The following is a 115,343-nucleotide window of genomic DNA, read 5'->3' as shown; positions in this document are numbered from 1 at the left end:
GCGATCTCGCGGCGGCCGAAGACCAGCAGGTCGGGCGAGACCGCCAGCGAGTTGTGGTCGGCGCCGATGACGACCAGCCGGCCGTTCGGCGCGAGCCCCTGGACCAGGTCGGCCTGGGCGGGGCTGTTGACGGCCGTGGAGATCACGGCGGCCGCGCCGCCGAGCCGGGCGAGGGCCTCGCCCGCGCTCCCCTCGGTGCTGTCGAGGTACTCGTCGGCCCCCAGTCGCCGGGCCACCGCCTCGCTCTCCGGCCCGAGGCCGATCGCGACGGTGCGAAAGCCCATCTTGTCGGCGAACTGCACGGCCAGGTGGCCGATCCCGCCGATCCCCTGGACGGCGACGGTGTCGCCCGGCCGAGCACCGCAGTGCCGCAGGGCGTTGAACGAGGTGACGCCCGCGCACATCATCGGGCCGGCCTCCTCGAAGGAGAACGCGTCGGGGATCCGGGCCAGGGTGTCCTGCGGCGCCACCAGGTACTCGGCGTAGCCGCCGTCGTAGTGCAGTCCGACGATCCGGCGTTCGGCGCAGTTGACGAAGTCGCCGGTGCGACAGGTGTCGCAGACGAAGCAACTGCCGCCGTGCCAGCCGACGCCGACCCGCTCACCGACCGCCCAGGCGCCGACCCCGGCACCGACGGCGTCCACGGTACCGGCGATCTCGTGCCCCGGCACCCGTGGCAACCGCACGCCCAACAGGCCCAGCCGGGTGAGGTTCTCGCCGCCGCAGATCCCGCAGGCGCGAACCCGCACCCGCACTTGCCCGGGGCCGGGTTCGGGCACCGGCAACCGGGTGACGGCGAACGGCGCCTTGGCCTCGACGACCTGGACAGCGCGCATGTCCGAAGCGTTCATCGGTCTTCCCTCCGGGCTGGGGGCTGGCTCAACTCGGGTTACCACACGGTCAGTTGCTGGAGCTGCCGGTCATCAGGACGTCTTCGCCGGCGAGGAACTCGGCCACGTCGGCGACATCCTCGGTGGTGGCCATCCGGCCGATCGGGACGGTCCCGACCGGGCTCTTCCCGTCCGGGCCGTCCTCGACTCCGGCCGCCTCGACCACGGCGACCGCCTCGTCGGTGGCCTCGTCCCGGGAGTGGTTGATGACGACGTCGGCGCCCCGCGCGGCCAGCCGCAGCACGATCGCCCTACCCAGCCCCTTGGAAGCTCCGGTCACCAGGGCGACCTTGCCTTCGAACGACATGGACCGAGCCCCTTTCGCTCAGGGAACCACCGGCGCACCGGGCCGCGCGATGGTGGGGAGGTCCCGACGGGACGTGCGCCGTCCTGGCACGTGCCGGCAGCCCGGGCCCTCGGCTACAGCATCCGGGCCACCCCGCGATCCGGCAACCCGACCCGGGCCATACGACTACAGCCGGTGCGCGCATCGACGGTGGATGCCAACCGCCCGGCGGGGCACGGGTCATGGGGCACGCTACACCCTCGAAGGCGTGAATTTCAGTTTTCTTCAATTCATCATCGAGACCGCCGCCCGGTTGCTTAGCGTAGGGGCCATGGCACACACGGACATTGCACTCAAGGAAGCGATGATGATCGAGGGCGCGATCGGCGTGGCCCTCGTGGACGTCGGCAGCGGCATGGCACTCGGCACGCTCGGCGGCAACAAGGAGTTCGACCTCGCGGTCGCCGCCGCCGGGAACACCGACCTGGTCCGAGCGAAACTGCGCACCATGGAGATGCTGGGCCTCACCGGCGGCATCGAGGACATCCTGGTGACGCTCACCGGCCAGTACCACCTGATCCGGCCACTGACCTCGCGCAGCGGCACCGGCCTCTTCCTCTACCTGGCCCTGGACCGCAAGCGGGCCAACCTGGCCATGGCCCGCCGCCAACTCCAGCTGGTCGAGGGCGAGCTGGAGGTCTGATGCCACCTCCGCTCTACCAGGTCAAGGCGGAGTTCTTCCGGATGCTGGGCCACCCGGTCCGGATCCGGGTACTGGAACTCCTGCAGAACGGCCCACTGCCGGTGCGCGACCTGCTCGCCGACATCGGGTGCGAGCCGTCGAACCTGTCGCAGCAACTCGCCGTCCTCAGACGGTCCGGCATCGTCACCTCCAGACGCGAGGGACCCACTGTGCTCTACGCGCTGGCCGGCGGGGACGTCGCCGACCTGCTGCGCTCGGCCCGCCGGATCCTGACCGTCCTGCTCACCGACCGGGAGGGGATCCTCGAGGAGCTGCGCCAGACGGACGACCCGACACTGGGCCTGGATCCGTTTCCGCACGGCTGACACCCGACAGGGGCCGGGCCACCCTGACACGGGTGGGCTCGGCCCCGGACCGCAACCGGCGCGTGCTCAACTCGTTGGGTGATCCGCACCGCGGATCGCCGACCCCAGGGCGGCGACCCGCAACGGACCACCCCAGGAACAGATCTGATGGAGAGTCAGCACCTGTGGCGGCCCGGGCGGGCGCAGCGGTCCGGCGCGGCCGAACCGGCCGACGGCTCGACCGCCGTGACGTCCACTGCCACCGGCGGTCTCGCCGAGGCCGAGGCGACCCTGATCGCGCACTACCGCCGCCTCACCCTGCTCGCCTACCTGGTGCTGCCGGCCGGGGTCGACCGCCACCACCGGGTGCTGGCGGCGCACACCGTGGTCCAGCACGCGCTCCCGGGGCGCGCGGCCCGCTGGCAAGCCGCCCGGCGCACCGAGCCGGCGCAAGCCACCGAGATGGCACGCCGGGGCACGGACGCCGCCGTCGGGCCCGCCGCCGATCCGGTGTACCGCCTGCTGCGCACCCGGGTCCTGCGCGGGGCGCTGACGGCCGCCCGGCGACGGGTGCCCCCGGGTCGCGCCACGGGTCTGGGGGCTGCGGCTCTTCCCGCCCACCGGCACCAGCGACGCGCTCGCACTGGACCACGCCCTCGCGCTGCTCTCCCCCGCCGGCCGCGCGGCGTACGCGCTGTGCGGGCCGGAGCGGCTGGAGCCCGACTCGGCGAGCGCGGTACTGACCGCCGCCGGGGTGGTCCCGGACGAGGTGCGGGCCGCGCTGGCCGAGGCCGAGTCGCTGCTGGCGACGTATCCGAGGGCCACCCATCCGGTCGAGGAGTACCCGTCCTTCGACCCCTGCACGGTCCGGCCTCAGCCGACGGTGACCGTCAAGACGCTGAACGCGTGGGCCTTCGCCGTGCAGTCACTTCCCGAGCAGGCCGGTGGCGCGACCTGGGTCTGCCTGCGGGCCGACCGCTGGAACGGCTCCGGCGCCGCCGCCACCGAACTCCTGCTGCCCGCGGCCCGTCCGGACGAGCCGGCCGTACGGACGGCCGGCGGCGAGGGCCCGGCGTGCGGCCGGACCGACCCGAACGCGGTGGCCTGGACCTGGTGGCCCTCCCCCGGCGGCCATGACTACCTGCTGGCCGCCGCCAGCCGCCCGATCGCCCGCCTGGACGTCCAGCCCCCGGCCGGGCCCTCCCCGTCGCCGAGCGGCCCGGCGGGCGCGACGGTGCTGGCCGTCCAGCGTCCCCGCGCGGCCGGCGTGCGGGTGAGCGGTGTCCTCCCGGACGGCAGCCGCGTCGGCCCGCTCTCCTGACCCCGTCAGGCGCGACGCCGTCAGACCCGACCCCGTCGGGCCGCGGTTCCGTCAGGCGGGCAGCCCGGCGAGCAGGTTCGGCAGGTCGGCGACCGAGTCGATGACGTGATCCGGTGTCCCGTCGGCGTCCCGGACCGCCTGCTCCCGGTACTTGCCGGTCCTGACCAGCACCCCGGTGATCCCGACGCGCTGGGCCGCGAGCACGTCGGACTCGACGTCGTCCCCCACCATCACGGTCCGGTCCGGCTCGGCACCCAGGTGGGCCAGGGCCGTGGCGAAGAACGCCCCGGCCGGCTTCCCGAGCACCTCGGCCCGCGTCCCCGTCGCCCGTTCCAGTCCGAGCAGGAACGCCCCGCTGTCGAGCTGCAGGCCCTGGTCGGTGCGCCAGTACAGGTTACGGTGCATGGCGACCAGCCGCGCGCCTCGTTGGAGGTGGCCGAAGGCGCGGTTGAGGGCCGGGTAGTCGAAGTCGGCACAGGCGCCGGCCCCGCCGACCAGGACCACCTCCACCTCCTCCCGGGTGTCCGCCTCGACCAGCCGCACACCGGCCAGATCGGCACTGATGTCACCGCAGTTGAGCAGCAGGCAGCGGGCGCCCGGGTGCTGCTCGGCCAGCCGGGCCGCGGTGACGGCGGGTGCGGTGAGGATGTCCTCGCTCCCGACCGGGAAGCCCGCCTCGGCGAGGGTGTTCGCGATCGACGCCCTGGTGCGCGCGGTGGTGTTGGTGAGCAGCGCGAACGGCAGGCCCGCCGCGCGCAGGCGCGTCAACGCGTCCACCGCCCCGGGGAGCGGCTGCCAGGACACCGTGAGCACACCGTCGATGTCGATCAGTGCCGCGCCGATCCGTGCCATCTCGCCCTCCGGCTTCACTGGCCGAGCCAGGTCGGCCGGATCTCGAAGCCCTGCAACCCCTCGAACTCCTCCTCGAAGACCCTGAGCCGGTCGACGATCGCCAGCTCGGGACCACGGCGCGCCCAGACCACCATCGTCCCGACGGCCTGCGCGGGTCCCTCGAACACGGCCTCGACCGTCCCGTCCGGCAGGTTCCGCACCCAGCCGGCCACTCCGAGCTCGACGGCCGTCCGGCGGCAGGTGTCCCGGAAGAACACGCCTTGCACCTCGCCGGAGACGATCACTCGGTTACGGATCATTGCTGCCTCACCGTCGGACGCGTACGACTCACCGTAACGGCCCTCCCCTACCGGAGCCATCCGGCGGCACCCGGTCGGGGCACGGTTCCGGTGGGGGTCACTGCCGGGGCGGGTAGAGCGCGAAGACGTCCTCCTGCTGGTCGGTGTCGCCGGGCACGAGGGCGCTGTCGGCCGCGCCGAACAGCAGGGTGCTCCCCGTCGCGTCGACGGCCCCCGCCTGCTCGTCGACCGGGACCGGCGAGCCGTCGGCGGTCAGCGCGAGGCGTTCGGTCCGGCCGGTGCGCAGGTCGCGACGGAAGATGCCGACGGTCTGCCGGCCCCCGCCGGGCAGCAGGTTGTCCGCCTGGGAGCTGAAGTAGACCCAGCGGTCGTCCGCGGTCATCCCGATCAGCCGCGAGGACTGGTCACCGGGGGTGCCGTCGGGGGCCGTGCTGACCACCGTGGTGGCACCGCGGTCCAGGTCGCGCACCATCACCTGGCTCGGCGCCGCGAAGTCGTCGCCGAGGGACGTGAACACCGCGTAGCGGCCGTCGGGGCTGAGCGCTCCGGCCTCGACGGCCGCGGTGCCGCCGTCGGGTTGGACGCTCGCGAGGCTGGTCCGGCCGGTGCGCAGGTCGTGCAGGTAGAGCGGGTAGAAGCGGGGCTTGTGCGGGATGGCGTCCAGGTTCGCCGCGGCGGGCTCGAGCCCGGGCGGGGCGGGCTCGGCGACCGGGTCGAAGCCGCCGTCGCGGGAGATGCCGCCGTCGCGGGAGACGAACAGCACCCGCGAGCCGTCCGCGCTGAGCGCCGGTTGGAAGGAGCCGGCCGCGGTCTGGGCGCCGTCGCTGGCGACGTCGACCCGCGTGGTGGTGCCGGTGCGGCGGTCGAAGACGAAGACGTCCGCGGCCTGGTTGGTGTCCCCCGGTACCAGGTCGGCGCGGTTCGAGCCGAACGCGACATAGCGACCGTCCGCGCTGATGACCGGTTCGAAACTGTCACCGACCTGCGGCCGACCGCGGTCCCCGACACTGATCAGCTCGGTGTGACGGGTCCACAGGTCGCGCACGAAGACGTTGTCGACGCCCTTGGTGGTCCCCGGCACCAGGTTGTCGGCGGCCGAGGAGAAGGTGACGTAGCGACCGTCCGCGCTGATCCCGCCGGCGTCCGAGTAACTGTCGGCCTGGGCACCCGTGTTGCTCACGTTCACCCGCTCGACCCAGCTGCTCCGCAGGTCGCGGACGAAGACGTCAGCGAGGCCGTTGGTGTCCCCCGGCACCAGGTTGTCGGCTTCCGAGGTGAAGAGCGCGTAGCGGCCGTCGGCGCTGAGCGCGACCGGGTGCGATCCCCCGTCGGGCTGGGCGCCGTCGGGCGCCAGGCTGACCCGCACGACGACGGGCGGCGGCACGGCGGCGACGGCGGGCACTGCGGCGGCCACCGTGAGCACGGCGGTCACGGCGCAGGTGCCGGCGGCGGTCAGGATCCTGGTACGGCGTGGTCCGAGCATGGTCTCCCCTCCCGGGACGGACGCCACGAGCCAACAGCCACCCGTACGGGCCGTCAACCGATGCACCGACATTGGCGGGTTACCTCCCACCGGCAGCCGCACCAGCGCTCCGGTCGGTCCGGCGGTCAGGTCGCGGACCGAGGTGGCACCCGCTCCCTACGGCCGGGCGGCGACAGCGCGGAGGTGGGCGAGCAGGGCGGGAAGCGCGGCTTCGAGGGCCGCGCGGGTTCGCCGGTAGTCGGCCGGCGTGCCGTCGAAGGGGTCGGGAACCTCGGTCCCGGGGGCGGCGGTCGGGTCGAAGGCGGTCAGCAGGGCCGACCGTGGTCCGGCGCCGGTGGGCAGGAGGGCGGCCAGTCGGTCGCGGTGCTCGCGGGTCATGGCGAACACGAGGTCGCTGGCGGCGAGCGTTTCGGGTTCGACCGGAGTGGCCCGGTGCGTCGCCGTCGCGGGGTCGAGGCCGAGTGCGGCCACCGCGCGCGGGTCCATCGGGGTGCCGGCTTCGGCGGCCAGGCCCGCGCTGCCGATGAGCGTGCCGTGCGCGAGTCCGGCCGCCGACACGGCCCGGTGGAGCAGGTGTTCGGCCATCGCGGAACGGCAGGTGTTGCCGGTGCAGACGAACAGCACGTGGTAGGGGGCGGGCACGGACGGCTCCATCGTCCTCGGACGGCTCGGGGAGACGAGCCTATCCGGGCCGGGACGACGGATCAGCCGTCCAGCAGGGTGCGCAGGTCGACCAACTGGTAGCCCCGGGCCCGGACGGCGTCGATGATCAGCGGCAGCGCCTCGGCGTCGAGGTCGGTGGGCCCGGCCTCACCGCTCTCGTCGACGCCGACGTGCATCTCGACGATCTCCCCCGGTGCCAGCGCGGCCATCACCCGGTCGACCGCCTTCCGCACGGTCATCCCGCCGGGCGTGCCGAGGTAGCCGTCGGTGTCGGCGGAGAACTCGATGTCCGCGAAGCCCAGCGCGTTGACCGCGGCGATGCCCTGCGGGGTGGTGGCGCTGTAGGGGAAGCGGAAGAACGGCAACGGCGCCACGCCGGTGGCCGCCCGGATCGCCCGGTCGGCCCGCAGGACCTCCTGCTGGGCCTGGTCGGCGGTGAGACGGTCGAACAGCGGGTGGCTGTACGAGTGGTTGCCGATGCCGTGCTCGGCCGCCATGGCCCGGGCGGCGGCGGGGTGGCGCTCGGCGAACCGCCCGGTGAGGAAGAAGTCGGCGGGCGCGTCGCGCTGCCGCAGCGTCGCCAGCACCTCGGGCACCCCGGTCTCGTCCCAGGCGGCGTTGAAGGTCAGCGCGACCTCCCGGCGGTCGGTGGGCATCCGCCGGTTCTCGCTCCCGAACAGCCGCCCGAGCGGCGCTCGCGGCGGCGACCCGCTGGCCGCGGCGGCGGGCACGCCGAGCACGGCGACAGCGAGGAGGGCGACGGCGGCGGCGAAGCGGTTCACGCCCGATCAACGCCCGCCACCCACGGGAGGTCACTCGCCTCATTTGCCGTTCCGGCAAGGAACTTTGCCAATTGGCCGCCGGCTGTCGCACGCTCGCCGAAAGGCGCCAGCCAACCAACCCGACCGAGGAGACGACCGATGACCGACACCTCGCCACAGAGCACCGCCTACGAGTACTGGGAGGAGTTCTACCGCGACCGCGAGAGCCCGTGGGGCCGGGTCCGCAAGCCCAACGAGCCGCTGGTCCGGGAGGTCGGCGAGCTGACCCCCGGCACCGCGCTGGACCTCGGGTGCTCCGAGGGCACCGACGCGATCTGGCTGGCCGACCGGGGCTGGCGGGTCACCGCCGTCGACGTCTCGGCGACCGCGCTCCGCCGGGCCGCCGCCAACGCGGCCCACGCCGGGGTCGCCGAGCGGATCGACTGGCAGCGGCACGACCTGTCGCAGTCGTTCCCCGCCGGCCGCTTCGACCTGGTGTCCGCCCAGTTCCTGCACTCCCCGGTCGAGCTGGAGGGCGAACGGACGGCCATCCTGCGCCGGGCGGCCGAGGCCGTGGCACCGGGCGGGGTACTGCTGATCGTCGGTCACGCGGGCTGGCCCTCGTGGCAGCACACCCCGCACTTCGACTACCACTTCCCCACCACCGCGGAGGTCCTCGACTCGCTCGACCTCGCGCCGGGACGGTGGCGGGTCGAGCGCGACGAGCTGTTCATCCGCGAGCTGAGCGACCCGGACGGCCTGCCCGGCACCCGTGAGGACAACGTCCTGCGGTTGCGCCACACCGCGTAGCGGCGACCAATCAGGCGACGGCCGGGAACCCGGTGCCGGTGAGCCCGGCCGCGACGTCCCCCAGCGCCCGGGCGGCCGCCGGGTCCGGCGCGGCCCGGGACGGACGGTCCGCGCCGCGCAGCAGCTGGGAGGGGAGCCCGAGCAGGCGGGTCGGTGAGGGGCGGACGGGCCGAGGTGGTCGGCCGGCGCCCGCGGCCGGCCGGCATCACCTCCCAACGTCAAGCGTCGGCAAAATGGTCAACCCGGTCGCCCGGCGGCAGCTAGGCTTGCCGAGGTTTGCAGAAGGCACCTCGTTCGGTGAGGCGTCTGCACGGACACAGGCCACTGACCCCACGACGTCGAGAGACGCCCAGGTTCAGGACAGATCTTCCCGGCTTAAGGGTTGATCCCAAGTGGCTTCCAGTCCTTCGGGCTTGGATCACGCCGTGCAGTGCCAAAGCTCTGACGGGTTGGGGTGATCCGGCGGCTCGGGCGCGCCGGTGAGCTCCTTGCCGAGTCGATGACGCACCGAAGACGGTTCGTCCGGCCGGGAGGAGGCGAGAGACATGGATTGCAGTAGTCCGGGCCACCGTGGCCCCCACCCCCGCCTGTCGTCGCCCCTCCCCGCCCTGCGATAACGACCCCACCAACACGGAATTCTGACTCAGCATCAGTTTATCGGCCCGCGCCGACGTGGATCACCCGTCGGGCGGCGCGCCGCCGTGTGCACCCGACTCCCCACCGTCACCCGGGAGTTCGGGCGGCCCACCATGACCACCACCACCGAGAGGAGGCCGTCTGTGATCACGGCCCTCGACCACGTCCAGCTCAGCGCACCGCCCGGCAGCGAAGCACTGCTCCGGGCCTTCTACTGCGACATCCTGCAACTGGCCGAGATCCCGAAGCCGGCGCCGCTGACCGACCGGGGTGGCTGCTGGTTCGCGGCCGACGGCGGCCGGGTCCGGCTCTACCTGGGGATCGAGGAGCGTTTCCGGCCCACCACCAAGGTTCACCCCGGACTGGTGGTCAGCGCGATCGACGACTTCGCGACGCGCCTGGCGGATCTCGGTGCGTTGGTGGTCTGGGACGAGAGCCTGCCGCCGCACCGCCGCTTCTACACCCAGGACCCGGTCGGCAACCTGCTGGAGTTCGTTGAATCCGTTCCCGAGTGCCGGCCGGCACCGGACCAGGTCCTGCTCGCCGGACGGCACGGCTGAGCCTCCCGGGTGGTGACCGGCGGGTGTCCCGGTGGCGGCGCCGGCTCGGCGGCCGATCCGCTGGTAGCTTCGCCAGCCGTTGCCAGGCAGCCGAGCGGCCCGCGGCCGAAGGACCGAGGCCGGTCGCCCAAGGACGGAGGCAGATGTGATCGATGAGAGCCGACGGGTTCCCCCTTTGAGCCGCAGGGACTTCCTCGCCTCGGCCGGCCTGGCCGCGGCCGGGCCGGCCGTGGTCGCGCCGCCCGCGGCGGCCGCACCCACCGCGCCACCCGGCGCGACCGCCGTCGGAGCGGTCGCGCGGCTGCTGGCGGTGCCCGGCAACCGGCGTGACGTCCAGTGGATCAGGGCGGCGCTCCAGGTCGCGGTGGAGCTGGAGTTCGCCACCATCCCGCCGTACCTCTGCGCCTGGTGGTCCGTCAGGGATCGTGGCCACCAGGCGGCCCGGCTGATCCGCCGCATCGTGAACGACGAGATGTACCACATGGGCCTGGCCTGCAACCTGCTGGTGGCGGTGGGCGGCCGGCCCCGGATCGCCGACGCCGTGCCCTCGTACCCCGGCCCGCTCCCGGGCGGGGTCCGGCCCGGACTGGTCGTCCACCTCTCCGGGCTCACCAAGGAGTACGTGCACGAGGTGCTGATGGGCATCGAGACCCCGGAGACCCCGCTCGCCCGGATGGCGGCCGGACCGCCGACCATCGGCGCCTTCTACACCGCGCTGCTGGAGGCGTTCCGCGACGTCCGGCCCGAACTCTCGGCCGAGGGCCAGCTGGCCGACCGGATCGGCCCGGACCGGCTGCTCCCGGTGGAGAGCTTGGACGACGTCGAGCAGGCGATCGAGATCATCAAGGAGCAGGGCGAGGGCACCTCCGAGTCGCCCGACAGCCGGTTCGGCTCCGAGACCCCGGCCCACTACTACGCGTTCGGCGAGATCTACCACGAGCACCGGCTGCGGCGGGTCGACGGCGTCTGGGGGTTCACCGGCGAGCGGGTGCCCTTCCCCGAGGTCAACCCGATGGGCTCGGTCCCGGCGGGCGGCTGGACCGCCCCGCCGCCCGAGGCCGAGCGGCTGCTCCGCCGGTTCGACGCCATCTTCACCGAAATGCTGCGCCGGTTGGAGGCCGCCTGGACGGCCGGCGACCCGGGCACGCTGCGCGCCGCCGTGCACGCCATGCGGGCGATGGAGGGCCCGGCGCTCAGCCTGATGGAGATTCCGCTGCCCGACGGGGAAGGCGTCTACGGCCCGCAGTTCCGCCCGGTCACGACGTAGCGGGTGCCGCTCAGGCCGGTGTGGCGGCCAGGTCGGCGGCGATGGCGGCCAGCACCCGCGGTCCCGCCTCCCCGGTCAGGAAGAAGTGCCCGCCGGGGAACATCCGCACCGAGCACTCCGCCCGGCTGACGGCGGACCAGGCCGCCAGGCCGTCCCGGTCCATCCGGTCCTCCTCCCCGCCGAAGACCGAGAGCGGACACTCCAGCCGCCCGCCCGCGGGCGGCTGGAAGGAGTCGACGATCCGGTAGTCGGACCGCAGCACCGGCAGGACCAGCTCCAGCAGCTCCGGCATCGCCAGCACCTCCTCCGGGGTGCCGCCGTTGCGCCGCAGCTCCTCCACCAGCCGCTGGTCGCTCCAGGTCAGGCGCTCCGGCACGGTCCGCCAGGCCCCGGGTCCCTCGCAGCCGCTGAGCAGCAGCCGGGACGGCCCGCACAGGCCGGCCCGTTGGGCCGCCAGGGCCACCCCGTAGCCGAGCAGCGCGCCCATGCTGTGCCCGAAGACCGCGTACGGGCGGGAGAACAGCGGGGCCAGCCCCTCGAAGGCGGCCGCCACCGCGGTCGGGTAGTCCGTCAACCGCTCCTCCCCCAGCCGGGTCTCCCGCCCGGGCAGCTGCACCGCGACCAGCTCGACCTCCTCCGGTAGGCCGCTCGCCCAGGAGCGGTACATCGACGGGCCGGCCCCGGCGGCGTGGAAGCAGATCAGCCGCAGCCGGGCGGCCGGCCGCGGTTCGGGGATGCGGGCCCACCCCGCGGCGACGGTGGAGGGGGCGGGGAAGCGGGTGGACATGAGGGCCTCTCAGCTCGCAGGGGTCGGACCGTCGGACCGCGCGCGCCGTGGAGCCCGGGGCCGCGCGATCGGGCTCCACGGTATCCGGCGGCCGATCGGCCGCTGCCACCCGCACCGGGCCGGCACCCGTCAGGCCGGCTCCTCCGGCAGGGTGAGCAGGTCCACCACGTCCCGCAGTTCACCGCGCCACCGGAAGGCCGCGCGCTGCCGCGTGGCGCCGTCCCCCGTGGCGCGCAGCCGCTCCCACAGCTCGGCCACCCGCTGCTCGTCCCCCGCCGCGGCCAGCCCCGGCGCGGCCCGGTCCATCAGCCGCTCGACCGCCTCGTCGGCCGGCAGCAGCGTGCCGGTCACCGGGTCCAGCGCGCTCCCGCGCAGCCCGTCCTTGGCGGCGAGCCAGTGCGCCGCCCGGAGCACCGGCTCGACCAGGACGGGTGCGGCCACCCCGCGGCGGATCTCGGCCAGCAGCACCACGGCCAGCCCGCGCAGCAGGCCGGCCAGCAGCAGCACGGTGTCCGGGTCGGAATTGACGTCGGCGACCCGGATCTCCAGGGTCGGCACGTGCTCGGAGGGCCGGGCGTACCAGTAGACCATCCGACGGTCGATCAGCATCCTGGACCGGACCAGGGTGTCCACCAGCGCGTCGTAGGCCGCCGCGTCGGGCACCAGCGGGGTCGGTCCGGCCTCCGGCCAGTTCCCCCAGCGCATCACCCGCCAGCTCGCGTAGCCGCTGTCCCGGCCCCGGAAGTAGGGCGAGTTGGCGGTGAGCGCCTGCAGGGTCGGCAGCCAGGGCCGCAGGTGTCCGGCCAACCGGACGGCCTCGTCCCGGTCGGCGACCCCGAGGTGAATGTGGCAGCCGCAGACGGCGGCGCCCTGGTCGCCGATGACGAGCGGCGAGAACTGCGCCGCCAGCCGCAGGTAGCGGTCCTGCTCGCTGACCTCGGGCAGCACCGGCGGGGGCAGCAGGATCGTCCCGGAGGCCACCACCCGGCAGCCCGCCTCGCGGGCCGCGGCGACCACACCGGCGCGCACCCGGCGCAGTTCGGCGGCCAGCTCCGTCAGGGTGAGCACCGGCCTGGTCCGGATCTCCACCATGGTCGGGAAGAGCTCGACGGTGACCCCGTCGCCCAGCAGGTCTCTGGCTCGCTTGACGACGACCGGCGCGCATGCCGTCAATGCCCGGCTCGTGTGGTCGGCGAGGAAGAACTCCTCCTCCACGCCGAGGCTGAGCACCTCGTCCGTCCTCAGAGCAGCCCGACCGGTCAGGACCCCTCCCCTCAGCGGGGCGGCCGGCCGCCGCCCACGTCCCCCGTTTCTACCCAGCCGGCCCGCGGGCCGCCCGCCGCCGCGCCCGACGGCCCGCCCGAACGGACCATCGCACCCCACCCGGTCGGCGATCCACCACCAGGCTCACGCGGGGTCAGGCCGGCCATCGAGCGAGTGGATGATATGTCTAAGATAGTCATCAAATCCCACAGTTAGGTTGCCTCTGATGACTTTTGATCAGGTATCAGAACTGATACGGCACGTCCGCACCCACTCGCCCTTCTACCGCGAGCTCTACGCCGACCTGCCCGAGGACGTCGCCGACCTCACCGCGCTCCCACTGACCGAGCACACCGCCTACTGGGCCGCCCACGACGCCGAGCCGAGCCGGGTAGTCACCGGCCCGCACCAGGACGGCCTGCTCTTCAAGACCGGTGGCACCACCGGCACCCCGCGACTGTCGCTGTACACCCGCGACGAGTGGCGCCGGATGAGCCGCTGCTTCGGCGCCGGCCTGCCCGCCGCCGGGCTGCGCCCGGGTGACCGGGTGGCCAACCTCTTCTACGCGGGCGAGCTCTACTCCAGCTTCGTCTTCACCCTGAACGCCCTGCAGGACGCCGAGGTCCCCACCGTCCAGCTGCCGATCGGCGGCGCCGCGCCGCTCGACTTCACCGTGCCGGCGCTGCGCGATCTCGGTGCCACGGTGATCGCCGCACCGCCCACCTCGCTCTGCCGGCTGGCGGGCCAGGTGCTCGACACGGTCGGCACGCTGCCGCTGGTGCGGATCGCGCTGTTCGCCGGCGAGGCCTGCTACGGCGACCAACTGGCCATGCTGGCACGGGCGTTCCCGAACGCCGAGGTGCGCTCGATCGGCTACGCCAGCGTGGACGCGGGCATCCTGGCCGGCCCGGTGGCCGGCGAGACCGACAACCGGGTGCACGAGGTGTTCACCACCGACAAGGTGGTCGAGCTGCTCGACCCGGAGACCGGACAGCCGATCGAGGAGGAGGGCCGCCCGGGCCGGGTGGTCGCCACCGACCTGACCCGCCGCCTGATGCCGGTGATCCGTTACCCGGTGGGCGACCTGGCCGAGTGGGTGGACTTCCCGCGCCGGCGATTCCGGCTGCTGGGCCGCTCGGACGAGGCCGCCCGGGTCGGCGTGGTCACCGTCTACCTGGAGGACCTGCGGACCCTGGTCGCGGAGACCGACCGGAACGGGCTGGTGGGCAACCTCCAGGTGGTGCTGCGACACCACGACGGCCTGGACCAGCTGGTGTTGCGGCTGGCCGGCCCGGTCGGCGGTGACCCGGACGAACGGGCCAAGCTGGCGGACGAGTTGGCCGGCCGACTGGCCGAGCTGCGGCCGATGTTCGGCAGCCACGTGACCAAGCGCCTGATCCACCCGCTGGCCGTGGAGTGGACCGGCCCGGACGGCCTGCTGGTCAACCCGCGGACCGGCAAGCTGGTCCGACTGCTCGACCAGCGGATGGACTGACCGGCCGACGCGCCCTGGGCGGCGGCCCCCGGAAACCCCGGGAGCCGCCGCCCTCAGCATTTCTGACGCTACGTCAGAGATTGCGGGCCCGCCGCTCCACCACCGCGAGCAGCTTGCCGCTGGCCTCGGTGTGCGCCAACTCCTCGACCGGGCAGCGCTCCACGATCACCCTCACCAACTCGTCCCGCACCGCGGCGGCGGCCAGCTCCGGATAGCCATCGAGGAACTCCCCCACCGCCGCGTCGTCCTGGCCGAGCGGCTCACCGGCCAGCTTGACGGTCAGCGTCTCCCCGTCCGACTCGCTCTCGGCCAGCACCAGTTGGACGGCGTCGTGGTGCCCCAGCCGCTCCTCGGCGACCTGGACGAACCGGCGATAGTTGAGGAAGTGGCTGCCGCTGCGGAAGATGTCGCCGAACCGGCCGAGCAGTTCGAACCGCGGGGTGCGCCGGCCGCAGGCACAGTCGCCCTCCACCCAGCGCCCGAGGTCGCCGATCTCGTAGCGGTCCAGCCGCTGACCGCGACGGGTGTGCGCGGTGAAGACCAGCCGGCCGGCCTCGCCCGGCGCCACCGGACGGTCCGCTTCCGGGTCCAGGATCTCCAGCGTCTGCAGACCGCTGAACAGGTGGTGCACCCGCTCCGGGGCATCGGGGCACTGGTAGCCGAGCGGCCCGGCGTCCACACTGCCGTAGGCCGCCGAACGGATCAGCTCGACCCCGAACTCCTCGCGGAGCCAGGCCTGTTGCCCCTCGGGGAAGTGCTCGCCACCGTAGAAGACCTTGCGCACCCCGCGGTACTCGCGCAGTGCCTCGGCGCCCTCGGTGAACACCCGCAGCAGGTAACTGGGCATCCCGAACAGGGTGTCCACCCGGTGCTCGACGATCGAGCGGGCGACCAGCGCGTGGTCGCTCTGCATGGCCATCGGGAACTGCACCGCGCGCAGGTTCTCCAGCACCGAGTAGAAGCTGAGGAACCCGCCGTAGAGCAGCCCGCCGGCGAACAGGTTCATCGTCCGGTCGGTGCGCGGGTCGAAGCCGGCCGCCAGCACGCCTTCGGCGCCGTGCCGCATGTGCTCGTGGTAGTCGTCCCAGCTGAACGCGGAGAGCTTGGGCGCGCCCGAGCTGCCGCCGCTGCGGAAGAACACCTCGGCCCGGCTCAGGTCGCCCTGCAGCTGCTCGAACTCGGTCTTGGCGGTCACCGGCACGGCGGGGACCGGGAGTTCGCGCGCACCGATCAGGTCGTCGAGGCAGGCGTCGGCGGCGAAGCGCTCGTCCAGCTGTACGTCCACCCGGCGGCTGTAGCGCTGCAACGCGTAGACGCCGTCGTGCGGCTCGCCGTCGTAGCTCTCCAGCATCCGGCCGGGCACGGTGACCCGCTGGACGCCGGCCGCCAGCACCGCGCCGGCCAGCTCGGCGGTGTCGGCCCGGGCGGCCCCGATGCCGGCGGTCTGCAGGTAGCGGCGCATCGGGCGGAGCACCTCGCCGATCCGCTTGCGCGGCAGCGGCTTGACCCAGACCGTGCGGTGCAGCGGCGAGGCGCGCAGCGCACCGCGGGTGTCGGCCAGCACGTGCCAACGGCCGTCCGCGGCGGCGTGCACCCGGGTCAGCCCGAGGTGCTCCTCCAGCCGGGCCACCAGCACGGTGTTGGTGATCTCGGCGCTCTCCTGCAGCTCCGGCACGGGCCGCCCGCCGACCGGCACCGCCTCCTCCAGCACCGCGGCGAACCGCTCGGCGAAGGCGAAGAGTTCGTCCTGGTCGTCGGTGTCCAGGTAGACCACCTGCGGGCTGGCACAGGCCTGCTGGTCGAGCCGGATCACGTCGGCCGCGATGCCGTCCAGCACCGTGCGCTCGGACCAGGCCTCGGCGGTCAGGTAGGCGAAGGAGAGCTTGGGCCCCCAGTCGACCAGCCGGACACCGGCCGGCAGCAGCGCGGCGATCCCGCTGATCGCCTCCTCGCCGCCCCAGGCGGCCACCGCGTCGGCGGCCGCGCAGAGCCGGGCCGTCCAGTCGGTCCGGGCGGAGGAGAAGCCCAGCACCACCACGTGCCGGGCGATCAGCCCGGTCGGGTCGAGGTCGGCCAGCGCGGCCAGCAGGCCGTGGGTGAACCGGCTGTCGCCGCTGGTCTTGACGATGTTGAGGTTGCCCGCCAACAGGCCCTCGACCACGCTCAGCGCGCCGACCGCCGGGGCGTTGCCCGCGGCGATGTGCACCAGCAGGCCGACCGGCAGCCAGCCCTCGAAGATCTCCCGGCGGAAGTCGAAGCGGGCCAGCCGGCCCGGGTCGACGCCGCCGAGCTCGCGCATCACCTTGACCTCCAGCGCCTCCCGGGAGAGCGCCTCGGCCAGGTCGGGCAGGGTCCGCCCGGCCTCCTCGGCCGGGATCCCGGCGGCGTCCAGCAGGGCGCGCAGTTCGGTCGACTGCGGGCTGGCCGGGTCGGTCAGCGCGGTCGCCAACCGGTCGCAGGCGGCGAGCACCACCAGCGGGTTGAGGCGCTCGGCGAGCGCGTCGGCGGCGCAGCGGTCGAGCGCGTCGAGCCGGCGGTCGGCCTCGGCGTCCTCCACCCACTCGCCCTGCCAGTAGTGCCGGTCGGTGGTCACGGCGGTCACAACGTCCCCTCGGTCTTGAGCAGTTCGGCGGCGGCGATGGCACAGCTCTTGTTCCGGCTGAGGCCGGCCCGGCCGTGCACGGCGAACCAGGGCGTGGGCAGGCCGCAGCCGCACTCCTCGGGCGCGTGCTGGGTCACCAGGTCGCCCATCAGCACCGACTGGGCCGGCACCGAGGTGATGTACGGGGAGATGAACTGCGGGTAGCCGGGCTCGCCGTAGCCCAGCGGCGTCAGGTCACGCACCGAGCGGATCAGCAGCCTGGCCCAGGTCGGCACGTGCAGGCGGTGGTTGGGGCACTCCATGTGCAACACCGAGTGCTCGACGGCGCCGTAGCCGTCGCGGATCCGCTCGTCCGGGATGCCCAGCTGGTCGTGGATCCGCCGGTACAGCTCGGGCTTGCCGACCTGCTTGTCGGCGTGGCCCTTCCAGCCGCCGCCGAAGACCACCAGCGAGCGCGGGTCCAACTCCAGTGGCCCGATCCCGAGGTCGCGCATCCGGTCCAGGGTGAAGGAGAGGAACGCGGGGAACCCGAGGATCCGCACCGGCGCTCCCTCCTCGGCGAACCGGATGAGCGCCCGCACACAGCCGAACGGGTCGAACTCGTGGCTGCTGCCGGTGTGCTTGAGCGCGTACTCGGCCGAGCGGACCGGCGCGAAGTGGCACAGGTACTCGTCGGTGAACGAGGTGCCGAGGTTCAGGCCGGGCCGCGGCTGGTAGTTGGAGAGCCAGTAGTTGACCGGCTCGTCGGAACCGATCCAGCCGTAGTGGTCGAAGATCCGGGCGACCATCCGCTGGCCGTTGCGCAGCGTGAAGTCGTCGAAGAACATCTGCGACTTCTGGCCGGTGGTACCGGAGGAGGTGAGGTTGATCCGCACGTCCTCACGCGGGATCGAGACGATCTCGTGCGCCTTGAAGAAGTTGGCGTGCACGAAGGGAAGCCGGTCGAGCTCCTCGATGCCGGCCAGCGGCCTGCCGGCGGACGGGCCGGCCTTCAGCAGGCTCGCGTAGAACGGCGACCGGGCGGCGTGCCAGGCGTTCGACTCGTTCATCGCCTCGGTGAAGAGCTGGTCCAGGTCGGCGCCGACGCGGTAGGGCTCGGCGATGTCGCAGAGCCGCTGGACGTGGGCGAGGGCCTCCGGATCGGGCACCGCGACCGGTTGCAGGTACTGGTTCACTGGAATATCCCGTAGGTGTTGAGGTGCTGGTTGGTCCACAGCTCGATGTACTGCTCGGTGAAGGGCTGGAACGCGGCGTCGATGGCCAGGCCGCGGAAGTCCAGCGGCTGCAGGGTGCGGGCCATCACCACGTAGTCGCGGTAGCCCGCCTCCTCCCGGCGCATCGCGGGGTAGGCGGCCACCGGCAGGAATCCGGCCGCGAGCAGCCGGCTCAGCTCCTGGTAGGCGTCGAGCGGCAGCAGGGTCTCGATGTAGCCGGCGCCGCCGGCCGCCAGCCGTTCGGTGATGGCCTCCAGGTCGGCCTCGGCCAGGCCCGGCGAGGCGCCGATCAGGGTGCAGTAGCCGTCCGAGGGGCTCAGCTGCGCGTACACCTCGGCGCTCCCGTCCACCCGGCTGAGCAGCACGTTCGGGGTGTGGAAGGGATAGAAGCCGTCCTCCGGGTCGGCCAGTTGACGCGCGTAGCGGCGGGCCACGAAACTCGGCGCGTCGATCATTTCCAGCTCGCTCCGGGCGCCGCGCCGAGCGGGACCGCTCGGCGGCAGCGGCTCGTCGCTGATCTCGGGCTGCTGGTGCGGGCCGAGGGTCCGTCGAAGGGCCTCGATCAGTCCGCCGAGTGCTTGGGGAACCCGTTCGACCGGGATCCGCTTGTCGAGCACACCGGGGCGGTGCCGGGCCAGCAGCACCATGGTCTCGTGCTTGGCCGCCTTGCGGAGGTTGGGGAAGATGCCGAGCGCGTGGAACCCGGCCCGCAGGCAGGTGCGCTGGGGCGCGGTCGCGTTGGTCCGCGCGGTCGCGTAGACCGAGTCGGTCTCCTGGCTGTCGGCCAGCATCGCGTCGCTGAGTTGACGGACGGCCAGGTTGGCCAGCCCGCCGCCGCGGGCCTCCGGGTGGATCACCAGGCCCTGGAGCTTGCCGACCCGGGCGACCTGGTCCACCGTGCCGAGGATCGAGCCGACCAGGCGGCCGCGGTCGTCCCGGGCCACCAGCCAGGTGGAGCTCGGCGAGGCGATCTCCCGACCCATCACCTCCGGGTCGGTGCCCAGCGGTAACGCGTAGTCCCGCCCGTAGACCTGGCGATAGAGCAGCAGGAGTTCGTCGATGTCCTCGGCGGCAGCCTGCAGAAATTCGTTAGCCAAGTTCCCTCCCGCACACGTGGCACGCCCGCGGGTCGCGCGGGCGGATCAGGAATACGAATTCGTGGCCGAGGCCGGGTGCCTGGTGGGCGCCCGTTCGACGCGGCGGCACGGGTTCGTCACGGGCCGCGCCACCGACCTCGCCGCACGGTTCTCGGCAGGGTGGTCGGACACGAAGTAAGGAGTAGTCGGTCCCCCACCGGCCCTCTGCTCCACAGTAGCGCCTGCGTGGGGATGTGACCGACCATCACCGGTCGCTACGACGGGAAACAGCGGGCCGTGCGACGAGAATCACAGCACGGCCGGTCATATCCGGGGCAGTTCGCGAACCGCCCAAAGGAAACGGGAGGTGAACGGCTGGAAATCCGTACGAAATTCAACGAGATGACGTCGTATCGGTTTTCGGCCAGCGTCCGGCAGGACCGTCGGACAGTGCTTCGGGCACATGCCACCTAGGACGGAGAACACCTTCGCCGACGGGCCGTGGTGCGACGGCGACGTCCGATTCTCGCCATCCGGGCGACGGTCCCGGCGAGGCCGCCGGCCCGCCCGGCCGGGCCCTGACCCGCCGGCGCCGGTCGGCCGCCCTCCCGTTCCGGCGGCGAACCACCTGGCCCTCCGGTCAGCACCCGGCCCTCCGGTCTGCCCGGACGGGCAGTTCCGGAGTCCGTCCGGGCAGACCGGAGGGCTTCCCTCCACTTCCGGCCGGCCGGGAGCCAGGCGTACTGTTGCCAGACAACGCTGTTGCCACCCGGCGGCGCGCCGTCGCGGGGTGCGGGGCCCACTCCCCGCCCGCCCCGCGCGCCGTCCGCCCACCGGTCGGCCGCCCCGCCCCGGCCACCCGCCGCACGGCCGCCCTCCGCCCCCACACGTCCCACTGGTGAGGGAGGCCGTCGATGGCCGAGCCACCGGGCTTTCTCAGCACCCCCCGGCTGGCCCGCGAACGCCGTGCGGTCGACGAGCGGCTGCACGACTGGCGCGAGGTCTACGCCGAGCACGAGCACGCGCTGTTGCCGATCATTGGCGGCCAGGCCGGCCGCTGCATGGATTGCGGCATTCCCTTCTGTCACAGCGCCTGTCCACTGGGCAACCTCATCCCCGAGTGGAACCGGCTGGTCCGCGACGAGGACTGGCGGGCCGCCGCGGCACGGCTGCTGGCCACCAACAACTTCCCCGAGTTCACCGGGCGGCTCTGCCCGGCCCCCTGCGAGAGCGCCTGCGTGCTGGCCATCGACGACGACCCGGTGACCATCAAGAACATCGAGCTGGCCATCGCGGACCGGGCGTGGGAGGCGGGCTACGAGACGCCCCGGCCGCCGGAGCGCCGCACCGGACGGACCGTCGCCGTGATCGGCTCCGGCCCGGCCGGGCTGGCCGCCGCCCAGCAGCTCACCCGGGCCGGGCACACCGTCACCGTCTACGAGCGGACCGACCGCCCAGGTGGCCTGCTGCGCTACGGCATCCCGGGGTTCCGGCTGGAGAAGCACCGACTGGACCGGCGGCTCGACCAGATGTGCGCCGAGGGCACCCGGTTTCGCACCGGCGTGGCGGTGGGCACCGGCCTGCCGGCCGACCGGCTGCGGGCCGAGCACGACGCGGTCGTCATCGCGGTCGGCGCCACCGCCTGGCGCGAGCTGCCGGTGCCCGGCCGGGAGCTGACCGGGATCCACCAGGCCATGGAGTACCTGCCGCAGGCCAACCGGGTGGCGGAGGGCGAGCTGGCGACCCCGCCGATCTGCGCGGCCGGCCGGCGAGTGGTGATCATCGGCGGCGGCGACACCGCGGCCGACTGCCTGGGCACCGCGCTGCGCCAGCGGGCCGCCGAGGTGACCCAGCTGGACATCAACCCGTGCCCGGACCCCGACCGCCCGGCCGGCCAGCCCTGGCCGGTGCACCCCAAGGTCTACCGGGAGACCACCTCGCACGAGGAGGCCCGGGCGGCGCCACCGGCCGCCGGCGGGTCGGAGCCGCCCACGGTGGGCGACGCGCGCCAGTTCTCGGCGGTCACGCTGCGCTTCGTGGGCGACGGCGAGGGCCGGGTCCGGGCGGTCCGGCTGGCCGAGGCCGAACCGGAGCGGCGGCGACCGCGCCCGGACACCGAGCGCGAACTGCCCGCCGACCTGGTGCTGCTCGCCCTCGGCTTCACCGGCCCGGAGCACGACCCCGCGCTGACCGACCGGCTCGGCCTGACCTTCGCCCCGTCCGGTGCCTTCGCCCGGGACGACGGCTTCGGCACCACGGCGGACGGCGTCTTCGTGGCCGGGGACGCCGGCCGGGGACAGTCGCTGATCGTCTGGGCGATCGCCGAGGGGAGGGCGGCGGCCGCGGCCGTGGACCGCTACCTGACCGGCTCCACCGGCCTGCCCGCCCCGGTCACCCCGGCCGACCGTCCGCTGGTGCTGTGAGTCAGAGCCGGTCGTAGATCTCCGCCAACCGGCGCAGCACCTCCGCCGCCGTCCCCAGCGCCGCGGCGTCCTGCGCCACCAGGGCCTCGGCCAGGGCCCTGGCCAGCTCACCGCTGCGCTCCTCGTGCCGCTGCCGACCCCGCGCGGTGAGCGCGACCAGCACCGACCGCTTGTCCTGAGCCGGCCGCTCCCGGGTCACGTAGCCCGCTGCCACCAGCCCGTTGACCAGTTGGGTGGTGGCGGCCCCGGTGGTCTCGGTGCGCTCCGCGAGGCGGCCCACCGACAGCGGACCGTCCTCGGCGAGCACGCGCAGCGCCCGGGCGTGGGTGAGGGAGAGCGCGCCCGCCGTCCTGGTGGCCCGGCCGCGCAGCCGGGCGTCGGCGGCGCTCAGGCGGTAGGCGGCGCGGGTCAGCGCGTCCAGTGCCTGCGCACGGGTGGGGGTGGCGATGTCCTCGGGCCCCTCGGCCATGGCCGGCCTCCTCGGGTGTCAGCGGATCACGGTGGCGACCGGACCAACCGGAGTGGTTACTTGTTAAGTACTTAACATACTCTGCCCGTCGCCTCCGGGGAGCATGCCCGTGCCCGGGTCACCGCGCCATGGCGTCCGCCCCGGGTCGCAGCCCCTCGGCCAGCTCCTCGGCGATCAGCCGCTTGGCGATGGCGTCCACCGCGGCCCGCAGCTCGGCGCTGCGCGGCCGGCCGTGGTCCCGCTCCAACCGCTGGTTCAGCCAGCCGCCCCACGCCCTGCTGATCGCCTCGGCCTCCCGCTGCCCGTTCCCGGTGTGCGTGAGGTAGCCGTCGTAGCTCGAGAGGTAGCCCTCGCCGACCATCCGCTCGAAGACCGGCGAGGTGATGCAGGTCGAGCTGTTCACCCGGCTGGTCGGGCACGCGCGGCTCGGGTTGATCGCGGCGCGCCACCGGCTGCCGCCGGAGGTGCTGGCAGCGCCCTGGGATTCTCCGCGGCGTGCGCCAGCACCGCCGGGTCGGCGCCGGTGAGCCCGGCGGCGGTGCTCACGGCGCCGGTCAGCCGGGGCGCCAGCGTGCTGGTGTAGATGGTGCCGAACACCGCCGTGCCGAAGGAGCCGCCCAGGGTGCGGAAGAAGGTCACGCCCGAGGTGGCGGTGCCCAGGTCGGCGTAGTCGACGGTGTTCTGCACCGCGATCACCAGCACCCGCATGCCCAGGCCGATCCCGACACCGAGCACCAGCATGTGGAGCGAGGAGAGCCGGGCACCGGTGCCCGCCCGCATCAGCGACAGCAGGTACAGCCCGACGCCCGTCACCAGCGAGCCGACGATCGGGAAGATCCGGTACCGCCCGGTACGGCTGACCACGTTGCCGCTGAACACCGACGCCCCGAGCCGCACCGGGCGGACCACGCCGAGCTGCCCGCCGTCGCCGATCCCGGCGCTCGGTGGCGCGGTCACGGGCGGTCCGTCCCGGGGTGGGCGCGCCGAACGCGGCATCGGCCTGTCCGGCCCGGGGGGCGGACAGGCCGACGTCTGGGGGTGGCGTCAGGAGGTCCGGAGCGCGGTGTCGTCCAGGACGAAGCTGGTCAGCTGCGGAGAGTTGTTCTCGGTGCCGACGAACTTCACGGTGACGGTCTGGCCGGTCCAGGCCGAGAGGTCGACCGAGTACTGCTGGTAGCCCTTGCGGGCGTTGAGGTTGGAGTAGGTGGCCACGGTGGTGGTGCCGGTGCTGCTGACCACCTCGACCTTGAGGGTGTCCATGGCCTGTCGCGTGCGTTTGGCGGTCTCCACGTGCAGCCAGTACGACAGGTTGGCCTTGGCGCAGCCGGTGGGGATCGTGACGGTCTGCCAGAGGTTGTCCGTGGCGGCTCGGCCGTAGCCGTCCAGCCAGGCGTCCCAGCTGCCGGAGTGGCTCGGTTCCAGGGCCATCTGGTTGTTGAGCACGCCGGCGGTGCTCTTCCAGGGGGTCATGTCGGAGCCGTTCTCGAAGCCCGCGTTGCCCAGCAGTTGACTCGCGGTGCAGCCGCTGGCGGCGCTGTTGACGGTCCAGGTGAAGCTGGTGGTGGCGCTGGCCCCCGTGCCGTCGGTCGCGGTGACGGTGACGTGGGAGGTGCCCGCGGTGGTCGGGGTGCCGGAGATCAGGCCGCTGTCGGAGATCGACAGTCCGGCCGGCAGACCGGTGGCTCGGTAGCTGACGGTCTGGCCGGAGGTGGCGTCCACCGCGGTGATCTGGAGCGAGGCCGCGGTGCCGGTGGTGCCGACCTGGTTGCCGGGGTTGGTCACCGTCACGTCGTGGCCCGGTGAGCCGCTGCCCCCGCCGCCCGTTCCGCCACCGCTGCCGCCGGTGGGCGCGGCGGAGGTGAAGGCGGCGGTGCCGTTGGGCGTGCCGAGTCCGGTCGGGCCGTCGTAGCCGGGGCCCGCGGCACACAGGTAGCCCGGTGTGCAGGACGCGGTGGCACCGGTGGTGACGTCGTTGAGGGCGGATGCGTCGGCGTAGGGGTAGGAGGCCGGGGTCGTGCCGGCGGCCGGGGTGCCGGCCAGGGCGTAGACCGCGGCGATGATCGGGGAGGCGGCGGAGGTGCCGCCCTCGACGTTCCAGCCGCCGTTGCCGTTGGAGGTGTCGTAGCTGGCTACGCCGGTCGCCGGGTCGGCGACGGCGGCGACGTCCGCGACGGTGCGCTTGGCGCAGCCGTTGTCGGTCTGCCAGGCCGGTTTGGGGTCGTAGCCGGAGCAGCCGGAGCCCGCGCCCTCGGTGGGCGAGGTGGCCCAGACCGACTCGCTCCACCCGCGGGCGTTGTTCGCCTGGGTGAGCGCGGTGCCGCCGACGGCGGTCACGTACTGGGAGGCGGCCGGGTACTCGACGCCGTAGCCGGAGTCGCCGGAGGATGCGGTGATCGCCACGCCGGGATGGTCGTAGTACTGGGTGTCCTCGCTGGTCTGGCCCGGTGACTCGGGGCCGCCGTAGCTGTTGGAGACGTACTTGGCACCGAGCTTGACGGCCGCGTTGACGGCGCTGCCCAGGTCGCTGTCGCTCTCGGAGTCGGCCTCGACCAGCAGGATGTGGCAGTTCGGGCAGACGGCCGAGACCATGTCGACGTCGAGCGACTCCTCGCCGGTCCAGTCGTCGTTCGCGGGGGCGGGAGCGGGCAGTTGGTCGCCCTGGCCGTTCTGGTTGACCTTGCTGAAGCAACCGTTGGCGCTGGTGCAGGCGGGCAGGCCGAACTGGCTGCGGTAGACGGCGAGATCGCTCTCCGCGGTGGGGTCGTCGTAGGCGTCGACGATGGCGACCGTCTGCCCGCTGCCACCGGAGGAGGCTGCGGAGGTCAGGTTGTAGGCGGACTGCAGCTGGCTCGGACCGTAGCCGTCGACGGTCGCGGCGCGGGTGGCACCGGCTCGGGCCAGTTGCGGCTTGAGGTCGGTGCGGACCAGGGCGTTGCAGGAGTAGTGGCCCGGGGAGGCGGGTGGGCAGGCCTCGCGGTAGTGCTGGGCGGCGGCGCTGTCGAGGTGCGTGGACAGGCTGACGGTCTCCGCCGCCATGGCCGAGTTGAGCGCGATGGCGCCACCGGCGAGCAGCGCGGCCGCCGAGGAGGCCGCCACCGCTATGCGGACCCTGCTCTTGAGGGGGGAGCGCCGGTGGGACCGCTTGTCCGGTCGCTGAGGGGAGTGCAACAAACGAGTCTCCTGTCGGAGGTGCGGAACGGCCTTGACCACCACGTCGTTCGACGACACGGTGCGCTGTTCCGGCAGCAGGGGAGAGGGGCGGACGACCCCGGTTCGGTGGATCACCGGGTCGGCTCGCCCGATCCTAGGGATGCCGGAGCGGACAAAAGCCGCACAACGGGCACCCACAGAGAGCCCTAAGGAAGAGCTCACCTGCGCCTTCGGTTCCCCGGGCGGTCGCACGGACGGCCGACGGCACCGTGCCCCGTGCCCCGCCGGGCAGTTGCCGGCGGGGCACGGGGCACGGTGCACGGGCGGACGCGTCGCGGCGGACGCGGCGGAGGGTCCCGGCGACCTGCCGCGACCTCCGGTCGACGTCCCGGAGCGCGAGCGAGCTGACGGACGTCCTCTCAGGACAGCGTCTGGGTGTGCCACTTCTGGCCGCCGACGCCGTTGCAGTCCCACAGCTGCAGCCTGGTCCCGTTGGCGGTTCCGGTGTCCGTCGCGTCCACGCACTTGCCGGCCAGGATGCTCACCAGATCGCCCGTCAGCGTGTTCAGCGTCCACACCTGGGCCTGGTCGCCGCTGCAGTTCGCCAGCTGGACGGTGGTTCCGTCGGTCGTCGCGGCCCCTGCCACATCCATGCACAGGCCCAGCGAATGAATCGTCCCCCGGTAGTCCGGTGTCCCGTCCAGCACGAAGGTCCACTGCTGCCAGGGGGCCTTGCTGCAGTCCTCCAGCTCCAGCGGCTCGCCGTCCTTGCCGCCCGGCGCCACGCCGTTGGTCACCGTGATGCACCGCCCCGAAGCCTGACCCACGATTTCGACGCCCGAGTTGCCTTGGGACTGGGGCTGGGGCTGGGCCGGCGCCCCGCCCCCGCTGGACGGCTGGGGCTGGGGCGGCGCGACGACGGGCGCGGCCTGGGTCGGGGCGGGGGCCGGCGCCCCGCCCCCGCTGGACGGCTGGGGCTGGGGCGGCGCGACGACGGGCGCGGCCTGGGTCGGGGCGGGGGCGGTGGGGGGCGAGACGGGCTGCGGTGCGGGCGCCGAGGGCGCGATCGGGGAGGGGGAAGGCTGCGCGACGAGCGCGCTGGCCTGGCTGGCGACCGTGGGCTGGTGTCCGAACCACAGCGTCAGGAAGGCCGTCAGGAGTGCCAGCCCGATGCCGAGCACGGTGGCGAGCCAGCGTGGCAGCACCCCGCGCTGGACGTACATGCCGTCCACCGCGAGCGGGGTGTGGCCGGAGCGCCGCACCGCCAGGTTGTACGGCCGGTTCTGCTTGCGGCCGAACCAGATGATCTGGCGGGGCCTCAGCCTCGCGTTGACGAAGGCCGCGCGGCCGGGTTCGATCTGGACGTTGGCGGGGTGGATCTCGAACTCGAGCTCGTCACCGCTGTCGCTGCCGGCGAGGAAGGTGGTGAGTTGGGTGTTGCCGAGATTGTCGATGGCCAGCTTGGGCTTGCCCCGGAAGCGGCCCTTGACGGTGTGCGGGACGAGCTCGGCCCGCACCTCGGTGAACGGCATGACCGTGACGTTGCCCTCCGGGACGGTGGTCGCCTCGGGGTTTTCGGTGGAGATCACCTGGACCGCGTAGGGTTTCGGTCCGGCGGCGGCGTCCGGGGTGCGCGGCGGCGCGAAGGTGAGTTGGACTTCCCCGCTGGTCCCCGGGTAGAGCCGGATGGTCGGCGGCTCCACGGTGATGTACGGCGCGAGCTCGCCGACCGGTACGAAGCGGTACCCGTCGACGACATCACTAGTGTTGCGTACTCGCAGCCGCACGGTCGCGGTGCTGCCGGGATCCACCGTGGTGGAAGCAGGTTCCAGGGAAGTCCAAATCACGTGGACACGTTACGGCGCCGGGCGGGCACCGGGACAGGGACAAGAGGGACGCCGCTGGTGCCCGAACGTCCCGACGGTGCCCTCGGCACCCGCCACGAAACGTGTCCGGCGGCACGGCCACTGACGTCCCGTCAGGCCGCGGACGTGGGCGACCGCACCGGGACCGGCGTCCCGGTCAGCCGGCTGGCACCCCGTTCACCCCGGAGGAGCCGGCACCGCACGTGTGCCGTGCGGAGCCGCACGAGCGATCATCCTGCCGCGGCGGGCAAGCCCTCGGGTAGCACGGACGGCGTTCCCGGGCAACGGATGCCGCGGAGCACGGCCGAGGTCCACGGAACCGTGCCGTTCTCCCGGGCGCGCCGGGGGACGGCGCCAGCCGGTGCGGAAGGTTCGGCGGCATTGGCGGCCGGACGTCGCTCTGCGTCGTCCCGCTGTGGCGGGCGGTCGTGGCGGGCTCGGGTCCTGATGCGGTGCGGGGGCGGTCGTGGGAGTTTGGTCTCTCGGGGGCGGGCGACCGCGCGGAGCGGCCGTCCGGGGCTCGGCGGCGTAGCAGCCGCCGTGTCGTCGAACCGGTTCGGAGGTGCCCGATGACCGTGTCGATGGGAGTCGAGGAGGAGTTCCACATCGTCGATGTGGAGAGCCGGATGCTGGTGGCACGGGCTCACGAGGTGCTGGACCGCCTGCCGGACCGCAGCTTCACCGCCGAGTTCCTGCAGTCGGCCGTCGAGTCCAACAGCGGTGTGCACGCCTCGCTGGACGCTCTCCACGCCGACCTGATCCAGTCCCGGCGGACCCTGTCCGACGCCACCTCCCCCCTGGGTCTGGCGGTCGTCGCGGCCGGCACCGCGCCAATGGCCCGGATGGGGTCGGTGGACGCCACGCCGGACCCCCGGTACCTGCACATGGCCGACGAGTACCGCGCGGTGGCCGACGAGCAGCTGATCTGCAGTGCGCAGTTCCACGTGGACGTGCCCGACCGCGACACGGCCGTGCACGCGATGTGCGTGGTCTCGCCCTGGCTGCCCACCCTGCTGGCGCTCTCCGCCAGCTCGCCCTTCTGGCTCGGCACGGACACGGGCTACGCGAGTTGGCGCACCCTGCTGTGGCAGCGCTGGCCCACCACCGGCCCGGTCGGCTGCTTCGACTCGGCGGCCGACTACGACGCGGCCGTGACGGGGCTGGTGCGCTCCGGAGTGATCAGTGACGCCGGGATGGTCTACTACGACATCCGGCCCTCCGCCCACCAGCAGACCCTGGAGCTGCGGGTCTGCGACGCCTGCCCCCGGGTGGAGACGGTGGTGATGATCGCCGGGCTGTTCCGCGCGCTGGTGGTCGACGCCTGCGAGGCCGTGCGGGGAACCGGCGGCTGTCAGCACGCCCGGCAGCAGTGGCTGCGCGCCATGACCTGGCGGGCCGCCCGGTCGGGGCTGGAGGGCGGCCTCGTCGACCCGGACACCGGGCTGGCCCGGCCGGCCCGGGCCGTGGTCTCGTCGCTGCTGGCGCGGCTGCGGCCGGCCCTGGAGGAGTTCGGCGACTGGGAGATCGTCTCGGAGCTGGCGGAGGAGACGCTGGGCCAGGGCGACGCCGCCCACCAGCTGCGGCGGATCATCGCCGACGGTGGCCTGACGGCGGCTGTCGACTTCCTGATCGCCGGTACCCGCGCGCCGCGCGCGGGTACCGATCCCCGCGCGCGGTCCGGCCGGAAAGCCCTCTCCGCCCGCTACCGGCAGCACCAGGCCGCCCGGCTCGCGGCCCACGGATCGGGCGCTCCGCCGCACGGTACGGGCAGGACGACGGCCGCGGACGGATCGGGGTTCGCGGGCGGCTGCGACCCGGCGGCGGCCACCGTCCTCCCGCCGGCCCCGCGCCACCGCTCGAACGGGGGTGAGGCGGCATGTGCGGGCTGAGCGGGGAGATCCGCTTCGACGGCGGGCGCCCGGACCTGGCGGCCGTGGAGCGCATGACCGACCGGCTGGCGGCCCGCGGGCCGGACGGCCGGGGGCTGTGGTCGCAGGGCGCCGTGGCGCTCGGCCACCGGCGCTTGAAGATCATCGATCTGTCGCAACGCGGCGCCCAGCCGATGACCGACTCCGAGAGCCGGCTCACCGGCGTCTTCAACGGCTGCGTCTACAACTACCGGGAGCTGCGGAACGAGCTGGAGGACCTCGGCCACCGCTTCTTCTCCACCTCCGACACCGAGGTGCTGCTCAAGGCGTACCGGCAGTGGGGCACGGCGTGCGTCGACCGCCTGTTCGGCATGTTCGCCTTCGCCGTGGCCGAGCTGGACACCGGCCGGCTGGTGCTCGCCCGTGACCGGCTCGGGATCAAGCCCCTCTACCTGGCGCAGCGGGCGGGCCGGCTGCGCTTCGCCTCCTCGCTGCCCGCCCTGCTCGCGGGCGGCGGGGTGGACACCTCCCTCGACCCGGCCGCACTGCACCAGTACCTGACCCTGCACGGCACGGTGGCGGCACCGCGCACCGTGCTCGCCGGGGTGCGCAAGCTCCCGCCGGCCACCGTGCGGGTCGTGGAGCCGAGCGGCGGCCAGCACGACCGGTGCTACTGGCAGCCCTCCTACAGCCGTCACCCCGAGCACGCGGGCATGGACGCCGCCGCCTGGCGGGAGGCCGTGCTCGACGCGCTGCGCACCGCCGTCCGGCGCCGTACGGTGGCGGACGTGCCGCTGGGCGTGCTGCTCTCCGGTGGTCTGGACTCCAGCCTGATCGTGGCGCTGCTCGCCGAAGCGGGCCAGCACGACCAGACCACCTTCAGTGTCGGGTTCGAGGCGGAGCGCGGGGAGCAGGGCGACGAGTTCAGGTACTCGGACCTGGTGGCCAGGGAGTTCGCCACCGATCACCACCAGATCATGGTCCCCTCCGACCGGCTGCAGACCGCCGTGGACCGGGCGGTGGCGGCCATGAGCGAGCCGATGGTCAGCCACGACGTGGTCGCCTTCCACCTGCTGGCGGAACAGGTCTCCAAACACGTCAGCGTCGTGCAGAGCGGGCAGGGTGCCGACGAGATCTTCGCCGGGTACCGCTGGCATCCCGCGCTGGCGGCCGTGCCGCGCGAGCGGGAGCCCGAGACCTTCGCCCGGGTGTTCTTCGACCGGTCGCACGCCGATCTTGGCCGGATCCTCCAGCCGGATCTGCTGGCGGACCACGACGCCTCCAGCGACCTGGTCCGCGCGCACATGGCGCCCGCGGGAGCCGAGACCGCCCTTGACGCGGCCATGCGGCTGGACACCCACGTCCTGATGATCGACGATCCGGTCAAGCGGGTCGACAACATGACCATGGACTGGGGTCTGGAGGCACGCGTGCCGTTCCTGGACCACGAGCTGGTCGAGCTGGCCGCCGCCTGCCCGCCCGAGCTCAAGCTCGCCCACGGGGGCAAGGGGGTCCTCAGGGACGCCGCCCGCAAGCTGCTGCCACGCGAGGTGATCGACCGTCCCAAGGGCTACTTCCCCGTACCGGCGATCCGCCGGATGGCTCCGCCGGTGCTCGACCGGGTCCAGCAGGCCCTGTCGGCCCCCGAGGCCCGGTCCCGGGGGATCTTCCGGGAGGCCTACCTGGCCGAGCTGCTGGCCGCACCGGACACCCACCGGACGGCGCGCGGGGCGAACGCGCTATGGCAGGTGGCCCTGCTGGAGATGTGGCTGCAGTCCCACGGGATCGGCTGAGCGGGGGACGGACCATGGTGGACCAGCGGGCGGATCCCGTGGCCTCGGCGCAGGCGGCCCCCCTGGCCGAGCCCCTCCCGGAGGCCCACGCCACCCCGGACGCGCACAGCCAGGTGAGCGCCCACGGCTGCTGGTACCCCTCGGCGGACCCCACCGGCGGGCGGGTGGCCTTCATCTGCAACCGCGGCGGCGTACCGCAGCTGTGGACGGGATCGGCCGACGGCGACGACGTGCACCTCCTGGACACCGGGCTCGACCCGGTCATCGAGGTCTCCTGGTCCCCGGACGGCCGCTGGATCGCCTACACCACCGCCCCCGGCGGCGGCGAACACACGCGAGTGCTCTGCGTCCGGCCGGACGGCAGCGACCGCCGGGTGCTGGCCGGCGCCGTGGCGGGCAGCACCGCCTACCTCGGCCGCTGGACCCGCGACGGTTCGGCCCTGGCCATCACCGCCACCGATCCGCCGGCCGGCTTCCCCTTCACGGAGCACGGCGGCGCCGGCCCTCCCACGCCGCACCAGGAGGCGCCCCCGAGCGAGTGGACCAGCCGCGACGGGCGCTCGGTGCCGCTCGGTGGCGCCCACCACGGTGAGGTCGGGACGCTGTTCTCGGACGCCGGAGCGCCGGGCCCGGCGGAGGCGTCGGCAGCGCTGCGCCCGCCGAGGCCGGCCCCCTACGAACCCGCTCCCGAGCCCCATCTCACGGGCGGGGGCCTGGCCGCGTACCTGGCCGATCCGGCCGGTGTGCGGCCTCCCGAACTCATCGCCACCGAACCGGCGGGCGCCACGCTGCGGGTGTGCGACACCACCCCGGACGGCCGGTTGGTCCTGCTGCTGCGAGGACCGCGCGGCGGGCGTGAGGCCGTGGTACTGCGGACCACCAGCCGTGAGACGGCGTGCACGGTGCCGGTGGCCGACGGCGATCCCTGGATCGGCCGGTTCTCGCCCGACGGCCGGACGCTTTACCTGCGCAGCGACGCCGACCGCGAGTTCGCGGCTCTGGTCACCGCCGAGCTCGGACCGGACGGCGCCTGCCTGCGCCGTCTGGTGACCGCACAACGCGACGACGCCGACCTGGAGTTGCTCTCGGTCCAGGACGACGGCCGGAGCGCCGTCCTGGCGTGGAACGTGCACGGCCGCAGCGAGTTGGAGACCATCACCCTGCCCGCCCCGCCCTGGGCCGGCGACGGCGGACGGCCGTCGCCCGAACTCCCCCCGCGTCCACTGCCCCTGGCGCACGAGGTGGTGACCCGGATCAGCCCGGCCGGCCCTCGGGGACTGGCGCTGGCCGTGTCCGGTTCCGTCCGCCGACCCGGCGTCTGGCACGCGGCCGACGGCGCGTCACCGCTGCGCACCCCGTGGTCCTCGCGCGACGAGGACGCCGTCGCACCCGGCCGCCCGCCGGTGCGCCCCGAGCACCTGCGCCTGCGGGCCCGCGACGGGCTGGCGCTGGCCGGCTGGTACTACCGCGCCTCCGACCGTGACCCCGACCACCGGGCTCCCTGCGTCGTCCATCTGCACGGCGGGCCCGAGCAGCAGGAACGACCGGTGTTCGATCCGCTCTACCACGAACTGCTCGGCCGCGGCCTGGACGTCTTCGCACCCGACGTACGCGGTTCGCTGGGCGCGGGCCGCTCCTTCGTGAACGCCGATCTCGGACCCGGACGGTTCGCGGCGATCGACGACGTCGCGGACTGCGCGACGCACCTGATCACCCGCGGACTCGCCGACTCCCGGCGGCTGGCCGTGATGGGGCACTCCTACGGCGGCTACCTCACGCTGGCCTCGCTGGTCTGGCATCCGGAGCTGTTCCGCACCGGTGTCTCGGTGTGCGGCATGTCGGACTTCCTGACGTTCTTCGCCGGCACCGAGCCGTGGATCGCGCGCTCGGCCGCGGCCAAGTACGGCCATCCCGAGCGCGACCGGGATCTGTTGCACGCGCTGTCCCCGATGAGCCGGATCGACGCGCTCCGGGTACCGCTGCTGGCCGTCCACGGCGAGCACGACACCAACGTCCCGCCGGGCGAGTCCGAGCAGATGGTCCGGGCGGCCCGCCAACGGGGGATCCCCGCCGAACTGCTGATCCTGCCCAACGAGGGCCACGAGTTCAGGCGCACCCGTAGCCGGGTCCTGTTCCGCCGCACCGCGGCCTCCTGGATCGAACGCCACCTCGCCGGCTGAACTCCGCCGGGCCGACTGGGCCTCGGGTCCTCACCAGACGCCGGGGATCAGGCGGTGGGTGCGGGCGGCGTAGCCGGTGTAGGCCGCACCGAGGGCCTGGGCGAGGACTCGCTCCTCGACCCGGATCCGGTAGCCGACGGCGAGGCCCAGTGCGCCCATCACCACGGCGAAGGAGGCGGCGTTGCCGAAGGAGAGCGTGGTGGCCGTGGCGGCGAGCAGGGCGCCGCTGTAGGCCGGGTGCCGCAGCCGGCGGTACGGGCCCCGGTCGACCACCTGGTGGCCCTCCTGGACGTGGACCGTGCCCCGGAAGAACCTGCCGAGGGTGTGGATCGACCACAGGCGCAGCGCGATCCCGGCCCAGGTGAGCACCAGCAGCGCCGACAGTGCCCAGCCCACCGGGAAGGAGAGCCCGGGCAGCGCGCGGGCCGCCGGGCCGGCCAGTGTCAGGCTGCCACCGGACAGCACGGCGATGGCGAGCAGGGTCCGCCACTCGGTCCGCGAGGTCCGGCCACTGCGCCGGAACTGCCTCACCTGTAGCCATACTTCGGCCGCCACCCAGAGTGCCATAGTGACGGTGTAGGCCCACCGTACCGATTCCACCACGACGTTCCCCTCTCCCGCTGCCCGTGTGGGTGCCACGAACGTCTCACCCTGGGCGGGTGAAGCGGCTCAACTCCACGGTGGAGAGGGATGGTTCAACTCCCGGGTGGAGACTGGGTGGAGAGCCGGGTGGAGGGCGCGGACCCGACCGGGCCGTCCACCCGGGCGCGCACACCTGAGCCCCTCAGGCCGTCGGTCCGCCGCGGCCTACGGGCGGGCCTGGGTGAAGGCGCCGCCGAGGTAGCGGTGCTCCGGGTCGTCCTCGGCCAACTCGCCGTGCTCGGCGAGCAGGGCGGGGGCGAAGACCTCGGCGTCGTCCTGCGGCCGGTAGCCGAGCGCGCGGGCCGGGGCGAGGTCCCACCAGCCACGGGTGTTGTCCGAGACGCCGTACACCACGGTGTGCCGGTGGCCGTCGAGCCGGGCGGTCAGCGCGGCGTGCACCAGTCGGCCGCAGTCGTCCGGGCTGAGCCAGGTGGCGAGCTGGCGGACGGTGGACGGCTCGGGGTAGCAGGAGCCGATCCGCAGCGAGACGGTCTCGACGCCGTGCCGGTCCGCGTAGAGCGAGGCCAGGTCCTCGCCGAAGCACTTGGACAGGCCGTAGTAGGTGTCCGGGCGGTGCGGGGTGTCGACGCCCACCGGACCGCCTCCGGGCGGGCGTTCGGTGAAGCCCACCGCGTGGTTGCTGCTGGCCAGGACGACCCGGCGCACCCCGGCCGCGCGAGCCGCTTCGTAGAGGTGGTAGCTGCCGGTGATGTTGGCCGCCAGGATCTCCGGAAACGGCGCCTCCACCGGGATCCCGGCGAGGTGCACGATCCCGTCCACCCCGCGGGCCGCCGCGGTCAGCGCCTCCAGGTCGGCGAGGTCGGCGGTGACCGCCGCCGGCTCGTCGGGCACCGGGACACGGTCGAGGAGGCGCAGACGGTAACCGTGCCGCGGCAGTTCGGCGCGCAGGATGGCGCCGACCCCGCCGGCGGCACCGGTCATCAGCAGCTCCGGCACGGCGACCGACTCCACTCACGCTCGCGAACAGGACCGACTCGAACCGGGCCGACGCTACTCCGCGAACCCCCTTGCCACCAGCGTTCTTGACGGTCGATTCGGCAACCGCATTGCGACCAACGGGTTCATCCGTGAATCCGTCACCAGACAGCGGTGGCAGCCGGGTTCGGCACGTTCCCAGCCGCTGGCCCGGTCCGACCCTTGATCCGGACACCACCTGGGGCCCGAAGAGCACCCGGCACGCCTGCTTCGCCGACTTCTCGATCCCCACCGGCCTCCAGCATTGAGCGGCCCGTCACGCGTGCGGTTCCAGGGTGACGTGCGGGGACAGCGCGCGGAGGAAGTCGGGCGCGTCGAAGACCTCCCCCGCGGAGGCGACGCCGGCCGTCCTGGTCCGTCCCGTGAGGATGCGGTCGACCGCTTCCACCGCGAGTGGCGCGGTGACGGCGTAGATGTCCTGACCACTCGCCACGGCGCGCCGTTCGGTGTCTCCCGAGCGCACGACGACGTCGACGAGGAAGGTCTGCGCGGACCGCCCGTGCGCGTCGACCGCGGCCGGTGCCGGGGTGTCGGGGGACGACACCTCCCTGGCCGCTTCGACCGTCATGTAGGTGCGCACTTCGGGGATGGACAGGTGGCTGGGAATGGTGACGACGTCGGCCATCGTGAACTCCCCGATGACGGTCCGGGGGCCCATCGGGCCGGGAAAGTGCCACCGAAGGGTCGGCGGGTCGTCGTGGCGGTGCTCCAGCCGCCCGTTGGTGTACACGACGCGTCCACCGCCCCGCCGCCGCCGGGAGACCGCGCCGGCCGCTCGCGTTCCGGCGGTGGGGTGCCAACTGCTCAGCCCGTACGCGACGTGGGCTTCGTCGGCCGCCGTCCAGTCGCCCATCGCCGCGGTGGCCAACAGGTCACCGAGGCCGCCGTAGAAGGCCATCGCCGGGAGGACCACCACTCCTGCGGCGCCAGCGCGGTCGGCGAAGTGCGTGAAGGTGTCGGCGTTGGCCTCGATCTCGGCCGCCACGTCCACGTACGGGATCCCGGCGCGCAGGGCCGCCTCGATGACGGGGGCGGCCGTCGTGGCGAACGGCCCGGCACAGTTGATCACGGCCGACGCGCCGGCCAGTGCGCGGTCGAGCGAGGCCGGTTCGTCGACCGACGCCGGGCGGGCGTCGAATCCGGACCCGGACGCCAGTGCGCGCAATTTGTCGGCGTCGCGGCCGGTGAGGACCGGGACGAACCCGCGCTCCCGCAACCGCGTCACCACGAAGCGTCCGGTGTGCCCGTAAGCGCCGAACACCGCCACCGTGAGTCCCGACCCCATGGGTTCTCCCCCGTACTCGAATTGATCCGCCGCGATCCGTCACGGACATCCTGGCGAGGGCGGCGTCCTGCCGCGAGTGTCCGGAACGCCATGCCCCGTACAATTCCGGACATGGCCACTGTCGCCCTGACCGTCACCGACGGGATGCTGCACTTCGAACTGTCCCTGGCGTGCGAGGTCTTCGGCTCCGCCCCGGCGGGCGTGACGGGCCTCTGGTACGACCTCGCCCTCTGCGGGCCGGGCGCCGTGCGGGTCGGCCGATTCCAACTGGAGCCCGACCACGGCCTCGACCGGCTCCCGCACGCCGACACCGTGATCGTCCCCGGCTGGGCCGACGTCGACCAGGACCCACCCGCCGACCTGGTCGACGCGGTCCGCGCGGCCCACGAGGCAGGCGCACGCGTGGTCTCCCTCTGCACCGGCGCGTTCGTGCTGGCCGCCGCCGGCCTGCTGGACGGAGGACGCGCGACCACGCACTGGGCGCACACCCGGGCCCTGGCCGACCGCTACCCCCGGGTGACGGTCGACCCGGACGTCCTCTACGTGGACAACGGCAGCGTGCTCACCTCCGCCGGCAAAGCCGCCGCCATGGACCTGTGCCTGCACCTCGTCCGCCTCGACCACGGCTCGGCGATCGCCAACACGCTCGCCCGCCGCCTGGTCGTGCCGCCGCACCGGGACGGCGGCCAGGCCCAGTTCGTGACCACCCCGGTCCCCGCACCGGACAACCACCCGCTCGCCGAACTCCTCCCCTGGGTGATCGCACGGCTGGACCGGCCACTGACCGTGGAGGACCTGGCCCGCCGGGCCCGGATGAGCTCGCGCAACCTGGGCCGCCACTTCAGGTCCGTGACCGGCACCACCCCGCTGCAATGGCTGCTCACCCAACGGATCCGCCGCGCCCAGGAGTTGCTGGAGACCACCGGCGACAGCATCGACACCATCGCGGCGGCCACCGGCATGGGCACCGCCACCACGCTGCGCCGGCACTTCAACCGCACGGTCGGCGTGCCTCCGGACACCTACCGCCGCACCTTCCGCTCGCGGACCCGTCCCGACCCGAGCACCGGCGGACAACACCACCGGCGCCCTGGGTCTTGAGGACCGGGAAGGCCGGAGCGCCCAGCCGCACACCTACGCCTTCCCCGGTTGGCCCCACAACCTGCGCACGGTCTCGAAGACCTTCTGGTTGTGCGAGATCTCGACCACGTTCCCGTCCGGGTCCCGCAGGGCGCAGACATAGCCGACCCACTCGGAGACGTCCTGCGGCTCCCAGTGCAGGCAGCCCAGTTCCCTCGCCCGCTCGGCGATCCGGTCGACCTCGGCGCGGCTGGGCACCTCGATGCCCAGGTGCGCGAAGGGGGCCAGCAGGCCGAGCCGCTTGCCGCTGTCCCGGTCGAAGGCCACCAGCACCAGTACGAACGGTGTCTCGTACTGGCCGGGGTTCGACAACCACGCGCTGCTGCCGTCGGCGTCCGCGAAACGGGAGACCACCACGAGCGGCGTGAGCGCGGTGTAGAAGTCGATCGCACGGTCCAGATCACCGACCGGCAGCGCGATGTGCGTCCAGCGGGCCTGCGGCAGCGAGCCGTCCGTTCGCAGCGAGTTGTCCATTCGCTATACATCGCACGGCGGGACCGTCGGCGCCAAGGGAGCGTCCCGGCGCGCCGTGCGCCCCTTGTGCCTCCCGAGCGCCTATTGAAAACCCGATGATCCGACTATCGTTAGCTGACGAGACCTATCGAAGCACTCCGGACGGCGGCGACCCAGCCGAGCACTCTCCAGGAGGCAGCGTGACCACCAGAGCCGCAACCGGCGGCAGCACCGGACGCGCGGGGACCTCGCGGTGGACCACCGACCCCGAGCACCCCCACTACAAGTGGGTGGCGCTCTCCAACACCACCCTCGGTACGCTGATCGCGACCATCAACGCCTCGATCGTGCTGATCTCGCTGCCCGCCATCTTCAACGGCGTCGGCCTGGACCCGCTGCAGCCCGGCAACGTCAGCTACCTGCTGTGGATGCTGATGGGATACATGCTGGTCACGGCCGTCCTGGTGGTCACCCTCGGGCGGCTGGGCGACATCCACGGCCGGGTGCGGATCTACAACGCCGGCTTCCTGGTCTTCACCGTCACCTCGGTGGCCCTCTCGCTCGACCCGCTGCACGGCGGGCCCGGCGCGCTGTGGCTGATCGGCTGGCGGGTGGTCCAGGCGGTCGGCGGCTCGATGCTGATGGCCAACTCGGCGGCGATCATCACCGACGCGTTCCCGGCCGACCGGCGCGGCATGGCGCTGGGCGTGAACATCGTGGCCGGCATCGCCGGCTCGTTCGTCGGCCTGGTGCTGGGCGGGCTGCTCGCCGAGTGGGACTGGCGGTCGATCTTCTGGGTCAACGTGCCGATCGGCATCCTCGGCACGGTCTGGGCGTACCGGTCGCTGCACGACACCGGGGTCCGCCGGCCGGCCCGGATCGACTGGTGGGGCAACGTCACGTTCGCGTTCGGCCTGACCGCGCTGCTGGCCGCGATCACCTACGGCATCCAGCCGTACGGCGGCCACACCATGGGCTGGACCAACCCCTGGGTGCTGACCGGGCTGATCGGCGGCGTGGCGCTGCTGGTGGCGTTCTGCCTGGTCGAATCCCGGGTCGCCGAGCCGATGTTCCCGCTGGCCCTGTTCCGCGACCCGGTCTTCGCCGGCGGGAACGCGGCCACCCTGTTGGGCTCGGTCGCCCGCGGTGGTCTGCAGTTCATGCTGATCATCTGGCTGCAGGGCATCTGGCTGCCGCTGCACGGCTACGACTACGCCGACACCCCGCTCTGGGCCGGCATCTACCTGGTCCCGCTGACCTTCGGCTTCCTCGCCGCCGGACCGATCTCCGGCTACCTGTCGGACCGGGCCGGGGCCCGGCTGTTCGCCGCCGGCGGGTTGGTGGTGATGGCCGTCTCCTTCGCGGGGCTGCTGGTGCTGCCGACCGACTTCGGCTACCCGTGGTTCGCGTTCCTGGTGTTCCTCAACGGTCTCGGCGGTGGCCTGTTCGCCGCGCCCAACACCTCGCTGATCATGTCGAGCGTGCCGGCCGGGGCCCGCGGCGCCGCCTCCGGCATGCGGGCCACCTTCCAGAACGCCGGCATGGTGCTGTCGATCGGCGTCTTCTTCTCGCTGATGGTGGCCGGGCTGGCCGGGTCGCTGCCGCACACGCTCAGCTCCGGGCTCACCGCGCAGGGCGTGCCGGCCGGTGACGCGCACACCATCGCGTCGCTACCGCCGGTGGGCACGCTCTTCGCCGCGTTCCTCGGCTACAACCCGATCCAGCAGTTGCTGGGCCCGCACGTGCTCGGGCAGCTGCCGGCGGCCAACGCACGGACGCTGACCGGCCGGCAGTTCTTCCCGCAGCTGATCTCCGGGCCGTTCCACGACGGCCTGGTGGTGGTGTTCTGGCTGGCGATCGCGATGTCGCTGGTCGCCGCGGCCGCCTCGCTGGTGCGCGACCGGCCCACCACGGGTCGTCCGCGGGCCGGCCGCTCGGGGACCGGGCGCCCGCGGCCGAGCCGGGAGGGGCGTGGCGGATCATGAGCGCGGTCGAGGGCGGCGGCACCGGGGCCGAGGCCCGCGGCGGCCTCTCCTCGGACGCCGTCGTCCGGCTCCGCCTGGTGATCGCCCGGCTCAACCGGCAGATGGCCCAGGCCTCCAGCGGGAAGGACCTGACCTTCGCCCAGCTCTCCGCGCTGGCCCGGATCGAGCAGCACGGGCCACTGCGACTGGGCGAACTCGCCGCCCGGGAACGGGTGGCCGTGCCGTCCATGATCCGCACGATCGGTCCGCTGACCGCCGACGGGCTGATCGCCAAGACCCCCGACCCGCTGGACGGCCGCTCCCAGCTGCTGGAACTCAGCCCGGCGGGCCTGGAGGCCATCACCCGGATCCGCCGCGAGCGCTCCGAGCTGCTGGCCCACCGCAGCGGGCGGCTCACGCCGGAGCAGTGCCGGGAGCTGGAGGCGGCCATTCCGCTGCTGGAGCTCCTGCTGGACGAGCCCGAACCCGGCTGCCCCGCCCCCGGAGGCCCGGGCACCACGGCTGGCTGACGCCTCGCCGTCAGCCCTCGGCACCAGGCTCCTCCGGATCCGACTCCTCGGGGGACAGGTTCGGGATGTCGGCCCGGTACAGGCTGACCAACAAGCCGTAGGCCTCGCCCCGGGAGCTGTCGGTCGGGTACGGCTCGGCGGCCTGCTCCCGCAGCCGCGCGGCCAGCGTCTCGGCCTCGTCCGGAGTGAGCCAGAGGTGGCGCAGCACGGTGTGCCCGGTCCGGCTGGGCAGCATCTCGGCCAGGGCCGCGTTGATCAGGAACTCGCCGCCGACCTCGGCGTCGTCGGCCAGCTTGAAGCCGCGGCTGACCAGCGCGAAGTACTGCTCGGTGCCACCGCGCACCTGCCGGGTCCCGGCCAGCCGGACCAGGCCGGCCTCGCGCAGGACGCGCACGTGGTAGCCGATCGTCCCCTTGGTCATCCCGAGCACGGCGGTCAGCTGGCGCAGCGTCGCGGGCCGCTGGCGCAGGACGTTCACCATGCGGTGGCGCACGGGGTGCCCGAGCGCCTTGAACTGCTCCGGCGAGCGCAACACCAGCGGCGGCTCGGCGTCGTCCTCGGTTCGTCCGTCTTCCATACCCGGAAGTGTCTACGGATGTCGATCCTTTGACAAGCAAAGCGCCCGGGGGCAGAATCCGGTCCAAAAGCGTTGAGAAACTTCGCCGCTTGGCGAGTCGCCTCTCGTGGATCCGCAGATGAAGGAGTTCGCGTTGCCCGTCTCCACCGCTCAGGTCGCCATCGATCGCCCCGCCCGCTACCTGAAGCAGCTCGTCTCACACCTCGGCCACAGGGCCGACACCGCACTCGCCGGTGACGGCCGGGGGACGATCACGCTCGGCGGCGGGACCTGCGTGCTCACCTCCGCCCACGGCCGGCTGGACCTGCTCGCCACGGCCACCGACCTCGACGCCCTGACCCGGGTCCAGGACGTGGTGACCCGCCACCTGGTCCGCTTCGCCGCCGACCAGGCGCTCGAGGTCGACTGGACCCCCGCGGTCGCCGGCGAATCCCTGCGGATCACCGACCCGGTCGTCAGCGACTACCTGCTCACCCACTGCACGCCCGCCGACGAGCTGCTGCACGACCTGGTCGTCCGGACCCGGGAGGCCACCGACGCGTCGGGGATGCAGGTCGCGCCCGACGAGGGCGCCTTCCTGACCATGCTGGTCCAGCTGGTCGGCGCCCGCCGGGCCGTCGAGGTCGGCGTGTTCACCGGCTACTCCTCGATCTGCATCGCCCGCGGCCTGCCCGCGGACGGCCGGCTGCTCGCCTGCGACGTCAGCGAGGAGTGGACCTCGATCGCCCGGGAGTACTGGGAGCGGGCGGGCGTGGCCGACCGGATCGAGCTGAAGATCGGCCCGGCCGTCGAGACCCTGCGCGCGCTCCCCGCCGAGCCGGAGATCGACATCGCCTTCATCGACGCGGACAAGGTCGGCTACCCGCTCTACTACGAGGAGATCGTCCCGCGCCTACGCCCCGGCGGCCTGGTCGTGCTGGACAACGTCTTCCTCGGCGGCCGCGTCCTCGATCCCGCCTACCGGGAGGAGCACCACCTGGCGATGCGCCGCCTCAACGACTTCATCGCCGCCGACGACCGGGTCGACGCGGTGATGCTCCCCGTCCGCGACGGCGTCACGCTGGCCCGGAAGCGCTGACCCGGGGCGGGGTACGGATCAGGGTGACGGCGGCGATCACCAGGAGACCGCCGAGCGCGGTGTTCCAATCGACCGGCTCGGCGAGCAACAGGGCACCCAGGGCCGTGGACCAGAGCGGAATGACGTACGTGACGGCGGAGGCGACGGTGGTGCCCGCCGTGCGAACCAGCCGCAGGTTGAGGACGTACGCGACGCCGGTTCCCAGGCCGCCCAGCACCAGCAGCGCCACCGCCGCCCGGACACCGGGCCAGTGCGGCGCGCCGCCCTCCAGCGCTGCCGGCCCGGCCAGTTCGACCGTCGCGCAGCAGATCTGCAGGGCGGCCAGGGCGGTGCTGCTGTCTGCCAGCCCGGAGAGGTGGCGCCGAGTGCGGACGAACCCGGCGCCGTAGCAGGCGGTCGCGCCCAGGCAGGCCAGGCTGCCGGCCAGCCGCCCGGCGCCGAGACCGTGCCAGACGCCGAGCACGGTCAGCACCCCGGCGAAGCCGAGCGCGAGCCCGGCCAGCCGGCGCGGCCCCGGGCGCTCGTCCCGGGCCGCGACCAGCGAGAAGAGCAGGGTGAAGAGCGGGGTGGTGGCGTTCCAGACCCCGGCCAGCACCGAGCTGACCCGGGTCTCCCCGGCGGAGAAGAGCACGAACGGCACCGCGTTGAGCAGCGCGGCCACCAGCGCCGAGTGCGCCCAGGTGCGCGGGGAGCGCGGCAGCCGTTCGCCCCGCAGCAGGAGAATCGTCAGCAGCACCGCCGCGCCCAGCGCGCAGCGCCACAGGGCCACCCAGACCGGCGGCACCCCGGCGTCCAGCGCCACCTTGATCAGCGCGAAACTGCCACCCCAGATCACCGAAAGGGCCACGAAACCCGGCCACCAGCGCACCCCGAACACCTGTCCCTCCTCGTCCTCAGCCGTCCTGGACACACGATGCCGAGCCGGTCGATCATGAGTCCAACAAGTGGTGTGTTCCGGATGATGAGGGTTGCTCATGGCCACAGGCGTCAACCTGGCCCAGCTGCGGGCGCTGACCGCCGTCGCCGACACCGGCGGATTCGGCTCCGCCGCACAGGAGTTGGGCATCAGTCAGTCGGCCGTCTCGCATGCCGTCGCCGCACTGGAACGGGCCGTCGGTGGGCCCGTGCTGCACCGCACCGGCCCGGTTCGGCCCACCTCGCTGGGCGCCGAGCTGCTCCCGCACGCCCGATCCGCGACGGCCGCCGCGGACTCCGTCGAGACCATCGTGGCGCGGCACCGCGGCGGCCCGGCCGGCACGGTCCGGCTGGCCGCGCCGACCACCGTCTGCCAGGGGCTGCTGCCCGAGCTGCTGCGGGAGTGGGAGGGCGCCCATCCCCGGCTCCGGGTGCGGATCTTCGAGGGCGACGACGAGGAGCTCGCCACCTGGCTGGGGGCCGGCGTGGTGGACGTCGCCGTGCTGATCGACCCCGATTCGGCACCCGCCGGCTCGCTCCTGCTCGCCCGGGACGCCCTGCACGCGCTGCTGCGCGCCGACCACCCGCTGGCCGGTCAGCCCTCGCTCGACGTCCGGGAGCTCGACGACGACCCGTTCCTGCTCTCCGAGGGCGGTTGCGAGCGACTGGTCCGCGAGGCGTACCGCCGGGTCGGCGCACGCTTCACCCCGCGGCACCGGATCCGCGAACTCGGCACGCTGCTCAGCATGGTGCACGCGGGCCTCGGGGTCTCGATGATGCCGGCGCTCGCCCACGGGATGCTTCCGGCGGGCTGCGTGCTGGTGCCGGTCCGGCCGGAGGTGCGGCGCCGGCTGGTGCTCACCGGCCCCGCGGACCGGCCCTGGCACCCGGCGGTCGCCGCGTTGGTGGAGACGGCGCGGGCGGTGCTGCCCGCGCCCTGACGCACCTCCGCCCCTCTTCCGGCCGACCTCGACGACCGGCCCGACTTCGGAAGTCAGTAGGATCACCCGAATGTCACAGGCGCGAACGAGAACGGTGGAAGCCCCGACGGCCACGGGTCTCCTCGACGCCGGCGTCAACGTGTTCGCCCTGGCCGTCGCGGTGGCGAACGTGATCATGCAACTCGCACGCCTGCCGATCGCCTACGGAGTGATCGAGAGCAAGGTCGAGCACGGCCGGATAGACCGCCATCCGTTCAAGCGGATGCGCACCACGCTGAGCTACCTCATGATCGCGCTGTTCGGCACCGACGCGGAGCGCGCCGTGATGCGTCGCGAGGTCAACCGGTCCCACCGCCGGGTGCGTTCGGACGCCGACAGCCCCGTCGACTACACCGCCTTCGACCGCGAACTCCAACTCTGGGTCGCCGCCTGCCTCTTCTGGGGTCTGGAGGACTTCCACCAGCGGATGCACGGCCCCCAGCCGGCCGAAGCCCGGGAGGCCCTGTACCGGGCCGGCGCGCGGCTCGGCACCACCCTGCAGGTCACCGAGAGCATGTGGCCCACCGACCGGGCCGCGTTCGAGGAGTACTGGAACGCCTCACTGGAAGGGCTGACGATGGACGACACCAGCCGCGCGTTCCTGCACCGGCTGGCGGGCCTGGCCTTCCTCCCCGCTCCCCTGCGCCTGCCACTGGGGTCCTTCCACCGCTTCCTCACCACCGGCTTCCTGCCGCCGCGCTTCCGCGAGGAACTGCGCCTCCCGTGGAGCGACCGCCACCAGCGGGCCTTCGACGCCTACGTCACCACCACCGCCCGCGTCTCCCGGGCCCTCCCCCGTCCGGTCCGCCAGTTCCCGTGGAACCTCATCCTCCGGGACGCCCGTCGCCGCATCCGGCAGGGACGCCCCATCGTCTGACCGCGCCCGGCGCCGGCCGACTCCGGCCGGCACGGCGACCAACTCCGCCCAGGCGGAGCCTCGACCCGCCGGTGACGGGCCGGGCCGGACTCCCCGCACCGCCCCGGCCCGCGGACCCACCCGGCCACCGGGCTTCGAAGCGCCTCGCTACCGGCCGGCGACCGGGCGCCGGCAGCGGGGCAGCGCGACCTCGTCCCAGATCCCGTCCAGCGCCCGGACGAAGCCCCGTACCTCGTCGGCGCTGTGCACCGCCCCGGGGGCGATCCGCAGGATCTCCTCCCCGACCCGCACGCTCGGCGCGTTGATCGCCTGGACGTAGCAGCCGTGGCGCTCCAGCAGGAGGCCGGAGATCTCCTTGCACACGCTCTCGTCCCCGACGAGCACGGAGACGATGTGGGAGCGGTCGGACAGGAAGGGGATGCCCCGCTCCGTCAGCAACGTGTGCGTCAGCCGCGCGTTCGCCCACAGTCGCTGCCGCTCCCGGTCCGACGTCCGCAGGTGCCGGACCGCCGCGAGCGCGCCGGCCACCACCGCCGGCGGCAGCGCCGTGGTGAAGATGAAGGGGCGGGACAGGCTCCGCACCGCGTCCACCACCGCGGCCGGACCGGCGATGTAGCCCCCGACGGTACCGAACCCCTTGGCCAGCGTGCCCATGACGACGGTGAACTCGTCCGCCAGTCCGAGGCTGGCCGCGATGCCGGCCCCCTGCGGTCCGTACATGCCGACCGCGTGCACCTCGTCGAGGAAGGTCATCGCCCCGTGGCGCTTGGCTATGTCGGCGATCTGCGCCAGGGGGGCGATGTCGCCCGCCATCGAGTAGACGGACTCCATCACGATCAGTTTCGGACGGTCGGGGTCGGCGGCGGAGATCAGTTCCTCGAGATGGGCCGGGTCGTTGTGGCGGAAGATGCGCTTCTCCGCGCCACTGTGCCGCAGTCCGTCGATGATGGACGCGTGGTTCGACTCGTCCGACAGGACGAGGCAGCCGTCCATACGGGCGGGCAGGACGGACAGCGCGCCGTCGTTCGCGGTGTACCCGGAGGTGAAGAGCAGCGCGTCCTCCTTGCCGTGCAGATCGGCCAACTCCTGTTCCAGCAGGACGTGGTAGCCGTTGGTGCCGGCGATGTTCCGGGAACCGCCCGCCCCGGCCCCGAGCTCGTCGAGGGCCTGTCGCACCGCCGCCATCACCAGGGGGTGCTGGCCCATGCCCAGATAGTCGTTGCTGCACCAGACCCTGATGTCGCGAACCGCGCCGTCCCGCTCGTGCCGCGCCATCGGAAAATTCCCGGCCTGCCGGGCGATCTCGAGGAATTCTCGTTTCCCGACCGCCTGCTCCGGTTTCTGCGCGTCGTGCGGGAAGAAATCCCGGTAATGGGTCATGACGTCTACTCGCTCTCTCGGAACCGTCACGGAACGGGGCTCGCCCCCAAGGTCGGCGACACGCACCGGAGCTCGGTCGCGCGACACGTCGCATCGCCTGCGCCTGCCCGATCCGCAGCGGCGGGCAGGCGGACACCGCCCGGTCGGCGCGGCACGGCCCGCCCGGCCCGCGACGGGAGCCGGATTCCTTCGGCTTCCCGACATCATCCCCGGGCGGCATATCATTTCGATGGCGTAGCCCGCGACATTGCCCCGGAACCAGGAGTTCCGCCGGGCCGTGGGAAATGCTCCGGCGGATGTTCCGCAAAGCCGGTCGAAATGCCCGGCCCCGGTGCTATGCTCGCCGAAATCGCACCCACCTGACGGGAATTTCGCATGTCCGCGAGTGACACCTACGTCAACCAGGTTCTCCAGGTGCTTTCCACCGAGCCCAAGAAGATCGTGCTGTCCTGGCGGGGCACCGCGGTCACCGCGGCGGAGCTCACCGCCGGCGTCCGATCGGCCGCCGACGTCCTGCGCCGGCGGCACGGCGAGGACGGCCTCGACGGCGGCGCGGGCGCGGTCGTCGCCGTGCTCACCGTGACCAACTCCCCCGCGACGCTGATCCTGCGGTACGCGGCGAACCTGACCGGGGCCACGGTGGTCCACCTGCACACCACCAACGCGGTGGACCCGGGCGACCGGCTGACCAGGAACGCCGAGCTGCGCATCCTGACGGACACCCATGCGACCGTGCTGGCCGTGGACGCGGAGCACCTGGCGGCGGCCCGGGAGCTGCGCGACCTGCTGCCGAACCCCCCGGTGCTGGCCGCGCTCGGCGACCTCGGCCCCGACGTCCTCGACCTGAGCGCCGGCGACGAGGCCGCGTTCGACCCGACCGCCGTGGACGTCCCACCGGACCGGGCCGCCGTGGTGACCTACACCAGTGGCACCACGGGTCAGCCCAAGGGCATCGCGGTCGACTTCCGCACGCGCAACGGCTTCATCGCCGCCGGTCTGCAGATGAAGTGGCGCTCGGTCTACCTGGCCACCCTTCCGATGAGCCATTCCAGCGGCGCGACGGCCGACGACTCGCTGGCCTCCGGCGGCAGCGTGGTGCTCCACGACGGCTTCGAGGCCGGCGAGGTCCTGCGAGCCCTACGGGAGCAACGCGTCTCCCGGCTGCTGGTCTCCCCGCCACAGCTCTACCAGCTCCTGGACCACCCGGACCTGGCCGCCACCGACCTGTCGGCCCTCACGATGCTGTGCTACACCGGCTGCCCGGCCTCGCCGGAGCGGCTGGGCGAGGCGGTCAAGGTCTTCGGCCCCGCTCTCGTCCAGGTCTACGGCAGCAGCGAGGCCGGCGCGATCAGCATGCTGACGCCCGCCGAGCACCTGGAGGCCGACCTCCGGACCACCGTCGGGCGGCCGCTGGCCGGCGAGGTGCGCATCCGTGATCCGCGCGACCACCACGACCTGCCCGTGGGCGAGGTGGGTGAGGTCTGCGTCCGCTCGCCGTTCGCGATGCGCGAGTACCTGAACGACCCCGAACTCACCGCTCGGACCGTCCGGGACGGCTGGGTCCACACCGGCGACCTCGGCCGCCTCGACGAGCACGGCTACCTCCGACTGCACGGCCGGATGTCCGACGTGATCAAGACCAACGGGATCAAGGTCTATCCGACCGCGGTCGAGAACGTCCTGCTGTCCCACCCGGACGTGGTCCAGGCGGCCGTGTTCGGCGTCCCGGACGCGGACCGCGTCGAACACCTGCACGCCGCCGTCGTCCTGCGTGCCGGGGGCGACGCCTCGTCGGCGGACCTGCGCGAGCACGTCGCCGCCGAGCTCTCCCCCAAGCAGGCCCCGGCCGTCATCGACCTCCGCACGCGGTTGCCGCTCACCGGCACCGGCAAGCCGGACCGGGCCCGGCTGGTCTCGGACACCACTCGTGGTCGGCCATGACCGTGTCCCTGGCCACCGTCCTGGCCGAGTCCGCACACCGCCGGCCGGACCACGCGGCCCTGGTCCTCGACGGCCGGCGGATCACCTACCACGAACTGTGGCGCGACGCGCGGCGCTACGCGGCGGTGCTGCGCGGGCACGGGCTCGGTCCCGGCGCCAGGATCGCCCTGCTGCTGCCCAACACCGCGCACTTCCCGCTGGCCTACTTCGGGGTGCTGGCGCTGGGCGCCGTGGCCGTGCCGGTCAACCCCCTCCTGCGCGCGGAGGAGATCGCCCACGTCCTGCGCGACAGCGCGGCGGCGGCGCTGATCTGCGCCGCCACGGAGCTCGGCGAGGGCGCCGAGGCGGCCGACGCCACCGGGACGCCCCTGTTCACGGTGGCGGTGGAGCGGGAGGGCGGTGCGCCGCGCCTGGACGTGCTGGCCGGGCGGGCCGAGCCGATCCCCGCGGAGGTCCAGCGCGAACCCGGTGACCTCGCGGTGGTGCTCTACACCTCCGGCACCACCGGAAGGCCCAAGGGCGCCATGCTCACCCACCGCAACCTGGTGACGAACGTCGCGACCACGATGCTCTCGCCGTTCGCCTTCCAGGCCGGCGACGTCCTGCTCGGCTGCCTGCCGCTGTCCCACACCTTCGGCCAGATCTGCGGGATGAGCACCTGCTTCCGGGCCGGCGCCACCCTGGTGCTGATGCCGAGGTTCGACGGCCCGCGGGCGCTGGACCTGATGGTGCGGGAGCGGTGCACGCTGATGATGGGGGTGCCGACCATGTACCTCGCGCTGCTCGCCGCCGCCCGGAGCGACCCGCGGCGGCCACCGCTCAACCGGGTGTTCTCCGGCGGGGCCGCGCTGCCGGTGGCGGTCCTGGAGGAGATCCGGGCGACCTTCGGCTGCCCGGTCTACGAGGGCTACGGCCTGACCGAGACCTCACCGGTGGTGGCCTACAACCAGCCGGCCTGGCCGACCAGACCGGGAACCGTGGGCCGGCCGATCCGGGGCGTCGACGTCGCGATCGCCAGGGCCGAGGTCGAGGGCCGCATCGAACTGCTGCCGGCCGGCGAGGTCGGCGAGGTCGTCATCCGCGGCCACAACGTGATGGCCGGGTACCTGAACCGGCCGGAGGCGACCGCCGAGGTGATCGTCGACGGCTGGTTCCGTTCCGGCGACCTCGGACGCCTGGACACCGACGGGTACCTGTCCATCGTCGACCGCAAGAAGGATCTGATACTGCGCAGCGGCTACAACGTCTACCCGCGCGAAGTGGAGGAGGTGCTGACGCGCCACCCGGCGATCGCCCAGGTCGCGGTGGTCGGTCTGCCGCACGAGCGGCACGGCCAGGAGGTGTGCGCCTTCGTGCTGGTCCGCCCCGGCATCCGCGCGGACGCCGCCCTGGCCGAGGAGATCGTCACCTGGGCCAGGACGCGTCTGGCGGCCTACAAGTACCCGCGCCGCGTGGAGTTCCCCCTCGCCTTCCCGCTCGGCCCCGGTGGAAAGGTCCTCAAACGGGAACTGCTCTCCCGATCCGGCCACTGACCCCCGCCGGCCCCGTTCACCGGCGCCGGGGAGCGCGCGTGCGAGGTCCCGGCGCGCGGTTCACAGGTCCAGGACGAGGTCGGCCGGTGGCTGTGAGCAGCAGATGAGGGCGTTCCCCTCGGCCGGTGCCTCGATCGGTTCCGGTGAGTAGTCGACGCGGCCCTGGAGCACGGCGGTCTCGCAGGTGTGGCAGACACCGGTGCGGCAGGACCACCGGGTGGGGACGTCGCAGGCCTCGGCGAGTTCGAGCAGTGTCCGGTACCCGGGGTACCACGGCACGGTCAGGCCGCTGCGGGCGAACGAGACGGTCGGCCCCGGCTGTCCCCCCGGTGGGTGGGCGGGAAGGTGCGGGGCGCGTGCGGTCGCGGGCAGCACGCCGGGGGTGATGGCGGACAGTGCGCCGAAGGTCTCGGTGTGGATCCGGCTGGGATCGATCCCACCGGCGACCAGGGCGGCGGACACGTCCCGCATGAACGCGGTGGGCCCGCAGATGTAGGCGTCCGCGTCCCGGGGAAGGCCGAGGTCGCGCAGCTGCTGGTCGGAGATCCGCCCGCCCGCCGTGTAGTCGGTGCCCGGGCGGTCACCGGCGCGCGGCCTGCTGTACGAGACGTGGGCGTGGCCGGCGGGCAGTTCGGCCAGGAGGGTCCGCGTCTCCTCGGCGAAGGGATGGCTGTCGCCGTCCCGTGCTCCGTGCACCCACCACACCTGACGCCGGGACCGCGCGTCGGCGAGGGCGTGCAGCATGGCCAGGACCGGGGTGGCACCGACACCGGCGGACAGCAGCAGGACCGGGGAGTCACCGGCCGCGAGGATGAACGTGCCCCGTGGCGCCGCGACGTCCAGGACGTCGCCCACCGTCACGTGCCGGCGCAGGTAGCCGCTGGCGGCGCCGTGCGGCTCCTGCTTCACGCTGATCCGGTACTCGGCGGCGCCCGGTCGACCCGACAGCGAGTAGCTGCGGATCAAGGCGGGACCGTCCGCCTCCGGTCGCAGCCGCAGCGTGAGGAACTGTCCCGGAAGTGCCGCCGGAAGCGGGAGGCCGTCGGTCGAGGCCAGGGCCAGCGAGAAGATGTCGCGGCTCTCCGGGGTGACGCGGGCGACCCTGAGCGGGCGGAACCCCGGCCAGGCCGGTGGCGGGCTGTTCGCGGCCGGGGTCAGGCCGGTGTTCCCGGCAGCCGCGCCGAGCCCGCGGAGGTCGTTGTCGAGCAGGGTCCGCAGCGAGGCCTGCCAACCGGGGCTCAGCGCGGGAATGCGCAGCGCACGCTCGAGTTGGGGGCGGCGGTGGCCGGGCAGGTAGAGCAGGGCGTCCATCTCCACGACGGTCATCCCTTCCGGCCCCGAGGCGATCTTCACGATCTCGTCCCCGGCCTCCACCCGGCCTTCGGTGAGCACGCGCAGGTAGAAGCCCGGGCGGCGGTGGGACACCAGCAGGGCGGCCATCCGGGGCTCTTCCATCCGCAGGCCCACGCGGTAGCACGTCACGCGGGGCTGGGTGACCTCGAAGACCGCACTCCCGATCCGGTAGCGGTCCCCGATGCACACCTCGTCGTCGGGCAGCCCGTCCACGGTGAAGTTCTCGCCGAACTGGCCGAACATGAAGTCGTCCCGCTTCAGCTCCCGCTGCCAGTAGCGGTAGGAGTCGATCTGGTACACCAGCACGGCACGCTGCTCGCCGCCGTGCCCGGCCAGGTCGCCCTGGCCGTCGCCTTCCAGATTGAGCCGCCGAACCGTCCTGGGGCCGGTGACGGGCTGCTTCCAGATCCCGGTACGCGTGATCCGGCCGTGCCAGGAGACGTCCTTGGGCAGACCGACGTTGACCGCGAGCAGAGTGGCCATGTCACACCTCCGTCCATGGTCCCACCGGACGCGGGTGCCCGCCACGGCGGCGATGTCGCCCGAACTGACCCTGCGGGAAGTGCCTTTCACGGGGGTGCCCGCGTCTCCACGGGCACGGCCGACCGGGTGCGGCAACGGCTGACCGGGGCCAGCGGAACGGGATGCCGGGGGCGTACCGGCGCGATCCGGGTCACCGGCTGCCCGCTGGACGGTGGTGCGCGCGGCGCCTGAGTGGTGGGGAACCGTCAGATTTATATCGCTCTCTTGACCGGCGTCACGGCCACGCCATACTTGCCTTGTCCCCGCACGCTCCCCCGCTCGCCCGATGGAGGTGCCGCCGATGGAGCTCTCCCCTTCCGCGCACGTGGACACGTTCTGTCGCGACCACCTTCCACCCTCCGATCAGTGGCCAGAACTACTCTGCGATTTGCCCGAGTTGGCCTATCCGGACCGACTCAACTGCGCGCAGGCGCTGCTGGACGACACCATCGCGCGGTTCGGCCCCGACCGGCGAGCGCTGCTCAGCCCGAGCGAGGAGTGGAGCTACCGCGAACTGCGGGACCGCGCCGACCGGGTGGCCCGGGTGCTGACCGAGGACCTCGCCCTGCTGCCCGGCAACCGGGTGCTGCTGCGCGGGCCCAACACCCCCTGGCTGGTGGCCTGTTGGCTGGGCGTGCTGAAAGCCGGCGGGGTGGTGGTGACCACCATGGCACTGCTGCGTTCGCCCGAGCTGACCACGATCCACGAGATCAGCGCGCCCGTCGTCGCCCTCTGCGACCACCGCTGGACCGACGAGCTGCTGCGAGCCGAAACCCCGGGCCTGACCGTGGTCGGCTACGGCGGCCCGGGGGCCCAGGACCTGACGGCACGCTGCGCCGCGAAGCCGGCCGGCGGCTTCACCACCGTGCCCACCGCCGCCGACGACGTCGCGCTGATCGCCTTCACCTCCGGCACCACCGGCCGGCCCAAGGCCACCCTGCACTTCCACCGGGACGTCCTGGCCATCGCCGACACCTTCTCCCGGCACGTGCTGCGCCCGACCCCCGACGACCTGTTCACCGGCACGCCCCCGCTGGCCTTCACCTTCGGCCTGGGCGGGCTGGTGGTCTTCCCGCTGCGGGCCGGCGCCGCCACACTGCTGCTGGAGCAGGCCTCGCCGGAGCAGCTCGCCGAGGAGGTGGCGCGGCACCGGGCGAGCGTGCTGTTCACCGCGCCGACCGCCTACCGGGCCCTGCTGGCAGCCCACTTGACCGACCGACTGGGCTCGCTGCGGCGGTGCGTGTCGGCCGGGGAACACCTGCCGGCGACGGTCTGGGAGGCCTTCCACGCGGCGACCGGGCTACGGCTGATCGACGGCATCGGCGCCACCGAACTGCTGCACGTCTTCATATCCGCGGCCGACGCCGACATCCGCCCGGGCGCCACCGGCCGTCCGGTCCCCGGCTACCGGGCCGCGGTACTGGACGAGGAGGGCACGCCGGTTCCGGACGGGACGCCCGGGCGGCTGGCGGTGAAGGGCCCGACCGGCTGCCGCTACCTGCGCGACGAGCGCCAGCCGGGCTATGTGCGCGACGGATGGAACCTCACCGGGGACACCTACGTCCGCGACCCGGACGGCTACTTCTGGTACCAGGCGCGCACCGACGACATGATCGTCTCAGCCGGCTACAACATCGCCGGGCCCGAGGTCGAGCGGGTGCTGGCCGAGCACCCGACGGTGGCGGACTGCGCGGTCACCGGGGCACCGGACGAGCGGCGCGGGACCGTCGTCAAGGCCTACGTGGTGCCGCGCGAGGGCGCGCCGACCGGGCCGGCGGCAGTACGCGAACTGCAGGAGTTCGTCAAGCGGACCATCGCGCCGTACAAGTACCCGCGCGCCGTCGAGTTCGTCCCGGCCCTGCCACGCACCACCACCGGCAAGCTGCACCGCGGCGAGCTCCGTCGCTGGGCCCGACTCCCCCTCGGGCGACCCGAGTTGGCCAGCGTCTCGGTGGAGCGGCGGGTGGAGTGGTCGGACACCGACGCGGCCGGTCACTACCACTTCTCGGCGGTGCAGCGCTGGGCCGAGGCGGCGGAGTCGGTACTGCTGCGCCGGCTCGGGCTGGCCGACCTGTTCGGGCGCATCCCCCGGGTGCGCTTCGAGGCCGACTACCGCGAGCGGCTCTGGTTCGGCGACCCGGTGCGGATCGAGCTGCGGGTGGCGCGGGTGGGCACCTCCTCGCTGCAGTACTCCTTCGACGTGCACGGGCCGACCGGCATCGCCGCCAGCGGCCGGATGACGGTGGTGCACGCGGCCCCGCGCGAGCCGGGCTCGGTGCCCTGGCCCGAGCCGGTGCACCGGGCGCTGGCGGAGTCCGGTCCGCAGGCCGCCGAATCCTACCGCTGATCCCCATCCCACCACCCCGGAGGGCACCATGCGCGTTGCCGTGATCGGAGCCGGGCCCGGCGGACTGTACTTCGCCGCGCTGGCCAAACAGCTCTTCCCGCACGCGGAGATCACCCTGTGGGAACGTGACGCGCGCGAGGACACGTCCGGCTTCGGGGTGGTCTTCTCGGACGAGACGCTGGACGGTGTCGCGCAGGCCGACCCGGTCGTCTTCGCCGCGCTGTCCGGTGAGTTCGCGCGCTGGAGCGACATCGACGTGCACGTGGCGGGCCGACTGCGGACCTGCGGCGGCCACGGGTTCGCCGCGCTGGACCGCAACCGGCTGCGGCGGATCCTGCAACAGCGCTGCGAGCAGCTGGCGGTGGACGTGCGCTACCGCACTCCGGCCCCGCCGGTCGCCCAACTGGCCGCCGGGCACGACCTGGTGGTGGCCGCCGACGGGGTGCGCTCCGGCACCCGGGCGGCCTACCCGGACGCCTTCGGGACCGAGCTGGACGAGCGCCACTGCCGCTACATGTGGCTGGCCACCGACCGGGTCTTCGAGGCCTTCACCTTCGTCGTGGCCGAGCACGACTTCGGCGTCCTGCAGGTGCACGCCTACCCCTACAGCGACCGGCGCTCGACCTTCATCGTGGAGATCGGCGAACAGGCCTGGCGCCGCGCGGGCTTCGAGGCCCTGGCCGCCCGCGCGCCGGGGCACGGGGGGAGTGACTGGGCGAGCGTGCGGCGGTGCGAGGAGCTGCTCGCCGAGCACCTGGCGGGCCACCGGTTGATCCCGAACGCCTCCCGGTGGATCCGCTTCACCACCGTGCGCAACGCCGCCTGGCGGCACCGGAACGTGGTACTGCTCGGGGACGCGGCGCACACCGCGCACTTCTCGATCGGCTCGGGCACCAAGCTGGCCCTGGAGGACGCCCTGGCGCTGGCCGCCGCGTTGCGCGAACAGCCCACGGTGGATGAGGCGTTGGCCTGCTACGAGGCCGAGCGGCGGCCGGTGGTGGAGTCCACCCAGCGGGCCGCGCAGGCCAGCCTGGAGTGGTTCGAGACCATCGGGCGCCGCTCGGGCGAGGACGTCGACCGGTTCGCCTTCGACCTGCTCACCCGCAGCCGCCGGGTCACCTACGGCAGCCTGCGGGCCCGGGACGCCGGCTTCGTGGACGCGGTGGACACGGCGTTCGGCGGGTCGGCCGGCGTGCCACCGATGTTCCGCCCGCTGCGGCTGGGCCGGCTCACCCTGCGCAACCGGGTGGTGGTGCCGCCGATGGCCACCTTCACCGCCGTCGACGGCCTGCCCAGCGCCTTCGACCGGGCCCAGCTGACCGCCCAGGCACTGGGCGGCGCCGCGCTGGTGCTGGCCGGGATGACCGCCGTCAGCCCCGAGGGGCGGGCCACCCCGAGCTGTCCGGGGCTCTGGACGGACGGCCAGGAGGCGGCCTGGCGTGAGCTGGTGGCGACGGTGCGCCAGGTGAGCGACACCCCGCTGGGCATCCAACTGACCCACGCCGGGCGCCGGGCGGCCACCGCCCCGCCGGGGCCGGACGGGATCGGCCGCCCGCTCACCGCGGCCGAGGGCGGCTGGCCCACCCTGGCCGCCTCGGCACTGCCCTGGGACGCGGCGAGCCCCGCGCCCCGTGCGGCCACCGGCGCCGAGCTGGCCGCCGTCACCGCGGCCTTCGGCCAGGCGGCGGCACGCGCCGCCCGGGCCGGATTCGACGTGCTGGAGCTCCAGTTCGGCCACGGCCACTTCATCTCCGGCTTCCTCTCTCCGCTCACCAACCGGCGCACCGACGGCTACGGCGGTCCGCTCACCCACCGGCTGCGGCTGCCGGTCGAGGTGCTGGCGGCGGTACGCGCCGCCTGGCCGGCCGACCGGCCGCTGCTGGTGCGGATCTCGGCGAGCGACTGGGCGCCGGGCGGCACCACCGAGGCCGAGGCGGTGACGATCTGCCGAGCGCTGGGCAAGGCGGGCGCGGACGCGGTGGACGTCTCCACCGGCGAGGTGGTCGCCCACCAGCGCCCACCGTACGGGCGTGGTTACCAGACGCCGCTGGCCGAGCTGATCCGGCGCGCCACCGGTCTGCCGACCATCGCGGTCGGCGCGATCTCCACCCACGACGACGTCAACTCGGTGCTGCTGGCCGGGCGGGCCGACCTGGTCGCGGTCGGCCGCGCCCAGTTGCACGACCCGCTGTGGACCCTGCACGCGGCCGCCGAGCAGGGCTACACCGGTCCGGCCGCGCCCTGGCCGCCCGCCTGGCGGGCCGGCAGCCGCCGGCCGCCCGGCCCGGGCGCCGACCGCGTCCCGCCGCGCCTGCGGCTGCTGCGCGAGGCCGCCGCGCCGGTCCACCGCCGCTGGCTGCCGGCACCGCCGCTGACCGCCCCCGCGACCCGCTGACCCGCGCCCCGCGCCGGAGGACCCGATGCCGTACCTGCCCCGTTTCACCGCCGCCGCCGTCCAGGCCGCCCCGGTCTACCTGGACGCGGACGCCACCGTCGACAAGGCCGTCGCCCTGATCGAGGAGGCGGCCGGGCACGGCGCCTCGCTGGTGGTCTTCCCCGAGGTCTTCGTGCCCGGCTACCCGTACTGGAACTGGACGATGAACCCGGTCCAGGGCTCGCCCTGGTTCGAACGGCTCTACCGCAGCGCCGTCGACGTCCCCGGCCCCCAGGTGGCGACCCTCCGCGAGGCGGCCCGCCGCACGGGGGTGGTGCTGGTGATCGGGGTCAACGAGCGCGGCGCGCACAGCCTCGGGATGCTCCACAACACCCTGCTGGTCATCGGCGACGACGGCGAACTGCTCGGTGTGCACCGCAAGTTGGTCCCGACCTGGGCCGAGAAGCTGACCTGGACCGGTGGTGACGGCAGCTCGCTGCGGGTGCACCGGACCGCGATCGGCCCGCTCGGCGCGCTGGCCTGCGGCGAGAACACCAACACGCTGGCCCGCTTCACCCTGCTCGCCCAGGGCGAACTGGTGCACGCGGCGAGCTACATCGCCCTTCCGGTGGCCCCCGCCGACTACGACATGGCGGAGGCGATCGCGGTGCGCACGGCCGCCCACTGCTTCGAGGGCAAGCTCTTCTCGGTGGTCGCCTGCTCCACCGTCTCGCCCGAGATGGTCGACCTGATCGCCGGCGAGGACCCCGAGGTGCGCAAGCAACTGGCTCGCCCACACAGCGCGTTGTCCGGCATCTTCGGTCCCGACGGCCGCCCGGTCGGCGAACCGCTGGTGGACGAGGAGGGCATCGTGTACGCCGAGATCGACCTCGGCCGCTGCATCCAGCCCAAGCAGATGCACGACATCATCGGCCACTACAACCGCTTCGACGTCTTCCAGCTCCAGGTCGACAACCGTCCGCGCACCCCCGTGGTGTTCTTCGAGGAGGAAGCTTGAACGACCACGACGACACCCAGGCCGGCCGGGCCCGGGTCACCGACAGCCTCGAACTCCTCGCCTACTACGACGAGTTGGCCAAGGTGGAGGCCGGTGCCCTGTGGACCGTGGCGAACGAGATCGAGCCCTGGTACCCGCGGCCCCGCTCGGTACCGGTGCTGTGGCGCTACGCGGACCTGCGCCCGCTGGTGCGCAAGGCGCTGCCCCTGGTCAACGCCGACGACGCCGGCCGGCGGGTGGTGATGCTGGTCAACCCCGGCCGCCGGGAGCTGAGCGCCGCCGTCGGCCTGCTCTACACCGGCCTGCAGATCATGGGCCCCGGCGAGGCGATGACCGCCCACCGCCACCAGGCCGCCGCCCTGCGCTTCGTGCACGAGGGCCACGGCGCGTGGACCATCGTGGACGGCCAGAAACTCGCCGTCGGCCCGCGGGACTTCGCCATCACCCCCAACAACACCTGGCACGAGCACGGCAACGAGGGCACCGACGCCCCGGTCATCTGGCAGGACGGCCTGGACATCCCGCTGGTCAACGCGCTGGACGCGAACTTCTACCAGGTCCACCCCGAACTCCACCAGCGGCCGGGCACGGTGGTGAACTCCTCGCTGCTCAGCTACGGCGGCAACCTGCTCCCCTACGGGATGGAGAAGTGGACCCGCCCCTACTCGCCGCTGCTCGGCTGGCCCTGGGAGCCCAGCTACCACGCGCTCGGCCGGCTGGCCGGGGCGCGCGAGGGCTCCCCGTACGACGGCGTGATCATGGAGTACACCGATCCGGTCACCGGTGGCTCGGTGATGCCCACCATGAGCGCCCACCTCCAGCTGCTGCGCCCGGGCCAGGCCACCCTCGCCCACCGCCACACCGGCTCAGTGGTCTACACCGCCGCCAAGGGCCGCGGCGTGAGCGTCATCGCCGGGCGCCGGTTCGCCTGGCAGGAAGGCGACATCTTCTGCGTCCCGTCCTGGGCCTGGCACGAGCACGAGAACCTCGACGCCTCCGAGGACGCCGTCCTCTTCTCCTTCAACGACTTCCCGGTGATGCGCTCGCTCGGCCTGCACCGGGAGGAGGCCTACCCGGACAACGGCGGCCGCCAGCCGATCCTCCCGTAAGGAGCCCTCGATGGACCTGATCACCTACTCCCCCACCGCCGCCGACGCCCCCCGCCTGGGCGCCCGGCTCGGCGACCGGGTCGCCGACCTGGGGGCGCTGGCGGCCCGGGCCGGCGTGGCGCTGCCGGGCGATCTGCTCGCCCTGATCCGGGCCGGGCAGCCGGCCCTGGAGCGCGCCCGCGCCCTGCTGGGCCGAGTCGACCGCCAGGCACTGCCGCCGCTCGCCGACGTGGTGCTGCACGCCCCGCTGCGCCCCGGCAAGATCGTCGGCGTCGGCCTCAACTACGTGGAACACGTCGCCGAGTCGCACCGCACCCTGGACACCGCGCGCGAACTGCCGGACCGCCCGGTGCTGTTCGGCAAGCCCGCCACCGCCGTCACGGGCCCCGGCCAGCCGATCCTGCACAACGCCGACCTCACCAAGCAGCTCGACTGGGAGTGCGAACTGGCCGTGGTCATCGGCCGCCCCGCCGTCCGGGTCGCCGAGGCCGACGCCTGGCAGCACGTCTTCGGCTACAGCATCGTCAACGACATCAGCGCCCGTGACCAGCGCCGCTCGGGCCAGTGGTTCTTCTCCAAGGGTCAGGACTCCTACGCCCCGTTCGGCCCGGCCGTGGTCACCGCCGACGAGATCCCCGACCCGCAGAACCTCGGGCTGTCCCTGACCGTCAACGGCGAGACCAAGCAGAACTCCAACACCCGCCACATGCTCTTCTCGATCGCCCGTCTGATCGCCGACATCTCCTCGGGTGTCACGCTCGAGGCGGGCGACGTGATCGCCACCGGCTCCCCCTCGGGGGTGGGCGCCGGCCAGGTGCCCCCGCAGTTCCTGCAGCCCGGCGACCTGGTCGAGGCCACCATCGAGCGGATCGGCACCCTGACCAACCCGGTCGTGGACGCCCGCTGAGGGCCCGGCAGAAGGAGCATCGCACCGTGTCCAGCTACCGGATCGGTCAGATCGTCCCGAGCTCGAACGTCACCATGGAGACCGAGATCCCGGCCATCCTGCGCGCCCGGGAGGCCGTCGCCCCGGAGCGCTTCACCTTCCACTCCAGCCGGATGCGGATGACCAGGGTCACCCCCGAGCAACTGCGCGCGATGGACGCCGAGTCCGACCGCTGCGCCGTCGAGCTGTCGGACGCGCGGATGGACGTGCTCGGCTACGCCTGCCTGGTGGCCGTGATGAGCACCGGCCCGGGCTACCACCGCGCCGCCGAGCAGCGCCTGCACACCCGGACCGTGGAGAACGGCGCGCCCGCGCCCGTCGTCACCAGTGCCGGCGCCCTGGTGGCCGGCCTGCACACGCTGGGTGCCCGGAAGGTCGCCCTGGTGGCGCCCTACCTGCGCCCGCTGACCCGCACGGTCGCCGACTACCTCACCCACGAGGGCATCGAGGTGGTGGACTTCGCCGCCCTGGAGATCGCCGACAACCTGGCGGTGGCCGCCCACGACCCGGCCCGGTTGCCCGCCATCGCCAAGGGCCTGGCGCACGCGGACGCCGACGCCGTGGTGCTCTCCGCCTGCGTCCAGCTCCCCTCCCTGAGCGCCGTCGAGGAGGCCGAGCAGCTACTCGGCAAGCCGGTGGTCTCGGCCGCCGTCTGCACCGCCCACCAGCTGCTGCGCGCCCTGGACCTGCCCGCGTACGCCCCGGGCGCGGGCCACCTGCTCTCCGGCGCCTACGCCACCCCCGCCCCGCCGGTATGATCACCGCGACCGACCGGGGACGGGGAGGAGCGTGCGGATGCCGGAGGGCACACCTCGGCCCAGCTCCCTGATCCACACCGTCTACGGCGAGTTCGTGCGCCGCCTGGGCGGCTGGATCTCAATCGCCGACCTGGTCGCCCTGATGGCCGAGCTGGACGTGGACGGCCCCGCCGTCCGCTCGGCCATCTCGCGGCTGAAGAAGGCCGACACGCTGCGCCAGGAGCGGCGGCCAGCCATCGGCTACCGGCTGAGCCCGGCGATGACACCGGTCTTCGAGGAGGGGGACCGGCGGATCTTCCACAGCCTGGAGCCGGCCGAGCTGGCCGACGGCTGGGTCGTCGCGGTCTTCTCGGTGCCCGAGTCGGAGCGCGCCCACCGCCACCAGCTGCGCTCCCGGCTGTCCTGGCTCGGCTTCGGCAACGCCGCGCCGGGCGTCTGGCTGGCCCCGGCCCGGCTGCTGCCGGACGCCCGGCGGCTGCTGGAGCGGCTGGGTCTGAGCTCCTACGTCCACCTCTTCCTCTCCGACTACGCGGGCTTCGCCGAACTGCGCGAGGCGGTCAGCTCCTGGTGGGACTTCCCGGCGATCGAGGCCCAGTACGCCGAGTTCTCCAACGCCTGGGCCCCGGTGGCCGAGAAGCTCCGGCAGCTGGACGCCGTCGAGCCGGCGCACGCCTTCCGCGCCTACGTACCGATGCTCACCCAGTGGCGCCGGCTGCCGTACCTGGACCCGGGCCTGCCCGCGCCGCTGCTGCCGGCGGAGTGGAACGCGGTGGCGGCCCGGGCCGTCTTCGCGGAGTTGCACGACCTGCTCGCCGTGCCCAGCATGCGCCACGTCGAGCGGCTGACCGGCCTGTCGCACCCCAAGGAGCCGTGATGACCCAAGCCCATCTGTTGATCCGAGCCGGCGCGGTGCGCACCCTGGACCCGGCGCAGGGAGTGCGGCGGGCACTGGCCGTCACCGGCGAGCGGATCAGCGCCCTCTCCGCGGACGCCGACGGCCTGGACCACCTGATCGGCCCGGGCACCGAGGTGCTGGACGCACCCGGCGCCACCGTACTGCCCGCCTTCGACGACACCCACACCCACCTGATCCTGGCCGGGCACAGCGTCCACGACGTGCCGGTCCACCGGGCCCGGACCCTCGCCGAGTTCCTGGAACTGATCCGCGAGCGCGCCGCCCGCACGCCCGCCGGTGCATGGATCCGCACCACGATCAACTGGCAGGAGGCCAACCTCGCCGAGCAGCGGCTGCCCACCGCCGAGGAGCTGTCAGCGGCCGCCCCCGACCACCCGGTGCTGGTCAAGCGCGGCGCCTACAACGTGGTGCTCAACTCCCTCGCGCTGCGGCTGGCCGGGATCACCGCCGAGACGCCCGACCCGCCCGGCGGGGTGATCGAACGCGACGCGCACGGCCGGCTGACCGGCCGGCTGGTCAACGCGGCGATCGCGCTCGCCGAGAGGCTGCTGCCGCCCCCGGCCCTCGCGGAGCGGATCGCGGGCCTGCACGCGGCCTCCCAGGACTACGCGGCCACCGGGATCGGCACGGTCCGCGACTGCGCGGTGCCGGTCGATGACCTGGAGGTGCTGCGCGCGGCACGGGACGCCGGCGCGCTCGACGTCCGGGTCCGGGCGCTGGTCTCGGCGATCGGCCTGACCTCGGTGCCGGAGGTCGAGCAGCTGCTCGACCGGATGGAACCCTGGCGGGCCGGCCCGACCGACGAGTGGCTGCGGGTCTGGGGCGTCAAGTTCGGCATCGACGGCGGCATCGAGGCGGGTGCGCTGGAGGAGCCGTACGCGGACCGGCCTTGCTACCACGGCACCCTGCACTGGGACCCCGACACGCTGGCCGAGGCGATCGACCGGGTGGTGGCGCGCGGCTGGCGGGTGGGCGTGCACGCCTGGGGCGACCGGGGCCTGCGCACCCTGCTGGACGTCTACACCAAGGTCCTCGGGAGCCACCCGGGTCTGGAACCGGGGACGCTGGTGGTCGAACACGGCGGGCTGGCCACCGCCGAGCAGCGGGCCCGGGCGATCGCGCTCGGCGTGCCGGTCACCGTCCAGCACCCGCTGCTGCACGACGCCGCCACCGCGCAGATCCGCGCCTGGGGTGCCGACCGGGTGGGCGCGCTCTTCCCGCTGCGGGAGTGGATCGACGAGGGCGCGCTGCTCGCGGCCGGCTCGGACTTCCCGGTCGGCCCGTACGGCGCGATGACCTCGGTCTGGGGCATGACGACCCGCCAGACGGTGGCCGGCCCGCAGGGCGCGCAGCACGCGATCACCCGGGCGGAGGCGGTCGCCCTGCACACCGGCAACGCGGCCCGACTGCTCGGGGAGAGCACGCGGCGCGGCAGCCTGCGGGTGGGCGCCCTGGCCGACCTGACGCTCTGGCCGACCGACCCGCTGACCTGCCCGGAGCGGGAGCTGGCCGCGTTGCGCCCGCTCCGCACGGTGCTGGGCGGACGGACCGTGTACCCGGCGAGGGCCTGAGCGGAAGTCGGTCGAGGCTGGTCAGCGCGCCGTACGGCCCGAGCGGTCCGCCGTCTCCACGCCGATCCTGCGGAAAGTCGGAAGCCCCGCCAACCGGGCGGGACTTCCGACCCAGTCCGGAATGGTGCCAGGACAACAGTGCGGTGTGCCCGAACACTGTTGACCCCGGAACCAGACAGGAGAGGCCATGGACAGCGACCCCGCCCCCCGAGGAACCCGCGAAACGACATCCGTCGAGATGGGCGCCCACGGCCCTGGCGCTCAGCCGGGCGTCATCGGCATCGCGCTCGCCGCCGTGCTGACGGCCGCGCTCGCGAACGGTTCCTGGCAGTGGTTCGCCACCTACGTCGGAGTGACACTCCTCGCGGTGGTCTTCTCCTTCTACCGCCTGCCGACCTGGACGCCTGGTCTCCAGTCGGCGTACGCGCGGAACCTGGCGGCGTATTCGCTCGTCGTCGGCCTGTGCGTCGCGATCACACTGGCTCCCCTGATGCAGCGCTGGGCATGGTTGTTCCCGATGCCGGGCACCCGCAGCGGGTGTCGGGAGCTGGGCAGGTACCAGAGCATCCAGACGGAGGCCGCGCTGGCGAACCTCGCCGGTCGCGACGGTGCCGCCCTGGCCTACGCACAGGCCAGCCACAGCCATGAGGCCGTTGCCGACTGCCTGTCAGCGACGACGACCAGGTGGCTGCCGCTGTACGGCATCGGGGCGGCCCTGCTGGTGGCCCTGGGCGCATGGACCATCGACCGGGCTCGGGTGAGGAGGGAGTCGGCCGTGGCCGCCCCGAGCCCCCGTCGTCAGGGCTGAGCGCGGAGCGGCCCGCCCTGAAGATCTCCGGGTAGCCGCCAGCGGGATCATGTCCCTGGAGCGCGCCGGCGTCCCCTCGGGGTGCGGCCGCCAGGTGACCGTGGTTGTCCAGCGTGCCCAGGACGAAGCCGTGGCGGAGCAGGCGCTCCGGCTCGACCGCGAGCACCTCGCACGGGTGCCGCCCTCACGAACCCATGTCCGGGGTGAAGCGGTGACCCGGCACGGGCGCACGTCGCCCGTCGCCCACCAGCGGGCGTGCGGCTCGAGATCGGTCAGTGGTGTCACCCCGTCCGGATGAACGGCCTCGGCTTCTCGTGTCCCTGATCGTTCCTGGGAGTTGCGTCGGGTGTTGCCCTTTGTCCCCCTGTTCGGGAGTTCTTGTGGATCAGCACCTCAGCCAGCAGCCCGTGCCCGTCGTCAACCACGCCGGGGTCTCTCGGCGCGGCCTGGTCGGCTCGGCGGTCGGCGGCGTCGCGGTGGCCGCCGCGACTGGACTCGTCGGCCGTGCGGTCGCCGCCCCCGCCCCCGCCCCCGCCGTCGGCCTCCCGCCGAGTGCGGGCGGCGGGGGTGGTGCCGATGAGGCGCAGGGCCGGGATCTGGCCCGGAAGATGCTGTTGGTCGGCGATGACGAGCAGGAGGACCTCAAGCTGTCCTATCTGCGGATCCTGATCGACGAGAAGCTGCCGCCGCGCGCACCGCGCAAGAAGGTGCTGGTCGTGGGCGCGGGCGTGGCCGGTCTTACGGCCGCTCACCTGCTCAAGCAGGCCGGGCACGAGGTGGTGGTGATCGAGGCGAACGGCAGCCGGGTGGGCGGTCGGGTCAAGACCTTCCGTGGAATCTTCGCCGATCCGGGCCTGCACGCCGAGGCGGGCGCGATGCGTTTGCCCGACTTCCACCCGTTGGTGCTGGCGCTGGCCGACAAGCTCGGCCTGGGTCGCCGACTGTTCTACAACGCCGACGTGGCGCCGCGCGCCGTGACCACCGGCGCGGTGCCGCCGGTGGTCTACCGCTCGTTCACCGGCGAGACCTGGAGCAACGGCGAGGACAGCGGTTCCTTCCGCGCGCCGACCGCCAGCCTGCGCACCAGGATCGCCGTCAACGGCGCCCAGACCACCCGCGCCGCCTACGCCAAGTCCCCGCGTCCGGTCAACGCCACCTTCGGCACCACCCTCGACACCACCACCACGGACGCCGTCACCAAGGCCTTCGCGGACGTCACCGTCCCGAACGGCCCGATCACCGACCAGCTCGCCGCCTGGTCCAAGATCTTCCAGCGCTACGACGGCTACTCCACGCACCGCTACCTGGTCGAGGAGGCCGGCTGGGAACTCGCCAGGATCCAGGCCGTCGGCACCCTGGAGAACATGACCTCCCGGCTGCACTACTCCCTGATCCCCACCCTGATCGACCACGCCGTGATCAGCCCCACCAACCGCTACTGGGAACTGGACGGCGGCATCGACGTCCTGACCGAGGCACTGGCGAACAAGCTCCGCAACGAGCTGCGCCTGGGCCGCCGGATGACCCGCCTGGTGCAGACGGACACCGGGGTGCGGATCGAGACCACCGCCGAGAGCGGCACCGAGGAGTCCTGCGACGGCGCCCCGACCGAACCGCTGGAGACCTTCGAGGGCGACTACGCGATCATCACCATCCCGTTCAGCGCCCTGCGGTTCTGCTCGATCGAACCGCTGATGTCCTACCAGAAGCGCCGGGCCGTCAACGAGCTGCACTACGACTCGGCGACCAAGGTCCTCCTGGAGTTCAAGAGCCGCTTCTGGGAGATCGGACCGAACGGCTTCACCGGCGGCGGCTGCGTCTCCGACAGCGCCAGCCGCTTCACCTACTTCCCCTCCCACTCCCCGACCGACTCACCCGGCGGTGTCGTGCTGGCCTCCTACACCTGGTCCGACGACGCCATGCGCTGGGACTCGCTCACCCCCGGCGAGCGCTACGCGTTCGCCCTGAACGACATGGAGAAGCTCTTCGGGCCCAAGGTCCGGACCGAGTTCACCGGCGCGGGCGCCACCCAGTCCTGGGCCCGCGCCCGCTACGCACTCGGCGAGGCCGTCATCTTCACCCCCGGCCAGCTGCACGAGCTACACCCCGCCACCCGTACGGTGGAAGGCCGGGTCCACTTCGCCGGCGAGCACACCAGCCTCAAGCCCGCCTGGATCGAAGGGGCCCTGGAGTCCGCGGTCCGCGCGTTCCTCGAGGTGCACCCCCGCTGACCAGGTCAGGCCGCTGACACTACAGCGCTCGACGCCGGCCTTGATCACCACACGATCGGGCCGGCTCCTGGCGCGGGTGCCAGGAGCCGGCGGCCCGGCCGATCCCGCCGAGCGCCACGGGTGACCCGGCACCTTCTCGCGGCCTGGAGCACCACTCACCAGGCCGCTCGACCGCGTCACGTCGAGTAGAGCGTCCCGATGTTCTCGTGCATCCGGTTGGCCAGCGGCGGGGCGGTGTAGGTGTCGGTCATCACCTCGATGTAGCAGCCCGTTGTCGCCCGTTGGGCAGCCTCCATGGCCTGGTCGAGTTCGGCGCAGGAGGACACGCGCGCGGTGAACCAGCCCTCGCAGCCCAAGGCCCTCGGCAACTCCGAGTATCGCCAGTTCGCCAGATCGTTGTACTCGATGTCGGGGCGCCTGCTCAGCAGACGCTCGATCAGGTAGCCGTTGTTGTTGAGCACGAACACCACGGGGCGCAGCCCGTACCGGCCGAACTGGCTGATCTCCTGGGCGGTCAGCTGGTGGGATCCCTCACCGGTGATCAGCACCACTCGTCGGTCGCTGCCGGCGGCGACGGCTGCCCCCACGGCGGCCGGGGTCGCCCAGCCGATCGATCCCCACAACGTCTGGTTCTGGAAGGCGGCCCCGGGGGGCAGTTTGGCGAAGGCCATGCCCATCGAAGAGGTTCCGGTCTCCGCGACGAGGATGTCGTTCGGCCTGAGGAAGTTCTCCCACCGGGGATACAGGCTGTCCGCGGTGATGGTGTCGTCCCCGCTGCCTGCGGCCGGCCCCAACCGTGTCACCTCGAAGGAGGGGCGTGGCCACTGCCTTCTGGGCAGCTTCCGCGCCAGCGCGTTGAGCAGGTCCCTCATCTCCACGCTCTGGTAGGTCATGCCGTCGACCCGCACGTGGTGGTGACGGATGTCGATCGTCCTGGCCGGATCCAGGTGGGCGGTGAAGGCGCCGGTGTTGAAGTCGGTCATCAGCGTCCCGACGAGCACGACCGCGTCGCTGTCCTCGACGAAGCGACGGACCTCCTCGTTCATCAACTTGCCGTCGTACATGCCGACATAAGCGGCCTGGTCCTCGTCCAGCACACCCTTGTCGGCCATCATGGTCGCGAAGGGCAGTCCAGTGGCGTCGAGCAGGTGTTGCAACTCTCGACCGAGGCCGGAGCGAGCGGTGAGCACACCGGGGAGCACGCACGCGCTCCTGGCCCGGCCCAGCGTCTCGGTGACCGCTTGCACCGCCGCCTCCAACTGCGCGGGGTCACTCACCGGTGCGGGCAACTCCTGAGCCTGGCTTACTACCGGCATGTCGGCCAGATCGCCGGGGAACGCCATGTAGACCGGGCGGCGATGGTAGAGGGCCGCGGCGATCAGCCGCTCGGTCTCGGCCGCGACGTTCTGCGGAGTCATGATGGCGCTGGCGCACACAACGGCCTCGGACATCTTCTGGAAGAGGTCGAACTCCCCATTGCCGAGGGTGTGGTGGACGATGGAGCGGTGGATCTGGACCGGCATCCTCGGCATTCCGACCAGATGGAACACGGGCAGGTGCTCGCTGTAGGCGCCGGCGATGCCGTTGATCGCGCTGAGCTCGCCCACGCCGTAGGTCGTGCAGACCGCTCCGACCCCACGGACCCTGGCATAGCCGTCCGCGCTGTAAGCCGCGTTCAACTCGTTGCAGCTGCCCATCCACTTGACGTCCGGGTGCCGGACCACCGCATCGTCGAGCGGGAAGGCTTAGTCCCCCGCGACTCCGAAGACATGACGCACCCCGACATCCCTCAGACGGTTCAGCACGTGCCGCACCACGGTCGTGGACATGAAGGAGCCCTTCTCTTGGGCACCGGATTCCCCGGTGCCGGCCATTTCCAGGAGCACCGCGACGCTTGCCGGCGCTCCTTCGGGCCGCTCCGGCACAACCGCACCGACCGGGTCTGCCGGGTGCTCGAACAGTCCTTGTGCGGTTGGCCGTACTCTCGCATGCTCTCGCCGCCGCAATGGCGCGCAACCCGTGCACCTTCGTCCACAAGGGTGAGGACCCCCGCGCCCCGGGGCCGCCTTTCCCCGGCCTCCTCCCGCCCGGTACGCCGTTCGAGGACGACGCCGCGGGTCTCCTCGACGATGCGCACCGCGGCGGAGCGTCGCGGTCCGCACCGTTCCTGACCAGCGGCCACCACATCGAGAGTCCGTCCCGCTTGTTCGCGAACCGAGTGGTCGCGCCCTAGCTGTACTGACCCGTGAGGTTGGGGAGGCCGCCAGGGCCCAAGGGGCTCGGCAGCTCGACCGGGTGCGCGGCGTGTTCGGGAAGCGCTGCCGGGTCGGCCTCCGGGGTCTCAACGATCAGTTGGCCGTGTTCACGGGAGCGTGGGAAGTCCGGGTCGCGAACCGCGAAGGCACCCGACCGGCGTGCCGATCACGCCACCGCCGTGCGGATGAACCGCGCGACGCCGTCACCGACGTTGACGTACGCGTACGTCTGGGCGCTGCTGTAGATCGCGTAGCCGCCCGCCTCGACGGTGACCGGCCCCTCCGCCAACTCGATCAGCACCCGCCCCTCGGTCACCGCGATCATCTCGTGCCAGCCCTCGGGATCGGGCTCGGCGGAGTACCGGTCGCCGGGACCGAGCGACCAGCGCCACAGCTGGGCCTCGCTGCGAGCGGGCACGCTGCCCAGCAGGACGGCCTCGCTGGCGGGCTGGCCGCCGCGCCAGGCCACCGCCTCGATGCGGCGGCTCTGCGCGCCGGGGTCGCTGACGACCTCGACGAAGGTCACTCCGAGCGCCTCGGCCAGCCGGTCGAGGCTGGAGAGACTGATGTTCGTGTCGCCGCCCTCAAGCTTGATGATCATGCGGCGGCTGATCCCCGACGCCTGCGCGAGCGCGGCCTGGCTCATCCCCGTCTGGCGGCGCAGGCGGCGCAGGTTCTCGCCGACGAACGCCAGGACGTCGGATCGCCCCTGGCGAGTGTGCACTATAGTGCCCCTATCATGTGCACTATGCTGCACTCCCCCACTGTTCGCCGAAGCCCTCTCCTGGGCCTCGGCCGTCACGACCTGGCCCTGGTCGCCATCACCATGTTCTGGGGCACGACCTTCCTCATCGTGCACACCGCCATGCGCCACAGCGGACCTCTCTTCTTCGTCGGCTCCCGGTTCGCCACCGCCGGGCTGCTCACCCTACTCGCGTTCCGGAAGGCCCTGCGGGGCCTGACCCGGGCAGATCTGGTGGCCGGAGCATCGGTCGGCGCGACGATCTTCCTTGGCTACGCACTCCAGACATACGGCCTGCAGACCGTCAGCAGCAGCACCTCCGCCTTCATCACGGCGCTGTACGTCCCGCTGGTCCCGCTCTTCCAGTGGCTGCTCCTGCGCCGACCGCCGAAGCCTGCCGGCCTGCTCGGGATCGCCTGCGCCCTCATCGGGCTGGTACTCCTCGCCGGACCCGGGGCCGTGAGTCCGGCACTGGGCGCCGGCGAACTGGCGACGCTGGGCTCGGCCGTGGCCAGTGCGGCCGAGATCGTCCTGATCAGCCGGTTCGCCGGGCAGGTCGACCTGCGCCGCATCACCGTCGTCCAACTGCTCACGGCGAGCGTGCTGTCCTTCCTCGCCATGCCCGCGGCCGGCGAGTCGGTCCCCGCGTTCTCCTGGGTCTGGCTCGCCGCGGCCGTGGGGCTGGGCTCCGCGAGTGCCGTGATCCAGCTGACGATGAACTGGGCCCAGCAGTCCGTGCCTCCCATGCGGGCAACAGTGATCTACTCCGCCGAACCGGTCTGGGGTGGCGTCGTCGGCCGCCTGGCCGGCGACCGCCTGCCGGGGCCGGCGGTCCTGGGTGCGGCGCTGATCATCCTGGGCGTCTTCGTCAGCGAGGCGCCGCTGCCGCGGCTGAGGCGGCGGCGGTCGACGCCGGTGCGAGGGTCGGTACGGACCGCGCGGCCAGCCGCGTCGGATCCGACGCCGTGCCCTGCCCGGCCGGCAGAGGATCCACAGCCCGCCGGCCTCCAGCCGGACCATGCGGGTTCGCCAGTCGTCTGAGCGGTCGGCGGCCTCCGCCGACGTCCGGATCTGTCAGTCCTGGCGCTTTCCGGAGCACACCGCTCCGGCTCGCCTCCTCCACCGGAGCCGCGCGAGAACCGCCCGAACTGTCCGTGCCCCCGCCCATTGCGCAACCGGCGCCCGGGGAGGACGCTGGCCGAGTCAGCCCGCCGGCCGGTGGGTCCGCCCGCAGGGGAGCGTTCGGACCTCGCCACCGCCCACGTCTGTCGGCGCGCAGCCGAGTTGTCGGGGGTTCGGGGGCGCCGGTACCTGGGGGAGTACCCGCGACACCTTGCTGGAGGACGTCATCAACCGCATCGTCAAGCGCCTGGCTGTGGTCGGCGCCACCGTCTGTTCGCTCGCCACCCTCGCCGTGCCGCTCGCCAGCGCCGCCCCGCAGACATCGGGCTCCGGCTACCTCGCTGCCACCGGCCTGGACGGCTGCGGCGGCGGCATGGAGACGTACTGGAACAACGGCGTGTACAACGTCCGGGTCACCGTCTCGGCCGCGCCGAACACCGCCTCGCTGAACTACCTCTGCACCGGCCAGCTCTACCGCAACCAGGGCGGCTGGGGCCCGCTGGGGCCGGCGCTCACCGTCACCAACGGGGGAAGCACGTCGGGGGACTTGTACGGCGACAACGGCACCCTCGCCTACGTGTGCATCACCGAGCTGGACACCAACATCACCGTTCACAAGCCCACCTGGAACCACACCAGCTGCACCGCCCAGTGGTGACCGGGCTCCTCGCCCGTTGACCGATCGCCCCTCCGGCCGCCGGAGGGGCGAAGCCATGAACGCGGCAGCGCTTCGCCGCCCGGCGACCGACGGGACCACTCGGATTGCGGCTGCCGGCACACGAGTCATGAATTCGCACGCCTGGCACGGTATTTCGGCGTGCTCCAAGCGGTGGGCCGCACCGGCACCCCTCACCGAGCTGGACGTGCCCTCGACCGACGACGGCTCGATCACGGTCACCTCCATCACGCTCACGGTCGGCCCCATGGGCACCGACGCAGCGCCGCACGGCTGCGGCGCGATGCGCCACTGATCACCCGCCAGGTGCACCGGTGACCGCACCGCGGTCCGGCCACCGAGCCGGCGGCCCGGCGGTCCGGACCGGGTCGGCGCGGATGGCGGGCACGCGACCACCCCACCTTCGGGTTCATGAGGAGTGACCCCTAGGCTTGGCCCGGTCATGGCTGGTGTGCCCGGTCGCGGCTTCCACTTATCGGAGGGGTCAGTTGATGGGAGATCAGGGGGTCGGGCGGCGACGGTTCCTCGGCTACGTGCTGGCGGCACCGACGTTGCTGGTGGCCGCGCAGTTCGAGGAGGCGGTGCTCGCGCCCGCGCCGGCAGCGGCGGCGGTGCCGTCACTGCCGGAGCCGGCCGAGGTGTACGACCTGACCGACCTGCTCACCGACGCGGCGCTGCCGACCTCGGGCCTGATCAGCATCCAGTTGAACGCCGACGGGACGGCGAGCTTCGCGCTGCCGCGCGCCGAGGTCGGCCAGGGCATCACCACCTCCACCGCGATGCTGATCGCCGAGGAGTTGGACCTCCCCCTCGCGCAGGTGCGGATCACGCTCGCGGACGCCCGCCCGGAGCTGCTGTTCAACCAGTTCACCGGGGCGTCGAACACAACCGTCGCCACCTACACCCCGGTCCGGGTCGCGGCGGCCATCGCCCGCCAGCGGCTGTTGGCGACCGCCGCCGCCCGCTTCGGCGTGCCCGTCTCGACGCTGACGACGGCCGCGGGTGTGGTCAACGGCCCGGGTGGGCAGAGCGCGAGCTACGGCTCGCTGGCGGCACGGGCCGCGAGCGACACGACGGTGCAGGTCTCGGTGGCGCTGAAGCAGCAGGCCGAGTTCAAGGTCATCGGCACCGCGCAGCAGCGGATCGACGCACTGGACATCGTGACCGGCCGCAAGCAGTTCACCATGGACCTGGCGGTGCCGAACGCGCTGCCGACCATGGTCTGCCGGCCTCCGACGATCAATGGCACCCCGCTCTCCGTGCGGAACCTGGCGGCCGTGCAGGCGATGCCGGGAGTCACCGACGTCGCCACCATCGCAACCGGCGTGGCGGTGCGCGCGAGGACCTTCGGGCAGTGCATCGACGCGATCCGCGCGTTGCAGGTGACCTGGGGCCCGGGCAGCGAGGACGGATCCTCCGACGACACGGTGCTGCGGGAGCTGCGGGCCGCCGAACTCCCGTTCGCGGTACCGCCGGTGAACCTGCTGGCACACACGATCGAGAACACCTTCACCTTCGCCTTCGCCAGCAACACCGCGCTGGAGCCCAACTGCGCCATCGCCGACGTCCGCGCGGACCGGGCCGAGATCTGGGCGGCCATGAAGGCACCAATCGTGGCGCAGGGCGCGATCGCGGCCAAGCTCTCGCTGCCGCTGAGCGCCGTCACGGTGCACGTCGCCGAGGGCGGCGGGTCGTTCGGTCGCAAGCTGTTCTCCGACGCGGCGTTGGAGGCCGCCGAGATCTCCCGGGCGATGGGCAAGCCGGTGAAGCTGATGTGGCACCGGACCGACGAGTTCCGGCAGGGCCGTACCCATCCGATGTGCACCTCCCGGGTGCGCGCCAGCTACGCGTTGGGCGAGGTGCTCAGCTTCGAGCAGCGGCACACCTCGGTGGCCACCGACTTCAGCCACGGCCTCGGCGAGGTGCTCACCGCGATGGTGGCCAAACTGCCGGTGGGCGGCCTCGGATTCTCCGAGACCATCTTCGAGCTGACCCAGCAGACCCCCTACGACTTCGGCCTCACCACGCAGTTGCTGAGCGAGGTCGACAAGGGCTTCAACACCGGTAGCATGCGCGGGATCTACTCGCCCAACGTGCGCTGTGCACAGGAGTTGATGGTCGATCAGCTGGCGGTCGCGCTGGGGCAGGATCCGTACCGGTTCCGCCGGCAGTTCCTCAAGGACCAGCGAGCGGTGGCGGTTCTCGACAAGGTCGCCCAACTCGGCGACTGGGGGCGCCCGATGCCGGCCGGGACCGCGCAGGGCATCGCGCTCCACCCCGAGTACCACAGCATCGCCGCGGTCCTGGTCGAGATCGACTGCACCGCGCAGACCGTCGGACGGCAGATCCCCGACGCCTACACCGGACCACGGGTCACCAAGGCGGTCTGCGCGGTCGATGCCGGCCTCGCGGTCAACCCGCTCGGACTGGAGGCCCAGATGATGGGCGGGATCTCGGACGGCATCGCGCTCGCCCTCACCTCCGGCCTGCACCTCAGCAACGGGGTCTTCCAGGAGGGAAGTTGGGACGACTACTTCTACACCCGACAGTGGAACACGCCACCCGACCTGCAGATCGTGGTGATGCCGCCGACCACCGGCACCCCGGGCGGTGCCGGGGAGCTCGCCGTCGGCGCGGCGATGGCCGCGGTCGCCTGCGCCTACGCCCGGGCCACCGGAACCGTGCCGACCAGCTTCCCGATCAACCACGCCGCCCCGCTCGCCTTCGATCCGCTGCCGACCACACCGTCCGTTCCGCAGTCGCCGGTTGACGGCCTGACCCGCGCCTACTAGGAGCCGCACCATGCCCCAACACACCTTCATCCTCAACGGCGCGCCGGTCTCGGTGGACGTCGAGGACGACGTCCGGCTACTCTGGGTGCTGCGCGACGTCCTCGGCGTCACCGGTCCCAAGTACGGCTGCGGGCTGGGCGTCTGCCAGGCCTGCACCAGCCACATCAACGGCAAGGCCTTCAACCCGTGCTCGGTGCCGGTCAGCGCGCTGCAGCCCACGGACGAGATCACCACCATCGAGGGCCTGCCGGCCACCGTCGGCAAGGACCTGCACCCCATGCAGGAGGCCTGGCTGGAGTACGACGTCGCGCAGTGCGGTTACTGCCAGCCCGGGCAGATCATGGCCGCCGTGGCGAAGGTCGAGCAGGCTCGCGCCGCCGGACACGAGATCGGCGACGCCGACTTCGACGAGATCCGCAACATCTGCCGCTGCGGCACCTACTTCCGGATCCGCGAGGCGATCACCGCGGGGGCGAAGAACTTCTGACCGGAACTCCTGCGCGGGCGGGGGAACACCTTTGCGGCAGGCATCCGTTGTTCCTGTGGATGGCGAACCGCCGCCCAGCAGAGCCGGGCACGGCCGTGGACGGCCCGTGGCCCGGCGCCATCGGGAGGAGCAACCCGTGATCGTAGTCACCGGAGCGACCGGCCACATCGGACGCCGGCTCGTCGACCAGCTGCTCGCCGAGGGTGCGTCGGTACGCGCCCTCACCCGCGACCCCGAGCGCGCCGGGCTGCCGGCCGCCGCCGAGGTGGTGCGTGCCGACCTGACCGACCCGGCGTCCGTGGAACCGGCCCTGGAGGGCGCCGAATCGCTCTACCTCAACCTCGCGGCGGGTGGTGGCGAGGCGGCGATCCAGGTCGTGGACGCCGCCGTCAAGGCGGGCGTGCGCCGGATCGTCCTCAACTCCTCGCTGTCGGTGACCGACACCCCGGCCGACGACGAGGGCTTCATCTCCCGCATGCACGCCTCCGTCGAGCGGGCGATCCGTGCCTCCGGGTTGGAGTGGACCTTCGTGCGCGGCGGGATGTACGCCACCAACTCGCTCCAGTGGGTCCCGCTCGTCAAGGCCGAGGGCGTGGTCCGCGGCCCGTTCCCGGAGGCGGTCGCCGCGCCCGTCCACGAGGCCGATCTGGCGGCCGTCACCGCCCGCGCCCTGCTGGACCGCAGCGGCGCCCTGCTCGGGACCGCCCCCTACGTCACGGGCCCGGAGCCCGTGACCCAGGCCGGCCAGGCCGCCGCGATCGGGCGGGCGATCGGGCGCGAGGTCCGGTTCGAGACGATCCCCGTGGAGCGGGCCGCCGAGGCGATGGCCGCCGGCACGGGCATCCCCGAGGGGGCCGCCCGCCAACTCCTCGAGTACTTCGGCGCCTCGGTCGGGACCACGCCCCGGATGACCGACGAGGTCGAGCGCATCACCGGGCGCCCGGCCCGCACCTTCGACGAGTGGGCCCGCGACCACGCGGACGACTTCCGCTGACGCGCACCCCGTCGCCCGTGCCTGCCTGCCCGCGGGTGGTCAGCCGTTGACGCCGAGCTGGCTCATCAGGGTCTGGTTGTCCTCGATGTGCCAGTCTTCGATGATCTTGTCGGTGCCGACGTGCTGGATGTCGATGGCGTTGAAGTCGACCTGCTGTCCCTTCCCCCGGACGCCGTTGAAGGTGCCGGTGAAGTGGCCGCGGAAGACCAGCCGCGCGGTGATCTTGTCGCCGGTGACCAGCAGGTCCGACAGCTCGCAGGTCAGGTCCGGCACGGCGGCGCGGAAGTTCTTCGAGGCGAAGACCGGGCCGGCCGGGCCCTGCGGGCGCCCGGCCGGCAGCGTGTTGTCCCTGAACCGGGGGCTGACGGCGGCGTCCAGGTACTTCTGCTGCCCGGTGTTCCAGAAGGTGTAGAGCTGCTGGGCCAGGTGGACCTCCTGGGCCGCCCGGCGCTCGCCGATCGAGTGGTCCACGGTCAGCGTCCCGGGCTGGACCAGGTCGGCTGAGCGGTCGACCAGGCGCTGCGGCCAGGCCTGCGAGGACTGGTGGCGGCTGCCGTCGTGGGCGTGTGCGGCTGCGGCGGTGCCGCCCGCCAGGCAGGCCGTGGCAGCGGCGACGGCGGCGGTGCGGATGACGCTGTGCGAACGCATGGGTGTGCTCCTCGGGTGCGTGATCACGGGTTGGTGGTGCGTGACCGGGTGGTCAGTCGTGAGGTCCATCGGTCCTGCTCGCTTCAGGCGAGCCGGCCGCCGCCGTCGACGTGCAGCACGGTGCCGGTGACGTACGGGCTGCCGACGGCGAACAGGACCGCCTTGATCAGGTCGTCCGGGGTGCCCACCCGTCGCGCCGGGTTGCGCTCGGCGATCCCGCGCAGGAACGCCTCCTTGCCGGCGCCGAGCCCGTCCCAGGAGCCGGTGTCGACGATGCCCGGCGAGACGGCGTTGACCCGCACCGGAGCGATCTCCACCGCGAGCGCCTGGACCAGGAACGCCAGCGCGCCGTTGGTGGTGGCCATCACGGTCCGCTCGGGGGTCGGGCGCCAGGCGGCCACGCCGGAGAAGAAGGTGAACGAGCCGCCCTCGCGCACCTGACCGGCCAGGTGCTTGGCCAGCAGCAGCGGGCCGATCACCTTGGCCGCGAACGCGCGCTGCACGTCGGCCAGTTCGAGTTCGGCCAGCGGCCCGTTGGCGGGCATCGCGGCGGTCGACACCAGGTGGTCGAAGCCGCCGACCCGCTTGGCCAGGGCGGCGATCGACGCCTCGTCGGCGAGGTCGACCGGGACCACCTCGGCCGGGCCGGTCAGCTCGCCGGCGGTCCATTCGAGCTTGCGCGGGTCGGAACCGGCCAGCACCAGGTCGGCGCCGGCCGCCGAGGCCGTCCGGGCCAGCAGGCGACCGGTGCGCGAGCCGGCGCCGATGACGACCAGGCGCTGGCCGGTGAGGTCCGTGGGGGCCGGGGCGGTTGCCGGGGTTGTCATGGTGACTGAACTCCTTCAAGTGGGGGGGCCGAACTGCCGGCTGTTTCGTGGGCAGCGGCTCTGGTTCGACCCTCTCCCGTGGAGCGGCAATGAGTCCAAGGCTTGTTTCATCCTGCTGCGATAATATTTGTTCATGGCAACGCTGCGACAGCTCGAATATCTGGTCACCGTCGTCGACACCGGCTCGTTCACGCAGGCGGCGGAGCTGCTGCACCTGACGCAGCCGGCGCTGTCGCACCAGATCCGGGCATTGGAGAGCTCGCTGGGCGGTCCACTGCTGGAGCGTCTGCCGCGCGCGGTCAGGCCCACCCCGATGGGCCGCGCGGTGCTGCCGCACGCCCGCGCCGCGCTGGCCGAGGCCGAACGGCTGCGCGGGGCGGCGCGGCGTGCGGCCGGGCTGGAGGGCGGCGAGCTGGAGGTCGCCACCGTCTACTCGGTCAGCCTGGGCATCCTCCCGCCCGTCCTGCGGGCCTGGCGCCGGCGGCACCCGGGGGTGCGGATCCGCCTGCGCGAGTATCCGCACGCCGATCAGCTCCGGGCCGCGATGGCCGCCGGGGAGGCCGACCTGGCGGTGGGGCCCTCACCGGCCGGGTGGGAGGGGCCGGTGAGGGATCTGGGCATCGAGGAGTTCGTCATCGTGCTGCCGAGTGACGACCCGTTGGCGGACGCGCCGGCCGGGCCGCTGGCGCTCCGCGCGCTGGCCGACCGCGCGTGGGTGCGGTACGCGCCCGGGAACGGGCTCGCCGACCTGCTGGACCGGGTCTGCCGGGAGGCGGGGTTCCAGCCGCTGACCGCCGTCCATGCCGAGCAGACCTCGGCCGCACCGCTGCTCGCCGCCGCCGGGCTCGGACCGGCCCTCGTGCCGGCGAACATCATCCCGGCGGACTTCGACGGTCTGCTCCGGCTACCGGAGCCGGCGGTCCGGCGGACTCTCACGGCCTACACGCGGACCCGGCCCGATCCGCTCACCACCACGTTCGCGGATCTGCTCGCCGGCCAGGCCTGCGTGGTGCCCGCGCACATCAGGGCACTCACCGGCGCGCCGGGGCGGCCGTCGCCGGGAGCGTAGGGCGCGCGGGAGCGGCGGTCGGGGCGGTGCCCACGAGGCGGACGGCGCCCGGGTGGACGGGTGCGGGGCGGGAGCCGTCCGGCGAAGCGGTGGGAGCCGCTCACTCCAGGCGGCGGTAGCTGCTGCCGTCGCGGGTACGGGCCAGCAGGCCGCCCTCGACCAGGTAGCGGCGCAGGGCGGGGTAGTCGTCGTGGACGGTCAGCAGCGCCTCGTTGACCTCGGGTTCGGCGTAGTCGCGGTCGGGGGCGAACAGGGTCCGGGCGAGGTGACGGAGGAGCTGCTCGCGGCGGGCGGGCCTTCGGGGGATCGCGGTCAGCCGCCCGCGTGCGAAGAAGGCGCTCAGTTCGGGCACTCGGTCGGCCACTTGGTCGGGCACTTGGTCGGGCACTTGGTCGGACATGGCCAGCACACTTCCGTACCGTCCGGCGGCGGGCAAGGCAATTTCGGCGGACGGTACGGACGTCGGAAGGGCGGACCGTGGTTCCGGCGCCGGCTCAGTACAGGCCCTCGGGCGCGGTCGAAGTGATTTGCAGCGGACGGACGTTGGCCACGCCGTCGGTCGGCCAGTCGGTGCCGCAGTGGTAGCGCAGTGCCTGGTCGCGTTCAAGGATGTTCGGCAGGAAGAGGTCCTCGTGCAGCACGGTCAGCCGCACCTGCCCGGTCTGCCCGTACCCGACCGGCGTGGACCAGTCACCCCGGTCCACCACCGCCATGGTGACCTGGGGGTAGTTCGGCAGGTACGGGAGCAGCCGGGCGTCCTGCCGCATGGGGAGACCGGCCGCGTTGCCGAAGGTGTTGCCGTAACTGAGGCCGCAGACACCGCCGTTCAGGGCGGCCACGAAGTCGTGGTAGGTGTCCGGGCTGATCTGGGTGCCGCTGAGGCGGACTCCGTCGAGCCCCCGCACCAGGTCCGGGAAGCGCTGGCGGAGCGCCTGGAAGAGGGCCGGTGTGGTGTTGAGGTAGTGCACCCCGCCCCGGCCGAGCACGTCCGCGATCTGCTCCAGCAGGTGGTTGGTGTACTCGCGGGCGTCCGCCAGGCGGCCGGCTCGGATCAGGCGCTTGACCCAGCGCGGGTCCATGTCGATCGCGTAGACCCGCCCGGCGTGCAGTTCCGACGCCTCCCAGACGCCGTTGCCGATCAGGTGCGGCCCGGTCGGAGTGGCCTGCAGCCAGCCGCGACCGGGTGCGAATCCCTCGGTGACGAAGGACCAGCGCCGCCAGGCCCCGCGGTGCAGCAGCATGTCGGGGGTGTAGAAGATCCGGCACGGGGCGCCGGTGGTACCGCCGGTGTCCCAGATCCGCCCGGTCAGCGGCCGGGGTACCGCGAGCGGGACCAGGTCGGCCGGATCACCGGTGCGCAGTGCCTCCAGCGGGAACGGGCCGAACGCGGTGAGTTGCTCGTAACGGGTCAGGTCCCGGGGGTCGAAGTCGAGTTCGGCCGCCCGGCGGAGCCAGTAGGGGCTGCCGGTCGCGGGGTCGAAGTGCCGGCGCACCACCTGGCGGGTCCAGCGGTCGAGGTCGGTGCCGAGCCAGCCCTCGATCAGCGCGTCGCACGCGGCACCCGGCCGCACCGCCCCCGCCGTGGTCACCGCGCGTCCTGACCGTCGGGGAGGTCGATCCCCAGCTCGTAGACCGTGGTCAGCACCTGCTCGATGTGTTCGGGCCGGTCCACGTGCACCACGGGGAAGGGGAAGTCCAGGATCCCGTCCGGGATGGAGCCGCCCATCACCAGGCCCAGCCGGACACCCTCCTGTCTCATGCCGGTGTAGACGTCGACCAGGCTGATCGGGTCGGTCGCGTTGCGGTGGAAGAGGTCGCGCACGTCCTCGGCGGTGACCAGGGTCTTCCGCTCCAGGCAGGAGGCCAGCGGCAGTTCGGGAGCCCGGAAGGGCATCGCGTCGATGTAGTGGGCCATGAAGGCGCGGAAGTGGGCGCGCAGCGGCGAGTGCACGGCGATCGTGCGGTCCGGCAGCGGGTTGACCAGACCGGCCGGCAGCTCGCCGGCCAGCGCCTCCAGCGCGGCCCGCTCTCCGGAGAGCATCAGGATGCGCGCCGAGCCGTCGGCGGTGGGGCCGAAGTCCCCCGACAGGTACACCCCCGGTCGGCCCTCGGCGAGCCCGGCGGACTCGGTGCCGGCGGGGGCGAAGACCAGTGCCATGCCCTGCTCGGGCGCGTCGGCGGAGAGCGCGGGAACCTGACGGGTGTGCGCCAGCATCTCGACCAGCTCCCGCCGGCCCAGCGCGCCGACCAGCGCGCTCGCCGTCATCGCGCCCAGGCTCAACCCGCCCACCACGGAGGGGCGCAGACCGTGCTCGGCGAGGATGTCGTACACCGCGAGCGCCAGCGCGGCCTCCCGGACGCTGCCGACGCTCTGGCGCTCCTCCGGCGGCTTCGGCAGCTCCTCGTCGAGCAGTTGACCGGTGGTCAGGCCGGCCCACTCGGCTATCCGGGCGTAGAGCTCCCGCATCACCGGATAGGCCTGGTACAGCTCCAGGCCGTGCGGTTCGGTTCCGACACCGCCGCCGAACAGATACCCCAGCGCCATCCGGTCCTCCTCAGGGAATTCCGCGAATAGGGAGTGGCAGGGGCCGGCCGGGACCTCGGAATACCGGAAGCCGGGCCGCATTGCGGGCCGTTCGGGGCCGGTCCACCGCTGCTCGACCACGGTAGCAGGGGGCTCGCGGCGAAATGTGGGATCTGGCTAAATCCCCCCACAAGAGCAGTGTCGCGGATCCCGCTATCGAAACGATATGGGGGGGTGCCAACATCTATCGGGAGGCTTTCCAGCATTCCGCGACCCGCTCCGAATCGGCGAGGCGGGAATGCGGATGAGGTGACTGGTCCAGTCCACCGATATCGCTGAGTGGTCCGTCTGAATGGTCCGTCGGGGGGCGGATACCACCGGGTCGTGCCCGCGTGTCCAGGGAATTCGGGCGCGCCTGCCGCCGGGTGATCGTCCTCTCACGGGCGCCCGCCGGTCCGGCTCGTCACGAAGGAGTGGTGAAGCACGATGACTCACGGATCCGGTCCCGACACGCCCATCCTGTGGACGCTCTGCGGTGACAGCGCGGCCCAACTGGCCCAGCGGGCACGGATCCTGCACGGTGAGCTGACGGAACGCCCGGAGCTGCGACCCGCGGACGTGGCGTACGCGCTCGGCGGCCGACCGACCGGCGGTCCGCACCGCGCCGCGCTGGTCGGGTCCGACCGGGACGGCCTGCTCGCGCAACTCGCCGCCCTGGCGGCCGGGTCGACCTCGGCCGGGCTGCTCACCGGCACCACCGGGGAGGGCGACACGGCCCTCGTCTTTCCCGGCCAGGGCTCCCAGTGGCCCGGCATGGCGACCGAACTCCTCGACCGGGCACCGGTGTTCAGGCGTCGGCTGGACGACTGCGCGCAGGCGCTGGAGCCGTTCACCGACTGGTCGCCGCTGGATGTGCTGCGCGGTGCGACGGGTGCGCCCGAGCCGGCCGGCGCCGACGTGGTCCAGCCGGTCCTGTTCGCCGTGACACTCGGGCTGGTCGCGCTCTGGGAGTCCTACGGGGTGCGGCCGGCGGCGGTGCTGGGGCACAGCATGGGCGAGATCAGCTCCGCCGTGGTCTCCGGCGCGCTCGATCTGGACGACGCGGCCCGGGTGGTCGCGCACTGGAGCCGGCTGCAGGCCACGCTGGCCGGGCGGGGCGACATGGTCTCGGTGATGAGCCCGGTGGACCGGGTCCGCCCGCTGCTGGACCGCTGGGGTGGCCGGCTCGCGGTGGCCGCGGTCAACGGCCCCGGCTCGGTGGTCGTTTCGGGGGACGTCGACGCCGCCGCCGAGCTGGTCGCCGCGTCCGATGCGCTCGGCCTGCACGCCCGCCGGGTCGCGGTCGGACTGGCCGCGCACTCCCCGCACATCGACGCGATCCTGCCCGAACTGCGCGCCGTGCTCGCCCCGTTGCGACCCCGGCCTGCCCGACTTCCCTTCTACTCGGGACTGACCGGCGGCCGGCTGGCGGACCCGGTGCTGGACGCCGAGCACTGGTGTCGCAACCTGCGCGGCACCGTGCTGTTCGCCCCGGCCGCCGAGGCCCTGCTCGCGGACGGCCACCGGCTGCTCCTGGAGGTGAGCCCGCACCCGGTGCTGACCGCCGCGCTCCAGGAGACCGCCCGCTCCCGTGGCGTGGCGTCCAGGGTGCGCGGCTCGCTGCGCCGTGACCAGGGCGGGCCGCAACGGGTGTTCACCACGCTCGGCGAACTCTTCGTGGACGGGCACGGGTTGGAACTGACGGCGATCGCGGCGGCGTCCGGCGGGCGGGCCGTGGAGCTGCCGCCGGAGCCGGCCGAGGAGCCGGCGGCGGACGCCCCGGTCGAGGACGGGCTCACCTGGCCGGAGCGGCTGGCCGAGCTGGGTGAGTCGGAACAGCGCACCCTGCTGCTGGAGTTGGTCGGCGCCGCGGTCAACGAGGCGCTGGGCCGGACCGGTCCGGTGACCGCCGACCGGAGCTTCCTGGACCTCGGGCTCGACTCGGTCAGCGCGTTGGCGACCCGCAACCTGCTCGGCGTGGCGACCTCGCTGAACCTGCCCGCCACGCTGGTCTTCGATCGGCCCACGCCGGCGGCGGTGGCGGAGTTCCTGCGGGCCGAACTGACCGGCGTGCCGGCGGCGGCGGAGTCCTCGCGAGCCGAACCGACCGGCCGGGCGGACCGGGACGACCCGGTGGTCATCGTCGCGATGGGCTGCCGCTACCCGGGCGGCGCCGACAGCCCGCAGCGGCTCTGGGAGTTGCTGGCGGCCGGCGGCGACGCGGTCGCGGAGTTCCCCACCGGGCGCGGCTGGGACCTCGCCGCCGGGTACCGGCCCGACGGCCGCGAGCCTGGCCGCTTCTACCAGCGGGCGGCCGGCTTCCTGGCCGGGGCCGAGCTGTTCGACGCGGAGTTCTTCGGCATCTCGCCGCGCGAGGCGCTGGCCATGGACCCGCAGCAACGACTGCTCCTGGAGACCGCCTGGGAGACCTTCGAGCGGGCCGGGATCGAGCCGGGATCGCTGCGCGGCAGCCGAACCGGTGTCTTCGTCGGCGCGATGACGATGGACTACGGGCCGGGGCTGACCTCGGGCTCGGAGCTGTCGGGCCATCTGCTGACCGGCACCACCGGGAGCGTGGCGTCCGGCCGGCTGGCGTACGTCTTCGGGCTTGAGGGCCCGGCGGTGACCGTGGACACCGCGTGCTCGTCCTCGCTGGTCGCGCTCCACCTGGCCGCCCAGTCGCTGCGGCGCGGGGAGTGCGACCTCGCGCTGGCGGCCGGGGTGACCGTGATGTCCACGCCGGGGATGTTCATGGAGTTCAGCCGGCAGGGTGGACTGGCACCGGACGGGCGGTGCAAGGCCTTCGCTGCGGCGGCCGACGGCTTCGGGCTGGCCGAGGGCGCGGGCGTGCTGCTGCTGGAGCGGCTGAGCGACGCGCGGCGCGGCGGGCACCCCGTGCTCGCGGTGCTGCGCGGCTCGGCGGTCAACCAGGACGGCGCCAGCAACGGGCTCACCGCGCCGAACGGCCCGTCCCAACAGCGGGTGATCCAGGCGGCGTTGGCCGACGCCGGGCTGAACCCCGCCGATGTGGACGCGGTGGAGGCGCACGGCACCGGCACCACGCTCGGCGACCCGATCGAGGCCGGCGCACTGCTCGCCAGCTACGGGCAGAATCGCGAACACCCTTTGTGGCTCGGCTCGTTGAAGTCCAACATCGGGCACACCCAGGCCGCCGCGGGTGTCGGCGGGGTGATCAAGATGGTGCTGGCCATGCGACACGGGGTGCTGCCGAAGACCCTGCACGTCGACCGGCCCTCGCCGCACATCGACTGGAGTGCCGGCGCGGTCGAACTCCTCACCGAGCAGACCGGCTGGCCTCGCACGGACCGGCCGCGACGGGCGGGGGTGTCCTCGTTCGGGGTGAGCGGGACCAACGCGCACGTGGTGTTGGAGGAGGCGCCGGCCACCGCCGTCGAGCCGTCGGCACCGGCCGTGGGGCCGGTGGTCTGGCCACTCTCCGCGCGCACTCCGCAGGCCCTGGACGCCCAGATCGCGCGGCTGCGCGAGCACGTGACCAGCATGGACGCCGAACCGCTCACGGTGGCAAGGGCGTTGGCGGGGAGGACCGCGTTCGAGCACCGCGCGGCGTTGGTCGGCGACCGGGACCAGCTGCGCGCCGAGCTGGCCGCGCCCCTGCCGCGTGGCCGTAGGACCCCTGGACGCACGGTCTTCGTCTTCCCCGGGCAGGGCTCGCAGTGGGCCGGGATGGCCGCCGAACTCCTCGACACCGAGCCGGCGTTCGCGCGGCGGATGACCGAGTGCGAACAGGCTCTGGCACCACACGTCGACTGGCGGCTCACCCGACTCCTGGGCGATCGAGCGCCGTTGGATCGCGTCGAGATGGTCCAGCCCGCGCTCTGGGCGGTCATGGTCTCCCTCGCCGCGCTCTGGCAGCACCACGGCGTCCGGCCCGACGCCGTCCTCGGCCACTCCCAGGGCGAGATCGCCGCGGCGGTGGTGGCGGGCGCGCTCACGCTGGAGGACGGCGCCCGGGTCACCGCCCTGCGCAGCCGGGCCCTCGGCGTGCTGGCCGGTCACGGTGGGATGACCAGCATCAACCTCCCGGCGGAGCAGACCGAGCGGCTGATCGCCCGCTGGGCCACGGCTCTGTCCGTCGCTGCCTACAACTCCCCCACCAGTACGGTGATCGCGGGCACCCGCGAGGCGCTGGCCGAACTCCACGCCTACTGCGCCGCCCAGGGCGTCCGGTATCGGGCGATCGACGTCGACTACGCCTCCCACTCCCCCCAGGTCGAGCGGATCCGCGCGCGGCTCCTCACCGTGCTGGGCGACATCACGCCCGTCACCCCGCGCATCCCGATGTACTCCACCGTCACCGGGCAACGGCTCACCACACCCCCCGACGCCGAGTACTGGTACACCAACCTGCGCCAACCGGTCCTGCTCACCCGGGCACTGGCCGAGCTGCGGGCCCAGGGCCACACCCACTACCTCGAAACCAGCCCCCACCCCGTCCTCGTCCCCACCATCGAGGAAACCCTCGACACCGCGACCACCACCCCCACCCTCCGCCGCGACGACCACAGCCACCACCGCTTCCTCCACTCCCTCGCCCACGCCTGGACCCACGGCCTCCCCGTCGACTGGACCACCGTCCTCGGCGAGGGCAGCCGCGCGGACCTGCCGACGTATCCGTTCCAACGTGAACGCTGCTGGCTCGCCCCGGAGCCGACCGGGACCGAAGTCGACGGTCTGTGGGGCGAGTTGGAGCGACAGGACCCGACCGATTTGTCGGCCACGCTCCGGGTGGACCCCGCCGCGCTCGACGAGGTGCTGCCCGCGCTGTCGCGTTGGCGGGCCGAGCGGTCCGTCGTGCGCCGGGCGGACTCCTGGCGCTACCGGATCGGTTGGCAGCCGCTGACGCTGAAGCCGGTCGAGGGGGCTCCGGCCGGCCGCTGGCTGGCCGTGCTGCCCGAGGGCGGGGCCGGCGGCGAGGTGGTCGACGCGCTGGCCGCGGTGGGCCTGGAGCTGGCCACGCTGACCGTGGGCGGCCCCGGGGAGACCCGGCGGGCGCTGGCGGAGCGGCTGGGCGACGCGGTCGACGGCGAACGGCCACTGACCGGCGTGCTCTCGTTGCTGGCCCGCGAGGACCGCCCACACCCCGGCCTCCCGGACCTGCCCGGTGCCGTCTCGCTCACGCTGGCGCTGGTCCAGGCGCTGGGCGACGCGGGGATCGAGGCGCCGCTCTGGTGCCTGGTGAGCGGCACGGCGGTGCTCGGCGCGGGCGAGCGGCCGGGCGCACCCGTCCAGGGTGCCGTGGCCGGCCTGGCCCGCACGGTGGCGCTCGAACACCCCGAGCGTTGGGGCGGGTTGCTGGATCTGCCGAGCGAACCGGACGAAGGGGCGGCCCGCCGACTGTGCGCGGTGCTGGCGGCGGCACGCGACGAGGACCAGGTGGCGGTGCGCTCCACCGGCGTGCACGGCCGCAGGCTGTTGCCGGCCCCGACGCGCACGGCGGCGCCCGAGTGGCGGCCGACCGGTGCGGTGCTGGTCACCGGGGGCACGGGCGCGGTCGGAGCGCAACTGGCGCGCCGGCTGGTGACGCGGGGCGCCGAGCGGGTGGTACTGGTCGGTCGCCGGGGTGCGCAGGCGCCCGGTGCGGCGCGGCTGCGGGCGGAGCTGGGCGCGGCCGTGACGATGGTCGGCTGCGACGTGACCGACCGCCGGGCGCTGGCCGCCGTGCTCGACGAGCACCGGCCGACCGCCGTCGTGCACGCCGCCGGGTCGCTGGACGACGGGATGTCGGACGCGTTGACCCCGGAGCGGATGGCCTCCGCGCTGCGGACCAAGCTGACCGCGGCCCGCCTTCTGCACGAGCTGACGGCCTCCTGGGAGCTGGACGCCTTCGTGGTGTGCACCTCGGTGATGGGTGTGGTCGGCAACGCCGGCCAGGGCAACTACACGGCGGCGAACGCGGCGCTCGACGCGCTGGTCGCGCAGCGCCGGGCCGCCGGTCTGCCGGGCACGTCGATCGCCTGGGGAGCCTGGGGCACCGACGACGGCGATGACGGCGGCAACGGCGGCGGCGGTGCCGGCATGCTGACCGACGACGTGGCGCGGCGGCTGCGCGACCGGGGCCTGCCGGCCATGGCCCCGCGCACGGCGGTCACCGCGGTCGACCGGGCGCTGACCGAGGGCGACGAGCTGGTGGTGGTCGCCGACGTGGACTGGCGGCGCTTCGCCGCGGCGTCCGGCCTGCGCCCGGCGCTGTTGGAACGGCTGCCGGCCGCCGCCCCGGAGCGGTCCACCGCCCCGGCGGCAGCGGGCGGGACGCTGGCCGACCGGCTGGCCCAACTACCGCCCACCGAGCGGCCACGCCTGCTGACCGACCTGGTGCGCACCCACGCGGCGGCGGTGCTGCGGCACGCCGACACCGGCACCGTACCGCCCGCGCGGGCCTTCGCCGAGCTCGGCTTCGACTCGCTGACCGCCGTCGAGCTGCGCAACCGGCTCGGTGCCGCGACCGGCCTGCGGCTGCCCGCGACCGTGCTGTTCGACCACCCGACCCCGCTGGCGGTGGCCGAGCGGCTGCTCGCCGAACTGCGGCTCGCCCCGGGCCCGGTGGCCGAGGACGCGGCCTCGGCCACCGGCGACGAGCCGCTGGCCGTGGTCGGGATGGCCTGCCGCTTCCCCGGCGGGGTGGGCAGCCCCGAGGAGCTCTGGGAGCTGCTGGCCGGCGGCACCGACGCGGTGGGCGACTGGCCGACCGACCGTGGCTGGGACGTCGAGCGGCTCTACGACCCGGATCCGGACCGGCCGGGCACCACCTACAGCCGGCGCGGCGCCTTCCTGGCGGACCCCGGCGGGTTCGACGCCGAGTTCTTCGGCATCTCACCGCGCGAGGCACTGGCCATGGACCCGCAGCAGCGGCTACTGCTGGAGACCTCCTGGCAGGCCCTGGAGGACTCCGGGCAGGATCCGAGCGGGCTGCGCGGCCGGCGGATCGGCGTCTTCGTCGGCACCAACGGCCAGGACTACCCGGACGCGCTGGCCGGCGCCGAGGACGTCTCCGAGGGCCACCTGCTGACCGGCAACACCGCCAGCGTGCTCTCCGGCCGGATCTGCTACGCACTGGGCCTGGAGGGCCCGGCGCTGACCGTGGACACCGCGTGCTCCTCCTCGCTCGTCGCCGTGCACCTGGCCGCCCAGGCGCTGCGCCGCGGCGAGTGCGAGCAGGCGCTCGCGGGCGGGGTGACGGTGATGTCCACGCCGAAGCTGTTCGTGGAGTTCAGCCGCCAGCGCGGGCTGGCGCCGGACGGCCGGTGCAAGGCGTTCTCGGCGGACGCGGACGGCACCGGCTGGGGCGAGGGCGTCGGCCTGCTGGTGCTGGAACGGCTCTCCGACGCTCGCGCCCGCGGCCACCGGGTGCTGGCCGTCGTCCGCGGCACGGCGGTCAACCAGGACGGCGCCAGCAACGGGCTGACCGCGCCGAACGGCCCGTCCCAACAGCGGGTGATCGAGGCCGCGCTGGCCGACGCCGGCCTGCGCCCCGCCGACGTGGACGTGGTCGAGGCGCACGGCACCGGCACCCGGCTCGGCGACCCGATCGAGGCGCAGGCGCTGCAGGCGGTCTACGGCCGGGGGCGGCCGGCGGACCGGCCGCTGCTGCTCGGGTCGGTGAAGTCCAACATCGGCCACACCCAGGCAGCCGCCGGGGTCGCCGGAGTGATCAAGACGGTGCTGGCGATCCGGCACGGCGTGCTGCCGAAGAGCCTGCACGTCGGGGAGCCGAACCCGCTGGTGGACTGGTCGGCGGGCGCGGTCGAGCTGCTGACCGAGGGCCGGGACTGGCCCCGGCTGGACCGGCCGCGCCGGGCCGGGGTCTCCTCGTTCGGGATCAGCGGCACCAACGCGCACGTGATCGTCGAGCAGGCCCCGGCGGAACCGGCCGGCGCGCCCCGGCCCGAACGGCGGCTTCCGCTGCTGCTCTCCGGACGCGGCGAGGCCGCGCTGCGGGCCACCGCCGAGCGGCTGGATCGGTACCTGGAGGAGCGGCCGGAGGTCGATCTCGCAGAGCTGGGCCGGGCGTTGGCGGCGAGCCGGGCCGGCCTGGAGCACCGGGCCGCCGTGCACGGACCGGACCGCGCGGCGCTGCGCGAAGGCCTGCGGGCGCTGGCCGCCGGCACCCGCTCGGCCGCGGTGAGCACCGGCGTGCTGCCGCCGGTGGTCCGGACCGCGTTCCTCTTCCCCGGCCAGGGCAGCCAACGCGCGGGCGCCGGAGCCGAGTTGTACCGCACCGAGCCGGTCTTCGCCGACGCGCTGGACGAGGTGCTGGCCGCGCTGGACCCGTGGCTGGACCGGCCGCTGCGCGAGGTGATGTTCGCCGAGCCCGGCAGCCCGGCGGCCGGGCCGCTGGACCGCACCCGCTACACCCAGCCGGCGCTGTTCGCCCTGCAGACCGCGCTGTTCCGGCTGCTGCGCCACCGGGGTGTGACCCCCGGCCTGCTGCTCGGGCACTCGATCGGCGAGCTCTCCGCCGCGCACGCGGCCGGCGTGCTGGAACTGGCGGACGCCTGCGCGCTGGTCGCCGCGCGCGGCCGGCTGATGGACGAACTGCCCGCCGGCGGCGCGATGGTGGCCGTGCAGGCCGAGGAGGACGAGCTGGCGGCGGCGCTGGCCGATCCGGGCGTCGATCTGGCGGCGGTGAACGGGCCGCGCTCGTGCGTGCTGTCCGGCGAGCGCGCGGCCGTGCTGCGGGTGGCCGAGGAGTTCCGGGCGCGCGGGCGGCGGGTCAAGCGGCTGACGGTCGGCCGCGCCTTCCACTCCGCGCTGCTGGAGCCGATGCTGCCGGCCTTCCGGGAGGTCGCGGCGGGTCTGCGCTACCACCCGCCGGTGCTCCCGGTGATCTCGGACCTGACCGGCGAGCCGGCCGGCGCCGAGCAGCTCTGCTCCCCCGACTACTGGGTGCGGCACGCGCGCGGCACGGTCCGGTTCCTGGACGGCGTGCGGCGGTTGGGGGCCGAGGGGGCGAGTGGCTTCGTCGAGCTCGGCACCGGCGGGGTGCTGTCGGCGTTGGTCCAGGAGGGCCTGCCGGACACGCCCGAAAGCGCGGTGGTGACGCTGCTCCGGCAGGGGCGCCCGGAGCAGGAGTCGGTGACCGCCGCCCTGGCCCGGCTGCACGTCCGAGGCGTGCCGGTGGACTGGGCCGCGGGGAGCGTCGCCCCGGCCCGCCTCGAGCTGCCCGGCTACCCCTTCCAGCATCGCCGCTACTGGCCGCGGCCGATCTCCGCCTCCGCCGACGCCGACCGCCTGCGCTACCGGATCGGCTGGCAGCCACTGGCCCGGCCGGCCTCGGCCACGCTCACCGGCCGCTGGCTGCTGGTCGCTCCCGAGCCCACGGACGCCCTCGCGGCGGACTGCGCGCGGGCGTTGGCCGAGCACGGCGCGGAGGTCGAGGCGGTGCGGGTGCCGGCCGGGACGGACCGGGCCGCGCTGGCCGCGCTGCTGCCGGCGGCGGCCGCCGGGGTGCTGGCCCTGCCGGCCGGGGACACCGACCTGCTGACGCTGGTGCAGGCGCTGGGTGACGCCGGCTCGGCGGCACCGCTGTGGTGCGCGACCCGGGCGGCGGTGGCGGCCGGCGGGCAGCCGGTCGAGCGGCCGGAGCAGGCCCGGTCGTGGGGCCTGGGCCGGGTCGCCGCGCTGGAGCACCCCGGGCGCTGGGGCGGACTGGTCGACCTGCCGGCCGAGCCGGGGGCGGCGGACTGGGCGGGCCTGTGCGCGGTGCTGGCCGGGCTGAGCGGTGAGGACCAGGTCGCGGTGCGCCCGGCCGGGCTGTTCGGGCGACGGCTGCGACGCGCCCCGGCGGCGGCGCGGCCGGCCGGCGTGGGCGGTCGGCTGACCGGCACCGTGCTGATCACCGGCGGCACCGGCGGGCTCGGCGCCCAGCTGGCCCGGCGGCTGGCCGAAGCCGGCGCGAAACACCTGGTGCTGACCAGCCGAGGCGGGGAACAGGCACCCGGGGCAGCCGAGTTGGCGGCCGAGCTGACCGAGCTCGGCGCCCGGGTCACCGTGGCGGCCTGCGACGTGGCGGACCGCGCCGCGCTGGCGGAGCTGTTGGCGAGCCTCGGCGAAGAACGGGTCGACGCGGTGGTGCACGCCGCCGGGTTGACCTCCGACACGCCGCTGGACCGGTGCACGCCGGCCGGCTGGGCCGCCGAGTGCGCCGCCAAGGCGGCCGGCGCGGCCAACCTGGACGCGCTCCTCGCGGACCGGCGGCTGGACGCCTTCGTGCTGTTCTCCTCGGTCTCGGCGGCCTGGGGCAGTGGTGGTCAGGGCGCGTACGCGGCCGCCAACGCCTACCTGGACGCGCTGGCCGAACACCGCCGGGCGCGCGGCCTGGCCGCCACCTCGGTGGCCTGGGGGCCGTGGGCGGGCGCCGGGATGACCGCGGGCGAGGTGGGCGGACGGCTGCGCGCGCTCGGCCTGCGGCCCATGGCGCCCGCGACGGCGTTGGACGCGCTGGAACGGGCGCTGGAGCTGGACGAGACCCACGTGGTGGTCGCCGATCTGGACTGGGCGCGCTTCGGGCCGCTCTTCGAGTCGGCCCGGCACAGCCCGCTGCTGGCCGAGCTGACCGGCGCGGCCGGGTCCGAGCCCCTGGAGGTGGCCGAGGAGTCGCCCGGCGTGCTGCTGCGCCGCCGGTTGGCGCCGCTGGGTGCGCCGGCCCGCCGGCAGTTGCTGGTGGAGCTGGTCCGCGCCGAGGCGGCGGCCGTGCTGGGACACCGCGACGGCGACGAGATGGCGGCCGAACGGCCGTTCCGGGAGGCCGGGTTCGACTCGTTGACCGCGGTCGAGCTGCGCAACCGGCTGGTCGCCAGCTGCGGTCTGGAGCTGGCCGTCACCACGGTCTTCGACCACCCGAGCGCCGCCACCCTGGGCGAGCACCTGGCGACCGAGCTGTGCGACGACGCGGCGGCGCCCGAGCCGGCCGGCGGGCCGCTGCCGGCCGGTGAGCCGCTGCCGGCCGGTGAGCCGCTGGCGGTCGTCGGGATGGCCTGCCGGTTGCCCGGCGGGGTGAGCAGCCCCGAGGAGCTGTGGCGGCTGCTCGCGGACGGCACGGACGCGATCGGCGCGCTGCCCACCGACCGAGGCTGGCCGCTGGAGGCGCTGTGCAGCACCGACCGGGACGCGCCCGGCACCTTCTACGCCACCGCGGGCGGGTTCCTGTCCGACGCCGGCGAGTTCGACGCCGAGTTCTTCGGGATCTCCCCGCGCGAGGCGCTGGCCATGGACCCGCAGCAGCGCCTGCTGATGCAGGCCGCCTGGGAGGCCGTGGAACGGGCCGGGATCGATCCGACGGCGCTGCGCGGCACCGCCGGCGGGGTCTTCCTGGGCCTGGCCGCGCAGGGGTACGGCACCGGCCCGCAGGACGTGTCGGCGGACGTCGAGGGCCATCTGCTCAGCGGCACGGTGACCAGTGTGGCGTCCGGCCGGATCGCCTACACGCTCGGTCTGGAGGGCCCGGCCGTCACGGTGGAGACCGCGTGCTCCTCCTCGCTGGTCGCCCTGCACCTGGCCGGGCAGTCGCTGCGGGCCGGCGAGTGTTCGCTCGCGCTGGTCGGCGGCGCGGCGGTGCTGGCCGGGCCGGACGCCTTCGTGGAGTTCAGCCGCCAACGCGGGCTGTCGGCCGACGGGCGCTGCCGCTCGTTCTCCGACGACGCCGACGGCACCGGCTGGTCGGAGGGGGTGGGCATGCTGCTGGTGGAGACGCTCGCCGAGGCCCGCCGGCTCGGCCACCCGGTGCTGGCCGTGGTGCGCGGCACCGCCGTCAACCAGGACGGCGCCAGCAACGGCCTGACCGCGCCGAACGGCCTGGCCCAGCAGCGGGTGATCCGGCAGGCGCTGGCCAACGCGGGCCTGTCCGCCGCCGACGTGGACGCGGTCGAGGCGCACGGCACCGGCACCACGCTCGGCGACCCGATCGAGGCCGGCGCACTGCTCGCCAGCTACGGGCAGGACCGTGAACAGCCCCTGTGGCTAGGCTCGTTGAAGTCCAACATCGGCCACACCCAGGCCGCCGCCGGGGTCGCCGGGGTGATCAAGTCGGTGCTGGCGCTGCGGCACGGGGTGCTGCCGAAGACCCTGCACGCCGAACGGCCCTCGACCCGGGTGGACTGGTCGGCGGGCGCGGTCGAGCTGCTGACCGAGGCCCGGCCGTGGCCGACCGTCGACCGGCCGCGGCGGATCGCCGTCTCCGCGTTCGGGATGAGCGGCACCAACGCGCACGCCGTGCTGGAGCAGGCCCCGGACGAGCCGGCCGTGCCCCCGGAGCCCTCGGCAACGCCCTGGCTACTGTCGGCGCGTTCACCGGCGGCACTGCGCCGCCAGGCCGCCCGGCTGCTGGAACGGGTGGACGAGGATCCCGAGTTGACGGCGGACGAGATCGCCCGCACCCTGGCCACCGGCCGGGCCGCGCTGCCACTGCGGGCCGCGCTGGTCGGCGCGGACCGGGCCGAGCTCCGCGCCGAACTGGCCGCGCTGGCCGCCGGATCACCCTCGGCCGGGGTGTTCGAGGGGCGGGCCGGCGGTGCGGGGACGGTCTTCGTCCTCCCCGGGCAGGGCTCTCAATGGCCCGGCATGGCGGTGGAGTTGCTGGGCGCGTCGGCGGTCTTCGCGGAGCGGCTGGCCGAGTGCGAGCGGGCGCTGGCCCCGCACGTGGACTGGTCGCTGACCGAAGTGCTGTGCGGTGGCGACCCGTTGGAGCGGGTGGACGTGGTGCAGCCGGCGCTCTGGGCCGTCATGGTGGCACTGGCCGCGGTCTGGCGGGCGCACGGCGTGGAACCGGCCGCCGTGGTCGGCCACAGCCAGGGCGAGATCGCCGCCGCCGTGGTGGCCGGCGCGCTCACCCTCGAGGACGGCGCGCGGGTGGTCGCGCTGCGCAGCCGCGCCCTGCGCCGGCTGGAGGGTGCCGGCGGGATGGTCTCGGTCAGCCAACCCCTGGAGAGCGTGGGGAAGTTGATCGAGCCGTACGGCGAGGAGCTCTGCGTGGCGGCGGTGAACGGGCCGCAGGCCGTGGTGGTGGCCGGTGCGCCCGGGCCACTGGACGGGCTGCTGGCCGACTGCGAGCGGGCGGGGGTGCGCGCCCGGCGGATCCCGGTGGCCTACTCGGCGCACTCCGCCCAGGTCGTCGGGGTGCGCGCCGAACTGTTGGCGGGGCTGGCCGGGATCGCGCCCCGGCCCTCCGCCGTGCCGCTCCTCTCGACCGTGACCGGCGAGTGGATCGACGGTGCACTACTGGACGCCGAGTACTGGTACCGCAACCTGCGCGAGCCGGTCGCGTTCGACACCGCGACCCGGGCGCTGCTGGCGGCGGGGCACCAGTTGTTCGTCGAGGTGAGCCCGCACCCGGTGCTGGTGGCGGCGGTGGACGGCTCGGCCCAGGCGGCCGGGCGGCCGGCCGTCGCGGTCGGCACGCTGCACCGGGCGGACGGCGGGCCGGGGCGGCTGCTCCGCGCGCTGGCCGAGGCGTGGGCCGCCGGCGCGCCGGTGGCCTGGCGGGCGGGTCGCCCGCGCCGGCCGGACCGGCTGCCGACCTACCCGTTCGAACGCGAGCGCTTCTGGCTGCCCTCCCCCGGGCGCGGCGGCTGGACGGCGCCGGCCGCCGCGCCCACGGCACCCGGCACGACCGGGGAACCGGCCGTCGACCCGGCGGCCGATCCCGCGGCCGAGCTGGCGCTGCGACTGGCGCCGCTGGACCGGGCGGACCGGCGTCGGGTGCTGGTCGAGCTGGTCAGCGCGCACGCCGCCGCGGCCCTGGGCCACACCTCCGCGGCGGCCGTCCGCCCCGACCAGGCCTTCGCCGAGCTGGGCTTCGACTCGATGCTCGCGGTGCGGTTCCGCAACCGCCTGTCCACGGCCACCGGCCTGTCCCTGCCCCCGACCGCGGTCTTCGACCAGCCCACCCCGGCGGCGCTGGCCGGCCTGCTGGAGCGCGAGCTGTGCCCCACGCCCCGACCGCCGGCCGAGGTCGAACTGGACCGACTGGCCGAGGCGTTGGCCGGGCTGGATCCGGCCGCGCCCGGCGCGGACGCGGTCGGCGACCGGCTGCGCGAGCTGCTGCGGAGCTGGGGCGAGCGCGGCGGCCGGGGCCACGAGTCGCCCGAGCCGCTGGCGCTGGAGGCGGCGACCGCCGACGAACTCTTCGACCTGCTCGACAACGACTTCGGAATGGCCTGAGGGAGCGCTGCGACTGATGCGGGACAACGAGAAGCTTCTCGACTACCTCAGGCGGGCCACCGCCGACCTCGGCGAGGCCCGGCGCGAGCTGCGGGCCGCCGAGGACGCCCGGCACGAGCCGATCGCGATCGTCGCGATGGGCTGCCGCTACCCGGGCGGGGTGGACTCGCCGGAGCGGCTGTGGGAGCTGGTCGAGCGGGGCGGCGACGCGATCGCCGACTGGCCGGACGACCGCGGCTGGGACGTCGAGGGGCTGTACCACCCGGACCCGGACCACACCGGCACCTCGTACACCCGCAGCGGCGGATTCCTTTACCAGGCAGGCGAGTTCGACGCGGGGTTCTTCGGGATCAGCCCGCGTGAGGCGCTGGCCATGGACCCGCAGCAGCGACTGCTGCTGGAGACCTGCTGGGAGACCGTGGAGCGGGCCGGTCTGGACCCGACCACCTTGCGCGGCAGCCGGACCGGCGTCTTCGTCGGCGCGATCGCCAACGGATACGGCTCGGGAGCCCGGCGACTCGCCGAGGTGGAAGGACTGTTGGACACCGGCACGGCCGGCAGCGTGGTCTCCGGGCGGGTGTCGTACACGCTGGGCCTGGAGGGGCCGGCCGTCACCGTGGACACCGCCTGTTCCTCCTCCCTGGTCGCACTGCACCTCGCGGTCCGCTCGCTCCGCTCGGGCGAGTGCGGGCTGGCGCTGGCGGGCGGCGTGTCGGTGTTGGCCGTGCCGGACGCGTTCGTCACATTCAGCCGCCAGCGGGCGCTCTCCGCCGACGGTCGGTGCAAGGCGTTCGCCGGCGCTGCCGACGGCACCGGCTGGTCGGAGGGCGTCGGGGTGCTGCTGCTGGAGCGGCTGAGCGACGCCCGGACCAACGGCCACCGGGTGCTGGCCGTCGTCCGGGGCACCGCGGTCAACCAGGACGGCGCCAGCAACGGGCTCACCGCGCCCAACGGCCCCTCCCAGCAGCGGGTGATCACCGAGGCGCTGGCGGACGCCCGGCTGTCGGCCGCCGAGGTGGACGCCGTGGAGGCGCACGGCACCGGCACCCGACTCGGCGACCCGATCGAGGCGCAGGCCCTGCTGGCCAGCTACGGCCGGCACCGGCCGGCGGACCGGCCGCTCTGGCTGGGCTCGCTCAAGTCCAACCTCGGCCACAGCTCGGCGGCGGCCGGGGTGGGCGGGGTGATCAAGATGGTCCAGGCGATCCGACACGGAGTGCTCCCGAAGACCCTGCACGTGGACCAGCCGACGCCGTTCGTGGACTGGTCGGCGGGGGCGGTCGAGCTGCTGACCTCGGCCCGGCCGTGGCCGGCGGTCGACCGGCCGCGCCGGGCCGGGATCTCCGGCTTCGGAGTGGGCGGCACCAACGCGCACGCGATCGTCGAACAGGCGCCGGCGGACGGCGAGCCGGAACCGGCCGAACCGGTGGCCGGTCCGCTGCCGTGGGTGCTGTCCGGCCGGGACCCGCGGGCGCTGCGAGCCCAGGCGGCCCGGCTGGCGGCGTTCCTGGCCGACGCGCCCGAGTACGATCCGGCCGGGATCGGCCGCGCCCTGGCCACCACCCGGACGGCCTTCGAGCACCGCGCGGCACTCGTCGCCGCCGACCGGGCCGGCTTCGCCGCCGGGCTCGACGCGCTGGCCCGTGACGAGGCCGCGCCCGGCCTGGTGCGCGGCACCGCCGGCCCGGCCGGGAAGACCGCCTTCGTCTTCCCGGGCCAGGGCTCGCAGTGGGCCGGGATGGCCGTCGAACTCATGGACGCCGTGCCGGTCTTCGCCGAGCGCATGGCCGCCTGCGAGCGGGCACTCGGCCCGCACGTGGACTGGTCGCTGGCCGAACTGCTGCGCGGTGGCGACCCGTTGGAGCGGGTCGACATCGTGCAGCCGGCGCTGTGGGCGGTGATGGTCTCGCTGGCCGCGCTCTGGGAGTCCCACGGCGTGCTGCCCGACGCCGTGCTCGGGCACTCGCAGGGCGAGATCGCCGCCGCCGTGGTGGCCGGCGCGCTCACCCTCGAGGACGGCGCCCGGGTGGTCGCGCTGCGCAGCCGCGCCCTGCGCCGCCTGGAGGGCGCCGGCGGGATGGTTTCGGTCAGCCAACCCCTGGAGAGGGTCCGGGAGTTGATCGAGCGGTGGGGCGAGAGCCTGTCGATCGCGGCGGTCAACGGCCCGTCCGCCGTGGTGGTCTCCGGTGCGAGCGCCGCGATCGAGGAGCTGCTCGCCGAGCAGCCGGAGGCCCGCCGGATCCCGGTCGACTACGCCTCCCACTCGGCGCAGGTCGAGGAGATCCGCGAGCAGCTGCTCGCCGAACTGGGCGGCCTGGCACCGACGGTGGCGCGAGTGCCGTTCTTCTCCACGGTGGACGGCCACCGGCTGACCGGCGAGGAGCTGGACGCCGACTACTGGTACCGCAACCTGCGCCGGACCGTGCGGTTCGAGCCGGTCACCCGGGCGCTACTGGCCGAGGGCTACCGGTACTTCGTGGAGGCCAGCCCGCACCCCGTGCTCACCTTCGGCGTGCAACAGACCGCGGAGGAGGGGGAGTTCGAGGCCGCCGCGCTCGGCACCCTGTGCCGCTCCGAGGGCGGCCCGGAGCGCTTCCTGCTGGCCCTGTCCGAGGCCCACGTGGCGGGCCGCTCGCCGCACTGGCCGGCGGTCCTCGGCGCGGGCGGGCGAACCGGCCAACCGGTGGAGCTGCCCACCTACGCCTTCCAGCGGCGGCGGTACTGGCTGACGGCGGCCGGCGCGCCGGCGGCGGCCGATCCGGCCGGCGAGCGGTTCTGGTCGGCGGTGCGCGAGGGCGACCTGGCGGAGCTGACCGCCACGCTGGGAGTCGGACCCGAGGAGCCGCTCAGCGCGGTGCTGCCGGCGCTGGCCGGCTGGCACGCGAGGAGCCGCGAGCAGGAGACCCTGGACTCCTGGCGCTACCGGGTGACCTGGCGGCGACTCGCTCCGGAGCCGGGCGGCGCTCGGCCGGGCGGGCGCTGGCTGCTGCTGGTGCCGGCCGGTTCGGCCGACCATCCGCTGGTGGCGGCCTGCCAACGGGCGCTGGCCGACACCGAGCTGCGCACCGTCGAACTGGCCGAGCCGGACGCGGACCGCGCGGTGCTGGCCGGGCGGTTGGCCGGCCCGCTGGCCGCGCGCGTCGACGGGGTGCTGTCGCTGCTGGCGCTGGACGAGCGACCGCACCCGGCGCACCCGGTGGTGCCGGTCGGGCTGGCCCTGAACCTGGCACTGGTGCAGGCGCTGGGCGACCTGGCGGTGCGGGCGCCGCTCTGGTGGGCGACCAGCGGCGCGGTCGCGGTCGGGCCGCAGGACGAACCACCGTGCCCGGAACAGCAGTTGAGCTGGGGCCTGGGCCGGGTCGCGGCGCTGGAGTACCCGCGCGGCTGGGGTGGCCTGCTGGACCTGCCCGCCGAACTCGACGGGCCGGGTGCCGACCTGCTGGCCCGGCAGCTGGCCGGAGCGGGCGACGAGGACCAGGTGGCGATCCGCCCGGGCGGCGGTCACGGCCGCCGGTTGGTCCGTTCGGCCTCCCCCCGGACCGCGGCCGGGCGGACCTGGACGCCGCGTGGCACGGTGCTGATCACCGGCGGCACCGGCGGGGTGGGCACCCAGATCGCCCGCTGGCTGGCCCGTTCCGGCGCCGAGCACCTGGTGCTGGTCGGCCGGGCCGGGCCGGACGCGCCCGGCGCCGCCGCGCTGGCCGAGGAGCTGACCACGCTCGGCTGCCGAGTGACCCTGGCCGCCTGCGACGTGGCCGATCGGGCGGCGCTCGGCTCGCTGGTGGCGCGGCTCCGGGCCGAGGGGAGCGAGATCCGTTCGGTGCTGCACGCGGCCGGCGCCGGCCTGCTGGTGCCGCTGGCCGACACCGACCTCGCCGAGTTCGCGGACACCCTGTACGCGAAGGCGGGCGGCGCGGCCAACCTGGACGAGCTCTTCCAGGACGCCGAGTTGGACGCCTTCGTGCTCTTCTCCTCGATCTCCTCGGTCTGGGGCAGCGCGGTGCACGGCGCCTACGCCGCCTCCAACGCCTACCTGGACGCGCTGGCCGAGCGGCGCCGGGCCCGCGGCCTGGTCGCCACCTCGGTGGTGTGGGGAATCTGGAGCCCGGAGGGCGGCGCGGGGATGGCCGCCCAGCTGGTCGAGGAACAACTGCGGGCACAGGGCGTCGTCTTCATGCCGCCCGCACTCGCGGTGACCGCCCTCCAGCAGGTGTTGGACGGCGACGAGGTGGTGCCGATCGTCGCCGACGTGGACTGGAGCCGGTTCGCGCCGGTCTTCACCTCGGCACGCCCCAGCCCGCTGATCGGCGAGCTGGCGGAGGTGCGGGCCGCGCTGGCCGACGTGCCGGCCGCGGACCGGGCCGGCGGGACGGCCGACGAGCTGCGCGAACGGCTGGCCGGGCGGCCGGCGGCCGAGCGGGACCGCGAGCTGACCGAGCTGGTGCGCGGGGTGGCCGCGGCCGTGCTGGGCCATGACGAGGCCTCGGCGGTGGACGCCGCGCGGGCCTTCCGCGACCTGGGCTTCGACTCGCTGACCGCCGTGGAGACCCGCGACCGGCTGAACGCGGCGACCGGGCTGCGACTGCCGGTGACCGTGGTCTTCGACCACCCGACGGCGGGGGCGCTGGGCCGGCATCTGGCGGCCCAGCTGTTCGGCACCACCGCCGACGCGCCGGCCGCCCCGCCGCCGGCGGCCACCGCCGGGCCGGACCGGGACCCGATCGTGATCGTCTCGATGAGCTGCCGCTACCCCGGTGGCATCGACTCCCCCGAGCGGCTGTGGCAGGCGCTGACCGGGGAGCTGGACGCGATCGGCGAGCTGCCGGCGGACCGCGGCTGGGACCTGGCCGGCCTCTTCGACGCGGACCCGGACCACCCGGGCACCAGCTACAGCACCGCCGGCGGGTTCGTGCGGGGCGCCGGCGAGTTCGATCCGGCGTTCTTCGGGATCTCGCCGCGCGAGGCGCTGGCCATGGACCCGCAGCAGCGGCTGCTGCTGGAGACCTCATGGGAGGCGATCGAACGGGCCGGGATCGACCCGACGACGCTGCACGGCAGCCGGGTCGGGGTGTTCGCCGGCGCCGCCTACCAGGGGTACGGCGGCAGCATGGACCTGGTCCCGGACGAGCTGGAGGGCCTGTTCGTCGCGGGCGTGTCCACCAGCGTGCTGACCGGGCGGGTCGCCTACACCCTGGGCCTGCGCGGACCGGCCGTGACGGTGGACACCGCCTGCTCCTCCTCGCTGGTCGCGGTGCACCTGGCGGCCCGGGCGCTGCGGGCCGGCGAGTGCACGCTGGCGCTGGCCGGCGGGGCCGCCGTGATCGGCACCCCGCTGTCGCTGACCGGCTTCAGCCGCCAGCGCGGCCTGGCCGCCGACGGCCGCTGCAAGTCCTTCGCCGCGGCGGCGGACGGCTTCGGGCTGGCCGAGGGCGTCGGGCTGCTGGTGCTGGAGCGGCTGAGCGACGCCCGGCGCCACGGGCACCCGGTGCTGGCGGTGCTGCGCGGCTCGGCGGTCAACCAGGACGGCGCCAGCAACGGGCTGACCGCGCCGAGCGGTCTGGCGCAGCGGGAGGTGATCCGGCAGGCGCTGGCCGACGCCGGCCTGACCGGCGCCGAGGTCGACGCGGTGGAGGCGCACGGCACCGGCACCCGGCTCGGCGACCCGATCGAGGCGGACGCGCTGCTCGCCACCTACGGCCAGGACCGTGAACACCCCTTGTGGCTGGGATCGTTGAAGTCCAACATCGGCCACACCCAGGCCGCCGCCGGGGTCGCCGGGATCATGAAGATGGTGCTGGCGATGCGGCACGGCGTGCTGCCGCGCTCGCTCCACCTGGACGAGCCCTCACCGAACGTCGACTGGACGGCCGGCGCGGTCGAGCTGCTGGCCGAGGCCCGGACCTGGCCGGACAGGGGCCGGCCACGCCGGGCCGGCGTCTCCTCGTTCGGGCTGAGCGGCACCAACGCGCACGTCATCGTGGAGCAGCCGCCCGCCGACCAGCTCGCCGAGGCGCCTTGCCCCGCCGAGTGCGCGGCCACCCGGCGGGCCGTGCCCTGGCTGCTCTCCGGTCGCAGCGCGGACGCCCTGCGGGCCCAGGCCGAGCGGTTGCGGGCGCTGGCGGAGCGGGACTGCGATCCGCTGGACGTGGCCTGGTCGTTGGCCACCACCCGGACCGCCTTCGAGCACCGCGCGGCCGTGGTCGGCTCCGAGCCGGCCGAGTTCCGGCGTGGCCTGGACGAGTTGATCGCCGGCCGGACCGGGGCCGGGCTGGCCAGCGGGGTGGCCGGGCAGCGCGGCCGGACGGTGTTCGTCTTCCCCGGCCAGGGCTCGCAGTGGGTCGGCATGGCACTCCACCTGCTCGACGGCGAGCCCGTGTTCGCCGCGCGGATGGCCGACTGCGAGCGGGCGCTGGCGCCGTACGTGGACTGGTCGCTGCTCGAAGTGCTGCACTCGGACGACTCGTTGGAGCGGGTCGACGTGGTGCAGCCAGTGCTCTTCGCGGTGATGCTGTCGCTGGCCGCGCTCTGGCGCTCGTACGGGGTCGAGCCGGATGCCGTGGTGGGCCACAGCCAGGGCGAGATCGCCGCCGCCGTGGTGGCCGGCGCGCTCTCGCTGGACGACGGCGCCAAGGTGGTGGCGCTGCGCAGCCGGGCGCTGCGAGCACTGACCGGCCGGGGCGCGATGCTCTTCGTCCCGCTGGCGGTGGAGCGACTGACCGGCTACCTGGCCGACTTCGGCGACCGGATCGGGGTGGCGGCGGTCAACGGACCGACCTCGGTGGCGCTCTCCGGCGATCCTGCCGCGCTGGCCGAGCTGGCCGGCGCTCTGTCGGCGGACGGCGTGCTCAACTGGCCCATCCCGGGCGTGGACTTCGCCGGTCACTCCGCCCAGGTGGAGCGGATCGAGCGGGAGTTGCTGGCCGTCCTGGCGGACGTCCGGCCCCGGCGCGGCGAGCTCGCCTTCTACTCGACGGTCACCGGTGGGCCGCTGGACGGCGAGCTGCTGGACGCCGGGTACTGGTACCGGAACCTGCGCCGGCCGGTGGAGTTCGGCCGTGCCGTCCGCGCGCTGCTGGCCGACGGCCATGACGTGTTCGTCGAGACCAGCACCCACCCGGCGTTGACGGTGTGGCTGCAGGAGGCCGTGGAGACGGCCGGCGGGGGCGGCGCGGTGGTCGGCACGCTGCGCCGGGGCGAGGGCGGCCGGGAGCGGTTCCTCACCTCGCTGGCGGAACTGCACGTGCTGGGCGTGCCGGTGGACCGCACGGCGCTCTTCGCCGGCCTGGAACCCCGACGCGCCGACCTGCCCACCTACCCCTTCCAGCGCCAGCACTACTGGTTGGTCCCGGCCACGCCGGAGCGGGCCGGGTCGACACCGCCGGACGGGGACTTCTGGGGCGCGGTGGAACGCCAGGACCCGGCCGGGCTGGCCGAGGCGCTGCGGATCGAGGACGACGCGACCCGCTCGGCGCTGGCGGCGGTACTGCCGGCACTCTCCGACCGGCTCGGGCGGAGCCGGGACCGGGCCGCCGTGGACGGCTGGCGCTACCGGGTGGAGTGGCGGCCGCTGACCGGCGCGCCGACCGCTGGGCCGACCGGCACCTGGCTGGTCGCCGCCCCGGCCGGGCTGGCGGAGCATCCGCTGGTCGCCGACTGCCTGCTGGCGCTGGGTGAACACGGCGCCGAGGCCGGCGTGTTGGAGCTCGCGGCGGCCAGCCGCGCCGAGTTGGCCGACCGGCTGGCCGAGCTGCGGCCCGATGGCGTGCTCTCGCTGCTGGCCCTGGACGAGCGGCCGTACGCGGCGGGCTCGGCGCTGCCGGCCGGACTGGTCGCGCTGGTGGCGCTGCTCCAGGCGCTGGGGGACGCCGGGTCGGCGGCGCCGCTGTGGTGCGCGACCAGCGGCGCGGTGTCGGTGGGCCGCTCGGATCCGCTGACCGGGCCGCTGCAGGCGCTGGTCTGGGGGCTGGGCGGGGTGGCGGGCGTGGAGTACCCGCAGCGCTGGGCCGGGCTGGTCGACCTGCCGGCCCGGCTGGACGCGCGGGCCCGTGCCCGGCTGGCCGGGGTGCTGGCGAGCGGTGACGGCGAGGACCAGGTGGCGGTGCGCCCCGCCGGTCTCTTCGGGCGCCGGCTGGCCTCGGCCGGCACCGGCGCGGGCGACCCGGCGCGGACCTGGACCCCGCCGGCCGACGGCACGGTGCTGGTCACCGGTGGCACCGGTGCACTGGGCGGGCACGTCGCCCGCTGGCTGGCCGGCAACGGCGCCCGCCGGCTGCTGCTCACCGGCCGGCAGGGCCCGGCCGCCCCGGGGGCCGCCGAACTGGTCGCGGAGCTGGCCGGGTTGGGCGCGACCGCGACCGTGGCGGCCTGCGACGTGGCCGACCGGGTGGCGCTCGCGGCGCTGCTGGACGGCATCCCGGCCGGGTACCCGCTGCGCGCGGTGGTGCACGCGGCCGGCGTACTGGACGACGGCGTGCTGGACGCGCTGACCCCCGAGCGGGCGGCGGGCGTGCTGCGGCCGAAGGTGGACGCGGCGCTGCACCTCGACGCCCTGACCCGGGAGTCGGACCTGTCGGCGTTCGTGCTCTTCTCCTCGCTGGCCGGCACCCTGGGCGGCACCGGCCAGGGCAGCTACGCGGCGGCCAACGCCTTCCTGGACGCGCTCGCCGAGCAGCGCCGCGCGGCCGGACTGCCGGCCACCTCGGTGGCCTGGGGCCTGTGGGGCGGGGAGAGCCTGGCCGGCGGCGCGGTGGGCGAGCGGCTGGTCCGCAACGGCCTGCCCGCGATGGCACCCGGCGCGGCACTGGTCGCGCTCCAGCAGGTGCTGGACCACGACGACGCCCGGCTGGTGGTCGCCGACTTCGCCTGGGAGCGGTTCGTCCGCTCGTTCACCGCGCTGCGGCCCAGCGCCGTGCTGAGGGACCTGCCCCAGGCCGGGGTGCCCGCGGCGACGGCCGAGGACGACACCCCGGCCACCCGGCTGGCCCGGCTGGCCGGCCCCGAGCGGCGGGCGGCGCTGACCGCGCTGATCCGCACCGAGGTCGCCGCCGTGCTGGGCCACCCGGACCCGGCGGCGATCGAGCCCGAGCGGGTGTTCAAGGACCTCGGCTTCGACTCGCTGACCGCGGTCGAGCTGCGCAACCGGCTGGCCGGGGCGACCGGGCTGCGGCTCTCGGTGACCCTGGTCTTCGACTACCCGACCACCGCCTCGCTCACCGATCACCTGCTCGCCCAACTCCCCGGTGGGACACCGGAGTTGACCAAGGTCGAGGAGAGCGCGACACCGGCCCTGGCCGACGACCCGATCGCGATCGTCGCGATGGGCTGCCGCTTCCCCGGCGGGGTGCGCAGCCCCGAGGACCTGTGGCGGCTGGTGCTGTCGGGCACCGACGCGGTCGCCGGCTTCCCCACCGACCGCGGCTGGGACCTGGACGGCCTCTACGACCCGGACGCCGACCGGGTCGGCACCACGTACGCCCGCGAGGGCGGATTCCTGTACGATGCGGGCGAGTTCGACCCGGCCTTCTTCGGTATCTCGCCGCGCGAGGCGGTCTCCGTCGACCCGCAGCAGCGGCTGTTGCTGGAAGTGGCCTGGGAGACGTTCGAGCGGGCCGGGATCGACCCGTCCTCGCTCAGGGGCGGCCGGGGCGGCGTCTTCGTCGGCTCCAGCTACCGGGACTACGGCTCGCGGCTGGGCCGGCCCTCCGAGGAGTTCGAGGGCTACCTGGGGATCGGCAGCGCCGGCAGCGTGGCCTCCGGGCGGATCGCCTACACCTTCGGGCTCGAGGGGCCGGCAGTGACCGTGGACACCGCCTGCTCCTCCGCGCTGGTCGCCATCCACCTGGCCGCCCAGGCGCTACGGGCCGGCGAGTGCACGCTGGCGCTGGCCGGCGGCGTGACGGTGATGGCCGGCCCGGACGCCTTCGTCGAGTTCAGCCGCCAGCGCGGGCTCGCGCCGGACGGCCGGTGCAAGCCGTTCGCCGCGGCCGCCGACGGCACCGCCTGGGCCGAGGGCGCCGGCCTGCTGCTGCTGGAGCGACTGAGCGACGCCCGCCGCACCGGGCACCCCGTGCTCGCCCTGATCCGCGGCTCGGCGGTCAACCAGGACGGCGCCAGCAACGGGCTCACCGCGCCCAACGGGCCCTCGCAACAGCGGGTGATCCGCCAGGCGCTGGCCAGCGCCGGGCTGCGCGCGGCCGAGGTGGACGCGGTGGAGGCGCACGGCACCGGCACCCGGCTGGGCGACCCGATCGAGGCCGGCGCGCTGCTCGCCACCTACGGCCAGGACCGTGAACACCCCTTGTGGCTGGGCTCCTTGAAGTCCAACATCGGGCACACCCAGGCCGCCGCCGGCGTGGCGAGCGTGATCAAGATGGTGCAGGCCATGCGGCACGGCGTGCTGCCGAGGACCCTGCACGTGGACCGGCCCTCGCCGGAGATCGACTGGAGTGCCGGCGCGGTGCGGCTGCTCACCGAGAACACCGACTGGCCGAGCACCGACCACCCGCGTCGGGCCGGAGTCTCCTCCTTCGGGGTCAGCGGCACCAACGCGCACACCGTGCTGGAGCACGTCCCCGCCGAGCCGCCGGCGCCGGCCGCCGAGGGCCCGTGGCTGCTGTCGGCCCGCACCCCCGAGGCGCTGCGCGCGCAGGCCGGCCGGCTGCTGGAGCACCTGAACGGCGAGCCCGAGCAAGACCCGGGCGCCGCGTTGGCCACCGCCCGGGCGACCTTCGAGCACCGTGCGGTGCTGCTCGGCGCGGACCGCGCCGGGCGGACGGCGGCGCTCGGCGCGCTGGCGACGGACCAGGAACACTCCGGACTGGTCCGTGGCGCCGCCGAGCTGCCACCGCTCGGCCGGACCGCCTTCCTGCTCCCCGGCCAGGGCAGCCAACGACCCGGCATGGGGATGGAGCTGTACCGGACCCACCCGGTCTTCGCGGACGCCTTCGACCGGGTCTGCGCCGCGCTGGACCCGCTGCTGGACCGTCCGCTGCACGAGGCGATCGCCGACCCCGAGCTGCTGGAGCGCACCGAGTACACCCAGCCGGCCCTGTTCGCGCTCGGCACCGCGCTCTTCGAACTGGCTGCCCACTGGGGCATCACCCCCGACTACCTGCTCGGCCACTCGATCGGCGAGCTGACCGCCGCGCACGTCGCCGGAGTGCTGTCACTGCCCGACGCGGCGGCGCTGGTGGCGGCCCGTGGCCGGCTGATGCAGGCGATGCCGGGTGGCGGCGCGATGGTCGCGCTGACCGTGTCGGCCGAGGAGCTGGCCCCGGTGCTGGCGGAGCGGGCCGGTGAGGTCGCCCTCGCGGCGGTCAACGGCCCGGCCGCCAGCGTGGTTTCGGGCGACGCGGCGGCGGTCGCCGAGATCGCCGCACACTGGGAGGCGCGCGGGCGGCGGGCCCGCCAGCTGCGGGTCAGTCACGCCTTCCACTCCCCGCACATGGACGGCATGCTGGACGAATACCGAGCGCTGGCAAGCGAGTTGACGTTCCACCCGGCACGGATCCCGCTGGTCGCCAACCGGACCGGCGCCCTCGCCGGCGACGAACAGCTCGCCTCCCCCGAGCACTGGGTGGACCAGGTCCGTGGCACGGTCGAGTTCCGGGCCGGGATGGCCTGCCTGGAGGCGGCCGGGGTGACCAGGTACGTCGAACTCGGCCCGGACGGCGCGCTGACCGGGCTCGGCCAGGACTGCCTGGGCGAGGCGCCGGCGCTGCTGGTGCCGCTGCTCCGCCGCGACCAGCCGGAGGAGGCCGCGCTGACCGCCGCGCTCGCCCAGCTGCACGTCCACGGCGCCGCGGTGGACTGGACCCGCCGCTTCACCCCCGCCGCGGCGGCGGCCACCGCACTGCCCACCTATGCCTTCCAACGCCGCCGCTACTGGCTGGAGGCCACCGCCGCCGAGGCCGACCTGCCGTCCGCCGGGCTGCTGCCGGTGGACCACCCGCTGCTCGGCGCTGCGGTCGAACTGGCCGACGGCGAGGGCCTGTTGTTCACCAGTCGGCTCTCCTGCCAGGCCCAGCCCTGGCTGGCCGACCATCGGGTCTACGACGGCGTGCTGTTCCCGGCCACGGGCTTCCTGGAGCTGGCCGTGCGGGCCGCCGACCAGGTGGACTGCGGACAGGTCGAGGAGCTGACCCTGGAGGCGCCGCTGGTGCTGCCGGCGACCGGCGGCACGGTGCTGCAGCTGGTGCTGGGCGCGCCGGAGCCGTCCGGCACCCGGGCCCTGACCGTCTACGCCCGGCCGGAGGACGCCCCGGACCAGCCGTGGACCCGGCACGCGAGCGGCCTGCTGGCCACCGTCGTGCCGGCCGAGCCGGACGACCTGGCGGCGTGGCCGCCGCTGGGCGCCGTCCCGCTCCCGGTGGACGGGCTGTACGAGCGGTTCGCCGCGGGCGGCTTCGGCTACGGCCCGGCGTTCCGGGGTCTGACCGCGGCCTGGCGGCTCGGCGAGCAGGTGTTCGCCGAGGCGGCGCTGCCGGACGGCCCGCGCGGCGAGGCGGCCCGCTACGGGCTGCACCCCGCGCTGCTGGACAGCGCGCTGCACGCGCTGGTCTTCGACGTGCTGCCGGGCACCGGCCCCGAGGCCCCCGCGGGAGGGAACAGCCAGGGCTGGCTGCCGTTCTCCTGGACCGGCGTCACGCTGCACGCCCAGGGCGCGCCGGCCGTGCGACTGCGGCTGACGCCGACCGGGCCCGACTCGGTGGCCGTCCTGGTGGCGGACGCCACCGGGCGACCGGTGGCGTCGGCCGACTCGCTGGTGCTGCGCCCGGTCTCCCCCGAGCAGGTCGGGCCGGCACGCGCCGCGCACCACGAGGAGCTGTACCGGGTCGAGTGGACGCCCCAGACCTGGCCATCGGCGGCCGCGGCAGCCGGCTGGGCCGAGCTGCCGGCCGGCGGCCGGGTGGCCGACCTGCTGGCGGCGGGCGGACCGGTGCCGTCCCTGGTACTGGCCGGCTGCGCGCCGGAGCGGCCCGGGGCGCTGGCGGACTCGGTCCGGGCGACCACCGCACAGGCCCTGCGACTGGTCCGGGACTGGCTGGCGGAGGACCGGCTGGCCGGCTCCACGCTGGCCCTGGTCACCGCCGGGGCCGTCCCGGTCCACCCGGACGACGACGTCCCCGACCTGGCGCAGGCCGCCGTCTGGGGCCTGCTGCGCTCGGCCCAGACCGAGAACCCGGGCCGGTTCGTCCTGCTGGACCTGGACGACCTGCCCTCCTCCCGGGCGGCGCTGGGCGCGGCGCTGGCGAGCGGCGAGCCGCAGCTCGCGCTGCGCGAGGGCCGGGCGTACCTGCCCCGGCTGACCCGGGTGCCGCGTACGGAGGACGAGCCGACGCCGCGCTGGGACGCCGAGGGCACGGTGCTGATCACCGGCGGCACCGGCGCGATCGGCGCGCTGGTCGCCCGTCACCTGGTGGTCGAGCACGGTGTCCGGCACCTGGTGCTGACCAGCCGCGGCGGCCCGGCGGCCGGGGGCGCCGGGGAGTTGCGCGCCGAGCTGCGGGCGCTGGGCGCCGAGGTCCGGGTGGCCGCCTGCGACGCGGCCGACCGGGCGGCGCTGGCGGCGCTGCTCGACGAGGTGCCGGCCGCGCACCCGCTGACCGCGGTGGTGCACGCGGCCGGTGTGCTGGCCGACGGCCTGGTCGCGGAGCTGACCCCCGAGCAACTGGACACCGCGCTGCGGCCCAAGGTCGACGCGGCCGTGCACCTGCACGAGCTGACCGAGGGCCGCAAGCTCTCCGCCTTCCTGCTGTTCTCCTCGCTGGCCGGGGTCTTCGGCGGGATGGGCCAGGGCAACTACGCGGCGGCCAATGCCTTCCTGGACGCGCTGGCGCACCGGCGCCGGGCGCAGGGCCTGACCGCGAGCTCGCTGGCCTGGGGTCTCTGGGCGAACAGCGGCGGGATGACCGGCGGACTGGACGAGGCCGACCTGCGCCGGATCGCCCGGGGCGGGATCGTCGCCTTCGCCCCCGAGGAGGGGCTGGCCCTGTTCGACGCCGCGCACGGCGTGGACCGCGCGATGGTGCTGCCGGTCCGGCTGGACACCCGGGCGATCGCCGCGCAGGCCGGTACCGGCGGCGTCCCCGCCCTGCTGCGCGGCCTGGTCCGGGCACCGGCCCGGCGTGCGGTGGCGGCGACCGGCGAGGCCGGCGGCGACGGGCCGCGGGCGTTGCTCGGCCGGCTGGCCGGCCTGGCCGAACCGCAGCGCGCCCGGGTGCTGCTGGAGCTGGTCCGCTCGCAGGTCGGACTGATCCTGGGCTTCCCGACGCGGGAGCCGGTCCCGACCGACCGCGGCCTGCTGGAGCTCGGCTTCGACTCGCTGACCGCCGTCGAGCTGCGCAACCGGCTGCGCGCGGCCACCGGCCTGCGGCTGCCGGCCACCCTGCTCTTCGACCACCCGACCGCCGCCGCGATCGCCGGCTACCTCGGCGAGCGGCTGGTGCCGGAGGCCGCCGAGCCGGTGGTCGCCGGGCTGGCCGAACTGGAACGGCTGGAGCTGGCCCTGGCCGGTGACCGGCCGCACCCCGAGCTGGCCGCCCGGCTCCGCACGCTGCTCGGCCGACTGGGCCCGGAGCCGGACCCCGGACCGGACGACGACCTGACCGAGCGGATGGCCGGCGCCGGCGACGACGACCTCTTCGACTTCATCGACCACGAACTGGGCTTGTCCCCGGCCCCTGCTGACGAAGGTGACGACCACCGGTGAATGACGACAAGCCGCACACGGTGAACGACGACAAGCTGCGGGACTACCTCAAGCGCGTCGCGACCGACCTGCACCGCACCCGCCAGCGGTTGCGGGAGGTCGAGGCGAAGGACCACGAGCCGATCGCCATCGTCGCGATGAGCTGCCGCTATCCCGGCGGCGTCAGCTCGCCCGAGGAGCTGTGGGAGCTGGTCGCCGGCGGGACGGACGCCATCACCCCGTTCCCGACCGACCGCGGCTGGGACCTGGCTGCGCTGGTCGACGAGAGCCGCCGCCGGCCGGACACCAGCTATGCCGACCAGGGCGGCTTCCTGGCCGACGTCGGCGGCTTCGACCCGACGTTCTTCGGGATCTCGCCGCGCGAGGCGCTGGCCATGGACCCGCAGCAGCGGCTGCTGCTGGAGACCGGCTGGGAGGCGTTCGAACGGGCCGGCATCGACCCGCTCACCCTGCGCGGCAGTCGGACCGGGGTCTTCGCCGGCGTGATGTACCAGGACTACGCGGTGCGGCTGCGCCGGGTCCCGGAGGACGTGGCCGGCTACCTGGGCAGCGGCAGCTCGGACAGCGTCGCCTCCGGCCGGATGGCGTACACCTTCGGCTTGGAGGGGCCGGCGCTGAGCGTGGACACCGCCTGCTCCTCGTCCCTGGTCGCCATCCACCTGGCCGCCCAGGCGCTGCGGGCCGGCGAGTGCACGCTGGCGCTGGCCGGCGGCGCGATGGTGATGTCGACGCCGGTGCCGTTCGTCGAGATGAGCCGGCAGGGCGGGCTGGCCGCCGACGGCCGGTGCAAGTCCTTCTCGGCGCGCGCCGACGGCACCGGCTGGGGCGAGGGCGTCGGCCTGCTGCTGCTGGAGAGGCTCAGCGACGCGCGACGCCACGGGCACCCCGTGCTCGCGGTGGTGCGCGGCACGGCGGTCAACCAGGACGGCGCCAGCAGCCGGCTGACCGCGCCCAACGGCCCGGCCCAGCAGCGGGTGATCCGCCAGGCACTGGCCGCCGCCCGGTTGGCCCCCGGCGACGTGGACGTGGTCGAGGCGCACGGCACCGGCACCCCGCTGGGCGACCCGATCGAGGCCCAGGCGCTGCTCGCCACCTACGGCCAGGATCGTGAACACCCGCTGCTGCTCGGCTCGTTGAAGTCGAACATCGGGCACACCCAGGCCGCCGCGGGCGTCGGCGGCGTGATCAAGATGGTGCTGGCGATGCGGCACGGCGTCGTCCCGCCCACCCTGCACGCCGAGCCGCGCACCGCACAGGTGGACTGGGCGGCGGGCGCCGTGGAGCTGGTGACCGAGGCCCGGGCCTGGCCGGAGACCGGGCGGCCGCGGCGGGCGGCGATCTCCTCGTTCGGGGTGAGCGGGACCAACGGGCACGTGGTGCTGGAACAGGCCCCGCAACCGGTGGCGACCGCCGGGTCGGAGCCCGTGCCGGCGGCCCGGGCCGGCGGCCCGCTGCCCTGGGTGCTGTCCGGCCACACCCCCACGGCCCTGCGTGCCCAGGCCGAGCGGCTGCACGCGCACCTGGCCGAGCGTCCTGGACTGGCGCCGGCCGCGGTCGGCCACGCGCTGGCGACCACCCGGGCCGCGCTGGAACACCGGGCGGTGCTGGTCGCCGGGGACCGCGCGGGCCTGCTGGAGCGGCTGGCGGCGCTGGCCGCCGACCGGGAGGCGCCGGGCCTGCTGCGCGGGCGGGCCGGCGCGGGCGGCGCGGTGGCCATGGTGTTCCCGGGGCAGGGCTCGCAGTGGACCGGCATGGCACTCGAACTGCTGGACCGCGAACCGGTGTTCGCCGAGCGGATGGCCGCCTGCGCGGACGCCCTGGCGCCCTACCTGGACCGCTCGCCGCTGGAACTGCTGCGCTCCGGCGAGCCGGTCGAGCGGGTGGACGAGGTGCAGCCGCTGCTCTTCGCGGTGCTGGTCTCGCTGGCCGCGATGTGGGCCTCGTACGGGGTCGCACCGGATGCCGTGGTGGGCCACAGCCAGGGCGAGATCGCCGCCGCCGTGGTGGCCGGCGCGCTCTCGCTGGCGGACGGCGCGAAGGTGGTGGCGCTGCGGTCCCGGGCGCTGCGGGCGCTGGCCGGCCGCGGCGGGATGCTGTCGGTCTCACTGCCGGCCGAGCGGGTCCGGGCCCGGATCGAGCCGTGGGGCGAGCGGCTGGCGCTGGCGGCGGTGAACGGGCCGGCCTCGGTGGTGGTCTCCGGCGAGCCGGCGGCGCTGGCCGAGTTGCTGGCCGAGCTGACGGCGGCGGGCGAGCGAGCGCGCTCGGTGCCGGTCGACTACGCCTCGCACGGTCCGCAGGTCGCCGCGATCGAGGGGGAGTTGCTGCGCGAGCTGGCCGGGATCACGCCGCGGCCGGCGAGCGTGCCGTTCTACTCGGCGGTCACCGGTGGGTTGTTGGACACCACCGAACTGGACGCCGGGTACTGGTACCGGAACCTGCGCCGGGCCGTGGAGTTCGAGCGGGCCACCGCGGCCCTGCTGGCCGACGGCTACCAGGTCTTCCTGGAGGCCAGCCCGCACCCCGTGCTGCTCCCCGCGCTCCAGGAGACGGCGGAGGCGGCCGGCGCGGACGCCTGCGCGGTCGGCACACTGCGCCGCGGCGAGGGCGGCCGGGCCCGGCTGCTGGGCTCGCTCGGTGAACTCTGGCTGCGCGGAGTGCCGATCGACTGGGACGCGGTCTTCGCGGGGCGTCCGGCGCTGCCGGCCGAGCTGCCGACCTACGCCTTCCAGCGCCGGGACTACTGGTTGCAGGACGGTTCGGCGGCGCCGGGCGACCTGGCGGCGGCGGGCCTGGAGGCGGCGGAGCACCCGCTGCTGGGCGCCATGGTCACGCTCGCCGACCGGGACGGCGTGGTGTTCACCGGCCGGCTCTCGCTGCGCACCCACCCCTGGCTGGCCGACCACGCCGTGCGGGGCACCGCGCTGCTGCCCGGAACGGCCTTCCTGGAGCTGGCGGTTCGGGCCGGTGACCAGGTCGGCTGCCCGGTGGTGCGGGAGTTCACGCTCGGCGCGCCGCTGCCGCTGCCCGAGCGGGGCGGCGTGTTGCTGCGGCTGACCGTCGGCGCGCCGGACGAGCACGGCGAGCGGCCGATCTCACTGCACTCGCGGGCCGAGGACACCGAGGTCTGGGTGCGGCACGCGGACGGCCTGCTCGGCGACGGCGCGGCGGCGGGCGAGGAGTCGGCCGAGTGGCCGCCGGCCGGCGCGGTCCCGTTCGACCTCGACGGGCTGTACGAGCGGTTCGCGGCGGCCGGGTTCGGCTACGGCCCGGCGTTCCAGGGGCTGACGGCCGCCTGGCAGCGCGGCGCGGAGCTGTTCGCCCAGGCCGAGTTGACGCCGGAGCAGCGGGCCGAGGCGGCCCGGTACGGGCTGCACCCGGCGCTGCTGGACGCGGCCCTGCACGCCACCGGTCTGGGACCGGAGGCCGAGGGCCGGATGCCGTTCAGCTGGACCGGGGTGACCCTGCACGCCTCGGGCGCGACCGCGCTGCGGCTGCGACTGACCCCGGTGGGCGAGGGCGCGCTGGCACTGGCGGCGACCGACCCGACCGGGCGGCCGGTCGCCACCGTGGAGTCACTGGTACTGCGGCCGGTGCCGGAGGCCTCGGCGTGGGTGCCGGCGGTGGAGCGCCGGCACGAGTCGCTGTGCCGGGTCGAGTGGTCCGCACTGCCGACCAATTCCCTTGCCGATGAGGGGAGTTGGGTGCTGCTCGAGCCGGGCCGGGCAGACCTGTCGGCGCTCACCGAGCCGCCGCCGCTGGTGCTGGTGCCGGCCGGCGACCGCTCGGCGAGCGTGCGCGAGGCCACGCACCGGGCACTCGGACTGGTGCAACGGTGGCTGGCACAGGAGCGGTTCGCCGGCTCGCGCCTGGTCTTCGTCACCGACGGCGCGGTGGCCACCGGACCGACCGAGGACGTGCCGGATCTCGCGCACAGCGGCGTCTGGGGCCTGGTCCGCTCGGCCATGGCCGAGCACCCGGGCCGGTTCGGCCTGCTCGATCTTCCGGGCCACGCGGGCGAGTCGCTCCCGGCGGCGGTGGCCGCGTTCACCGGGCCCACCGCCGAGGAGCAGCTCGCGGTGCGCGGTGCGGCGCTGCTCGCGCCCCGGCTGGCCCGGGTCCCGATCACGGCGGACCCGGGCCCGACCGCGCTGGACCCGGACGGCACGGTCCTGATCACCGGCGGCACCGGCCTGCTCGGCTCCGAGGTCGCCCGCCACCTGGCGCGGGCGCACGGCGTGCGCCACCTGCTGCTGGTGAGCCGGCAGGGCCCGCGAGCCGCTGGAGCCGCCGAAATCGTCGCGGAGCTGTCCGAGTTGGGCGCCACCGCCACCGTGACGGCCTGCGACGTCGCCGACCGCCCGGCGCTGGCCGAGCTGCTGGCACGGGTACCCGAGGACCGTCCGCTCACCGCCGTGGTGCACGCGGCCGGTGCGCTGGACGACGGCGTGGTCAGCGCACTGACCCCGGACCGGCTGGACACCGTGCTGGCGCCCAAGGCCGAGGCGGCGCTGCACCTGCACGCGCTGACCGCCGATCTTCCGCTGGCCGCGTTCGTGCTGTTCTCCTCGGCGGCCGGCGTCTTCGGCGGCCCCGGACAGGCCAACTACGCGGCGGCCAACGCCGTGTTGGACGCCCTCGCCCAGCACCGGCGAGCGGGCGGTCTGGCCGGCCAGTCGCTGGCCTGGACGCTCTGGGAGCAACGCAGCGCGCTGACCAGCCGGGTGGACGAGGCCGGCGAGCGGCGGCTGGCCCGCTCCGGCCTGCCCGCGCTCTCCACCGCGCAGGGGCTGGCGCTGCTGGACGCGGCACTCACCGTGGACCTGCCGGCGCTGGTGCCGATCCGGCTGGACCTGGCGGCCCTGCGCGCCGGGGGCGACGGGGGCGACGGGGGCGACGGGGGCGACAGCCGGCCGGTCCCCGCGCTGCTGCGCTCGTTGGTGGGCGGCCCGATCGTCCGACGGACGGCGGCCCGGGCGGTCACCGAGGCCGCGCCCGCCGGCGAGTTGGGCGCGCTGCCCGAGGCGGAGCGCGAGCCCGCGCTGCTGGCGCTGATCCGGGCGCAGGCGGCAGCCGTGCTCGGCCACGCCTCGCCGGAGGCGGTCGACGCCGAACGGGCCTTCCGCGACCTGGGCTTCGACTCACTGGCCGCGGTCGAGCTGCGGAACCGGCTCACCGCCGCGACCGGCCTGCGGCTGCCCGCCACCCTGGTCTTCGACCGCCCGTCGCCGGCCGCACTGGCCCGGCACCTGCGGGCCGAGCTCTTCGGCGGTCAGGCGGCGCCGGTCGTCGCCCGGTCGGTGAGGCGGGCCGGCGCGGACGACCCGGTGGTGGTGGTCTCGATGGGCTGCCGTTTCCCCGGCGGAGTGCGGACCCCGGAGGAGTTGTGGCGCCTGGTCGCCGACGGCGCCGAGGGCATCGCGCCGTTCCCGGCGGACCGCGGCTGGGACCTGGACGCGCTCTACCACCCGGACCCGGAGCACCGCGGCACCTCGTACGCCCGGGAGGGCGGCTTCCTGGCCGGGGTCGGCGGGTTCGACGCGGAGTTCTTCGGCATCTCGCCGCGCGAGGCGGTGGCGATGGACCCGCAGCAGCGGCTGCTGCTGGAGATCACCTGGGAGGCGTTCGAGCGGGCCGGGATCGACCCGACCACCCTGCGCGGCGCGGCGGCCGGTGTCTTCGTCGGCCTGATGCAGCAGGACTACGCGGCCCGGCTGCTGCCGTACATCCCGGAGGAGGTCGAGGGCTTCCTCGGCACCGGCAACTCGGGCAGCATCGTCTCCGGCCGGCTCGCGTACGTCTTCGGCCTCGAGGGCCCGGCAGTGACCGTGGACACCGCCTGCTCCTCCTCGCTGGTCGCGCTGCACCTGGCCGCGCGGGCGCTGCGGCACGGGGAGTGCGACCTCGCGCTGGCCGGCGGGGTGACGGTGATGTGCAGCCCTGAGCTGTTCGTCGAGTTCAGCCGGCAGGGCGGGCTCGCCCCGGACGGGCGCTGCAAGCCGTACGCGGCGGCGGCGGACGGGACGGGCTTCGGCGAGGGCGCGGGCGTCCTGCTGCTGGAGCGGCTGAGCGACGCCCGGCGCAACGGGCACCCCGTGCTCGCGGTGGTCCGGGGTACGGCGGTCAACCAGGACGGCGCCAGCAACGGGCTCACCGCACCGAACGGGCCGTCCCAACAGCGGGTGATCCGGGCCGCGTTGGCCGACGCGGACCTACGGGCGGCCGACGTGGACGCGGTGGAGGGGCACGGCACCGGCACCCGGCTCGGCGACCCGATCGAAGCCCAGGCGCTGCTCGCCACCTACGGCCAGGACCGCGAACGCCCCTTGTGGTTGGGCTCGTTGAAATCCAACCTCGGCCACACCTCGGCGGCCGCCGGGGTCGGCGGGGTGATCAAGATGGTGCTGGCCATGCGGAACGGGGTGCTGCCGAAGACCCTGCACGTGGACGAGCCGACGCCACAGGTGGACTGGTCGGCCGGCGCGGTCGAGCTGCTGACCGAGGCGCGGCCCTGGGAGACCGACGGCCGGCCGCGCCGGGCGGGCGTCTCGTCGTTCGGCGTGAGCGGGACCAACGCGCACGTGGTGCTGGAGCAGGCGCCGGCCGAGGAGCCCGCACCGGAGGGTGTGGAGGACCCGCGGGCAGTGCTGCCGTGGATCCTCTCCGCGCGCACTCCGGAGGCCCTCCGCTCCTACGCTGCCGGACTCCGGACGGCAAGCCGGCCCTCTCCGGACATCGCCCACACCCTCGCGACCAGCCGCGCCACCTTCGACCACCGCGCCGTCGCCATCGGGAACCGTGACCAGATCCGCGATGCCCTGGCCAACTTGGCCGGCGACGTCCCGCACCCCCAGCTGGTCCGGGGCAGCCGGGAGACTCCTGGACGTACCGTCTTCGTCTTCCCCGGCCAGGGCTCCCAATGGCCCGGCATGGCCGCCGAACTCCTCGACACCCAACCCGCG

At 74.2% G+C, this 115,343-nt stretch carries 69 protein-coding genes, 3 pseudogenes and 1 riboswitch (1 of these 73 running past the window's edge); of the genes and pseudogenes, 40 read left to right on the top strand and 32 right to left on the bottom strand.

The window, feature by feature from the left end; all coding sequences use genetic code 11:
* A protein-coding gene (locus ACZ38L_RS13500; protein ID WP_465692331.1) for an alcohol dehydrogenase catalytic domain-containing protein crosses the window boundary here: on the bottom strand, window positions 1-851 show its 5' portion. The gene continues 160 nt to the left of window position 1, outside the view; the window shows 851 of its 1,011 coding nt (coding positions 1-851); the start codon lies at window positions 849-851; its stop codon lies beyond the left edge, outside the window.
* 49 nt (window positions 852-900) lie between these two features.
* Complete coding sequence (locus ACZ38L_RS13495; RefSeq protein ID WP_465692329.1) at window positions 901-1,197, bottom strand: SDR family NAD(P)-dependent oxidoreductase; 297 nt, start codon at window positions 1,195-1,197, stop codon at window positions 901-903.
* 310 nt (window positions 1,198-1,507) lie between these two features.
* Here ACZ38L_RS13495 and ACZ38L_RS13490 point away from each other — a divergent pair, with 310 nt between their 5' ends.
* From ACZ38L_RS13490 to ACZ38L_RS13480, 3 genes are all read left to right on the top strand, one after another.
* Window positions 1,508-1,879 carry a hypothetical protein gene (locus ACZ38L_RS13490; RefSeq protein WP_396565446.1) on the top strand — a complete coding sequence of 124 codons (372 nt, stop codon included), beginning with the start codon at window positions 1,508-1,510 and terminating at the stop codon, window positions 1,877-1,879.
* The gene (locus tag ACZ38L_RS13485; protein ID WP_465692327.1) at window positions 1,879-2,244 is read left to right on the top strand and encodes an ArsR/SmtB family transcription factor; all 366 of its coding nucleotides are present in this window, start codon (window positions 1,879-1,881) and stop codon (window positions 2,242-2,244) included. The genes ACZ38L_RS13490 and ACZ38L_RS13485 overlap by 1 nt, the downstream gene beginning before the upstream one ends.
* Window positions 2,245-2,977: 733 nt before the next feature.
* Window positions 2,978-3,544 (top strand): hypothetical protein, encoded by a 567-nt coding sequence (locus ACZ38L_RS13480; RefSeq protein ID WP_465692326.1) that lies wholly within the window; start codon window positions 2,978-2,980, stop codon window positions 3,542-3,544.
* Between the two features lie 51 nt (window positions 3,545-3,595).
* Here ACZ38L_RS13480 and ACZ38L_RS13475 read toward each other — a convergent pair whose 3' ends face one another.
* From ACZ38L_RS13475 to ACZ38L_RS13455, 5 genes are all read right to left on the bottom strand, one after another.
* Entirely contained in the window at window positions 3,596-4,396 is an 801-nt protein-coding gene (locus tag ACZ38L_RS13475) for an HAD-IIA family hydrolase (protein ID WP_465692324.1), read from the bottom strand.
* A 14-nt stretch (window positions 4,397-4,410) separates the two neighbouring features.
* Window positions 4,411-4,695, bottom strand: coding sequence for an acylphosphatase (locus ACZ38L_RS13470; RefSeq protein WP_465692322.1), 285 nt, complete (start codon window positions 4,693-4,695; stop codon window positions 4,411-4,413).
* 97 nt (window positions 4,696-4,792) lie between these two features.
* Window positions 4,793-6,178, bottom strand: coding sequence for a TolB family protein (locus ACZ38L_RS13465; RefSeq protein ID WP_465692320.1), 1,386 nt, complete (start codon window positions 6,176-6,178; stop codon window positions 4,793-4,795).
* Window positions 6,179-6,334: 156 nt separating this feature from the next.
* Entirely contained in the window at window positions 6,335-6,820 is a 486-nt protein-coding gene (locus tag ACZ38L_RS13460; protein ID WP_465692318.1) for an arsenate reductase/protein-tyrosine-phosphatase family protein, read from the bottom strand.
* A gap of 62 nt (window positions 6,821-6,882) precedes the next feature.
* Entirely contained in the window at window positions 6,883-7,623 is a 741-nt protein-coding gene (locus ACZ38L_RS13455) for a polysaccharide deacetylase family protein (RefSeq protein WP_465692316.1), read from the bottom strand.
* A gap of 138 nt (window positions 7,624-7,761) precedes the next feature.
* Here ACZ38L_RS13455 and ACZ38L_RS13450 point away from each other — a divergent pair, with 138 nt between their 5' ends.
* The 3 genes from ACZ38L_RS13450 (at window position 7,762) to ACZ38L_RS13440 (ending at window position 10,875) form a co-directional block, all read left to right on the top strand.
* Window positions 7,762-8,412 carry a class I SAM-dependent methyltransferase gene (locus ACZ38L_RS13450; protein WP_465692314.1) on the top strand — a complete coding sequence of 217 codons (651 nt, stop codon included), beginning with the start codon at window positions 7,762-7,764 and terminating at the stop codon, window positions 8,410-8,412.
* Between the two features lie 282 nt (window positions 8,413-8,694).
* Window positions 8,695-8,873, top strand: a riboswitch (M-box (ykoK) riboswitch).
* 318 nt (window positions 8,874-9,191) lie between these two features.
* Window positions 9,192-9,608 carry a VOC family protein gene (locus ACZ38L_RS13445; protein WP_465692312.1) on the top strand — a complete coding sequence of 139 codons (417 nt, stop codon included), beginning with the start codon at window positions 9,192-9,194 and terminating at the stop codon, window positions 9,606-9,608.
* Between the two features lie 175 nt (window positions 9,609-9,783).
* On the top strand, window positions 9,784-10,875 hold the full coding sequence (locus tag ACZ38L_RS13440) for a ferritin-like domain-containing protein (protein WP_465692310.1): 1,092 nt from the start codon (window positions 9,784-9,786) through the stop codon (window positions 10,873-10,875).
* Between the two features lie 10 nt (window positions 10,876-10,885).
* Here ACZ38L_RS13440 and ACZ38L_RS13435 read toward each other — a convergent pair whose 3' ends face one another.
* Window positions 10,886-11,662: a thioesterase II family protein gene (locus ACZ38L_RS13435; RefSeq protein ID WP_465692308.1), complete on the bottom strand. Its 777-nt coding sequence runs from the start codon at window positions 11,660-11,662 to the stop codon at window positions 10,886-10,888.
* Between the two features lie 129 nt (window positions 11,663-11,791).
* Window positions 11,792-12,892: a carboxylate-amine ligase gene (locus tag ACZ38L_RS13430; protein WP_465692306.1), complete on the bottom strand. Its 1,101-nt coding sequence runs from the start codon at window positions 12,890-12,892 to the stop codon at window positions 11,792-11,794.
* A gap of 259 nt (window positions 12,893-13,151) precedes the next feature.
* Here ACZ38L_RS13430 and ACZ38L_RS13425 point away from each other — a divergent pair, with 259 nt between their 5' ends.
* Window positions 13,152-14,420, top strand: a complete 1,269-nt coding sequence (locus ACZ38L_RS13425) for a phenylacetate--CoA ligase family protein (protein ID WP_465692304.1) — start codon at window positions 13,152-13,154, stop codon at window positions 14,418-14,420.
* A gap of 73 nt (window positions 14,421-14,493) precedes the next feature.
* On the opposite strand, the gene ACZ38L_RS13420 is transcribed toward ACZ38L_RS13425, so the two are convergent.
* Genes ACZ38L_RS13420 through ACZ38L_RS13410 form a run of 3 tightly spaced genes read right to left on the bottom strand, consistent with a single transcriptional unit; the run spans window position 14,494 to window position 19,333 of the window.
* Window positions 14,494-17,022, bottom strand: coding sequence for an acyl-CoA reductase (locus tag ACZ38L_RS13420; protein WP_465692302.1), 2,529 nt, complete (start codon window positions 17,020-17,022; stop codon window positions 14,494-14,496).
* A complete protein-coding gene (locus tag ACZ38L_RS13415; protein WP_396565421.1) occupies window positions 17,019-18,197 on the bottom strand; it encodes a LuxE/PaaK family acyltransferase in 1,179 nt (392 codons plus the stop codon). The genes ACZ38L_RS13420 and ACZ38L_RS13415 overlap by 4 nt, the downstream gene beginning before the upstream one ends.
* Window positions 18,194-19,333 (bottom strand): GNAT family N-acetyltransferase, encoded by a 1,140-nt coding sequence (locus ACZ38L_RS13410; protein WP_465692300.1) that lies wholly within the window; start codon window positions 19,331-19,333, stop codon window positions 18,194-18,196. Before ACZ38L_RS13410 ends, ACZ38L_RS13415 begins: the two co-directional genes overlap by 4 nt.
* A gap of 893 nt (window positions 19,334-20,226) precedes the next feature.
* Between ACZ38L_RS13410 and ACZ38L_RS13405 the strand changes: the two genes are divergently transcribed.
* Window positions 20,227-21,735: a glutamate synthase subunit beta gene (locus tag ACZ38L_RS13405; protein WP_465692298.1), complete on the top strand. Its 1,509-nt coding sequence runs from the start codon at window positions 20,227-20,229 to the stop codon at window positions 21,733-21,735.
* 1 nt (window position 21,736) lies between these two features.
* Here ACZ38L_RS13405 and ACZ38L_RS13400 read toward each other — a convergent pair whose 3' ends face one another.
* The 4 genes and pseudogenes from ACZ38L_RS13400 to ACZ38L_RS13385 all read right to left on the bottom strand — a co-directional run bounded on the left by ACZ38L_RS13400 (window position 21,737) and on the right by ACZ38L_RS13385 (window position 27,201).
* Complete coding sequence (locus tag ACZ38L_RS13400; RefSeq protein ID WP_465692297.1) at window positions 21,737-22,204, bottom strand: MarR family winged helix-turn-helix transcriptional regulator; 468 nt, start codon at window positions 22,202-22,204, stop codon at window positions 21,737-21,739.
* 118 nt (window positions 22,205-22,322) lie between these two features.
* Window positions 22,323-23,134, bottom strand: a pseudogene (locus ACZ38L_RS13395) (hypothetical protein); the annotation flags it as partial.
* Between the two features lie 114 nt (window positions 23,135-23,248).
* The gene (locus ACZ38L_RS13390; RefSeq protein WP_465692295.1) at window positions 23,249-25,375 is read right to left on the bottom strand and encodes a putative Ig domain-containing protein; all 2,127 of its coding nucleotides are present in this window, start codon (window positions 25,373-25,375) and stop codon (window positions 23,249-23,251) included.
* Between the two features lie 398 nt (window positions 25,376-25,773).
* Entirely contained in the window at window positions 25,774-27,201 is a 1,428-nt protein-coding gene (locus ACZ38L_RS13385; protein ID WP_465692293.1) for an RICIN domain-containing protein, read from the bottom strand.
* A 587-nt stretch (window positions 27,202-27,788) separates the two neighbouring features.
* On the opposite strand from ACZ38L_RS13385, the gene ACZ38L_RS13380 reads away from it, so the two are divergent.
* From ACZ38L_RS13380 to ACZ38L_RS13370, 3 genes are read left to right on the top strand one after another with little or no spacing between them, the layout of a single operon-like run.
* The gene (locus tag ACZ38L_RS13380) at window positions 27,789-29,108 is read left to right on the top strand and encodes a carboxylate-amine ligase (RefSeq protein ID WP_465692291.1); all 1,320 of its coding nucleotides are present in this window, start codon (window positions 27,789-27,791) and stop codon (window positions 29,106-29,108) included.
* Window positions 29,096-30,880 carry an N-acetylglutaminylglutamine amidotransferase gene (locus tag ACZ38L_RS13375; RefSeq protein WP_465692290.1) on the top strand — a complete coding sequence of 595 codons (1,785 nt, stop codon included), beginning with the start codon at window positions 29,096-29,098 and terminating at the stop codon, window positions 30,878-30,880. The genes ACZ38L_RS13380 and ACZ38L_RS13375 overlap by 13 nt, the downstream gene beginning before the upstream one ends.
* Window positions 30,881-30,894: 14 nt before the next feature.
* Entirely contained in the window at window positions 30,895-33,060 is a 2,166-nt protein-coding gene (locus ACZ38L_RS13370; protein ID WP_465692288.1) for an alpha/beta fold hydrolase, read from the top strand.
* Between the two features lie 30 nt (window positions 33,061-33,090).
* Here the strand turns inward: ACZ38L_RS13370 and ACZ38L_RS13365 are convergent, their stop codons facing one another.
* The 3 genes from ACZ38L_RS13365 to ACZ38L_RS13355 form a co-directional block, all read right to left on the bottom strand.
* A complete protein-coding gene (locus tag ACZ38L_RS13365; RefSeq protein WP_465692286.1) occupies window positions 33,091-33,627 on the bottom strand; it encodes a methyltransferase family protein in 537 nt (178 codons plus the stop codon).
* A 240-nt stretch (window positions 33,628-33,867) separates the two neighbouring features.
* Complete coding sequence (locus ACZ38L_RS13360) at window positions 33,868-34,644, bottom strand: NAD-dependent epimerase/dehydratase family protein (protein ID WP_465692353.1); 777 nt, start codon at window positions 34,642-34,644, stop codon at window positions 33,868-33,870.
* Between the two features lie 310 nt (window positions 34,645-34,954).
* Window positions 34,955-35,983, bottom strand: a complete 1,029-nt coding sequence (locus tag ACZ38L_RS13355) for a saccharopine dehydrogenase family protein (RefSeq protein WP_465692284.1) — start codon at window positions 35,981-35,983, stop codon at window positions 34,955-34,957.
* 111 nt (window positions 35,984-36,094) lie between these two features.
* Between ACZ38L_RS13355 and ACZ38L_RS13350 the strand changes: the two genes are divergently transcribed.
* A complete protein-coding gene (locus ACZ38L_RS13350) occupies window positions 36,095-37,084 on the top strand; it encodes a helix-turn-helix domain-containing protein (protein WP_465692282.1) in 990 nt (329 codons plus the stop codon).
* A gap of 33 nt (window positions 37,085-37,117) precedes the next feature.
* Here ACZ38L_RS13350 and ACZ38L_RS13345 read toward each other — a convergent pair whose 3' ends face one another.
* A complete protein-coding gene (locus tag ACZ38L_RS13345; RefSeq protein WP_465692280.1) occupies window positions 37,118-37,597 on the bottom strand; it encodes a VOC family protein in 480 nt (159 codons plus the stop codon).
* Window positions 37,598-37,692: 95 nt separating this feature from the next.
* Between ACZ38L_RS13345 and ACZ38L_RS13340 the strand changes: the two genes are divergently transcribed.
* Complete coding sequence (locus ACZ38L_RS13340; protein ID WP_465692278.1) at window positions 37,693-39,561, top strand: MFS transporter; 1,869 nt, start codon at window positions 37,693-37,695, stop codon at window positions 39,559-39,561.
* Entirely contained in the window at window positions 39,558-40,070 is a 513-nt protein-coding gene (locus tag ACZ38L_RS13335) for a MarR family winged helix-turn-helix transcriptional regulator (RefSeq protein ID WP_465692276.1), read from the top strand. Before ACZ38L_RS13340 ends, ACZ38L_RS13335 begins: the two co-directional genes overlap by 4 nt.
* Window positions 40,071-40,080: 10 nt before the next feature.
* On the opposite strand, the gene ACZ38L_RS13330 is transcribed toward ACZ38L_RS13335, so the two are convergent.
* Window positions 40,081-40,647, bottom strand: a complete 567-nt coding sequence (locus tag ACZ38L_RS13330; RefSeq protein ID WP_465692274.1) for an ArsR/SmtB family transcription factor — start codon at window positions 40,645-40,647, stop codon at window positions 40,081-40,083.
* A 118-nt stretch (window positions 40,648-40,765) separates the two neighbouring features.
* On the opposite strand from ACZ38L_RS13330, the gene ACZ38L_RS13325 reads away from it, so the two are divergent.
* Window positions 40,766-41,725, top strand: a complete 960-nt coding sequence (locus ACZ38L_RS13325; protein ID WP_465692272.1) for a DUF2218 domain-containing protein — start codon at window positions 40,766-40,768, stop codon at window positions 41,723-41,725.
* On the opposite strand, the gene ACZ38L_RS13320 is transcribed toward ACZ38L_RS13325, so the two are convergent.
* On the bottom strand, window positions 41,703-42,602 hold the full coding sequence (locus ACZ38L_RS13320) for a DMT family transporter (RefSeq protein WP_465692270.1): 900 nt from the start codon (window positions 42,600-42,602) through the stop codon (window positions 41,703-41,705). The genes ACZ38L_RS13325 and ACZ38L_RS13320 overlap by 23 nt on opposite strands.
* A 97-nt stretch (window positions 42,603-42,699) precedes the next feature.
* Here ACZ38L_RS13320 and ACZ38L_RS13315 point away from each other — a divergent pair, with 97 nt between their 5' ends.
* Both ACZ38L_RS13315 and ACZ38L_RS13310 read left to right on the top strand, forming a co-directional pair.
* A complete protein-coding gene (locus tag ACZ38L_RS13315; RefSeq protein ID WP_465692268.1) occupies window positions 42,700-43,581 on the top strand; it encodes a LysR family transcriptional regulator in 882 nt (293 codons plus the stop codon).
* A 70-nt stretch (window positions 43,582-43,651) separates the two neighbouring features.
* Window positions 43,652-44,497: an oxygenase MpaB family protein gene (locus tag ACZ38L_RS13310; protein WP_465692266.1), complete on the top strand. Its 846-nt coding sequence runs from the start codon at window positions 43,652-43,654 to the stop codon at window positions 44,495-44,497.
* 147 nt (window positions 44,498-44,644) lie between these two features.
* On the opposite strand, the gene hemA is transcribed toward ACZ38L_RS13310, so the two are convergent.
* Complete coding sequence (hemA, locus tag ACZ38L_RS13305) at window positions 44,645-45,877, bottom strand: 5-aminolevulinate synthase (RefSeq protein ID WP_465692264.1); 1,233 nt, start codon at window positions 45,875-45,877, stop codon at window positions 44,645-44,647.
* Between the two features lie 375 nt (window positions 45,878-46,252).
* Here hemA and ACZ38L_RS13300 point away from each other — a divergent pair, with 375 nt between their 5' ends.
* Both ACZ38L_RS13300 and ACZ38L_RS13295 read left to right on the top strand, forming a co-directional pair.
* Entirely contained in the window at window positions 46,253-47,818 is a 1,566-nt protein-coding gene (locus tag ACZ38L_RS13300; RefSeq protein WP_465692262.1) for a class I adenylate-forming enzyme family protein, read from the top strand.
* Window positions 47,815-49,350: a long-chain-fatty-acid--CoA ligase gene (locus tag ACZ38L_RS13295; RefSeq protein ID WP_465692260.1), complete on the top strand. Its 1,536-nt coding sequence runs from the start codon at window positions 47,815-47,817 to the stop codon at window positions 49,348-49,350. Before ACZ38L_RS13300 ends, ACZ38L_RS13295 begins: the two co-directional genes overlap by 4 nt.
* A 60-nt stretch (window positions 49,351-49,410) precedes the next feature.
* Here the strand turns inward: ACZ38L_RS13295 and ACZ38L_RS13290 are convergent, their stop codons facing one another.
* A complete protein-coding gene (locus tag ACZ38L_RS13290) occupies window positions 49,411-51,186 on the bottom strand; it encodes an MOSC domain-containing protein (RefSeq protein ID WP_465692258.1) in 1,776 nt (591 codons plus the stop codon).
* Between the two features lie 340 nt (window positions 51,187-51,526).
* Between ACZ38L_RS13290 and ACZ38L_RS13285 the strand changes: the two are divergent.
* The 11 genes and pseudogenes from ACZ38L_RS13285 to ACZ38L_RS13235 all read left to right on the top strand — a co-directional run.
* Window positions 51,527-53,128, top strand: a pseudogene (locus ACZ38L_RS13285) (AMP-binding protein); the annotation flags it as partial.
* A 48-nt stretch (window positions 53,129-53,176) separates the two neighbouring features.
* Complete coding sequence (locus ACZ38L_RS13280) at window positions 53,177-53,572, top strand: acyl-CoA thioesterase (RefSeq protein WP_465692351.1); 396 nt, start codon at window positions 53,177-53,179, stop codon at window positions 53,570-53,572.
* A 28-nt stretch (window positions 53,573-53,600) separates the two neighbouring features.
* Window positions 53,601-55,967 carry an oxidoreductase gene (locus ACZ38L_RS13275; protein ID WP_465692257.1) on the top strand — a complete coding sequence of 789 codons (2,367 nt, stop codon included), beginning with the start codon at window positions 53,601-53,603 and terminating at the stop codon, window positions 55,965-55,967.
* 25 nt (window positions 55,968-55,992) lie between these two features.
* Window positions 55,993-56,964, top strand: coding sequence for a carbon-nitrogen hydrolase family protein (locus ACZ38L_RS13270; protein ID WP_465692256.1), 972 nt, complete (start codon window positions 55,993-55,995; stop codon window positions 56,962-56,964).
* Window positions 56,961-58,073 (top strand): cupin domain-containing protein, encoded by a 1,113-nt coding sequence (locus ACZ38L_RS13265; RefSeq protein ID WP_465692254.1) that lies wholly within the window; start codon window positions 56,961-56,963, stop codon window positions 58,071-58,073. The genes ACZ38L_RS13270 and ACZ38L_RS13265 overlap by 4 nt, the downstream gene beginning before the upstream one ends.
* A 10-nt stretch (window positions 58,074-58,083) precedes the next feature.
* Window positions 58,084-58,980: a fumarylacetoacetate hydrolase family protein gene (locus tag ACZ38L_RS13260; protein WP_465692252.1), complete on the top strand. Its 897-nt coding sequence runs from the start codon at window positions 58,084-58,086 to the stop codon at window positions 58,978-58,980.
* 74 nt (window positions 58,981-59,054) lie between these two features.
* Window positions 59,055-59,777, top strand: a complete 723-nt coding sequence (locus tag ACZ38L_RS13255) for a maleate cis-trans isomerase family protein (protein ID WP_465692349.1) — start codon at window positions 59,055-59,057, stop codon at window positions 59,775-59,777.
* A gap of 37 nt (window positions 59,778-59,814) precedes the next feature.
* Entirely contained in the window at window positions 59,815-60,651 is an 837-nt protein-coding gene (locus tag ACZ38L_RS13250) for a PaaX family transcriptional regulator (RefSeq protein ID WP_465692250.1), read from the top strand.
* Window positions 60,651-62,264 (top strand): amidohydrolase, encoded by a 1,614-nt coding sequence (locus tag ACZ38L_RS13245; protein WP_465692248.1) that lies wholly within the window; start codon window positions 60,651-60,653, stop codon window positions 62,262-62,264. Before ACZ38L_RS13250 ends, ACZ38L_RS13245 begins: the two co-directional genes overlap by 1 nt.
* A 187-nt stretch (window positions 62,265-62,451) precedes the next feature.
* Window positions 62,452-63,072 carry a hypothetical protein gene (locus ACZ38L_RS13240; protein WP_465692246.1) on the top strand — a complete coding sequence of 207 codons (621 nt, stop codon included), beginning with the start codon at window positions 62,452-62,454 and terminating at the stop codon, window positions 63,070-63,072.
* Window positions 63,073-63,452: 380 nt separating this feature from the next.
* The gene (locus ACZ38L_RS13235) at window positions 63,453-65,303 is read left to right on the top strand and encodes a flavin monoamine oxidase family protein (protein ID WP_465692244.1); all 1,851 of its coding nucleotides are present in this window, start codon (window positions 63,453-63,455) and stop codon (window positions 65,301-65,303) included.
* A 176-nt stretch (window positions 65,304-65,479) separates the two neighbouring features.
* Here ACZ38L_RS13235 and ACZ38L_RS13230 read toward each other — a convergent pair whose 3' ends face one another.
* The 3 genes and pseudogenes from ACZ38L_RS13230 to ACZ38L_RS13220 all read right to left on the bottom strand — a co-directional run bounded on the left by ACZ38L_RS13230 (window position 65,480) and on the right by ACZ38L_RS13220 (window position 68,282).
* Complete coding sequence (locus tag ACZ38L_RS13230; RefSeq protein WP_465692347.1) at window positions 65,480-66,619, bottom strand: thiamine pyrophosphate-dependent enzyme; 1,140 nt, start codon at window positions 66,617-66,619, stop codon at window positions 65,480-65,482.
* A gap of 219 nt (window positions 66,620-66,838) precedes the next feature.
* A pseudogene (locus tag ACZ38L_RS13225) lies at window positions 66,839-67,030 on the bottom strand (thiamine pyrophosphate-binding protein); the annotation flags it as partial.
* Window positions 67,031-67,724: 694 nt separating this feature from the next.
* Window positions 67,725-68,282: a helix-turn-helix domain-containing protein gene (locus ACZ38L_RS13220; RefSeq protein WP_465692242.1), complete on the bottom strand. Its 558-nt coding sequence runs from the start codon at window positions 68,280-68,282 to the stop codon at window positions 67,725-67,727.
* 24 nt (window positions 68,283-68,306) lie between these two features.
* On the opposite strand from ACZ38L_RS13220, the gene ACZ38L_RS13215 reads away from it, so the two are divergent.
* The 6 genes from ACZ38L_RS13215 to ACZ38L_RS13190 all read left to right on the top strand — a co-directional run bounded on the left by ACZ38L_RS13215 (window position 68,307) and on the right by ACZ38L_RS13190 (window position 74,371).
* Window positions 68,307-69,341 carry a DMT family transporter gene (locus tag ACZ38L_RS13215; protein ID WP_465692241.1) on the top strand — a complete coding sequence of 345 codons (1,035 nt, stop codon included), beginning with the start codon at window positions 68,307-68,309 and terminating at the stop codon, window positions 69,339-69,341.
* A 292-nt stretch (window positions 69,342-69,633) separates the two neighbouring features.
* A complete protein-coding gene (locus ACZ38L_RS13210) occupies window positions 69,634-70,080 on the top strand; it encodes a hypothetical protein (RefSeq protein WP_465692239.1) in 447 nt (148 codons plus the stop codon).
* Window positions 70,081-70,135: 55 nt separating this feature from the next.
* Window positions 70,136-70,393 (top strand): hypothetical protein, encoded by a 258-nt coding sequence (locus ACZ38L_RS13205; protein ID WP_465692237.1) that lies wholly within the window; start codon window positions 70,136-70,138, stop codon window positions 70,391-70,393.
* A 196-nt stretch (window positions 70,394-70,589) separates the two neighbouring features.
* Entirely contained in the window at window positions 70,590-72,890 is a 2,301-nt protein-coding gene (locus tag ACZ38L_RS13200; RefSeq protein WP_465692235.1) for a molybdopterin cofactor-binding domain-containing protein, read from the top strand.
* A 10-nt stretch (window positions 72,891-72,900) separates the two neighbouring features.
* Entirely contained in the window at window positions 72,901-73,377 is a 477-nt protein-coding gene (locus ACZ38L_RS13195; protein ID WP_465692233.1) for a (2Fe-2S)-binding protein, read from the top strand.
* A gap of 136 nt (window positions 73,378-73,513) precedes the next feature.
* A complete protein-coding gene (locus ACZ38L_RS13190) occupies window positions 73,514-74,371 on the top strand; it encodes an NmrA family NAD(P)-binding protein (RefSeq protein WP_465692231.1) in 858 nt (285 codons plus the stop codon).
* A gap of 39 nt (window positions 74,372-74,410) precedes the next feature.
* On the opposite strand, the gene ACZ38L_RS13185 is transcribed toward ACZ38L_RS13190, so the two are convergent.
* Together ACZ38L_RS13185 and ACZ38L_RS13180 are read right to left on the bottom strand one after the other, a co-directional pair.
* Complete coding sequence (locus ACZ38L_RS13185; protein WP_465692229.1) at window positions 74,411-75,019, bottom strand: ester cyclase; 609 nt, start codon at window positions 75,017-75,019, stop codon at window positions 74,411-74,413.
* Between the two features lie 83 nt (window positions 75,020-75,102).
* On the bottom strand, window positions 75,103-75,846 hold the full coding sequence (locus ACZ38L_RS13180) for an SDR family oxidoreductase (protein WP_465692228.1): 744 nt from the start codon (window positions 75,844-75,846) through the stop codon (window positions 75,103-75,105).
* Window positions 75,847-75,979: 133 nt separating this feature from the next.
* Between ACZ38L_RS13180 and ACZ38L_RS13175 the strand changes: the two genes are divergently transcribed.
* Window positions 75,980-76,915 carry a LysR family transcriptional regulator gene (locus ACZ38L_RS13175; protein ID WP_396565352.1) on the top strand — a complete coding sequence of 312 codons (936 nt, stop codon included), beginning with the start codon at window positions 75,980-75,982 and terminating at the stop codon, window positions 76,913-76,915.
* A 100-nt stretch (window positions 76,916-77,015) separates the two neighbouring features.
* Here ACZ38L_RS13175 and ACZ38L_RS13170 read toward each other — a convergent pair whose 3' ends face one another.
* The 3 genes from ACZ38L_RS13170 to ACZ38L_RS13160 form a co-directional block, all read right to left on the bottom strand.
* Window positions 77,016-77,315, bottom strand: a complete 300-nt coding sequence (locus ACZ38L_RS13170) for a DUF2087 domain-containing protein (RefSeq protein WP_465692225.1) — start codon at window positions 77,313-77,315, stop codon at window positions 77,016-77,018.
* A 94-nt stretch (window positions 77,316-77,409) separates the two neighbouring features.
* Complete coding sequence (locus ACZ38L_RS13165) at window positions 77,410-78,504, bottom strand: arylcarboxylate reductase (protein ID WP_465692223.1); 1,095 nt, start codon at window positions 78,502-78,504, stop codon at window positions 77,410-77,412.
* Window positions 78,501-79,460, bottom strand: coding sequence for an ACP S-malonyltransferase (locus ACZ38L_RS13160; protein ID WP_465692221.1), 960 nt, complete (start codon window positions 79,458-79,460; stop codon window positions 78,501-78,503). The genes ACZ38L_RS13165 and ACZ38L_RS13160 overlap by 4 nt, the downstream gene beginning before the upstream one ends.
* Window positions 79,461-79,925: 465 nt before the next feature.
* Here ACZ38L_RS13160 and ACZ38L_RS13155 point away from each other — a divergent pair, with 465 nt between their 5' ends.
* The 3 genes from ACZ38L_RS13155 to ACZ38L_RS13145 all read left to right on the top strand — a co-directional run.
* Window positions 79,926-93,674, top strand: a complete 13,749-nt coding sequence (locus ACZ38L_RS13155; RefSeq protein WP_465692219.1) for a type I polyketide synthase — start codon at window positions 79,926-79,928, stop codon at window positions 93,672-93,674.
* 16 nt (window positions 93,675-93,690) lie between these two features.
* A complete protein-coding gene (locus ACZ38L_RS13150) occupies window positions 93,691-108,384 on the top strand; it encodes a type I polyketide synthase (protein ID WP_465692217.1) in 14,694 nt (4,897 codons plus the stop codon).
* Window positions 108,381-115,343: type I polyketide synthase (locus ACZ38L_RS13145; protein WP_465692215.1), on the top strand; the 6,963-nt coding region annotated here is incomplete at its 3' end. The genes ACZ38L_RS13150 and ACZ38L_RS13145, both read left to right, overlap by 4 nt.

Source organism: Kitasatospora sp. NPDC024654, assembly GCF_055559155.1.
Note: the sequence above shows the minus strand (reverse complement) of the source record. Positions and strands in the feature narration are given on the sequence as shown.

Bases quoted from the DNA above. Each gene is read 5' to 3' on its own strand.
- ACZ38L_RS13495 (WP_465692329.1), bottom strand. From the start codon at position 1,197: ATGTCGTTCGAAGGCAAGGTCGCCCTGGTGACCGGAGCTTCCAAGGGG.
- ACZ38L_RS13490 (WP_396565446.1), top strand. From the start codon at position 1,508: ATGGCACACACGGACATTGCACTCAAGGAAGCGATGATGATCGAGGGC.
- ACZ38L_RS13485 (WP_465692327.1), top strand. From the start codon at position 1,879: ATGCCACCTCCGCTCTACCAGGTCAAGGCGGAGTTCTTCCGGATGCTG.
- ACZ38L_RS13475 (WP_465692324.1), bottom strand. From the start codon at position 4,396: ATGGCACGGATCGGCGCGGCACTGATCGACATCGACGGTGTGCTCACG.
- ACZ38L_RS13470 (WP_465692322.1), bottom strand. From the start codon at position 4,695: ATGATCCGTAACCGAGTGATCGTCTCCGGCGAGGTGCAAGGCGTGTTC.
- ACZ38L_RS13465 (WP_465692320.1), bottom strand. From the start codon at position 6,178: ATGCTCGGACCACGCCGTACCAGGATCCTGACCGCCGCCGGCACCTGC.
- ACZ38L_RS13450 (WP_465692314.1), top strand. From the start codon at position 7,762: ATGACCGACACCTCGCCACAGAGCACCGCCTACGAGTACTGGGAGGAG.
- ACZ38L_RS13435 (WP_465692308.1), bottom strand. From the start codon at position 11,662: ATGTCCACCCGCTTCCCCGCCCCCTCCACCGTCGCCGCGGGGTGGGCC.
- ACZ38L_RS13425 (WP_465692304.1), top strand. From the start codon at position 13,152: ATGACTTTTGATCAGGTATCAGAACTGATACGGCACGTCCGCACCCAC.
- ACZ38L_RS13405 (WP_465692298.1), top strand. From the start codon at position 20,227: ATGGCCGAGCCACCGGGCTTTCTCAGCACCCCCCGGCTGGCCCGCGAA.
- ACZ38L_RS13400 (WP_465692297.1), bottom strand. From the start codon at position 22,204: ATGGCCGAGGGGCCCGAGGACATCGCCACCCCCACCCGTGCGCAGGCA.
- ACZ38L_RS13380 (WP_465692291.1), top strand. From the start codon at position 27,789: ATGACCGTGTCGATGGGAGTCGAGGAGGAGTTCCACATCGTCGATGTG.
- ACZ38L_RS13375 (WP_465692290.1), top strand. From the start codon at position 29,096: ATGTGCGGGCTGAGCGGGGAGATCCGCTTCGACGGCGGGCGCCCGGAC.
- ACZ38L_RS13370 (WP_465692288.1), top strand. From the start codon at position 30,895: ATGGTGGACCAGCGGGCGGATCCCGTGGCCTCGGCGCAGGCGGCCCCC.
- ACZ38L_RS13365 (WP_465692286.1), bottom strand. From the start codon at position 33,627: ATGGCACTCTGGGTGGCGGCCGAAGTATGGCTACAGGTGAGGCAGTTC.
- ACZ38L_RS13360 (WP_465692353.1), bottom strand. From the start codon at position 34,644: ATGACCGGTGCCGCCGGCGGGGTCGGCGCCATCCTGCGCGCCGAACTG.
- ACZ38L_RS13355 (WP_465692284.1), bottom strand. From the start codon at position 35,983: ATGGGGTCGGGACTCACGGTGGCGGTGTTCGGCGCTTACGGGCACACC.
- ACZ38L_RS13350 (WP_465692282.1), top strand. From the start codon at position 36,095: ATGGCCACTGTCGCCCTGACCGTCACCGACGGGATGCTGCACTTCGAA.
- ACZ38L_RS13345 (WP_465692280.1), bottom strand. From the start codon at position 37,597: ATGGACAACTCGCTGCGAACGGACGGCTCGCTGCCGCAGGCCCGCTGG.
- ACZ38L_RS13340 (WP_465692278.1), top strand. From the start codon at position 37,693: ATGATCCGACTATCGTTAGCTGACGAGACCTATCGAAGCACTCCGGAC.
- ACZ38L_RS13335 (WP_465692276.1), top strand. From the start codon at position 39,558: ATGAGCGCGGTCGAGGGCGGCGGCACCGGGGCCGAGGCCCGCGGCGGC.
- ACZ38L_RS13330 (WP_465692274.1), bottom strand. From the start codon at position 40,647: ATGGAAGACGGACGAACCGAGGACGACGCCGAGCCGCCGCTGGTGTTG.
- ACZ38L_RS13325 (WP_465692272.1), top strand. From the start codon at position 40,766: ATGAAGGAGTTCGCGTTGCCCGTCTCCACCGCTCAGGTCGCCATCGAT.
- ACZ38L_RS13315 (WP_465692268.1), top strand. From the start codon at position 42,700: ATGGCCACAGGCGTCAACCTGGCCCAGCTGCGGGCGCTGACCGCCGTC.
- ACZ38L_RS13310 (WP_465692266.1), top strand. From the start codon at position 43,652: ATGTCACAGGCGCGAACGAGAACGGTGGAAGCCCCGACGGCCACGGGT.
- hemA (WP_465692264.1), bottom strand. From the start codon at position 45,877: ATGACCCATTACCGGGATTTCTTCCCGCACGACGCGCAGAAACCGGAG.
- ACZ38L_RS13300 (WP_465692262.1), top strand. From the start codon at position 46,253: ATGTCCGCGAGTGACACCTACGTCAACCAGGTTCTCCAGGTGCTTTCC.
- ACZ38L_RS13295 (WP_465692260.1), top strand. From the start codon at position 47,815: ATGACCGTGTCCCTGGCCACCGTCCTGGCCGAGTCCGCACACCGCCGG.
- ACZ38L_RS13290 (WP_465692258.1), bottom strand. From the start codon at position 51,186: ATGGCCACTCTGCTCGCGGTCAACGTCGGTCTGCCCAAGGACGTCTCC.
- ACZ38L_RS13275 (WP_465692257.1), top strand. From the start codon at position 53,601: ATGCGCGTTGCCGTGATCGGAGCCGGGCCCGGCGGACTGTACTTCGCC.
- ACZ38L_RS13270 (WP_465692256.1), top strand. From the start codon at position 55,993: ATGCCGTACCTGCCCCGTTTCACCGCCGCCGCCGTCCAGGCCGCCCCG.
- ACZ38L_RS13260 (WP_465692252.1), top strand. From the start codon at position 58,084: ATGGACCTGATCACCTACTCCCCCACCGCCGCCGACGCCCCCCGCCTG.
- ACZ38L_RS13255 (WP_465692349.1), top strand. From the start codon at position 59,055: ATGGAGACCGAGATCCCGGCCATCCTGCGCGCCCGGGAGGCCGTCGCC.
- ACZ38L_RS13250 (WP_465692250.1), top strand. From the start codon at position 59,815: ATGCCGGAGGGCACACCTCGGCCCAGCTCCCTGATCCACACCGTCTAC.
- ACZ38L_RS13245 (WP_465692248.1), top strand. From the start codon at position 60,651: ATGACCCAAGCCCATCTGTTGATCCGAGCCGGCGCGGTGCGCACCCTG.
- ACZ38L_RS13240 (WP_465692246.1), top strand. From the start codon at position 62,452: ATGGACAGCGACCCCGCCCCCCGAGGAACCCGCGAAACGACATCCGTC.
- ACZ38L_RS13230 (WP_465692347.1), bottom strand. From the start codon at position 66,619: ATGCCGGTAGTAAGCCAGGCTCAGGAGTTGCCCGCACCGGTGAGTGAC.
- ACZ38L_RS13215 (WP_465692241.1), top strand. From the start codon at position 68,307: ATGCTGCACTCCCCCACTGTTCGCCGAAGCCCTCTCCTGGGCCTCGGC.
- ACZ38L_RS13205 (WP_465692237.1), top strand. From the start codon at position 70,136: ATGAACGCGGCAGCGCTTCGCCGCCCGGCGACCGACGGGACCACTCGG.
- ACZ38L_RS13200 (WP_465692235.1), top strand. From the start codon at position 70,590: ATGGGAGATCAGGGGGTCGGGCGGCGACGGTTCCTCGGCTACGTGCTG.
- ACZ38L_RS13195 (WP_465692233.1), top strand. From the start codon at position 72,901: ATGCCCCAACACACCTTCATCCTCAACGGCGCGCCGGTCTCGGTGGAC.
- ACZ38L_RS13185 (WP_465692229.1), bottom strand. From the start codon at position 75,019: ATGCGTTCGCACAGCGTCATCCGCACCGCCGCCGTCGCCGCTGCCACG.
- ACZ38L_RS13180 (WP_465692228.1), bottom strand. From the start codon at position 75,846: ATGACAACCCCGGCAACCGCCCCGGCCCCCACGGACCTCACCGGCCAG.
- ACZ38L_RS13175 (WP_396565352.1), top strand. From the start codon at position 75,980: ATGGCAACGCTGCGACAGCTCGAATATCTGGTCACCGTCGTCGACACC.
- ACZ38L_RS13170 (WP_465692225.1), bottom strand. From the start codon at position 77,315: ATGTCCGACCAAGTGCCCGACCAAGTGCCCGACCAAGTGGCCGACCGA.
- ACZ38L_RS13160 (WP_465692221.1), bottom strand. From the start codon at position 79,460: ATGGCGCTGGGGTATCTGTTCGGCGGCGGTGTCGGAACCGAACCGCAC.
- ACZ38L_RS13155 (WP_465692219.1), top strand. From the start codon at position 79,926: ATGACTCACGGATCCGGTCCCGACACGCCCATCCTGTGGACGCTCTGC.
- ACZ38L_RS13150 (WP_465692217.1), top strand. From the start codon at position 93,691: ATGCGGGACAACGAGAAGCTTCTCGACTACCTCAGGCGGGCCACCGCC.